Origin of the sequence: Ensifer sp. ENS07 (genome assembly GCF_014852185.1) — a bacterium.
GTDB classification, from domain to species: domain Bacteria; phylum Pseudomonadota; class Alphaproteobacteria; order Rhizobiales; family Rhizobiaceae; genus Ensifer; species Ensifer adhaerens.
Window position 1 is genome coordinate 785036 of record NZ_JACVBE010000001.1, and the last position, 109452, is coordinate 894487.

Below are 109452 nucleotides of genomic sequence, written 5' to 3' on the forward strand. Positions count from 1 at the left end.
TCGTGCAGCTTCACGCGGCGTGGCTTGTAGCTCATCGTGCGATCCCCATCTGGCGGTGGTTCAAGGTGCCGTGACCGCGCTGCGTGAAGGCGAGACCATCGCGAACGGTGCGGCGCTCGCACCAATTCTCCCAGGCGTCCGACTGCCGCACGAAGTCTGGCAAAAGGCCCTCGTCGCAGACCCGTCCGCCCCAATCCGAAAGGAAGGCTTCGGCCATTGTCTCCGTGACGTCCTCGCCGTGCATGGCGTCGAGATCGAAGCGAATGTACTTCGTGGTGTCGTCGCTGAAGAGCGCACGGTCTTCGTTGTAGAGCGCATCCCGCGGTGTGCTGACGATCTCTCCGAAGAAGCCGTCGGTCTCGTTGAAATAGAACCCTTTGGGCGATCCATTGGTGACCAAGAGCGTTTCCCGGCGATGGATGAAAGGTGTTCCCGCTGGTCTGGTGGTCGGCATGTCGAAAACCTCCAAGATGAGGATTGTTCAGGTGGCGAAATCGGCGACGAGTTCCCGATGAGCGCGGCTGTAGCCACGAGCCCAAGCGGCGTGATGCTTCTCGTTGCGGTAAGGATTGCGGACCGGAGACGGGAAAGACTTCGTGCCGCGCATGGCGTCGGCGAAGCGGCCGCCGGGGAAATCTTCGTATCCACGCTGTTCGTACTCAGCGTCGTCATCGTGGACAGCAGCGAGCGACCGCTTCAGGTCCTCCAAAGCGTCTTTCAGGAGCGCTTCAGGATTGCGGATGCACGACGGGCCGACGAGAGCGATACCTGTCGCGCCAGTCGAGATGGTGAAGCCGCCAGCACCGAAGACACGCTTGATGGAGTCCAGAACCGCCAGTTCTGCTGCCTTCATCGTGAGGCAAGCCTTGTAGGCGAAGCCGTCGATGTCCCTGATGAGCTTGATGCGCATTTGCTTCGTCCTCTCGTCAGCGCCTTGCTGATGAGACGTATAGTATGCGTATAATTATATACGTCAAGAGAAAAAATACGCACTCGTATAAATCTCCGCGCATGGGCGTATACGGCGCATATGAGGAAGGACGCGCTGGACTCTCGGTCCATCGTGTGTTTTGTTCTCTATATGTTCTGTATAGGAGGTTTAAATGAGTACTCGCGAAGTGACGGAATTCGTCGTTGTGCCGCCGGACCACAAAGTAGAAGTCATTGTGAACAGCGCCGAGCGATTCAAGGCTTATCTGGCGTCAGAGTTCCCTGGCCGCAAATTCGCTTTGCAGCCGGTCGCGCCGTTCGATGACGAGAGTTTTCAGATCATCCCGATCATGGGCGCAATCGGAGATAATGGCGGCGTGCTCGCCGCATATCCGAGCCCAATGCTCATTCGCGAAATTCGCGCGGCCTGCGAGCGTTTCAACCCAGCGTCAACTCAAGGGCTGGCGGCCTAAGGTGAGGGGGTTACGCCGAGCAGGGTTTGAATTTGGGTCTGGAAAAGCATAATCGCGGCCAAAATAGCCCCGACGACGCCATACACGCCGAAAACGAATGCCTTGCTCGGAAGGTGCCTGATGTCGGCTTCAATCTTGACTGCGCGATCGCGCACGTCGCGCATGTCCGTCCGAAGCTCGGTGACATCGCGTTTGACGTGCTCAAGGTCTGCTTCAAGCTTCGCGATGCGAGCTTCCATGCCGCCATCTCCAGATGACCCGCCGCTTTTATGATGTGGCGTTAAATCAAATACGCGCTCTGAGTCAAAACGAGAATAGGGTGGCTCAGCCATCATTTCCATCCAGTTTCGTCATGATCATCGGTAAGTTGTGATGGCGGACAAACCCGCATTCAGTGCATGTCAGCGTAAACACAGGAATCGAAGCGGCTTGGCCCGTTTGCGGTTGGTAGCGCATAGGTATGTAGGCCATCTTTGGCACTGGCATCAACAAACCTCCGCCATTCTCGTAAGTCCAGTTCGGATTGCCGCAGAAAGGGCATTTTGCCTTCGATGTCTTCTTCGCCACATACTCCAGCGCGTCATGGAGAAATTGGTCGCCGTATGGGTTTTCTAGTTTATCACTCATGCCAGCTTAAGCCTCCCTTGAAGGCCTCCCGCCCTTTCGACATGGCGTAGTTGCGCCCGTGGCAGGACGGCGAAAATCTCCCCAATCCACTCAAGGGCTACGTTCTCGATAGGGGCCGCATTGAATGACGTCAGGGTAATCGGGGAGCCCTTCATGATGGTCTTCAGAAAGCGCCGGCCATCGGCGGTGCGCACCGCGGCATCTTCTCCATAGAAGGACTGGACGGGCTTTTTCTGCTCGCGATAGACGATCACGACGTGCCCGTCCTTGTAGACGGGCAGCATGCTGTCGCCGCGAACTTCTAGTGCGATCATGTCGTCCGGGAGCGGGAAGGGCACGTGGACCTGGTCGAGCCCTTCAGGTGGCACTTGTTCGAACTCTGGCAAGATCTCCGCCCCCGCACCGATGTAGCCTACGATCTTGACGATATCGCCGTGATCGAGCGCCTTCGGGCCTGCTTCGACAAACTCGTCATATAGCGCAAGGATGGCGTCTCGGCGGGCGCCCTCGGGTTCAGATCCAGAGAACCAGCGGCTGACGGTCGCCTGAGTGACGTTCAGGCGTTCGGCCAACTGCGTTTGCCGCCAGCCCGTCGCCTTCATGATTGCCCGCAATTTCTGCTCGATAGTGATCATGCTCACACCCTAGGACCGCCTGCGGCAAAACCAAAATGCGAGCGCGTATATTTTTACTCTTGCGCATAATGTGTATGCGTATAATATGCGCAACATGAACGCGATCAAACACATCCGCAAAAACATCTTCAAGGTCACCCAGGCCGAGTTTTCGGAGATTGCTGGCGTGACGCAGGCTTCGGTATCCCGGTGGGAAAAGCACGGCGTCCCTCCATCGCTCGAAGAAATGAAAGCGATACGTGAGGCGGCGCGCGAGCGGCGCATCAAATGGAACGACCGGTTTTTCTTCGAAGCGCCGGAGGCGGTCCGATGAGCGGTTTCATCTATGCCGTCGAGAGCGGCGGCCGCGTGAAGATCGGCTTCTCGGAAAAGCCTGACCGGCGTTTTCACAAGATCGCGTCCGACGCTCCGTTTCCTTGCACATTGCTGGGTTACTGGCCCGGTACCGTCGCCGACGAATTGGACATTCACGCCAAGTTCAATGCCGTGAGGGTCCATGGCGAGTGGTTCGCCGCGACCACCGATCTCCTCGTGTTTGTCTCGGCGCACGTGGTCCCTATGTCGAAGACCGTCGAGCCGAAAGGTTGCGAGCCGGCCGCATCGGTGATTGCCAAGTTTTCCAGCGTCAAGGAACTGGCGAAAGCGGCCGACGTGTCGATACACGCCGTAGGCCGCTGGCGCACCCCAAAGGAAAAGGGCGGTACTGGGGGGCATATCCCTCACTGGCATATCTCCAAGATTTTGCAGGCTGCTCAAGACATGGGGCTCCCGGTTTCGGCTGAGGACTTCTTCCCGGCGGAGGTCCGCACATGAGCGCTGATAAGCAACTCAAGGCCTACATCGATCGCGTTCTCCGCTTGAAGGAAGAACAAGACACGCTCGGCGACGATATCCGCGAGGTCTATGCCGAGGCAAAGTCGGAAGGCTATGACAAGACGATCATGGGCAAGCTCGTTGCCCATCTGCGCAAGGTTGCGAAGTCGGGCGAAGATGCCGTTTCCGAACAGGAAATGAACTTCGACACGTACCTGCAGGCCTATCACCGCGCATCTGGCACGGCGGTTGCTACGCACACGCATGAGAAGAATTCCGAGCGCTTCGATCCGCTGACCGGCGAGTTCCTCGACGACGCCCCGCGCTCCGACGCTGGCCTCGACATCGTCACCAAACACACCGAGATCGCAACGAACGAAGGAGGCGCCAACCAAGAGGAAGAACTGGCTCAAGGGAGCACTCCCGACCTCGAACCGTCTGGCCCGGACGTGAATGGGCACCAGAATTCGCCTGAAGAGGCAAACGAGATGGACCGCGACGAGATGCGAGGCGGCGAAGCCGTCCATTCCGTGCCAGCGGAAAAGGGGCGCGAGGCAATCCCGGTTGGACCGGAAGGCGTTGACCTGACCCATGCCGAAGCCGGTGAAAGCCCGGCACCCGCTTTCCTCACCAAGCCGCCATCTCCGCTGCGCCCACATTGCCAGCGTCCCGAGATGTGCGCGGGTGTCGGAAGAACTCATTGCCACACCTGCACCAAGGCGATGCGCGAGCAGGAGGAGTTCGCATGAACCTCCACGCCGTCGAGCATCAGCACGACATCGAGATTAGCAGGGCAGAGGTCTACGCGGTCGAGATCGCGACAGGCGTGCAGCTTCCCGACGAGCAGTTCGACCGAGCCGTGATGCTCGACGTCGAGCGCCGGCCACCGCGCGTCAATTCCAGAAGGAGAGCAGCATGATTGCCATTCAGATCTTGTTCGCCGCGACATTGGCCTCCGCCTTTCCGCTTCTCGCTGGTGTGGCCTGGTTCTGCGAAGCGCAGTTCAGGCGGGAGAAGGCCCAGAAGAATTTCCACGCCATGACCGACGACGAAATCGCGACGGTGATCCTGTCCGATCACCGCCGCTCGGTCACCACGGATTGATCGCGGGGTCTCCTCCTCCCTCTCTCGCGATCAACTCCGGTCCAGGCTGTCCTCCCGGTCTGGACCGGAAACTCTCAACCGGATCCGCTTGTTCGCCAGTCGCATAACGACGGCTTGAACAGCAGAACCCAAGGCAATGGCCGGTGACGACAGGGGATCGTCACCGGCGGCAAGACCATCGAGTGCGGCGGCGGTCTTGCGGAAAGGAATGAGGTTTTCGACCACCGAATGAGCGCCGACCGTTGGCGCGGTCAGGCTCTCTTCGGAATGGTCGGTAAGGTTTCTGCTCATGTGCTGCAGGTCCTCTCTAAGCAAGGACACTGTGTCATAGGCGGGAACCTAAAACATGGAAAAGAAATCCAGAATTCTGGACAAGACGAAGCAGGGAAAATGCAAGCACATGAGCGACGTTGCGACTGCAAATTACCTCATTAAATCGATCGGCGGCGGCGGCCGTATCAGCGATATGTTTTTCGAGGCTGCGGCAATCCTCCGAAAACTCTTCCCGCACAAGGGAGAACCCAAGAAGCAATGGACGGAGCGCCGTCTCAAAGCTTGGTGGAACAACGAAACCGACGTCGTTCGCCACTGGCAGATGATGGAACTCTACGCGGCTGCGGAAGCCGCAAAGAACGAACGCGAACTGCTGCGCGCAGCAAAGAGGGACCATGCCGATTCATCGAAAAGACCGCCCGTATTCGTGCGCTGGCTCAGCTTGAAGCAACGGCTGATCATCGCTGAGAAGCTGCGCGGTATCGGCTCGTCTCTCGCGGAATGGATCTGCCCGGAACTTACGGACGGGAGTGACCGGTGATGCAGCAGCTTTCGTTCTTCGACATGATGACGGCGCCTCCGGTTCCGGTTGCTGCGCCACGGCCAACCAAGGTGAATCTGTCGCCTTGGCAGATCGAGCAGCGGGACAATCGGCTCGCACGCTTCGCATACCGCGAGACCTTGCCGAGCGACGATGCCGGAATGCTCAATCAAGCATGGGCAGAACTGCGCACCTATGACGCCGCGGTTCGGAATGCCGACTACGACGGTATGGTCACGTCCGGGAACCGCTTGAAGGCGATTGGTGAGCATGCGTTCGGTTTGACGCCAGCCGAAGCTGCAAAAGGTGGTCCGCCAGACGGCAATGAACGGTTCTTCTGCCTTTACGATGCATGGGACTGGTTGTCCGCCTCACTTGCCGCGAATGACGGCGAGACCCCGATGTTCGGCCAGAAAGGCCGCTTTGAGATCGAGGTTGCCGGCTGCCGAGTTGACTTCGCCTATGCCGGGATCTTCGGCCTTTGCGGTGGCGATGCTCGTGTCATCGACCAGGACAAGCCGTTCTTCTCCGAGACGGGCTATCGATCATTCCAAGTCTGCCCAGACGACTACGTCATCGCCGCGGCCAAGCTCGATTGCAAGGGCTGGCTTGAGCGTGTCTGCCTGGGACAGCTTACCGAAGGCGGCAAGAGGAAGGTCCAGCTGACACGCGCTTGGCCGTCGTACGCTCGGTCGTGGCGAGACGCTCGAGCTTTTGCTGAAAAGTACGCCCGCATAGACGGATGGTCGGAAGAGCGGCTGGCCGAGCATGAGATGCGTCAAGCTGCCGCGCTTGAGCAGATGGCGGCAAACGGCATCGACCCGGACGAAGTCTGGAGGACGCGCCGATGACCGATCCCGCCGAAATGATCGCTTGGCTGGATCGCCGCATCGCCAGCGCCATGACCTGGCTCGAAGACCACGGCCACGGCTCGAAGAAGCCGCGCCCAGAAAACGAGATCACCACCAAGGAATACGACATCGCCCGGTTCGAGGAGATCAAGGCCGCGTACCTGAAGGCGCTTGAGCGGAGAAATCAGGAAGGGGCGGCAGCGTGAGCTCGTCAGTGCAACTTCGTTACACTGGCGTCGGCAATGGCCTCCAGAAACGCGTCTCGCGCTGGTTCCCATGGGTAGGTGCCGAGCATCGCGTCTGTGCACTTGCTGAGGGCATCCGAGTAGCCGACACCATGATCGACAGGCCAGCTCCCGCTGAGCAGGGTGGCCGCCCGGCCGGGCGTCCAAACGATCTGCACTCCGTCGAGCTTCGGAAGCTGGATGATCACGCATTCGTTCCAGTTCTCGATCATCGCCAGCCTCCTTTCTTTTCGCTCGTTCAGCGGGCGTCAGGCTCTCAGTTTCGGCGGCTTGTCATTCTCGTCTGGGTTCTGGTTGGGAACCTTTTCCGGAAGGATGTCGGGCTCTCTGTCCGGTGGTTTGGGCACGTCTGGCGGAACATCCGGCGGCAGGTCCGGCGTGAAATCTGGGTCTGGGATGTCCGGTATCGGGGTCCTTGGCATGGAGGCCTCCTCTTTGGTGGTGCAACCGCGACCGAGGGGTGTTTGTTCCAGGAGTTCGGCCCGTTCGCTGCTAGCCGTGAGTGGGGAGGTCGGACGTGATTAAGCTGCACCTCCCATACCCGCCGTCAGGCTGGGACCTATACGACGGCTGGGGCGCGAAGCGCCGGCTGTCGCCGACCTACAAGAAATGGCGGACTGACGCGGGCTACTTCATCAAGGCGCCTGCTACACCGATCGACAAGCCGTTCGCGCTCCACGTCGCGTTGCGCCGGCAGAACATGCGCCAGGACCTCGACAACCGGTCCAAGGCAATCCTCGACTGCCTGCAGCACTATGGCGTCATCAAGAACGACAATCTCTGCGAGCGGCTGACCATGTGCTGGGACAGCGAGCTTCCGGCTGAGTGCGTGGTCATCGTCCAGGTATGCGAAGAGGGGATGGCGGCATGAGAAGCGATTTCGCTCGGGCCGACGGTCGATGGCGGCCGAGTACTCCCTCTAACTCGAGGTCTTCAGCGATTTGCAGTTCTGTACACTCGTACCGCTTTTTCTATCCGGTCCCGGTATTTGGTGACGGCAGAAAAGGCTTCCGTCATTTCAACGAAGGCCGCCTGCACCGCTTGCATAGCAAGGTTTTGGACATCGTTGCCGCCATAATCCTTGATTGCTGCTATGGCGTCCGCAAGCGTGTCTCGTCCCTTGGCAAGTGCCTCACCCGTGTCGCCAATTGTGTGGCTGAAGTCGTCATGGGTCTCTCTGGACAACAGCATTTGAAGCCGCAGCAGCGATTGTCTGCATTCCTCAATATCGAGATGCCTAACCGCTGCTGGTCCTTTGTTGAAACTGAGCGACGCAGCCAAACCAGCAATGAGCGGCTTGGTCATCTCATCACAGCTCCCCTCCACGGTATCGCAAAGTATTTCGCTTTGTCTCTGGCTCGCCTTGGTGAGCTGACGATGTTGGTCGACCAAGAAGAAGAGGGTCGCGATCGTTGCGATCGAGCCCACCCAACTGCCAACCGCAGAGAACCATTCACGGATACAGCCTTGCTCGTTTTCTCCGCATGGAGACTGCACAAAGTACAAGAGCGCAATTGTCACTGCGGCCACCACGGCAGCGCAGATCGCAACGATAAGTGCCAGCGATCGCCACCTCATTCTTTCCCCTTCTCGCGCGATTGGCGTGCCACGGCTTATTGCAACTGGTTTCGTTGCCTCCGGCAATCGCCCCTCGCTACTCAATTTGGGGGAGGCATGCCGAGATGATCCCGACATCTGTGCTGGTGAAGATGGCGATGCTTGGCCTTACCGCGGAGCAGGCGGCTGAGGTTGCCGACATGCTCGCGGCCGTCGAGACCGCAACGAAGGACGAAGCAGGGGCATCGATTGAGGCTCGGCGCAAGTCGGACCGCGAGCGCAAGCAGCGCCAACGTCACGTGACGTCACGTGACGTCGCGGGACAGGACGTGACCGAACGGGACAACCCCACCCCTGATAAAGAAAGGTCCCCCACACCCCCTAAAGAAATTAACCCCACCCCATCCTCGCTTCGCTCGGAAAACAAACGCGGGGCGCGCTTGCCCGCCGATTGGGCTCTGCCGGCAGCATGGGGGCAGTGGGCCGTCGGTCAGGGCCATTCCGAAGCAACTATCCGCCTCGAGGCCGACAAGTTCCGCGATTTCTGGGTCGGCAAGAGCGGCAAGGACGCCGCAAAGCTCGATTGGGAGGCCACATGGCGCAACTGGATGCGCAACGTCGCCAAGCCACGGGCTCAAGCCCAGGCGCCGCCCCGGCCGATGAGCCCTCACATGCAGCGCCAACACGACATCCACCAGAAACTGAAACGAGACCTCTACGGTGAGCCAGATGACAAATTTGCCGACCAGACTGTCGACCTTGGAGCAGGGGATTTCCGCTCTCACTGAAAAGCTTTCGCCGTGCGGCGTCGACGAGGTCGGCAAGTGCATTGCCTCGCTGATGGATGCCGGCATGATGATCCCGGGTTCTATCCAGTCGGAAGATCCGATCGAGGAATATCGGATTGCGCTGAAGGGCGTCCCGCTCCACGGCCTGCGCACCGTCTTCGTCCGGCTGAAGCGTGGCGAATACGATATGCCGAACCGTTCCTTCCTGCCGATCCCTTCCGAGATGGCGGCTATGGCCAACCTCGAATGCCGAAGCCTCCGCGAAGAGCGTATGCGCGCCTCGGAGATGAGCAAGGCGGCGCGCGACAACGCCGCCATCACCGGCCCGCGTATGACGCGATACGGCCTCAAGGATCTGCGCGTGACCCAGGAAGAGCAGGCGAGGGACCTAGCGCGCCAAGGGTACGTCTACCACGCCGAATGCCAGTCGCATGACGAGTTCACCAATGGCTGCAAGCGCCGCCGGTGGCCGGTGGGCGCCAGGCACCTCTGGGCAATCAACCAGGTATGGGCGCCTGGCGTCGCAAAGCAGGCCATAACGGAGGTGCAGGCCGATGCTGCGTAAACTCCGCCTCCGCCCAGACGCCAACGATCACGTCATCGCCTTCCGCGTCCACCAGTTACGGACGCTCGGGCACCTCACGCCAACCGATTACGTCCGGCTTCGCAGCCTCGAGCTCCGTATCCCGTCAAAGATTATGCTGGGCCCGTCGCAACGCCGGAGCGTCACGACACACCGTCATCGCATCATGTGGGAGCTTCGCGAGCAGAGACGCATGTCGCTGCACGCTATCGCCCGAGTCTTCTCGCGGGACCACACGACCGTCGCCTACGCCTTGAACAAGATCGAAATGGAGAACGCCCTATGAACTACGCCAACACTAACCGCCAACCGGCGTGGTATGCAGTTCGAACAGTCCCAGGATCCCAGAAGCCGAGGCGCGAGTATGCCGTCGAGCAGACGACGCTCGACAAGGATGGCAAGCCACGAGGGAAGGGGTACCGGATCGTTCCAGCCCTCGATCACCGGATCTCGGCCATTGAGCGTTCGCTGACAGAAAACGGCTTCAACTGCTACATGCCGTCGGAAAAGCGACTGATCCGCGACCGCAAGCACACCGATCTTTGGAAGGTCCGTCGGTTTGCACTTCTCGTTGGCTACGTCTTCGTCCGCGAGCCGCACGATTGGCGGTTGCTTGAAGCGACGCCAGGAGTTGCGGGCATCGTAAAGGGGGCTGACGGTCGTCCGCTTCCGATCGATGTTATGGATGTTCTGGCTGTCAGGGCGGCCGAGGCTGACGCCGAAGTCGAGTTCGACCGCAGACAACGCCTTGCGCGCCAAGTCCTGCGTAAGAACGCAAAGACCGATCCACGCTTGAAAATGCTGATCGGCAAGCTCGATATTGCAGGCACTCTGACGGTTCCGATGGACTACAATTTCATCGCCGCGTGACCGCCGAAAGGCCGGCGGCCTACAATGGCCGCCGGCGGGTCTTAGCGCTTGAGGTTGACGAGAACGTCAAGCAAGTCCGAGGCGGTCTGGAAGACCTTAGAGTTGGCAGTGTAGTTGCGCTGAGATTCGATCATGGACGTCAACTCGTTGGCGATATCGACGTTCGAGCCTTCGAGCGCACGTGAGATGATCCTGCCCATCTCGCCCGATTTCGGATAGCCCATGACGACCACCCCAGAGTCCGTGCCCTGTGAATAGACGTTTCCGGTTTCCGGGCGAAGCTTATCGGGGCTTTGAACGTTGGCCAGCGCGATGCGGTACCTCGGGTCAAGATCACCGTTATCATACCTCAGTGACACGATGCCTTCGTCGCTGATTTCAAACCCAGACACTTTGCTGACGGAGTTACCGTTGACATCGCCATTCGCGACCGTGAAATCGGCTCCCACCTGGGTCGTGCCGTCGATGTCGATATGCAGGGAGTTGAGCAAAGCTCCATTGGTGGCGACACTCCCCGTCGTCAGGGACTTCGGCCACAGCAACTGGCCTTTAGCATCGAATTTCAGCTCGATTGTGCTTCCCGCCGCGCTGCCGTCAAACTCCAGATCGATCGTCGACGGCCCTGAAACGGACGTCAGCCCATTCAAGACAAGAGTGCCTGGCCCCAACATGACGCCGCCGCCGAGATCTATTTCGGGTATGTCCATAGGCTCGGGGTCGAGATAATTCCCGCTCGCATCGAACTCGTTGGCGTGCAGTTGGTCGGAGAAGAGGGGGGTTCCCGCATGGCTGACGGTGAACTCCCATCCCGCAGGGGTCATCTCATACAGGATGTCGACGGTTTGCAGCGATCCGTCTGAAGCGTAGAAATCCGAATGGGTAAGATGGGTCGTGCCGACTGCAGCGGATGCGTCAAGATTTCCGCTCAAGACAGCATTCGTCGACGGTTGGGCCGGATGCGCCAGCACCGATGTACCGTTGTATGTGGCGTCGACCACCCACTCGTTGGCAGACGTCTTCGTGTACTTGAAATCTATAAGGCAGGTATTCCCCTGTGTGTCGTATGCAACCAAGGATGTGGACTTGGAAAAACCGACCGACGCACCCGATGGCAGGTTCACGTCTAGAGCCCCGGCTGTCGATCCAGTCGCAGAAAGGCCGCCGCCCTCAATGTTGATGTCGCGCAAGCCATCGTAGCCGTTGACGACAACCGTAGGGTCCTGGTTTGAGGAATACTCGTACCCCATGAGCTTGAAGCCGCTGGTATTGATGAGTTTTCCGTCTTTGTCCTGAACGAATGATCCGGCGCGCGTCAGGAAATTCTCGCCACTAGCGCCCTGGACAATGAAAAAGCCGCCGCCGTCGATCGCGAGGTCGCTATCCGAGGTGGTATAGGTCGTCGCGCCCTGCTGCGAGATGCTGTAGCGCACCTGCGTCTCGACACCGCCCGAGTTGTAGTTGCCGCCGCCCGAAGGCAGGATCATCGACGAAAACTCGGTCGAGGCGCGCTTGTAGCCCGTCGTATTGGCGTTTGCGATGTTCTCGGCGACAGTGCCCAAGCGGTTCGACTGGGCGTTCATGCCAGAAACGCCGGTTCTCATGCTGCCGTATAGACTCATCATGCACCCTCAGTTGTATGCAATCACCAATGGTGTTCACAGCTTGCGCGAAGCTGTCGCCTAGACTTGCAATTGTGAGCGTTCTCGGTTAGTTCTGTTTAGGTGATTTGGATCACAGGCGACGGGGATTCGTCCCGGCCACCCAGGAGGCTCCTATGCAAGTCTCGCGTTGGGGAAATGCACCCAAATTTCAGGGCGGCGTTGACCGCCCTTTCCATTTCTGATTGCCCGGTAGTGTTGCTGGAAAATGCGGTAGACCCCGACCGGGCAAGCGCGAACGCCATTGGGTCTCCCCGCAAGGTAGGGGAGCTATCCCTCACAAAGGCAACAGCGATCAAGAATATGGTTCTTGGTGGCGTATACTGCCACTTGAACTATCGGGAAGGGTATTTGCGTACCGCAGGCAAGCAACACGTCCGCTATTGCCACGGTGAGGTTGAAGCCCTCGCTCGCTAGTGTTCCCTCAGCCTTCAACTTGCAGTACAGAGGGCAGATCATGGGCGCCACTGGCACGATGATTTCCTGGACGTTGGCAGTGATTGCCAGTGCCAGGAATTCTGCAAGTTCCTTGGAAAACTGGCCATCCCAGTAACCGAACCTCTCGGCGTCGTCGAGGTAAAGCTCTCTGCCGAGGGCTTCATATTGCTTGCGAAGGCTGTCCTCTATTTGTTCACGGCCCCCCGGCGAGAGGAGGACATGCGAAAGTGTGAAGACATTCTCGCTGTCGTCGAATTCAGCTCGTAGTTCAGCCAAGATCGCGGACCGTGTTTCGTCCATCCAGCCCCCCCGTGCCAAGTGATAGCGCCAACTATAAGTTAAGTGATGGCTAAAATAAATATACTCTTGCAGGCAAGCGCGCCCACCCAAGGACCGCCGTCTATGCGCAGGGTGGTCGCACTCAAATTCTGCCGATCCGAAGAGATTAGAAATCCGCTTCCGTATCCTTGGTGTTCTTGGATCGTTCGCAGAGCATTAGAAATTAAACTTTCAGTAGAAAGTCAGGGTTTTCGTCGGAGTAGAGCACCCGGTATCAAGCACAATGCTAGGCGCCGCAATAGAGTTTCAGTGAGGCGGCGCGCTTGCCAATCTCAACAGATCTCGCAACAGCGGAAGGGTTTTGCGGTGGGAGCTTACCGCCGCTTGATTGCACCATGACTTCGAGGGCTTTTTCGATTTCTGTCAGATCGACAGTCTTCTTCTGCGCAAGAAACCAAGCTGAGGTTTTCTGCCGTATCATATTGCGAAATCCTGCCTCGACGGCGCCCTTGTCCTTCAGCGGGGCAATCACGCGCATGCGCGCGGGTTTCCCGTCGGAAGTGCAACCGTAGACAAAAATGCCGTTCTTCGCGGCGATCGCGTCCGCGCTATAAAGCGAGAGCGCCCCGGCTATTAGCACTGTAGCAGTCAACGTTGTTTTCACAGTTGCCCCTCGAAGTTCCCCCAGGCACAACGTTCACTCAATGTCGCAACAAATGCGAGTTGTGCCCCTGGAAGCCGCGACGACCACAGTACGTCGATGCGCAGGGTGGTCGCCTTCATCCCTGGGGTATTGGTAGTAGCGACCTTCACCCCCGCCGCCTTGATTGAACTGTTGACACCGCTCAATTAAAGCATGGAGGTAGACGTATATGCAGGGGTCGCGATGGCGGACGAGAAGCCAACAAAGAGTGGCCGGCCAGTATCGGCGCTTAAGGTCGTGTGGTCGGTATCGATCGTCCTGGCGGCGACTGCTATCGGCGCCCACTATGGTTGGGATAACCACGGAGTCGTCGGAGCGTTAGCGTTAGGTTTCGTGGGCTTCGTAGCCGGCTGTTTCCTCAGTTCACCGTCGCTGCTGTTGCAATTGCTATCATAAACATCATGTCGGAGTAGAGCAGCCCGGTAGCTCGTCAGCCTCATAAGCTGGAGGTCGCAGGTTCGAATCCTGTCTCCGCAACCAATCAGGCGAAGTTCGGCGCGTCGTCGCCTTCGCCGTGCGCAAGGAACGCCATAAGCGCTGAGATAAGTTGCTCCGCTGTTGCGCGGTCGATCGTCACCTCGACGACTTCTTCTTGCTCGGCCATAAGCTCAAGCCGACCAATGAGTGGATCCGTGGATACCACTTCTACGCCATTGCCTTGATATTCCGCCTCAAGCGAGGCCCACGCGTTGCTCATCGTCGTCTCCCCTCGACGTTTATTAGCATTATACGATAAGTCTCCCTTAACGCGAAAGGAAGCCGCATGCGTTCGCATGGTTACGTATATGCCTACAGCCGCCTGTTCGTCATCGCCGACATCATCTCCGCGGTCGCGGTTGTCGTCGCATCTCTCGCACTTGCCGTCGTTCGATACGGCGCCAGCGTCACCTATTCCCTGCAGGGCCTCGGCCTCACCGCCTATCGCGTCGTCGGCTCTCTCAAGCCGGTATACCGTGAGAGCTACGCCACCCACGGACTGAGTCTCGATGCCGGCCGAATGCGTTGCTGATCCCGCCTGCCTGAATAGGGAGCCGAACCTCTGGCCCGGTTCCCCGATGTCTCAACTTGTGCCCCCAGGAGAGGGTAGAGGTTGGAACATGCCCACCTTACTCACGCCACGATAGTCCTCGCGCCCGGAATACCGTCCTCAATTGCTCGAGTATTTCCTTCTCGGAACGGTGTTGGAAAAGATGAGACAGCACTGCAGCTATCGTCGGTAAATCTACCTCTCGCGGTTTAGCCTGTTCCGCGTAGGTAGCGTGAGCTTCGATCTGAGCAAGCAGCAGTTCTTCGTCGTTCATATAGTTCCCCTGTCACCGAGGGCTCAGGTTGGGCGATCAGTCGGTCTATAGCAAGTGGTGATTTGATGCGCCCGCAACCGCCTCCGTCAATGTTTGGCGACATTACCTCGCCAGCCTTCGCTCCGGCCGAAGACCTGCCAGACTGGGTAGACGCGATGTTCCTGGACCCGGCGTCGCCGGTTCACAATGTGGATCATCTGCACCTCAGCTTCGCCGATATCGGCTACCTCTGGACCACAGTCGGCAACAGCAAGAAGGGTCGCCGCGTCATCGGCCAGTGCGAGACAGGATCTCCACAGGGCACGATGGGCAAGTGGTCACGCGCTCGGGCAGAGATGCAGGTAAAGCAGTGGTTCGGTCACGTCCCGCACTTCATCATCACGCTGGACGCCGACTACTGCCGAGAGTGTGGGGATGCCGAGTTTATGGCTTTGGTCGAGCACGAGCTCTATCACGCCGCCCAGGACGTCGATGCTTTCGGCGCCCCGAAGTTCAGCAAGTCGACCGGACGCCCGGTGTTCGTCATCCGCGGTCACGACGTCGAAGAATTCGTCGGAGTGGTCAGACGTTACGGTGCAGATGCTGCCGGCGTCCGGGCCATGGTCGATGCAGCCTACCAGAAACCCGAGATTGCCAGAGTGCAGATCGCCCATGCATGCGGCACCTGCCAGCTAAAGGTTGCGTGACGCGACAATGAAGCATCCCCCTTGGACTTGCCGGGTCGCGTCCAGGCTTGCACCGAGAGTTTGTTCGATCGAGCCTCGAACTGTCCGAAGGTCGCGTGCAGTTAGATGAAGTTCGTAGGTTGGGGGTAGGAAAGACTTCTTGCCCCGCCTGGAAGTGTAGGCATTACGCTCGGTGGCTGTGTAGCTGCCCGACGGGATCTTCAATCCCTCAATAGTGACGTCGGCGTCAGCTGTTAGCACCACAAGCTTTTTCTGAATGGGCATCATTATCTCCCGACGCGCGGTTCACCCGTTGATTGAGGAGATACTCAACCACCTACGTTGCGTGGAACTGACCGGAGCCTGACAGACCAATGGCAAAAGGCACACTGAGGGACGAGGTGAAAACCTTCATCGTCCAAAGCCTCGCCTGCTTCGACACGCCCTCTGTTGTCGTCGAGGCAGTCAGGAAGGAATACGGCGCCACGATCACGCGTCAGTCGGTTGAAGGTTACGACCCGACGAAGAAGGCCGGCAGCAACCTCGCAGAGAAGTGGCGGATGCTCTTCGAAGAGACCCGCAAGACCTTCCTTGAGGACACCGCCTCGATCGCGATCAGCCATCGCGCCGTTCGTCTCCGCGCTCTTCAGCGCATGGCAGACAAGGCAGAAACCCAGGGCAACATGGTGTTGGCCGCCGACCTGCTTGAGCAGGCCGCGAAAGAGGTGGGCGACAGCTACACCAATCGCCAAAAGCACGATTACACTTCAAGCGATGGGAGCATGAGCCCGAAGCCGGCATCCTTCGATCTTGCCACAATGACGGACGAAGAGCTTGAAGCGTATCGAACTCTCGCTGCCGCCGCTGACAGAAATCGAAAGGGAGATTGAGCGACGGTCCTGCGCGCGGTCGCTCGCCGAATTCGCCAGACGGGCGTGGCATATCCTTGAGCCGGCAACCCCGCTGAAATGGGGCTGGGCGCTGGACGCGATCTGCGCCCACCTGGAAGCAGTCAGCCGAGGGGAAGTAAAACTCCTCCTCATGAACGTGCCGCCTGGCACAATGAAGTCGCTCCTCACCGGGGTTATCTGGCCGGCCTGGGAGTGGGGGCCACTCGGTCAACCTGAAAAGCGCTTCCTATCGACGGCGCATAAGCAGGATCTGGCGATCCGCGACAACCTGAAATGCCGCCGGCTCATCCAGTCGGAATGGTACCAGGATCGTTGGCCCATCGCCCTGACCACCGACCAGAACGCCAAGACGAAGTTCGAGAACGATCGGACCGGCTTTCGCGAGGCGATGGCTTTCCAGAGCATGACCGGCTCTCGTGGCGATCGAGTGATCCTCGACGACCCGCTCTCGGCTGACGATGCGAATAGTGATGCCGAATTGCTCGCGGCGGAGCGGACATTCCTTGAAGCGCTGCCAACGCGCGTCAACAACGACGAATCCGCGATCGTCGTCATTATGCAACGCCTCCATGAGCGGGACACGTCCGGTCTGATCCTCTCGAAGGGATTGCCGTACATCCACCTCATGCTTCCGATGCGGTTTGAGCCTGATCGGCAGTGCGTCACGCCATACTTCGCGGACCCGCGAACGAAGGCAGGGGAATTGCTCTTCCCCGAGCGCTTCCCAAAAGAGCAGGTTGACCTGCTCGAGCGGACACTCGGAAGCTACGCGTCGGCCGGCCAGTTGCAGCAGCGGCCCGTCCCGCGCGGCGGCGGTCTGTTCAAGCGGTCATGGTTCGGCACGGTGAAGGCGCTCCCGACCGGCTGTCGTTTCGTGCGTGGTTGGGACTTGGCGGCGACGGAAGATGAGGAAGCAGCGGCAACGGCAGGCTGCTTGATGGCGCTGGCGCCAGATGGGCGGTTCATCATCGCCAACATGGTGCGCGAGCAATTCGGACCGATGGCGGTGGAGAAGCTTCTCCGCAACACCGCCGACCAAGACCGGGCAGAACACGGCCAGGTGCGCGGATCGATCCCTCAGGACCCCGGGCAAGCGGGCAAGGCACAGGCGCAGCACATGCTGCGTCACGTCCTCGTCGGGCACGACTACCACGCCAGCCCGGAGACGGGTGACAAGGAAACACGCGCTCTTCCGCTCGCGGCGCAAGCCGAGGCGGGGAATGTCTTCCTTATGCAGGGAGCATGGAATGAGGCGTTTTTGACTGAGGCAGAGAGCTTCCCGACCGGGAAATGGAAAGACCAGATCGACGCGGCCTCTCGCGCGTTCACGGAACTGACGACGAAACGTCAGCCAAGCAGCACCACAACGGCGGTCCAGGGGCTTTTCTGATGCAAGATGTGAAGACAACGCACCCTGACATCACCCCGGATCGGATCGCCGATTGGTGCCTTATGCGGAACACGATGCAGGGCCAACGCGCGGTGAAACGCGAGGGCGTTCGCTACCTGCCCATGCCTTCCGGCTTCAAGTCGATGCCCGATGGCGGGGTCGAGGCGTACGAAAAGGCCTACAAGCTGCGCGCTATCGTGCCGGAACTGCTGGCGCCGTCGGTCGCGGCCATGATTGGCATCATCCATGCGAAGGAAACGCAGATCACCGTCCCCGACGGCCTGTCGTCGATCTGGGAGAATGCGGATGGCGAGGGCATGAGCCTTGAGGCCTTCCATCGTCGGATTACCCGATATCTGCTGTGGCTCGGTCGCTATGGAGTGCTGACGACTGCGCCGGTGGACGGCGGCGAGCCTTTCCTTGCCGGATACGCCGGCGACAGCATCATCAATTGGGACCGGGATTTCTTCGTCCTGGACGAGACCGGTAAGAAGCGCTCCGGCTTCGAATGGAAGGACAACCCGAAGTTCCGCGTTCTTGAACTGGTCGACGGCCTCTATGTCTCGACGGTCTACGAGGGCGAGAGCTTGGACACGGTCACCGTCAGCGAGCCTGTCGCCCTCGGTGGCCAGCGGCTCGATTTCGTTCCGTTCTATGTCGGCAATGCCCGCGATGTCGTTCCGCCTGTTGAGACACCGCCGCTGATAGGCATCGCGAACGCCATCATTAACGCCTACCAGCTGTCCGCTGATTGGCGCTGGCAGTTGTTCATGTCCGGGCAGGAGACCCTTGTCGCGATCAACGGTGAGGCACCGAAGACCGTCGGCGCCGGTGTCGTGCACCAGATGATGGGCAACGATACCGTGACCCCGGACCTCAAATACGTGTCGCCGTCGTGCTCCGGCATCGAGGCGCATGAAGCTGCGATCGAGAAGCAGGTCGAAGCTGCCGTGATGGCGGGCGCCCGCATGTTCGAGCAGGAGAAATCCACGCAGGAGAGCGGCGAGGCGAGGCGGCTCCGCTTCGCTAGCGAGACTGCCAACCTCCAGAGCATATCTCAGGTATCGGCGGCTCTCCTCGAGCGCGGCTTGAAGGCCGCAGCGCGTATGAAGGGGCTCGACGACAGCGATATCGTCGTCACGCCTCCCAAGGACCTGCTCGACAGCACCATGTCGGCGGCAGACTTCGCGCAGCTGTTCACCGTCTACACTCAGGGTGGCATGTCCTGGGAGACCTTCTACGAACGCGGCCAGGCGGGCGGGATCTTCTCGCCAGAGCGGGACGCGGACGAAGAGTACGCCCTCATCGAACCTGAGGGCACCGAAGACGAGCGGCGCGCTGCCCTCGTCTAGTTCAGGCCGGAACCCGGCCACAACCACCACCCACAGGAGATAAGGCCAATGGCCCTGAAACTCGTTCTGGACTCGCTCGACAACGTCGACGAGGCCCTGAAGGCCCTTTATGTCGAGCATTCTGATGGCAAGTTCCATCTTGATACCGACGCCGACAGCGTCCGCGGCCATCGCGACGTTCTTCCCCTCGCCAACGCCTACGACCGCACGAAGACCGATCTTGCCACCGTCAAGGGCGAGCTCGCCGACGCGAAGAAGAAGGCGGCCCCCGACGATTTCGACCCGGAAACGTGGAAGAAGCTGAAGGACGGCAAGACCGACGACGCCGCGCACCAGCGCCAGCTCGTCGAACTGCGCAAGACCCTTGAGGGCGAGCGCGACGACTGGAAGGGCAAGTACGAGGGCGAAGTCACGAAGGGCAAGAAGGCGAAGATCAACGCCGAACTCACTGACGCGCTCTCAGCCTCCGGCATCACCAATCCGTCGTTCGTCAAGGCAGCCCGTGCGCTTCTGGAGCCGCGTGTCGCCATGGATACCGACGACGCCTCGATGGATATCGGCCTCGGCCCGATGGGCATCGCCGAAGCGGTCAAGCGCTGGGCGGCCGGCGACGAAGGCAAATCTTTCGTGGCGCCTGCCAAGGGTGACAACGCAAAGGGCAACGACGGCGGCCATCAGCAGCAGACGACCAAGGGCGATTTCGGCGGCGATACCAAGGCGCGCACCGCGGCAATCGCGGCGAAGTTCCCGGAGCTTGAGGCCTAGCTACTTCTGAGCAATTCGCGCCACCCCGGCGCAAACCCGTGATCTCAACGAGGTGACGGGCATCTGGGCAATGCCCGCATCCACCTCCCAACCAAAATCACGGAAACAGAAAGGATCAGGCCATGTCTCTCGCGCAGATGCAGGTCTTCAATAAGTACTTCATGCCCGCCACCATCGAGACGCTCGCGCAGATGGTCGAGAAGTTCAACGCGGCTTCCGGCGGCGCTATCCGTCTGACCACGGAAGGCTTCGAAGGCGACTTCCTTCAGGAATCGTTCTACGCGGCTATCCACTCCGCACAGCGTCGCGTCGATCGCTACGCGGCCCAGGCCAGCGCCTCGGCCACCGACCTGACGCAGCTCAAGCATTCGTCCGTCAAGGTCGCCGGCGGCTTCGGGCCGGTTCGCTACGAGCCGTCGCAGATGACCTGGCTCGACAAGCCGACCGCCGAAGGCATCGAAGTTGCGTCCCGCAATTTCGCCGAGGCGCTGCTTCGCGACCAGCTCAACACCGCTGTTTCGGCGCTTGTAGCCGCGATCAGCAACCAGGCCGGCGCCACCAATGACGTATCAGCCACCCTAGGCGTCAGCTACGTCACCATGAACGACGGTCACGCAAAGTTCGGCGACCATTCCGGCAACCTCATCACGCAGGTGATGAACGGCACGGCCTATCACAAGCTGATCGGCCTCAACCTCGGCAACGCCCAGCAGCTTTTCCAGGCTGCCAACGTTCGTGTTGTCGACATCCTCGGCAAGATGGTCGTCGTCACCGACGCGCCGGCTCTGTACGAGGCTGGCACGCCGAACAAGCTCAAGGTGCTCTCGCTGGTGGCCAACGCCGCCACCGTCTCGGACAGCCGCGACATCATCTCGAACATCGAGACGAAGAACGGTCAGACCCGCATCGAGACCACCCTGCAGGTCGACTATTCGTTCGGCCTCGGTCTCAAGGGCTACACTTGGGACGAAGGCAACGGCGGCAAGTCGCCGACCGACGCGGAACTCGCCACCGGCTCGAACTGGGACAAGGTCGCGACCGACATCAAGCACACCGCTGGTGTCATCACCATCGGCGACGCGACCAAGTAACCGAAGCGGGGCGGGATACATGCCCGCCCCGTCTCCATTCTCCGTTTAGGAACAGAGACATGACGAAACAACGTGAAGTCATTTATGAGCCGCACCCGGTCTCGATCGAGCGGAAGCGCGAACTGCTTGCGTCCGGCTTCAAGATCATCGACGCCCGGTTCGAACCAGATCGGCAAGAGGCGGCAGGTGACGAGGGTGAGGGCAGCCAGGACGGCGGCTCCAAGCCGGCTGACGGCGACGACCTTAGCACCGCCCGCGCCCGATACCTCGAAGTCGTCGGCAAGCGTCCGTTCAACGGCTGGGATCTCGAGACGCTGAACGCGAAGATCGCCGAAGCCACTTCGGAAGAGAAGGCAGGCAATGGCCTGACCCGCCGCGAGATCACCGCGGACCTCGAAGCTATGCAGGTCGAGTTCGATCCGAACGATAGCCTCGAAGACCTGGCCGCATTGCGCGACCTGGCCCGCGAAGAGCGGAACAAGTGATGTTCTACGGCACCCTGGCCGGCGCGCTGGCTTATCATGAAGACCGGGGCAACGTGGCGTGGTCTGCCGGCACGGTCACCGACCCGCAGCGCGAGGCCGCGCTCCTCCGGGCCTCGGAAGCGTTGGACGGCATCTACGGCCCGCGCTTCCCCGGCAAGAAGGCAACCCGCACGCAGGAGCGGGCATGGCCGCGCGTTGGCGCAGTCGACCACTGCGCTGATGAACCAATCCCGGAGGGTGATACCCCAGCCGAGATCGAGACAGCCGCCTATGCGCTGGCTCTCGCCGAACTACAGTCCCCGGGCTCGTCGACGCCGACACTCACGCTCGGCAAGTCCGTCAAGCGGCAGAAGGTCGGAAACATCGAGCGCGAGTTCTTCAGCCCGGAAGAGGGTGTACCGATCACTCTTGAGAGTCTTCGCCCGGTGCTGACGGCGGTTGAGGACGCGCTTCGCTGCATTCTCACGCCTGATACCAGCAAGGGCGGCACCTTCACTCTGGATCGTTTCTGATGTCGTTCTACATCGAAATGCAGGCCACGGCGCACGAGCTCATCGAGGAGTTCGGCCAAGTCGGCGTCGTAACCCGCCTGACGCCTCCTGACCCGATCCTCGGCGGCGAGCCGGTGTCTACGCCACACCCGGCCGCGCTGGTCCCGATGGCCTACGAGGCCCGCTACATCGACGGAACGAACATCCGCACAGGCGACGTGCAGATCTACATCTCATCCGTCGGGCTGGTGATCGAACCGACCGTCGGCGACATCGTCAGCGCCAATGGTACCGACTACGCCATCGTGGCGGGTGACCCGAACAAATACGACGGGCAAACCAACGTCGTCTTCATCGTCCAAGGAAGGATTCCGCAATGACCGTCAGCACCAAACTCGACGTGTCCCTGTCCGTGTCTCAGGCCGGGAGCAATGCCTTTTCGTCTGGCCCGTTCTGGTCAGCCGGCATCGACTTCGCCCAAGCCTTTTCCGACGGCACTACGGCGAACAAGGTTGACCGCGCATATGTGGCGGAGCGCATCGTCGCTACCGGCGCGAATGACGATATTGATCTTGCAGGTGTTTTGGCCGACGCGCTCGGTGCCACGATCACTGCTGTCGAAATCGTTGCAATCCTCGTGATCAACAAGGCGAAGGACGGCACTCCGAACACCACCAATCTAACCATTGGAGGTAGCACGAGTGGCGTGCCAGGTTACACGGCCGCCGGCGAGGTCGTTAAGCCTGGCGGCATTTACCTGATGATGAACCCTGATGCCTCCGGAATTGCAGCAGTCACGGCGGGCACGGGCGATATCCTGCGCATCACCAACTCGGCCGGCGCCTCGAACAAGTACATGATCGCGATCCTGGGCCGCTCCGCCTGATGAACTTCGACACGCTTCTCGCCACCTTCGAGCCGAGCCTTGCTGGCGCGTTCCGTGAGGCCTTCGACGAGATCCGCTCGTCCATCGTCCTCGCCCGAGTCATCGAACGGCTTGAGCGTGGCGACATCAGCGGAGCAATCGAGGCCATGCAGATCGAGCCCGAGGCTTTCTCGGCTCTCGAAATCGCCCTGCAGGAGGCATTCAACGCTGGCGGTACGAATGCCGTCGCTGAATTGCCAAAGGTAACGGATCCGCAAGGCAATCGCGTCATCTGGCGTTTCGGTGTTCGCAACCCGGCCGCCGAGGCGATCTTGCGGGAACTGTCGTCGACGATGGTCACCCACATAACCGATGATCAGCGGCAGGGCATTCGGCAGGCGTTAGAAGCCGGCCTCGCCCGAGGCGCCAATCCTCGATCGACGGCGCTCGACGTCGTCGGCCGCGTCAACAGGGTGAGCAAGCAGCGTGAAGGCGGCGTCATCGGCCTAACGCGGCACCAGATCGCCTTTATCGAGCGAGCTCGCGTCAATCTGGCCTCCGGCGATCCGGAGTTGATGAAGCAGTATTTCGAACTCAAGACCCGCGACAAGCGTTTCGACCGCACCATCGCGGCGGCCATGCGCGAAGGCAAGCCGATCACCGGCGACGGGCTCGCGAAGGTCATCGGTCGGCTGCGAGACAAGAACCTGCTCCTCCGCGGCGAGATGCTGGCGCGCACCGAAACCATGATGGCGCTCGGCTCGGCCCGGGATGAGGCTATCCGCCAGCAGATCGAGGGCGGGAAGGTCCAGGCGCAAGACGTCACCAAGACTTGGCGTGATGCAAGGGACAGCCGCGTTCGTCACACGCACCGCGTGTTAAATGGCCAGGCCGTAGGCATCGACGAGGTCTTTCAGAGCCCATCAGGAGCGCTCCTCCGCTACCCGGGCGACCCGCGCGCGCCGATCAGTGAGATTTCCGGCTGCCGTTGCCGGCTTGAATACAAGATCGACCACATTGGCGCCGTCGTCCGCCGTTTCCGTGCCGAGGCTGTCTGATGGCAAAGCTGTCGTTCGCCGCAACGGTTGCGGCCTTTGCAGAGAAGGTCCCGGGCGCGGTCGAAGCCGTCTTCAAGGAATCGGTGCACGACGTCACCGAGGAGATGTTGAAGCCGACAGGGGCAGGCGGGCGGATGCGGGTTGATACCGGCTTCCTTCGGGCATCAGCGCTCGCTTCTACGACGGCGATGCCGACGATCAAGAGCCAGTCTGGCCCCGTCGCGGGCCAAAACTACGCTTTCGACTTCGGCCAGATCGAGGCCGTAATTCTCGGCGCTGACGTCAACGACACCATCTATGTGGGCTTTACGGCCGGATACGCAGTTCACCGCGAGTTCGGCGCGAACGGCCAGGCGCCGGATGCGTTCGTCCGCAGCGCTGCGCAGCAGTGGCAGGGCATCGTCAATCAGAAGGCGTCGGAGTTGAAGCGTCGTCTCGGGCTTTGATCGCCCGGTTCTCATCTGAACCGCTGTCTTGGGCAGCTACATGGCCCATCTGAAGCAGCAGCAAGGCCCTTCGCGCCGCTTTCAGGGCGGTGTCGCCCCGCACAGTCTCGCCGTCCTCCCGGCCTAAGGCGAGGTAGGCAGCGTGCAGACGTTCGTAGACCTGATCGTCGGAAAGCTTATCGGCCATCGCCGGGAAGGATTACACGAATGCCAACAGGTGTGGAAGCCAACATCTGGCTCGCGCTCATCACTCGTTTGCAGGCGCTGATCTTCACCCCGGCCCAGGCGATTGCGGGGCCGTTCGTCCCGTTTCCGCCCCCGGGGCAGACGAAGCCGAAGGACTATCTCGAGGTGGTGTTTCTGCCGAGCCCGACCAGGACCCGCACAGTCGGGCCTGGTCGCCAGCAGCACCGCGGCATCATGCAGGTAAACGTCCATTTCAGCAGCGGTACCGGCATCATCGTGCCGTTGCAGCGCGCCGACCAGATCGTCGCCCACTTCCCGAAAGACCTGATCCTCTACGAGAGCGGCGTGAAGGTGAAGGTCAATCGCAAACCCTATGCAATCCCGCTCCCGCCAGCCAACGGCTCCCTCATGGTCCCTGTGACCATCTCCTACGAAACCTTCGCAGCCTAACAGCAAGGAACCATTCCCATGACGATCACCACGGCCACTGGGGCTCGCTATTTCATCGGCGGCACCACCGCAATTCCGTATGCCAGCGGCGATGCAGCCGCCATCGCTGCCTTCGAAGCCCTGCCATGGGTGGAGATCAAGGAAGTCGAGGACGGCGGCGAGATCGGCGATGAATCCGCCGACGTGACCTTCCAGTCTCTGTCCGATAGCCGTGTCCGCCACCTGAAGGGCGCACGTGATGCCGGGACGCTGGCGCTCGTCGTCGGCGATGATCCGCTCGACGCGGGCCAGCAGGCGCTGCGTGCGGCTGAGCAAACGAAGTTCCTCTACAACTTCAAGGTCGAGTACGAGGACGCGCCGGACGCCACCTATTCGAACAGCGTCGACTACTTCCGCGGTCTCGTCATGTCGGCCCGCAAGCAGGTAGGCGCAGGCGACAACGTGCTCCGCCGCACGTTCAACGTCGGTATTAACACCGAGATCCTCACCGTCGACCCGGCTGTCATCTAAGGAGTACTCATGTTCGATCTTGCCAAGTTCGACAAGGACATCGCGTTCGATTTCGAGCAGGCGTTCCCGCTCGAAATCCTTCATCCGATCAACGGCGAAAAGACCGGTCTCGTCGTCGAGATTGTCTCGTACCGATCGGAACGGGTGAAGCGGGTACAGCGTCGCCTCGGGAACGCTGCCATCCGCGAGAACAAGAAGAACCCGAAGAAGGTCGGGACCGTCGAGGAGGTCGAGGAGCGCACGAACGAAATCGTCGCGGCCTCTATCGTCTCATGGAACATGACCCGGGATAAAATTCCTGTCGAATGCACGCCCGAGAACATCATGCAGATCATCTCGGATCCCCGGTATTTCTTCATTGCCGAGCAGGTCGATAAGGCCGCCGACGAGGACGCGAATTTTACGAAGCGGTCGCAGAGGACTTAATCGCCTTTGCGGCTGCGCTTTTCGCGCCACGGCGCAAGAATGATCCCCCGCCCGAAGAACCCGTCTTCGGCATCCACATCTGGGATTGGTTCGTTGAACTGCACAACAGCCGGCAATCCGGCTTCGCAGCCAACCCCATCAGCTTCGGTGAGGTAGAATCCTTCTGCCGCCTCACCGGAGCGGCCATCAGCCCTTGGGAACTGTCCGTGATCCGCCGAATGGATCAGGTGGTCCTGTCCATCATCAACAAGACCGGCAAGCCAGACGTTCAGCACCGTCAGACGACGGAGGCTGATGTCGCCGAGGCGAAGCTACGGATACGCGGGGCGGCGAGGAATCGCCGCGTTGTTAAGCGCTCGGGGGACTGACATGGAACTAGCTTCCCTCGGTATCGAGGCCAAAACTACCGGCGTCGATCAGGCCACCAGCAAACTCGACAAGCTCACCGGCGCGGCGAAGCGTGTTGAGACAGCGGCTGGTTCGCTGACCGGCGCAACTGAAAAGGCCGCGGCCTCTATGGGTCTTTGGACCGACAAGGCCGGTCGTCTACGCAATGCAATGGGGCAGTTCGCTTCCGCCCAGGAGAAGGCGGCTGCCGCAGCGCTGGCGGCGGCCGGGGCATTGGATGCTGAATCGGCCGCTGCTCTGAAGGCGGCTGGTGCCGTGAACAAGCTCAATGGGGCCGCCAACGACAACAAAAGGCACATGAGCGCGGCGTCGATGAACGTCGGCAACCTCGCTGCCCAGTTCCAGGACATCGGGGTTTCCGCTGCGATGTCGATGAACCCGCTACAGATCGCGTTGCAGCAGGGTACGCAGATCAGCGCCGTTCTCGGTCCAATGGGCGCGTCTGGCGCAGTGCGGGCTCTCGGGGAGGCTTTCCTTTCCGTGATCTCGCCTGTGAGCTTGGCAACGATCGCCATCGTGGCGCTGGCTGCTGCTGGCCTTCAGATGGTGAACTGGAGCAAGCTCGCGGCGTCGGCGCTGACCATGCTTGCCAATGGGCTCGTCGTGATCGCACCCTATGCCGCCGCGGCAGCAGCCGGGCTAGCGCTGCTCTATGCTCCGGCGATCATAGGAGGCGTCATCGGCCTGATCGCACTTCTCGGGCGCCTGTCCGTCGCAGCGATCGGTGCTGCTGCATCCATGGCAGCAGCGAACCCCGCCGGCGCGCTCGTGCTGGGTATGGTAGCGGCAGTTGCCGCAGCGAACGTCTTCCGGGATGAGCTCACCCAGATCTTCGGCGTCGACATCGTCGGCTCGGCGAAGGATGGGGCGAACCTCGTCATCGGTGCTTTCGTCGCGGCGTTCCATGACCTCGAATTCCTCTGGGCCCAGTTCCCCGATGTGATCGGCGCAGCTGCCATCGGCGCAGCGAACATGGCGATTAAAGCAGTCAACGCGATCGTCTCGGCGAGCGTGAACGCGATCAACGGGCTGATCCGCAGTGTGCAGACCGTATTCAAGACCGGCGCGGCAGTTGGCACCGGGATGGACGTCGAGAAGATCCTCGGCAACACGAGCGGCCTTAGCAACTTCATCGAAGCGCCGCAGCTGGATGAGATCGCCAATGAGGCAGCAGGTCGGCTAGCCGGCGCCGTCCGCCAGCGCAACAAGACGCTGCAGGATGACCTGACCGCCGATTACCTCGGTACTATCGGGACCGCCGTCACCAAGGGCGCATCAGCTGCCTCGACCAAACTGAAGGAACTCGCCAAGGACCTGACCACGGTTGACGACAAGTCGAAGAAAAAGGGCGGAGGCGGCAAGACCGAAGCCGAAAAATATTCGGATATCGTAGACGGCGCGAACCGTCGCATCGCATCTCTCAAGGCGGAGCAAGAAGCGCTCGGCATGACCGAGCAGTCGGCCGCCGCGCTGAAGTACGAGACCGATCTCCTCAATCAGGCGCAGCAGAAGGGCATCGAGCTTACGGCTGCGCAGAAAGCGGAACTGTCCGGGCTTGCTCAGCAGATGGCAGCGACTGAGATCGCGACGAAGCAGGCAAAGGAAGCGCTCGATTTCGTGAAAGATGCGACGAAGGGCTTCCTTTCCGATCTCCGCTCCGGTCTCGCTAACGGCGAGGGGCTGTGGCAGTCCTTCGGCAAGGCCGCGCTGAACGTTCTCGACAAGATCATCAGCAAGGTGGAGGACGAGCTCGTCAACGCGCTGTTCTCCGCCGGCAATGCTTCTTCGGGCGGCGGCGGAGGTGGGCTCCTTGGCGGTCTGCTCGGCGGTATCGGCAAGATCTTCGGCTTCCGATCGGGCGGTTATACCGGTAGCGGCGCGACGGGCAGGGCGGCCGGCATTGTTCATGGCCAGGAATATGTCTTCAACGCCCGGGCCACGAAGAAGATCGGCATCGGCAACCTTGAGCGCATCCACAGCGCCGCCAATGGCAACGGCTACCAGTCCGGCGGCTACGTCACTCCGATGCAGCCGGCGCCCCAGAACGGCGGCGTCATTGTCGTTCGCACCATCAATGAGGTCCGGAACGGCAACCTCGTGCCGGTCATGACAGAGGTGGCGGGCGAAGTATCCGGTCAGAAGATCAAGGAAGCATCGCCGCAGATCGTCGCGGCGTCCGTCACCAGGGCAAATGAAACTGCCCCCGCAGCGATGGCTAAGTATCAGCGCGATACCGCCGGCGGCGATTACAGGACCAGTTGAGCATGGCTGACATTCTTGTGTGGCCGGCCCAACTCCTCACCCCGGAGGAGTGCCGGCCGAATATTGTCCCGTATACCCGCTCCGGAGGGCGTTCTCTCGGTGGCGTTGAACCGGCGATCAGGACCGATCTCGGTTATTGGGCGATCGATCTCGTCGACATCGCGACCTTTGATATGGCGCAGCGCCGAACCTGGGAGGCCATTAGCCAGAAGCTCGGCGGCCGTTCCGGTCTGATCGCTGTCCCTGCATGGTCGCGAGACACCGCCCCGTACGTTTCAGGCGAATATGAGCCGGTCGGGCTCGTGCCGCATGATGACAACGCACCGCTCGACGACGACACCGAGTATCAGCAAGGCGCGATCTCGGTCGTCACCGACGGCGTTACGCCGATCGGCGCGACCATGATCCGGCTGCGCATCATCAACGCGGCGTCTGATCTGGTCGGCGTTCGCTTCTCCTATGAGCATGCCCTCTACAAGACGGGCCCGGCGATATCGATCGATGGTGACATCTGGACGCTCCCGATTTCACCCGCGGTGCGCGCATTGATCCCCGCCGGCAGCGATCTGGAATTCGATGAGCCGACATGTCTCTGCCATCTCGTCGACGATCGCGGCATGGATGCCGGCGTGAACTCGATCGAGTTCGAGCAGCGCTCGTTAAGCTTCGTCGAGGCAACCGACTACTGGGCCTCGTTGGTGGCGTGATGATCAAGTCTCTTCGCGTCCTCGCTCAACTCGACTTCCCGTCGAAGACCATTCGGCTGTGGGACGGGTCGGGCGGTCTATTCATCGACCTCGACGGGAACATCTGGCGACCTTGCGTGCTGACAGAATCGGCGCTGGACCAGATCGAACTGGCGATCAATGCGGAAGCCTTCACGCTGGCACTGGCGCTCTCCGGCATCGACCAGGAGCTTTCGAACGTTATCTGGTCCGACTATCAGGCCGGGGAAGTGATCGGCACGCGGGTCAGAATCCTCATCCAGGATTGCGACGAGTTCGACCAGCCGGTCGGCCCGCCCGATATCAAGTTCACCGGGACCATCGACGACATCATCTTCGACGATGCGGCGGCCAACGATCAGATTTTATCGACGATCACCGTCGAGATCACGAACCGCTTCACGCTGCGTACCCTGACGAATGGCGCTGTACTATCCGACGTCGACCAGAAGGCCCGATCGAAGGTTCTCAATCCAAGCGCCTCTCCGGATCGGTTCTGCGAGCGCATCCCGCTTCAGATCGACAACACTATACGTTGGCCGAACTGGTGACATGGAGCAGACCCTTCGCGAATTCCTCCGCGCCTACGGCGAGAAGCCGTGGCAACCGGGTGTCGACGTTGATTGCTGCCTCTTCCTCGCGTCCTGGGCGATGTGGCTCGGGCACTCGGATCCGGCGGCGCATCTGCGCCGGACCTATGACAGCGATGATGGGTTTCGTCTGATCGTCGACCAAGCAGGCGGCGTGGTGCCGTTGGTCGGGGATTGCGCCGCACGGATCGACGGTCGGCGGGTGCAACGGCCCGTTTGTGGCGCGATCGGCGTCATCGGCTCGCCTTCTAACATTCACCGCCAGTTCGGCGCGATCCATGACGGAGAGCGCTGGCTGGTGCGCTTCAGAAACAGTGTCGGCCCGATGGTTGCGACACCTCTCGCTATCTGGATTATCTGATGCCTGGTGTGATCGAACTGACCGCGCTCATCATCTCGTCGGTCGCAACGTCTGTCGTCGGCGCGAACCTGCTTTATCTCGGCACCTATGCGCTCGCATATGCTGGTTTGGCATTCGGCGCGCAGGCTTTGCAGGGGCTGTTCGTTCAGAAGCCTTCCGTTCCGAAGCCGGAGGACGGCAGCTACAACCTGAAGCAACCGGTTCCGCCGCTCACCTTTGCCCTCGGCCGGGTTAAGAAGGGCAGCGACTATGCCACGCTCGAGGAGGCAGGCGGCGTCGCTTACCACGTCCTGATCATGGCTGCGCACCGCATCCAGGGCTATGTGCAGCACTATCTGCACGATGACGCGGTGACGCTCACCGGTGACGTCGTGACCTCGCCCTCGAATTACCACTACAACGGCAACGACTACGTCAAGATCGATACTCGCCTCGGCTTGGATGCCGAAACCGCCTATCCGGCAATGGTCACGGCTTTCCCGACGATATGGAGCAGCAACCATCGCGGCGATGGCCTCGCCACGGTGCTGATGCGCTGCGTGACCGCGAACAGCCAGAACTACCTGAAAGTGTTCCCGAACCAGATGCCGCAGCACTCGGCGGTGATCGATGGCGCATTGCTGTTCGACCCTCGCAACCCGAGCCACAACTCGGGCGATGACAACACGTGGGGCTTCAGCCAGAACCTGCCGCTGATGCGTCTTTGGCACCTCTGCCATCCGGTCGGCGGAAAGCTGAGCTATACCGACATGTACCTGCCGGATTGGATCAATGCTGCCAATGTGGCCGACCAGAACGTGACGAACCGCACCGGAGGGACAGAGAAGCGCTACAACGGCGGCTTTTGGTTCCGGGCTAACAACGACCCAGTGCAGGTGGGCCGTTTGATGGACGAGGCGGCCGACCTCGTCGTGTTCGAGCGTCCGGATGGTCTGATCGGCGTGCATGCCGGCCAGTATGTCGAGCCGGACATACGATTGACCGCCGCCGATATCATCCGATGCACCCACGACGTCAACCAGCGCCGCGCCTCGACAGTCCTAGCCGTTCGCGGGCGGTTCACCGATCCGGCCAGCCGCTACAACACGGTCGATGCGGCGATCTACGGCGATCCCTATGCCGGCGAGGACACCGAGCGCACCGTGACCGTCGACAACCAGGCGATCCAAAGTCACAACCACGTCGCCCGACTGCAGAAATTGAAGTTCACTCGCCGCAATGCGCCGCGCGTGACGATCGTCGCCCACTACGAGGCGGCGAAGAACATAGCCTACCGCCGCTTCGTGCGGGTCCATTTGCCGCCACGGCTGACGGAGGTCGTGATCGAAATCACTGCCACTCCGAAGCTCTCGCTAAAGAACCTGACGATCGAGTTTTCCGGCATCGTCGTGCCGGCCAACCTATACGCCTTCAATGCTGCAACGGAAGAAGGCGCCCCAGGCGCGAGCGTAACGCCGCTCCCGCCGCAAGGCGTACCGCTCCCGACAAATTTCGACGTGACGATCGCGACGGAGGTTGTCAGCGGTGGCGCGACCGCGGCCTATGGTTCGGCGACCTGGGATTTCGTCTCGGATTCGCTGATCTACGAATTGGAGTGGCAGCCGACCTCAGGAAGCGAACCGCCGCGATCGGTGACATCGAAACCCGGCGAAACGCAGGTACGCTCCGGCTATCTCTCCGACGGTGTGCAGTATCGCTTCCGGCTTCGTGCTTGGTCGAATGGCAATAGCTCGGAGTTCACCTCCTACGAGAACCGCACGGCGACGGCGGATCCAGTCGCGCCTGGCGTCGTTACTAGCCCGTCTCTGACAGGCGGTGTAGCGCAGGTGAGCTTCGGGTGGACGGCACCAAACAGCGCGAACTACTTTGCTGCAAGGCTCAACCTGAACACCACCAACAGCATGACTGGCGCGACGCTGGTCGCGACAGAATACGGATCACCAGCTGCTATCGACGCGAGAACGATATCCGGCCTAGCTGCCGGTACCTATTACGGCTTCATCGTCTCGATCAATGCATCAGGCGTCCCGGCTGCCGCGGTCGCGACCGGTTCCGCAATCGTCACCTGAGACACCCTTCATTTTCCTGAAATCTTTGCTCTGGCGCCGCGCCAGAGCGCCTTCGCATGGGGATAGGCATGGCCGATACCGCAAATACCGTTTACCGAGATTTCGTCACCGATGGCGTGCCAGCCTCGGGCAACAATAAGCCGAAGAAACGCGAGATCCGCGCCCTGCTTACCGGCTATGAGACCATCATTAACGCCTTCATATCTGATGGCGGCCTGATCTACACGAGCAAGGCTTCCCTCGACGCTGACCTGGCGCATGGCGCTCATGCCTCTGCCTGGGTGATCGGCGATGCGACAGCAGCGAACAATGGCGTCTGTATGAAGGTCGGCGCTTCCGGCGCTGGATCTTGGGTGCGCGTCTCGGATCTGCCGTTCTCCTTCATCATTGCGAGCGATGCCGGGGCTGGCACCCCGAACGCCATCCAGGCGACGACGAGCATTCCCGTTAGTTGTTCGGCGCTCGTGTGGCTGAATGTGTTCGAGGTGAACACATCGAGCCCCGTAACAGTTGCGTTCAACGGAGAGGCGCCGCTGACAATCAAGACCAACAGCGGCAGTGATGTGCTTGCTGGCGAACTTCTTGCCGGGATGATAGTGCTGGGTATTGTAAGCGGTGCGACGTTCCGGCTTCTGAGCGATCACGCCAGCGCCGCTATCGTTGCGCAAGCGCAGTCCTACGCAAACGCCGCAGCTGCCGCGGCGAATGCCGGTTTCGTATTCGACACAGAGTCGGATTTTGAGTCCGCGAACGTTCCGGTGTCATTACTGTTCATCCAGACGTCGGGCTATCATGCCCCTGGCGATGGCGGTGGCCATCTGAAAAAGCGTATCTCCACGCCTTCACTTATCAAATCCTGGCACAAACAGAGCGCGGACGGCGCATGGTGGGAGGTTTCGGAGATTGAATCTCGCCCGCAAATATTTGGCGCGAGAGGAGATTCGGTCACCGACGATACTGCCGCGGCACAAAGTGCGCAGGCTTATGCAAAGGAGTTTCGCCTACCCGTAGTGTGGGGGCGCGGTCGCTTTGTTCTTTCCGGTACGATTGAGTTTCCGGCGGGCGTTCCGCAGATTGGCGCTGGGGCGGGAGAGTGGCTGGCATGGTCCTCTACGCTGCCGAAGGTGCCTGCTTTGACGGAGCTAATCTTTATTGGCACTGGTCCGAAGTCGTTTTCTCTACCGCTGGTCACCGACATGCGAACGAGCGGGGGCGTTATCGCGAACCCGTCTCCGATCAGTGGTGACACGAAGGACACACACTACCGGCTTACCTCATTTATGAATGACGCCGGTACGCCGCGTCAGTTCTCTTGCGCGGTGAAGACAGAGCGCAGCGGGCGAGGGATCTCCGTCCGCGGTATGCGAATAGTTCTGAATCATCCGGGCGTCGGCGAAACGTACGGCATCCAGGGGTATAACGACAACGCTAATCAGGCCCTCGGCAGTGATTGGGATGTCGGCTTCTGGAATGAAAGCGGCCAAGCCCTGATTGCGGAGGACGTTCACGTCGTCGGATACTGGCGTATGTACGGAGGCCTACAGACCGCTGTCATCGATAACGACGATGCAACGAGCGGTGCGGGCAAGACTGGGTCGGAGTATAGCCGTTACCTTTACTGCAACTTCCAAGGTGCGGTAGGGTGGGGGATCCGCGGTGGCGACAGCTATAAGATTACCGAGGTCGGCGCCAACTATGTCGGAATCGAAGACGCCCCGAACCTTCCATTTAAAGCAGCGTCCAATGGCAGGGTCCGACTTGGTTCGTCTGAGACAAGTTCCTCTGCATTCACCTATACTGCGGTAACCGTCGTAGGTGGCAATCTAAGGCTCACGATCACGGAAAGCTTGGGGGGCATCAGCGTTGGCGGCGTCGTTGTCGCAAACGTCTACGGCTTTGGGATATCAAACACCGTATTACAGGACTGTGAACTGTCCGGATTGAGCCACGCCACTGGCAAGCGCGCCACCCAATTGAACACGCCGTTCAACAAGCCGTCCGCCGCTCTCGAAGGCTCGGGAGCATTCATCAGAGGCTTGACGCTTCGTGGGTCGAAGCTAATCGGTCTCGAGGATGTGCTTTGGCATTTCCACAACATCGCCGACGTAACAATGGATAGCCAGACGGTTGTTGAGCCCAAGGTGGACAGTCTGACAAGCACTGTCGGTGCCCGATGCATCGCTTCACCAACCCCTTCGGTGAATACTCGCGTCACCAACCCCATGGGGCAGACTGATAGCCTGCGTATGGATTTCATTACCAGTCAGACTAACGCTGCGGTTGATCTGAGGCCGAGGACATCGCTCTCAGCCCCGGCGAGGTTTGCTGGCGGCGGCGACGCTGGTTTCTTTGAGCCTCAAAGCATGCGCTGGCTCGATCAAGCCATGCGACTGGACCGAACGAACGTGATCTTGCAGGCCCGCTCCGGAGGCTCAATACTGCTGCGTGATGCCGGCGGGACATCGAGGATCACGGTCACCAATGATGGCGCGACCACGACCGTTAACGGTGGCGGTTCTGCGGTCAATCTTCTCGCTGGCTTCTTCCGCCCCACAGTAGACAATGCAGTCGCTTGCGGCTCCACCGGTTTCCGGTGGACGCAGCTTTTCGCGGCAACTGCAACGATCGGAACATCAGACGAGCGGGAGAAGCAGCAGATCGAGGCGGTAAGGGATGTCTTCCTGGATGCGTGGGGGGATGTAGACTTCGTCCAGTTCAAGTTCAACGATGCAGTTGAGCGGAAGGGCGACGCAGCGCGACTGCACTGCGGTGTGCTTGCCCAAAGGGTCGAAGCGGCTTTCCGCGCCCACGGCCTCGACCCGTTCGAGCTCGGTGTTCTCTGTTGGGATGAATGGGAAGAGCAGCAGGCGGTATACGAGGAAGTCTCCAAACCTCTGATTGATGAGGATGGAAAGACTGTTCTTGATAACTATGGCAACCAAGTCCTTCGAATCGAGAATGTCCTAGTGCAGCCATATCAAGCCGCAGGCAATAGATATGGCATCCGTTACGAGGAAGCCTTGGTTCTCGAGGCGGCTTACCAGCGTCGAAGGGTGGATCGCATTGAGGAAAGGCTGGTGGCGCTAGGTTTTTGATCGTCAGTCGGCGGCGGCGCCTGTCGCCTTCTTCTCCAACCATGGCCTGTAGGGGTAGGTGATCTTGTCGCCTTCCACTAGCGCACGGTGGAACGTTTTGGGCTTGATGGCCCTAGACTGCTCTCTGGATTCAATCTCATTGATTGCTTCCAGAGGGTTGTCGAACGGTACGCCGGCCAGATCGTTGACGTCGAAGCGCCACCATTGCAGTCGCAGAAGCCTTTCGATGGTGACTTCATCAAACCGGAAGCGCTTCACTTTGGCAGGCACGCCAGCGACTATGGCATAAGGAGGAACGTCGGAGGTAACGACGGCTCCAGCAGCGATGACCGCGCCGTCACCAATGGTAACACCTGGTACGATCGTCACGTTGCTGGCGATCCAGACATCGTTGCCGATGACGACGTTCTTCTTCCCCGGCTCGAAAGCGAGGAATTGGCTTGGATCTTTGACCCATCTCTTTGCTGAAGCGCCCGCGTATTGAAAGGGGTGGGTGGAAAGCCATCCCATCGGGTGGTTGCCATCCCCTGCGGTGAGCCCATGTGAAATCGAGCAATAGCGCCCGATCCTGCTCAGTCCGCGGCCGATTTTCGCCGGCCCTCTAATGTAGGTATAGGCGCCGATGAAGCCTGACATGTCGAGGTGGCACCCGATCCCGACCGGGGCCTCTATCACGAGCTTGGCGCCTCGGGAGATCGACCCGCCGTCCATGGAAATACGAAGGTCACCTAGTCGCCGTTTGAGTGTGTCTGCCATCGAATGCTCCCCAATAGAGCGTGTGTTATCGGATAGATGCCGCAGCGATGCAACCGGACAATTAGGCTGGCCTAATGGTTGCGGCGGTGCTAGGGAGCGCGTTAATTGCATGGGTCATAAAGGACGGCCGATCAGTGGAGCTCTTGAAACTGCATGTTCGCGTCACATTTTCGCTAATGATACGAGAGATCTCGACTAGGTACGGCAAGCGCCCTGGCGGCTATCTCTGGGCTTTCGTTGATCCCGTCGCTCATGTGATGATCATGACGGTGATCTTCCAGGCCGTGTCTAGAGTGCCGGCCCTTGGATCAAGTTTCCCCCTATTCTTCGCTACGGGATACTTGCCCTATATGTCCTACACCAGCATGCAGTCGTTCGTCGCTGGCACAATAAAGGCGAATAAGTCGCTTTTGTCCTATCCGATCGTCAGTCCTTTCGATGCAGTCGTCTCGCGTTATCTTGTGCAGTTCATGACGTCCTTTCTGGTCTCCTTGCTCGTTTTCGAGGCGGTTTCTTTGGAGAACCATCTATCGGTCTCTGTGGACTACAGCAAAATTGTCGGCGCTGCCTCTCTCGGCTCTCTGCTCGGATTTGGGGTCGGGCTCGCGAACATTTCGATGTTTACGAGGTGGCCATTATACGAACAAGCATTCAGCTTGATGATGCGTCCGCTTTTCATGCTTTCCGGTGTTTTCTTCCTGCCGGATTCAATGCCGAAGCCGTTTGCGGATTATATGCTTTATAACCCCATAGTGCATGTGATCATGTGGTTTCGCACCGGGGTCTATCCGGAATACAGAGCGACCGGCCTTGATATCGGATATGCTGGGGAGTTCGCCGCAGTTTACCTGATCGTTGGGTTGGTCCTATTCACTCTGTCGTCAAGGGAAATCCGAGAAGAAAGATTCTAAGGGGACGCCGTGATCTGTTTTGCGAGCAGATTGTAGCCTTCAGGAGAAAGATGAAGTCTGTCAGGGGAATAGTTTAGACATGGCTGTTTCCATTGGCAGGTCAAGGCGTTGTCATCGGTCTCCACGAATCTGTAGCCGATAACCGCAGATGAGGCCGCAAGCTCGCGATTGACCTCTTCCCGATCGGCTTCGCGGAATCTGTATTGTTCGCCGCGCGGCAGTAGGTTGACGACACGGATATGAGCGCCAGGCCAGGCCTGCCGTGATTTTCTAGCGATCTCTTCGACGCCTGCGGCGATATCATTCGGTGTGTCCCCAGCGCCTAAGTTGTTGGTGCCGGCGAGGATAATCACGAACTTCGGGGCGATCTCATTCAGCGGCATGTTGTTCATGCGCCAGATCACGTTCTCTGTCTTGTCCCCGCCTACGCCGAGATTGAAAATCAGCCGAGTTCCAAACGCTTTGGCGGCGTCGGACTTCCGCCATTGCTGGGCGATGGAATCGCCGATCAGCAAAACATCAGGATCGCGGATGGTTCGAAGGGCCGTCTTGAGCTTGTCGTGTCGGGCTAAGGCCCGAGTATCGGAGCGCTCGACGGGGAGCGTCGAATCTTCTGCCGACGCATTCCCACAAAACGACCATGCCACGCAGATGGTGGCGAGGAGCCGAGTGGCATTTTTGCGCATGTTTGCATTCATCTTGGAACTTGATGAAAGGGGTGTTCAGCCTGTCCAGCATCGCCTATGAAGAAGAAAAAGAGGTTTTTCATGGCTAACGATCTTATCCAAGAGCTACAGGAAGCAACTGAGGGCACCAGAAAGCTTGACGCTGCTATTGCTCTCCTGGTGGGCTGGAAGCGCCAAGTGGACACTACAAGGATTGACAGGAAGACAGGTCAGCCCGTCAAGCGCTCCATCTGGATCGTTCCTTCGAGCAATGACGTCGGGAAGGTTCCGTTTTTCACAACGTCCCTCGATGCCGCTTACGAACTGGCGAGAGAAGTCGCACCTGAAGACGCCATCGGTGTGAGCTTCGTTGCTGGCGTCTTCACGGCCACGGTTGGAAGCAGCGGCTACGTCCATGGTAGCACGTCGGCACTTGCCCTCTGTGCGGCAATCGTCGCCGTGAAAACCCGATCAGAGTAGGCTATTCAGAAACAAGAACCGCGAAAGCTGCCGAGAGTCTCCGAGCATCGCGCTCATACATCGTCCAACGCGGCTTGCCCTTGAAATGCTGTTCGGGGTCGTTGTCCTCGACTTCCCATTCACCCTGAATAATTTCGTCCGCATCATACCCGTCGACCTTGGCAAGCGCCCTGGCGACCTTCTCAATCTTGTCCATCTGCATAGCCTCCATTGGATTGTCGCCCGCTCATTCGTGCCGGCATTTGCTAACAGCACGCCGCCGATCTTTCAACTATCCACAACAACAATCAGGAGTGACCAATCAGCGCCATCGACGGTCGGCGATCTTCCTGACGACGTCGCTGTTTTCGCCGCAACACTCGGTGGCGATTTCCAAACACCGTTGCCTCTCCTGGGCAATAGCCTCAGCAACCATTTTCGTCGGGTCGCGTTGTCCGCGGGCAAGGTGACGGGCCGAGAGGCTCCATGCTTCTTGGGCAATTTCGTCTGGAATCATGATTCGTCTCGGTTGATCCATCAACTGAGCGTATTTGCTCTCGCTTTTCCGAAGCGTGCGCTGAGACTTCAGATCGCTTTGCTCACAACTTGGGCCGCGACCGATACGAGTAAAGCCGCTAGCGCGACGGCCGTTCCATATCGCGCGATCTTCATGCGGCGCCCGCGAGCGCCATTCCAGTCATAGCCCATCACCCACACGCCACTGGAACTCAAAATCGTGTTCCTTCTTCTGGAAATCCCGGTTGAAGGCCTGCTCCCACGGGTCAAAGGGACGTTCCTCGCGCAGTCGATTCGGCGGCTCGCGTTCTTCTTCGGCGTCGCGTTGCTCCTGCTTGTCCAACATCTTGCCTCCTTCGGTCGGAAAGTCAGCTGTCTAATAATTCCGCATCGCCGGAAAATCCACCATCGATTGAACGCTACCTAAGCGAAATCTTTTCCCGTCAAACAATCAGGAGTAACCAATGAGCGCCATCACCGCTCAGCAGGTTCGCGATGCCTCGAAGGGCAAAGTGAACGAGAGCAACCTCGCGTCCGTGCTAGTGGCCCTGGACAAATACGGCAGCGAGTTCGGCATGGATCGGCCACACCGGCTCGCCCAGTACTTTTCGCAGCTGATGCACGAAAGCGGCGACTTCCGGTACGATCGCGAGATCTGGGGCCCGACGCCGGCGCAGCAGCGCTACGACACCCGCACCGACCTCGGCAACACACCGGAGAAGGACGGCGACGGCTACCTTTACCGCGGCCGAACCGGCATGCAGTTGACCGGCAAGGATAACTATCGCCAGTTCCGCGATTGGTGCCGCGCCGCAGGCTTGGCTTGCCCGGACTTCGTCAAGGATCCGGACGCGGTCAACACCGACCCTTGGGAAGGCCTCGTGCCCCTTTTCTACTGGGACACTCGCGGGCTGAATCGCTGGGCAGATGAGGGCGACGCCGAGACCATCACGAAGAAGATCAACGGCGGAAAGAACGGTCTGGCCGACCGCTTCGACCGGCTGGCGCGGATCTCGCTCGTGCTCCTCGGCTACCGAGCCGATAACGTCCGGCAGTTCCAGGCTGACCAGCGTCTCGACGTCGACGGTGACGTCGGGCCGAAGACGCGATCCGCAATGCACAAGGCTCTCGTCGCACTCACGCCGGGCGAAGCGGCCAGGCCGGAGGTGAAGGTCGCGCCGGTGACCGAAGAGAAGCCTGTGCCGGTCCCCGTTCCTGTGACGCCGCCAAGCCTCGATGCGCCTTGGTGGAAGTCGAAAGAGGTTCTCGTTCCAGCCGTCAGCGGCGGCGGTGCCTCGATCCTGACCGCGCTCGCGGGCATCCCCTGGCAGAACCTGCTGATCCTCCTCGTCGCGCTCGGCGGTATCGCCGGCTTCCTGTACTGGCGCAAGAACGCCGACCGGAAGGCTGTGGCGAAACAGGTCGAGAGGATGGCGTGATGGCTGCTCTGTCAAATAAACTCCGAAGCGTCGAAGGCGGCCGGCTCATGTTCTGGTGCCCGGGCTGCGACGGCGCCCACATGATCCGCATCGAAGGTCAGAGTCCGGGCTGCTGGGGATACAACGGCAACCCGGCTGCACCCACTTTCACGCCGTCCGTGCTCGTTACCTACAACGGCCCCGACGCCGGCATTGACGGTGCACCACCCGCCATTTGTCATTCTTTTGTGACGGACGGCCGCATCCAGTTCCTATCGGACTGCACGCACGCCCTTGCCGGCCAGACGGTCGATCTTCCCGATTGGGAGACGGCCTGATGCTCGCCACCCCTCGCACTATCGCGGCCGTGGCCGCGCTCGCGATCGTCGCCAGCTTCCTGCTCTGGCTCTACTGGCGTGGCGGCGACGATGTCAGAACCTCTATCGAAAGGCAAAACAATGAAGCTGGTCGCACTGCGGACGATGTCCGCTCTCGCTTTGACCTTTGCCCTCCAGGGCTGTGGGATTTCCGCGCCGGCGAGTGTCGACGGTCTCAGGCGGGTCGTTGGAACTGACCTCATCGGCGCGCGCGGTGCGACGCCGGAAGACCAGCGGATGATCGACCGGACCGTCGTCGGCATCTGCGCCGCGGCGGTCTGGACGAGGGCGGAATGCGCGAAACACGGGGAACGGGGCTGATGGCACCAACGGAAATTGATGCGGCAGTGCACCGCCAGCTCGGCGAGTTGGTGGCAGGGATGCGAGCACTACAGGAATCCTTCAGACGTTTAGAAGAAGGGGCAGTGCGTTCAGAGGACAAGGCGGCGACGAGCCGCGCCGCGGTGCATCAGCGCATGGATCAGCTTGTCGACCGTGTAGGGCACGTCGAGGCATCAGTTGCCACGATCGGCGAGGATGTGTCGGAGATGAAGCCAGTCACCGATGACGTGAAACGGTGGAAGCTGATGGGGATAGGCGCGCTCGGGGTGACCGGTATCGCGGCGATGGCACTCGGCGTGAGCTTTGCGGAAGCTATCCGCCGCATCGTGTTCGTCATTCTCGGAAAGGTGTGAGAAGAAGCCGGGCAGCGCGGAGGGGCGCTGCGGAGGTGATTGCAATCTGTAGTGGGTGTGGTATGGCCCCAGTGGGATTTTAGGGGACATCATGCTTGCAAAAATTGAGGTACCGGCTCTGTCTTTGAGCCAGTGTTTTGTTGTGACTTCCATCGATCGCAGGTTCGTCGAGTTTGCCGGAGTGATGCTGCATACGCTCGCCCTGAATGGCGACATCGATGATGCCAATGTCGTCGTCTTCTGCGACGGATTGACCTCGAAGGACAAATCCCATCTCCAAATGTGCGGCGGAGACCTCCGCTTAACCCTGTTCGACTTGTCGGAGAAGGCACTTCGACAGTTTGACGGGTTGAAGACCAACAGCAACTGGAGCCGGTCGATTTACACCCGGTTGATCTTGCCAGACCTCCTTGGCTGCAAAGAGGGGCGGATAATCTATCTCGACGCCGATACGATCGTCGTCGACAGCCTGCGCCCGTTGCTGCAGTTGGATATGGCCGGCTTGCCGGTAGCCGCTGTCGGCGGCATTTCCCAGCAGGGCATCTCGCGTCTAAGGCTTCCCGACGGAACGAAGACCATGAACTCCGGCGTTCTGGCGATCGATGTCCGGGAATGGTTGTCCAGGGATTTGTCGAAGAGTTGCCTTGCGGTTGTGCGGACACAGGGTGAAAGCCTACGCTTTTTTGATCAGGACGCTTTGAACATCGCTCTCGTCGGGCAGTTCGTTTCTATCGACCGACGTTGGAATGTGGTCCTGCATTCGCACGCCGACGATCCTGCGGTCTTCCATTTTACGCACGCCAAGCCCAATTCCGTTCTTTGCCAGCACCCTGCGCAGCCCTTGTATTTGCAGTACCGGCAAGCGACGCCATGGGCGAACAAGCCCCTCAAGTCGCACTGGGACAAAAGGTTCAATCGATGGGCTCACTCCGTTCGAAGGCTCTTCGGCCGCGTTAGTGCCGCGCGCCTTCTGAGGAAACCTCTATAAAGCGCCCGATCGACCAGAGGTAGGAGACGATCTGCAGCTTAAGGTGATCGCGGTCGCCGTATCTCTCACCGATCCGGTCAAGCTCATCAATCGCTGCATCCTGCTCCTCGATGTCACCAAGTACGTACTTGTCATGCCCTATGGCGGTGATATCGCATCCGGTCTTGATAATCTCAGCTACGAAATCCGGTATTTCGCTCGGCTTCATCTTTCGCCGCTTGCTTTGGGCCATATCAATCCTCCTTTGATCGAGCAGGAAGGGTGGGCGGATTCGGGAGATCCGCTCGGCTATTGCGCTGAAGCGAGAGCGACCAGCCATGCTGCGAAGGCAATCAAAAGCCAGAGCCGCGCGTGCCTGTACCGTCGATGCCGGGCGCGTTCCCAACCGTAGGACATGAGCTTCCCCCTCTCGGCCGCGCACAATGCCAGATTGTGGGTGGTAGGAAAAGACAGCTTCGCTGCTCCCCTTCAAAAAGTATGGCCTCGCCGGGGAGAGCGAGGCCATTGTGCAGCTTCACATCCGGAGGGATCGTGAAGGCGTCATCCTGATCGGGGGTCTCAGGCTGCCATAGCCGAGAAACGCCGAGGCCCGACTTGAGTTCCCGCCTGCGCGAAAAAAATGGCCCCGAAGCAAACAACGGGGCCAACAGAGGTTACTGTCCACGTGAGCCCTCGCGGAGGGAAGGGATGCTCGGGCTCACTGTTTAAAACGACCAGCGCGGTGACTGGTTCCGGCCTTCATGAGAATCCTTCAAATTGCGCGACGCGCGGAAGCATGGTTTGATGCTGGGATGGTCACGAAACTCTCAGACTTGAACTTGCCCCTTTTTGTTCTGCATGAACTGAATATCCGCGGATATGAGACTGCGGAGGAGTTGAGGAACATCCCTTGCGCCGAACTGCTCACGATCCCCAATCTGGGCGGACTTGTTTGGCGAAGGATATGCAAAGCAGCCGGGCGTGAACGGTTTAATCCGTGACCGAGCCCTATCAGCCGAAATACCAGTGGCGCCGCACCGAGCTGGACGCCAACGACCCGCCGACCGATTTCGATTGGCTAGGGTTTGATGGCATCGGCTACATCGGACGCATCAGGAAAGAGACCGGCGGCCCGACAGCTGGACGCTGGAACTGGGCCGGGTCCGTCCCCCGCACCTTCAGAGGGTCTCCGCCGACGCCGAACCAAGGCTATTGCGACACCGCGCGCGAGGCGACGGAGATGGTCGAAACCTATTGGGATTGGTGCCTGCGACCGATGCAGGGCGAATAGACAATGGAGCGGGGGTGCCTTCGCTTTTGCTCAAGGCCGAGGCGTTGCTTTTTCAAGCAACATCACATCGTAGCGCCGGCCAGACTCGGCGCGAAAATGTTCCTTCATATTCCCCACGATTTGGAATCCCATGCTCAAATAAAGCCGCAGGGCGACGGTGTTATCGGCCCGAACTTCCAGTAGTAATTTTTCCAGCCCGAGTTCCCCGCCTGCTAGCACGAGCAACTCGTTCATTGCCGCGCGCCCAGCCCCTTTACCGCGAGCACCGGGAAGCAATGCTATGCCACCGAATCCGTAGCGATTGCGGCGATGGACTTGGCTTACCTGGACGAAACCGAGCGCCGTTTCGTCCGTGTTGTTCGCGATTACCTTGAAAGCTCCGCCAGGATCTTCGGAGCGCCGCTGTATCCATGCCGCGATCGCCTCGTCGTCTGTGGTTTCCGGCACGACAAGGAGCATCGCCTGCAACTCTCGATCTCGTCGCATTTCAGCAAGCGTCGCGAAATCGTCGGTTGTTGGGCTTCGCAACGAAATTGACGGTGGCTCGACTAACTGAGGCCTTGACGGCACCTGCTTGCGGCTCTCAAAGGAAATTCGGTCATCTATCGAAGTCATGTGCGGAACCCTCTGGCCAAATCGGAAGTCCATCGGATGCCTACACTGAGAGCCTCGCGCGAAGCTGGCGATTGAGATTTTTCCTTAGGCGCCGGCGCGCGTTGGTGGCGAGAACGTCGGCGGTCTGGCGGTCCTTGCGCTTCGGGACTTAGGCGTTTTCGCTTTTCGTGCGTTAATGCGTCATGGCTAAAACGCTCAGAAAGAAATCTGTTTCCGCAACGTTGCCCGAACCCATGCCACGGCGCGTCGATCCCTGCGTCGCAACCCTCGTCGACAAGCCGCCGAAGGGTCCGGAGTGGGCATTTGAGGTGAAGTGGGACGGATACCGGCTCGCGGTCCACGTCGAGCCAGGCGGGGTGAGGGCGATTACGCGCGGCGGGTACGACTGGACCAAGAAGTTCGGTTTGATCGTCGCCGAGGCGCGCGAGCTGGGGCCCGCCTCGATGATCCTGGATGGCGAGGCGGTGGTGCTCGACGACCAGGGCCGCTCGGATTTCGGGCTGCTGCAGCGCGCCGTCGGCAGGCGTCCGAGCCTGCACGATACCGGCGAGATAATCTTTTATGCCTTCGATCTCCTCTATCTCGATGGCCAAGACCTTCGAATGCATCCGCTGTCCGAGCGCCGCCGTCTGCTCGAACCAATCGTCGCCGGCCGGACGGGCGCGATCCGCTTTTCCGAGGAGGTGGACGCCGACGGCGCCGAGTTCTTCAAGATCGCTTGCGAGATGGGGCTCGAAGGCATCATCGCGAAGCGGCGGGATAAGCCCTATCGGTCGGGCCGCCGGCCGGAATGGCTGAAGATCAAATGCGCGCGGCGCGATTGGTTCGTCATCGTCGGATACGAGCCGTCGACCATGCCTGGCGCGATCGGTCGGCTGCTGCTGGCTGCCAAAAAGAGCGACGGCCTCGTCTACGTTGGCGGGTGCGGTACCGGATGGAGCGCCAAGGAATCGGTGAAGCTTCGAGAACTGCTCGACGCGATCCCAGCCAAACGACCGCCGGTGGCGCTGAAGCGAAAGGGCGCGATCTTCGCCGAGCCGCTGCTCGTTGCCGAAGTAGAGTACCGAGCTTGGACACAAGATGGCAAACTGCGGCACCCGTCGTTCAAGGGTGTTCAGGAGGCCCATTAGCCGCGCCTTTACCGCACAATTTCTGGAAACATCGACATTGACCGCAACTCTGTATTGTGTGGTATTAGATGCCATTAGGACGTAGATTGGGCGCAAAAATTCCAAATGGGCATTGAAACATTTTCGGAAGTGACGTATTTAGCTCTTGGAGAAGCGGACACCGTGCCGCGCTCATTCAGGGGCCCGTGCTTTTTTAAGTGCGGGCTTCCGCGTTTATGATCTTCGCTTATCTTGATGAGTTTGGACACGCTGGGCCATATTTTGGCCGCAGCCATCTACGTCATAACGCCAGTCCTGTATTCGGGTTGGCTGGCATCTTGTTGCCCGAAACAGCAGTTCGACCATTCGCGACTGTTTTTTTGAAGCGAAAGAAAGAGCTTCTAGACGTCGAAATTCAGCGGTCGAACAAGAACGGATATGAATGGGAGAAAAAGGGGACAAACCTCTTTACCGCCAATTCTATCAGTAAGTACCCCGCCGTGCGGAACGCGATGTTGCGCCTGATTAATGAAGTCAGAAATTCGCAAGGCAAGATTTTCTACTATGGTCGGGAAAAAATACGCGGAACTGAAGATGTCCGGGCTAACGGCTTATACACAACCGTTTTTGCTAATGCTATTAGGCAGATAAATTCATACTGCGAAAGCATTGGCGAGAATTTTGTGCTGATCGTCGACGAGCATTCGGCGCGCAAGGAGCTCCTTGAAACTGCCGCAAAAACGATGTTCGGCGCTGAACCGGTTCGCCGGCTCCTGAGCCCGCCCTTCGAGGTAGAGAGCTATCTCAACCAGAATATGCAGGCGGCTGACTGGATCGCGACAATCGTCGGTCGACTTTGGAATCACAGATTAGACCCTTTGGATTTTGCTGCTTATTCCGATTACGAGAAGTACTATTGGCGACGCGTTCACAGCGTAGCTACTCATAGCTCTGTGATGCAGCGTCCCAGGAATAAGGCACAGTCTGCCAGCCATGGATCGGAGCCGCACGTCGGCAGTTTAGGGTTGAAGTTAAAAGCGGCTTTATCTCTTAAGACTACAACGATCATTGAAGAAGTGACTACGATCGCCGTGGACCATTGTGACTAAATAGCTTGGGCGGCAGCCGCCTGGGATGAAGGTAATACGACGACATGCTACCGCACTTTAGCATTGATGCGGATGCAAAGCCGTGACGCAGAGTCCCGAAATAAATCCCGAAGTCAGCATCTAGACACGGCGCAATCGCCTGCACTACAAGGCTTTGCGGAAAGTAGACACCTCTCCTGGGGGTCAAGGGGTCGTGGGTTCGAATCCCGCCGCTCCGACCATTTTCCTCTTTGATTTCAGTCATACAGCAGCGCTACCGCAATTGGCGGCTGGCGGTAGCCAGCAGTTCCACGCGTAAAATCGCGCATTCGGGCACCCATTGCCCCGGCAAAAATCTCAAACGCCTGCTGATTGTTTCGCTTTGGCCCACCGTGTCTGCTCCGAGATCGGATGCGGTTTTGTCGCTTGCGCCTGACAAAATTTATCGCCCATCGGAAATCGCTAAAATGCCTCGTTCCGGTGCGATGGTCCACGCGGCTGGGGTCGATCGCCGTCCTCGCGAAAGTGATGGAATGGCCTCATGGCGGGCGTCTGTCTGCCAAAGGAGGAAATGTAATGAAGACGTTTTCGAAGATTTTTGCCGCGTCGTTGCTCGGGCTTTCGGCCCTGACGGCGATGCCGCTCATCTCGGCGTCCGGCACTGCCCGTGCAGACGACGCCGTCATCCTCGTTCCGGGCCAGCCCACCGGCTCGCCGGGCGATACGGGTACAGCGAGTTCCAACCCGGACACCGGTGCTCCGAGCTCCAACCCTGATACCGGCACCGCAAACGCCAACGGTGATACCGGGGCGCCGAGTTCAAATCCCGATACCGGTGGCGGTTCGGGCGCAGAAGGGTCGACGCCTTAAGCGATCCTGCAAACGCAGCAAAAGAGGTCCTTCAGCAGGGCCTCTTTTTTGTTTCCCGAGAATACAGCGCGGCAATCACGCCGTTCTTTCTGCGCTACCTGGTTGACTGGAGCAGGTCGACCGTCTGCCGCTTTGAGGCCGCCTTCTGGTAGAGGGCCTCTGTGCGATCGAGCATGACGGCGAGCGTAAAGCGGTCCTTCAGGTTTTCGGCGCTAGCCGACAGGGCCTTGAAGCGTTCGGGATCCGCCGCCTGGATCATGGTCTTGGCGAGCGCGGACGTGTCGTCGCTATTGGGCAGGATGTAACCGTTCCGCCCGTCCTCGATCACCGTGCGCGCGCCACCGATGTCGGTTGCGATGATCGCCTTGCCGGCGGCGGCCCCTTCGAGCATGACATAGGACATGGCCTCGTAGCGGCTTGGCATCACCAGGAGGTCGAAAGCGGGAACGGCTTGCGGGCCGGTAAAGGCAGAGGTGAGATGCATGCGGTTCTGCAGTCCGCTTTCGGCGATCGCCTTGCGAAGGTCACCTTCGAGCTCGCCGCTGCCGACCATGACCAGGTGGCTGTTTCTGACGGAAGCGGCGACACTCTTGAACGCTGCGATCAGCCGTTCCGGCGCCTTCTGTACGGAAAGTCGTCCAACGAAGCCGAAGACGAAAGCGTCCGGCGCGATCCCGAAGCTCGCGCGCAGCGTCTGCGCCATTTCGCATGAGGGCGGTGCCACGCCGTTGACGATCACCGACATGCGCTTCTCGGGCATATGCAGCGAGAGCGCATGGTGGAACTCGTCGTCGGAAACGCAGATCAGTTGATCGGTAAAGAAACGGGCCAGCGCCCATTCGATCGTGCCGTAGATCAACCGTCCACCACGGCCGAGCGTCGGGTCCAGTGTGCGAAAGGCGTGGGGCGTGTAGATCCGCGGAACATGAGAACCAGGCAGCCGCAGGCGTGTCAACGCACCGGCCTTGGAACTGTGGCCATGGATGATGTCGAAAACGTTGGCCCGCATGATGCGGCGGAGTTCGAGAAAGTAGCCGAAGTCAGACGGTCCGGGTGCGCGCTTCATGTTGACGGCGTGTACGGCCGGCAGGCCGATTGCCTTCAGTTCACGAACGAAACCTTCCTCGGCGCGCACTGGCGAATAGACGGCCTCGACGTGATGCCCGCGCTTGTGCATGCCGCGGCACAGATCGAGAAAGTGCCGGCCCGAGCCGCCGCCACTCGGCTCCAGCACCTGCAGGAGCTTGAGGGGAGGGGCCGGCGACCGGCGCGGAACCACATGTTCCATGGTCAGGAGCTCCGGCCGGCGCGCGCCTGCCGGCGATGGCGATATTCAAGGGCGGCGCATCCCCAGATGATTCCGATGAGCAGATAGAAGTGGCGCCAATGGTCCGTGTCGATGACATTGCCGACCCCGACATGGCCGAGAACGGCGACCCAGGCGATCATCAGATAGGTCTGCCAAGGGCGGTTGAGCAGCAGAAAGCGAAAGCCGAGCGAGAGCGTCCAGACGATCAGCGTCACGTAACTGACAAAGCCGAGCCAGCCGTAGGACGTCAGCGACTTCAGCCAGACGTTGTGCTCATCCTCCGGGAAGATCGTGCTGAAAACCATCGGGCCGATGCCGAGCGGCTTTTCCATCGACATCAGGAAGCCGAGGCGATGGCGATCGAAGCGGCCGAGGTGGCCGCCGTCATAATCCTGCACCAGCTGCGAGCGGCTGGAAAAGAGTGTCGCGACCTGCTCGGACTGCAGCGCGACGAGGAGGGCGCCGACGATCATGATCCCGCCGACGAGAGCCAACACCAGAATCCGCAGGCGGAAGAGGCCGTTTCGCTCCTTGAGCAGCATGACGAAGACGAAGGCGACGACACAGAAGAGGTTGAGGGCCCAGGCTGCGCGGGAGAACGAAAGAAAGACGCCGAGCGCCAGCACCATCAGCGCGGCGATCTTCGGGGGGGGCTTTCTGGATGGGCTGCGTGAGGATGCAGTGGATGAGGTACATGGCCGGCACCGAGAGGAACGGGCCGAAGACGTTCGGATCCTGGAACGCGCCTTTGGCGCGGCCATAGAGCGTGAAGCTTTCCGCGCCCGGCACGGCGCCGAAATAGCCGAGGATGCCGAGCAGGGCGGTGATGATGGCCGCCGCCGTCCAGGCATTGAAGATCAGCCGCAGGCGTTCGTGGCGATCCTCGATGATGGCTGCGAAGAAGACCGAGGAGAGCGCGAGGAAGCCGGAGACCGCCATGTACATCGGCCCCTTCGTCAGGTCTGTCATGACCGTCAGGGACAGGATGCCGCCGACCATGAACAGGGTCAGAAGCGTCAGCAGCGGGGCGACGCTGCGCGAGATCTTGAGGCCCACGAGCGCCCAAAGGCCGATGAGCGCGACCAGGAACAGCTCATAGGGCGCCGGCTCGAAAATGACGAAACCGGAGAGAAACACGGCAAAGGCGACGAGCCCGGAGCCGAGCAGCGAGAGCGCCGCGAGCTGGGGGCGAGCGATCGGGAGCCGACCTGAATCGACGGTGCTCAATAGGCGTTCTCGGTATTGAGAAGCCGGAACGGCGTCAGGAACAGGATCTTGAGATCGAAGAGCAACGACCAGTTTTCGATGTAGTGCAGGTCGAAGGCGGTGCGCAGGCGGATCTTGTCGTCATTGTCGATCTCGCCGCGCCAGCCGTTGATCTGCGCCCAGCCGGTGACGCCGGGCTTGACGCGGTGGCGGGCGAAATAGCCTTCGACGACGTCGGAGTAGGTCCGGTTCTGGGTCTGGGCGAGCACGGCGTGCGGCCGCGGCCCAACGAGCGACAGCTCGCCCTTCAGCACGTTGAAGATCTGCGGCAGTTCGTCGATCGAGGACTTGCGGATGAAACGGCCGACGGGGGTAACGCGCGGGTCGCGCTTGGTCACGGCGTTGCGGGCCGTCGGGTCGCTCATATGCGTATACATCGAGCGGAACTTGTAGACCTCGATGGTCTCGTTGTTGAAGCCGTGCCGCTTCTGCTTGAAGATGATCGGGCCCGGGGACGTCGCTTTGACGGCGATCGCCGCGCCGAGCATGATCGGCCACAGAAGCACGAGGGCGACCAGGCTGAAGAAGATGTCGAAGCCGCGCTTGGCGACCGAGTCCCAATCGGCGATCGGCTTGTCGAAGATGTCGAGCATGGGGACATCGCCGACATGGGAGTAGCTGCGCGGGCGGAACCGCAGGTTGTTGGCGTGGGCGGCGAGCCGGATGTCGACCGGCAGGATCCAGAGCTTCTTCAGAAGCTGGAGAATGCGCTTCTCCGCCGTCAGCGGCAGCGAGATGATCAGCATGTCGATGCGCGCCAGGCGGGCGAATTCCACCAGTTCGTCGACCGTCCCGAGCTTCGGATAGCCAGCGATCACATTGGGCGAGCGGCGCTCGTCGCGGTCGTCGAAAATACCGCAGATGCGGATGTCGTTGTCGGGCTGGTCCTCGAGCGTGCGGATCAGGTCCTTGGCCGGCTGGCCGCCGCCGACGACGACCGCGCGGCGTTCCATCGTACCGTTCCGGGCCCAATGGCGGATGGAATAGGCGATGAAGGCGCGCTCGGCGATCAGAAAGATTGCGCCGCCGATGAACCAGCCGCCGAACCAGACGCGCGAATACTGGTGACCGGATTTCAGAAAGAACAGCGCGATGGCGATGCCGCCAAACGCGATGGCCCAGGAGGCGAGGATGCGCGGCATCACCCGCAGCCAGGCGCGCAGCGCCGGGATCTGATAGGTGTCGGCGATCTGCATAGCGGCGACCGCCAATGCGGAACCACCGACGAGAATTGCCAGGTACAGCGGCAGTTGTTCGAAGCCCGGCTGGACATAGAGCGCGTTGATGGCATAGCCGATCGTAAAGAGCGCGCTGAATTCGAACAGGCGCATCAGCCCCATGATCATCGCAGGCGAATAGGTATCGGCGCTGAACTGCTCGGCGATCTGCCGCGCCAGCGGATTGAGATCCGTGGTCGTTGTTTCGCCCGGCATTTCGCCGGGCGCGCGGGCGCGGATTTCCGAAATCTTCTTGCGAAGCGCTTCGGGATCGAACGAACCCGGGCGGTCAAACTTGTTCATGGCTGTCTTCCGGCGCTGAAGTCCCTCAGCCGGGATAGCAGAAAGCCACTAAGAAACGCTTACGTTGTGGGCAACACGCTATCGGCGGGCGGCTGGTAACGGCACAATTCCCGATAGAGGCTTAGCATATCCGCCGACATTACCGAAGCTGCAAATTGCGACTTGAACGTGCTCGGATCGGGCATCACACGTGCCGCCCAGTCCTTCTCGGTGATTGCGCGGGCCATGATGTCGGCGAGCGACCGGGCATTGGCGGGTTCGGCAAGTGCGGTGCTGTCGCGTCCGAGAATTTCCGGGATGCCGCCGACACGGCTGGCGATGACCGGCTTCCGCGCGGCAAGCGCCTCGAGCACGATATAGGGCATGGACTCGGCGCGCGAGGGAACGACGATGTTGCGCGTCAGCGCGAAGGCCTCGCGCGTCTTCATCGCCGGCTGCATGCGGATGCGGCGGGCGAGGCCCTGCTGCAGCACCAGATCGCTGTATTCGTGCTGCTGCGGGCCGTCGCCGATCATCAGCGCCGACAGCGGCCTGCCGACAAGCCTTTCGGTCTGGGCGAAAGCTTCCACAAACAGATCGGGACCCTTCAGGTCCCGCATCATGCCGATATAGAGAAAGTCGACCGCATCCGGCCCAGGCGGGACGGTCTCGAACTCCCGGTCGTCGATGCCGTTGTAGATCAATTCGTTGCGCTCACGCGGCGCGCCGACCTTTGCGAAATAGGTCTGCCGCTCGAAATCGCAGACGAAGACGAGGGCGTCGGTAATCCGCTGCTGGATCCGCTCCGCCGGGAAGACCAGCCGGCCTGTCATAGAGCCTGGACGGTAGTGCAGGCTGCCGCCATGCGGCGAATAGAGGCGGGCTACGCGATACCTGTTGACCCGCAAGGCTGAACCGATGAGCCGGGCAATGACGCCGCCTTTGGCGCCGTGCCCATGCAACACATCCGGTCGCAAACTTCTGATTTCCTTATAGCCGCGCCACAACGCGGCAAAATCCGACGGCCCGACCGAGCGATGGATCGGCATCCGTATGAGGCCGAGCGCCAGATAGGGGCGGATTTCGTCGAACAACCGATCCTCGTGACTGCCACCCGTCGTGCTGTCGCAGAGGATCCCGACCTCGTGGCCGGCCTTGGCATGCGCCTCGGCCAGGTCGCGCACGTGGCGGAATATCCCGCCGACAGGCGACCTGAAGCAGTGGATGATGCGCAAAGGCCGCTCTTGTTGCATCGAGATCAGAACAGGCGTTCGCGAACATAGATCGTGTCGCCGGCAAGAACCGCGTCGGTGATCGGCACCCGGCCGGTGATGATGCGGCCATTGATCTTGCGCGTGATGTCGGCGTTGGACTGATTGGCGCGCGGAGAGAAGCCTCCGGCGACAGCGATCGCGTTCTGCACGGTCATGCCGGGCACATAGGCATATTGGCCAGCCTGGCCGACTTCGCCCATGATGAAGACGGAACGGTAGCGATCGACCTCGATCGTGACGTCTGGATCGCGCAGATAGCCCTGCTTCAGCTTGGCGGCGATCATGCCCTCGAGTTCAGGTAGGGTCCTGCCGCGCGAGGCGACGGTGCCGATCAGGGGGAAGGCGACGTAGCCGGCCTGATCGACCGTGTAAGTGCCGCTGAGACCGGCCTGTTCGAAGACGTTGATGCGCAGGCGGTCGCCGCTGTCGAGCCGATAGGGCTGGATCGTGGCTTCACTGAAGGCCTTGGGCGCGGGCTGGTAGCTCGTGCAGCCGCCGAGCAACATCGACAGCGCTGCCGCCGTGATCGCGAGACCCGTCTTGATAGCTGCGGTGGACATGCGGTTCATAGGCTCCGGAAACGACCAGCTTTTGTGACGTTATCGGTCCGTTAGGGTTAATAGCAGGTAAACTCGCGGTAGAATTTTCGCGGAGACCTGGCGATACCGCCCCGTCTTTATCATCCGCAGGTTGATCGCATTAACCCTTGCGTTACCATGTTCCTTTACGGTCCGGCGAGATTTGAAGGTTCGGAGCGACTAGCATGTCGGGAAGCGGCAGCGCACAACAGGATGTGGATATCGACCTCGGCGGCCTGTTTCGCGCCGTCTGGGATCGGCGCGTCAAGGTTTTGCTCGCCACCGTCGCTGTGGCGGCGCTTGCCTTCGGCGCAGCAAAGATGATCGCGCCGGATTACCAGAGCGAAACCCGTGTGCTCATCGAATCGCGCGAGCCGGAGTTCAGCGGCCCCAACCAGGCTTCCCAGGCGGGCGCCGACCGCGTCTTCGACGAATCCGGCATCCTCAGCCAGGTACAGGTGCTCAAGTCGGCCGACCTCATCAAGCAGGTCGCCCGCAACATGAAGCTCTATGAGCTCAAGGAATTCGACCCGTCGTCGGCGCCCTCGGCGCTTTCGGATCTTCTCGTCATGCTCGGGCTGAAGAAGAACCCGCTGGAGATGCCGCCCGAGGAGAGGGTGCTCAAGGAATTCTCCGACAAGCTCCAGGTCTACCAGGTGGAGAAGTCGCGGGTGATTGCGATTGGCTTCACCTCGAAGGACCGCCAGCTTGCGGCCGCCGTGCCCAATGAGATGGCGAAGGTCTTCCTGGCGCTCCAGAGCGGTGCGAAACTCGACACCAATTCCGAGGCGACACGCTGGCTCGAACCGGAGATCGCCAATCTGCGCGAGAAGGTGCGCGACGCCGAGGCGAAGGTGGCGGCCTATCGCGCCTCGTCGGACCTGCTACCAACCGGCGAAACCACCAACTTCGCGACGCGGCAGCTCACGGACATCTCGACGGAGCTGACCCGGGTGCGCGGCGAGCGTGCCAATGCGGAGGCGCGTGCCGCCGGCGTGCGTTCGGCGCTTGCGAGCGGCCGCGCGCCGGACACCATCGCCGACGTCGTCGGTTCACAGATGATCCAGCGGCTGAAGGAAACCGAGGCCAATCTCCAGGCGCAGGTCGCCGATCTTTCGACGACCCTGCTCGACGGTCATCCGCGCCTGAAGGCGCTGAAGTCGCAGCTCGAAGGCATCCGCGGCCAGATCAGCTCCGAGACCCGCAAGATCCTGACGAGCCTTGAAAACGAGGCGAAGGTCGGTGAACTGCGCGAACAGCAGTTGACCCAGCAGCTGAATGCGCTGAAGGCGCAGTCGGCTCGGGCGGGCGAAGAAGAGGTGGGGCTGCGCGCGCTCGAGCGCGAGGCAACGGCGCAGCGGCAATTGCTGGAGACCTATCTCGCGCGCTACCGCGAAGCGACATCGCGCACGGTGGAGAATGCGACGCCGGCCGATGCACGGGTCATTTCGAGTGCCGTGGTTCCGACCGGCGCGAGTTTCCCGAAAGTGCTGCCGATCACGATCGTCGCAGCGCTTGCCACGTTCCTCCTGACCTGCATTGGCATCATGCTCGGCGAGCTTTTCAGCGGACGAGCCTTGCGGCCGGTCGCAGCTACGGGCGAACGGGCACCGGTCCACCCGCGTCCGGCGCTGGCCGCAAGCGTCGCCGATTTGCCGCCGGGCGAGATGGCTCAGGCTTCGCCTGCAATTGCGCCCGCAGCAGATGACGCCGTCGACTTGCTGCCTGCTATGGACGTGTCGCTTGCACCGGACATGGAGGAAGAGGCAGCCGAGGCGGATTTCTCGATCGAGGCCGTCGCCGAGCATCTGCGCGCCACCAACGTGCGCGTTGCGATTTCGGTTTCGCCCGGCGGAGACGAGGGTTCTACCGCCACCGTGATGCTCGCCCGGTTGCTGGCCGAAGAGGAGCTGAAGGTCGTATTGATCGACCTGACGGGTTCTGCCTGCCCGACACGCCTGATGGCGCGCTCGCAGCAGCTTCCTGGTATCACCAACCTGCTGGCGGGGGAGGTGCCCTTCACGGACACGATCCACGCCGACCGTTTTTCCGACGCGCACATCATTCCTCAGGGCGATGCCGATCCGCGTCAGGCGATGCGCGGCATCGACCGGCTGAAGATGATCATCGACGCCTTGACCAACGCCTATGATCTCGTCCTGCTCGAATGCGGCCCTGCCGATGAAATGGCTGTTGAGAAGATCGCTGGCCGCGATGGCGCGGAAATCATCCTGTCGGCACCGTCGGTGAGCGATGAGCGGATCGTCGAGGTGCTGACCGGATTCGGCGCAGCGGGCTATCGCGACATCGTGCTGATGACCGGCCAGGTACAATCGGACCCCGAATACCCGGACCGCGACGCGGCATAATGGTCTCGCCGGCCACCGGCGACAACGCGCCTGGGCCCCGTCCTCTTATCTCGGTTATCAGTCGGCGCTGCTGTCGAAGGTCTTGTCTTGCCTGTGCCGTCGCGTGCGCTGGATGCGGGCATAAACGGCCCGGTTCGCCTTGATCGCCCTTTTTGCCCTCACGACGAGGTGATGCCGCAGGCCTGCGAGCCGGCCGGCGAACGTCACCGGCAACACGATGTCGCGCAGCGGTGTCTCGATCGTGCACCAGGAGCGTTTGTAGGGCTGGTCGCCGACGCCGAAATCGAACAGGCGCACGCCTTCCCCCGATAGGCGCTCGATCATGCGGTAAAACAGCAATTCACCCGGGCTGGCATCGCCGGCCAAACCTTCGTCGATCGACCCGAACTGGCAGATCACGTGATCTGCCTTGCGGGAAAGTCCGGCGACGGCGACGATGCGGCCGTCGTTTTCGCCCCGCAGGCGGATGGCATTGAGTTCCATGAGTTGAACGTCGTCGCCCATACGGGCGGCGAGCGCATGGAAAAACGCCTGCGTTTCCTTGTCCTGGAAGACATCGGGAAGGCCGAGCGCAGCAAAACGCGTCGCCTTCTGCCGAAAGAAGGTATCAAGCAGCGCGTGGGCCTCGTCACCCGTACGCGCGACCACATAGTCGTAGCCGCCCATTTCAGCCAGCCGTCGCTCGGAAATGCGCATCTTCTTGCGCCGCCGCTTGGCGTTGAGCTGGGCCAGTGTCGGTTGAATGCCACCGAGAAGGGGAAGCTGAAACGACGGGTTGGGATTGGCAACGCCCGAAAGCAGGGCGAAGGGGCTGGGGGCGCCGCGCCAGTCGCTCGGTAGACGATCGAGCATGACGATGTCGGCAAGGCCGCGCAGTGCGCCACAGATGGCGCGGGCAAGCGCGTCGGCAAGCGCGGGCGTGCTGATGATCGCCGCGGCGTTGGGGGCAAAGAGCCCGGTGTTGAGGTTGCTATGCTCGGTTCCGATCAGCTTTGCCGTTCGAAACAAGCGTCCGCGCGCCACTTCCAGCGGCAGGACGAGCAGGAGTTCGCCATCGAAGGTAACGCGCAGAAGGGCCAGGTCGCTGACATGGGTCGCAGCCCAGGCGCTGCACCATTGATAGGCATGATGCAGCGAGTTCTCAGGAAGACCGTCGAGCAGGCGCCACTCGGATTCGAGCGCCTCCATATTGCGGTGAAGCGAGATTTCGAAGCGGCCGGCGGCATCGGTCGGATCTGCACGCAAGGACGCGTGCGCGCGGCGGTCGCCGGAGCCGTCCATGGTGAGTTCCGAGTTCGTCATCGCAGGTGCCGTCCGGTCCTTGTTGCGGAGAGATTGAACCTCAAGCCCGCTACGATCGCTTTAATTCGGGAATACTTATGAAGCCGATTGGGAATAACCGGCGAACGCGGTTAGCAAAGCGTGAAGCGAGGAATGTGAAGCGCGCGCAAATTTCAATCGAGAAAGCCGGTGGCCAACGCCTTTGCCCATTCCATGCGGTTGCGGCTGGCCGCAAGCTGGGACATTGCCATCCAGTCATAGGGGACATTGCGGAAGGTGACGTGCCACCCCGAGGCCGATTTCTCGATGATCGCGTAGCGGGCGTCCGGGGAGCCCGCTTCGACCTTGTGCGGCACCGGTTGGTCGTCGTCATACCCGGGGCAGCCGACGCTGCCGGGATTGACGACGAGGCGGCCGTCGGAAAGCCGCACGGCGCGCTGGATATGGGTGTGGCCGCACAGGATAACCGGATAGTCGACGCCGGCTGCTTTCGCTTCGATGGCCGAATGCTGCGCCATGTGGACGGTGCCATCGGCCGTCAGGGCCTCCAGCCAGTAGGTCTCGTCATCGGTCGGCGTCGCATGGCACAGGAAGAACGCTTCCTCGTGGACGTGTGCGACGGGCAGGGTCGCCAGCCATTCGCGGTGCTGCGGCTGCAATTGATCATAGGCCGCGCGATCAGATTGCCCCATTTCATGCGGATCCATGGTCAAAAGATAGCGATCGTGATTGCCTCGGATCGAAAGGATCGCCCGTTTGATGAGGATGTCGGCCGTGCGTGCGGCATTGAGGGGGCCGCTCAGATGGTCGCCAAGATTGACGATATCGGTGATCCCTTGCGCATCGATGTCGGCGAGCACCGCTTCGAGCGCAAGATCGTTGCCGTGGATGTCAGCGATAACTGCAAGTCGCATGGGCGTCCCTCCGAATGGCTACCGGATTGAGGATCAACGATCCTTCGCGGGCTTTTCCATCCATTTGATGATCAGCATGGCCGGCAATATCCAGAGCAGGCCGGTGAAGAAGAAGTAGGCCAGATGCACGTACCAGGGGGCAGCGCCGAGCAGCAGCGAGGCGAAGGTGACGGCGGCCAGCGCATAGACGACGACGAGGATGATGATCAGGATCGTGCCGATCAGCTTTCTGAGGCGTACGGGCATTTCATATCTTTCACATGGGCAAATGCGCGCGGAGCGGCCGCGACCGCATGCCGCAAAGGTTTCGGCCTTGTTTTGCATGCCGCTCTGGTGCAAATCAACGGCTTTCCTGAAGGTGCGACCGTTGATCCGTCCGGTTGCACCGCCGACAACCCTGCGACACCAGAGGGAACATGATGGCCGGCGTCGAAATGGCGACTGAACAAATGCTTCGAAACGAGATCGGCAGGACCGACCGCAACCGCCGGCAGATCCGCGGCTGGCTGGCAGTCGTGCTGTTCACCCTCTTTGCCCTGGTGCTCGTCGGCGGCGCGACGCGGCTTACCGAATCGGGCCTCTCCATCACCGAGTGGAAGCCGATCCATGGCGTGATCCCGCCGCTGACGGTCGCCGAGTGGGAAGAGGAATTCCAGCTTTACCAGCGCATTCCGCAGTATCAGCAGATGAACAGCAGCATGACGGTCGACGAGTTCAAGACGATCTTCTGGTGGGAATGGGCGCACCGTCTGCTTGCCCGCACCATCGGCCTGATCTTCGCGTTGCCGCTTGCCTATTTCTGGTTCACCGGAAAGGTCGAGCGCAAGCTGCGCATGCCGCTGCTCGGTATCCTTGCGCTTGGCGGTTTCCAGGGGTTCATCGGGTGGTGGATGGTTTCATCGGGCCTCGTGGAGCGCACCGAGGTCAGCCAGTACCGGCTTGCGACGCATCTCGTCATCGCCTGTCTGATCTTTGCCGCCTGTATGTGGATCTTCCGCGGGCTGAGCGCGCATTCAAATGACACGGCGCCCACCGACCGTTCGCGCAAGATGGCGGCGATCATCGCCATCTTCAGTCTGTTCCAGATCTATCTCGGCGCGCTCGTCGCCGGTCTCGATGCGGGCTTCAGCTACAACACCTGGCCGCTGATGGATGGCGCGATCATCCCGCAGGACCTGTTCCTGCAGCAGCCCTGGTGGATCAACCTGTTCGAGAACCCGAAGACGGTCCAGTTCGTCCACCGCATTGGCGCCTATGTGCTCTTTGCCTTCGCAGTGATGCACATGATTGCCTCGCTGCGGGCCGCACCCGAAACCACCCATGCGCGCCGCGCCGTGCTCCTGTTCCTGCTCGTCTCGGTGCAGGCGGTGATCGGCATTACCACGCTGGTGCTGCAGGTGCCGGTCGGCTGGGGCGTGGCGCACCAGGGTGGCGCGCTTGTGGTGCTTGGCTTTGCCATCGCCCACTGGCGCGGTTTCTACGGCGAGTACCCGCGGCCGACGGCGATCGAACTACGCGACTGACGCCGGACGAGCTCCGGAAAAAGAAAGACCCCGGCGAGCGGCTCGCCGGGGTCTTTTGTTTTGAGCTCCGTGCTGATCAGGCCGACAGCATCAGGTCCATGTTCTGGACCGCCGCGCCCGAAGCGCCCTTGCCGAGATTGTCGAGCAGGGCGACGAGGTTCACATGGTTGCCGCCAGGGGTGCCGAAGACGAAAAGCTTCATCGTGTCCTTGCCGGCAAGCTCGGTGGCGTCGATGCGGCCGAGCTTTTCACTCTCCTGGAGCGGCACGACCTCGACGATCGACTGGCCGGCATAATGCGCGACGATTGCAGCATGGATCGTCTCCAGCGTCGTGCCGGCGGCGAGGTCTTCGAGATAGAGCGGCACCTGGACGATCATGCCCTGTGCGAACTTGCCGACCGAGGGCGCAAAGACCGGTGCGCGGTCGAGCAGCCCGTGCATCTTCATCTCGGGCACATGCTTGTGCTTGAGCGTCAGGCCGTAGAGGAAGTGCGGTGCGCTGATGTGATCCGCATTGGTCTCGTCTTCCATCTGCGCGATCATCTGCTTGCCGCCGCCCGTGTAGCCGGAGACCGCGTTGACCGTCACCGGATAGCCGTCCGGCAGGATGCCGGCCTGGCGCAGCGGCCGGATCACGCCGATCGCGCCGGTCGGATAGCAACCGGGATTGGCGACGCAACGGGCGCTGCGGATCTTCTCCGGTTGCGCCTTGTCCATTTCGGCAAAGCCATAGGCCCAGTCGGGCGCAATGCGATGCGCGGTCGACGTGTCGATGATGCGGACCTTGTTGTTGCCCGAGACCATCGAAACCGCCTCGCGCGAGGCGTCGTCCGGCAGGCAGAGGATGGCGATGTCTGCTTCGTTCAGAAGATCTTCTCGCATCGCGGCGTTGCGTCGTTCCGCTTCCGGAATGGAAAGCAGTTCGAGATCGCTACGGCCGGCCATGCGCGTGCGGATCTGCAGGCCCGTGGTGCCGTGTTCGCCATCGATGAAGATCTTCGGTTTCATGATTTTCCCGTTCTGCCAGACAGTTAGAAGCCGTTCCGGAATCATTCTGGCATAGAATTGAATCAATTTCTCAACGGGCCGGCGGAACGCCGCCAAACCCACCTGTTCCTATATAAGCAGCGGCCAATCCTCGCAACGGCAGCGCTCAGCGAAGCGGCGCACGCTCGGCAAGCTTCTCCGCATGCAGGCCCAGCATATACATCGCGACCGTCGCACCGGCGATTGCGGTGACGTCGGCATGGTCGTAGGCTGGCGCCACTTCGACGACGTCGCTGCCGACCACCGTCAGCGCCCCGAGCTTGCGCAGCACCGAAAGGATCTTGGCGCTCGACGGGCCGCCGGCGACCGGGGTGCCGGTGCCGGGCGCATAGGCCGGGTCGAGGCAGTCGATATCAAAGGTCAGATAGGCCTTGCGCTCGCCAACCTGCCTTATGATCGTCTCGGCGATCTCGGCAGCGCTCATCTCTTCGACGTCGTAGCCATAGAGAATGCGGATGCCGCAATCCTCAGGCGCGCGCGTGCGGATGCCGATCTGGATCGAGGCATCTGTATCGATCAGGCCCTCGCGCGCCGCACGGCCGACAAAGGAGCCATGGTCGATGCGACCGCGTTCATCCGGCCAGGTATCCTGGTGGGCGTCGAACTGTACGAGGGCGAGGGGGCCGTGCAGAGCCGCCTGCGCCTTCAGGATCGGGTAGGTGACGAAGTGGTCGCCGCCGAGCGTCTGCAGATAGGCGCCACTCCTGATGATCTTAGTCGCTTCGCGTTCGATCGTTGCCGGCGTCTTCGAATGATTGCCATAGTCGAGGAGGCAGTCGCCATAGTCGACCGTCGCCATCTCCGCGAAGAGATCGCGGTCGAACGGGTACTGCGGATCGTTGTCGAAGATTGCCGAGGCGCGGCGGATCGCCTGCGGCCCGAAGCGCGCGCCGGGGCGGTTCGAAGTGGCGGCGTCGAAGGGAATGCCCCAGACGACGGCATCGACACCCTTCAACTGCTTCGAATATTTGCGGCGCATGAAGGAGAGAATGCCGGCATGGGTCGGATCGGACGCCGCCGATGTGAGTGAGCGCGCCGTCAGCGCATGATCGATCGTCCTGTTCGCCATATCCCGCCTCTGCCTCGGAGCCGGAAAGCGCGCATCCTCTGCGCGCATCCCGCTCAAACCTGTGGTGGCGGAAGGTTGGACAATCGTTGCCGGCAAGGCAAGGCCCTGCCGGCCGTTTCTTGGGCGATTACGAGGCCTTGGCTTCGTAGGTCGGGGCGAAATCGCCAAGCGCCTTGGCTTCGGTGATGCGCGCGGCGATATCCTCTTCGATGATCGTTTCCAGCTGGGCGAAACTGTCGATCACGTAATAGATCGGCTGGACGATATCGATGCGATAGGGCGTGCGCAGCACGGTCATCAAGTCGAACGGGCGGAACTCGACGCCTGGGGTCCCCATCGCGTTGCGTGTCTCGTTGGGCGAAGACACGATGCCGGCGCCATAGCAGCGGCGGCCCTTCGACGTGTTGATCAGCCCGAACTCGACGGTGAACCAGAAGATCCGGAACATGTGCCAGGAATAGCCCTTGCCTAGCGAAACCGCCTTTTCGCCGAAGCGACGGACGAAGTTGGCGTAGCTCTGGTTGGTCAGTAGCGGGCAGTGACCGAAGACCTCGTGGAAGATGTCGGGTTCTTCGATGTAATCGATATGCTCGCGGCGGCGAATGAAGGTCGCCAGCGGAAACTTGCCTTGGGACAGCAGTTCGTAGAAGTGGGACGGCGGAATGAGGGCGGGAACACCTTCGACACCGAAGCCGGTGGTTTCGGCAAGGCGGCGGTTCACGTCCTTCAACTGCGGCACGTGGTCAGGGCCGAGATCGAGCGTCTTGGCTCCCTCGAGGTATTCGTCGCACGCCTTGTCGGCCAGAAGCTTCATCTGCCGCTGGTACAGCTCGCCCCAGATCGCATCTTCTTCCGGGGTATAGTGATAGGTGCCGTCCGGTTCCGGCAGTTTGGCCGTGTAGCTGCTTTCCTTCGTCATGACGTCTCCTCATTCGTCAGATGAACTCTCCTGTTGCAATTGTATCGCGGATGGAGCGAGTATTTGTTCCACAGTTGCCAGGTGGACGCCTGATCGCGGGAGGAAAATTCGAAATGCCTGCTGATGTGAAAGAAAGTCTTCAGCCCGTGCGAAAGCTGCTGCGGCTCATTCAGGCCGATAGCGGCCAGTCGCTCTCCGATCTCGCGGAGAAAGCCGGCATGTCGCAAAGCTCGGCCTGGCGGCGGCTGCAGGAACTGGAGACGGATGGCGTCATTCGCAAGCGCGTGGCGCTGCTCGATCCGGCAAAGCTCGACCTGAAACTCTGCATCATCGCCCATGTGACGCTCGAAGATCATCACGACGAGGCGATTGCCGCCTTTTCCGCCGTCGTGCGCGACCGGCCGGAGATCATGGAGTGCTACGCTCTATCTGGCACATTCGACTACATGCTGAAGATCCGCGCCAATGACGTCGAAAGCTACGATACCTTCATGACGCGCTATCTGATGCGCAATCCCCATGTGCGCACCGTGGTGTCGAGCTTCGTCCTGCGCGAACTCAAGTCGACGACGGAGTTGCCGATTTAGCCCGCTTGCCGGCGGCGACCGTGCGCAGCCGCAGAACTAGGGGCGTTCGAAACCGTATTGGCGCTCGATCTTGCCCACACGAACCTGATAATCCTCGTACCAGCGCTCGCGGCCGAGGCGCTGGGCCGTCAGGTGGCGGACATTGTTTTTCCAGGCCGCGATGCTCTCCTCATCCGCCCAGTAGGAATTGGTTAGGCCGAAGCCGTCGGCGCCGCGCACGCTTTCGAGACCGAGAAAACCCGGCTGCTCGCGCGCAAGTCGCTCCATTTCGTCTCCCATGTTGTCGTAGCCGTGGTCGCCTGCCGTGCGCCGCGAGGCGAACGTGACGATGTAATAGGGCGGCTCTGGGGTCTTGGCGACGGGGGAGCTTGTCATGCTGTGCCTCGAGGGGTCGACGTTGCGGGAAACGGTGCGGCGGATGATAACAAAAAAAGGCGGAGCAAAGCCCCGCCTTTCCAAGTGTCGCAGTTGAAGCGATTAACGCTTCGAGAACTGGAACGAACGACGTGCCTTCGCACGGCCGTACTTCTTACGCTCGACCACGCGGCTGTCGCGGGTGAGGAAGCCACCGCGCTTCAGGACCGAACGCAGGCCCGGTTCGAAGTAGGTGAGTGCCTTGGAGATGCCGTGACGAACGGCACCGGCCTGGCCGGAAAGACCACCGCCAGCAACGGTCGCGTCGATGTCGAACTGGCCGTCACGGGCAGCAGCGACGATCGGCTGCTGCAGGATCATCTGCAGAACCGGACGGGCGAAGTAAGCCGCGTAGGGCTTGCCGTTGATGGTGATCTTGCCGGTGCCCGGCTTGACCCATACGCGGGCGACAGCGTCCTTACGCTTGCCGGTCGCGTAGGAGCGACCCTGGGCGTCGACCTTCTTGACGTGAACCGGAGCAGCCGGTTCCGCGGTCGTGGCGATTTCCTTGAGAGCGGAAAGGTCAGCCATTATCAGGCGCTCCTTGTGTTCTTGCTGTTCAGCTTGGCGACGTCGAGGACGGCCGGCTGCTGTGCTTCATGCGGGTGGTTGGCGCCTGCGTATACGCGCAGGTTCTTCATCTGGCGACGGCCAAGCGGACCGCGCGGAACCATGCGCTCGACGGCCTTCTCGATGACGCGCTCCGGAAAGCGGCCTTCGATGATCTGGCGCGCGGTGCGCTCCTTGATGCCGCCGGGGTAGCCGGTGTGCCAGTAGTACTTCTTGTCGGTGTACTTCTTGCCCGTCAGAACTGCCTTCTCGGCGTTGATGACGATGACGTTGTCGCCGTCGTCAACATGCGGGGTGAAGGTAGCTTTGTGCTTGCCGCGCAGGCGGTTTGCGATGAGGGAAGCGAGGCGACCAACAACGAGGCCTTCGGCGTCGATGATGATCCACTTCTTCTCCACCTCTGCAGGCTTCTGAACGAAGGTTGCCATATCAAAAATCTTTCTTTGGACCCGAGCGGCGAACCGCTGGGCGTTTCTTGTTGCTTGGTTTTGTCCAGTTTCCCGGGCAAAAGAGAAAGCGGCCCTCAGAGGACCGCGATCTGCGGCAGCTTATACGCAAGTGCGAAACAAGCGTCAAGAACGCGAAATCTGCGACATGGAAATAAAGATAAGCAAAAACAATATGTTATATGTATGGTATTTTGATACCACAAATTATCGCGGCGGAATCGAATAGGTCGCTGTGGCATGCGCAACGAGGTCGTCGTCGCCAACCTTGACGATCGACGCGTCGAGAACGGCGAGCCGCTTGCCGAGTTTGAGGATGCGGCAGGTGCATTCGAGCGGTTCCGGCTCGGGCTTGCGCAGGAAGTTGATGTTGAGATTGGTGGTGACGGCAAGCGCAACCGGTCCGATATGGGCGATCAATGCGACATAGGCCGAGACGTCCGCGAGCGCGAAAAGCGTAGGGCCGGAAACCGTGCCGCCTGGCCGGATATGCCGTTCGTTCGGATCGAGCCGCATGGTGGCAAAGCCGGGTCCAACAGCCGTGACATGGAAGACCTTGCCGTCGGTATGGACCTGCGGGAAATCCGTGTCGAGAAATCGGTTGAGGTCGTCGACGGTCATGATCGGCTCGATGGTCATGCATTCTATCCTTCAACATGTCTGTCCGTCACCTGAAACCGGCTGGTGGCCGGACGCAAGGCGGAAAATGGTCGTAGGCGGAATGCGTCACCGGGGTGTGCCTGTCGGCTTGCACGGCACGCGTGGCCGGCGTACCACCAACCAAATTCAAGTTTCAGGAGAAGAAGATGGCCGACGTTGTGTCGTTCAAGAAGGAAGAGCCGAACGGCCTGCTGCTGCGTGAACAGTCTGGATCCGTCTTGCGGTTGACGCTCAACAACCCGCCGGCCAACGTGCTGTCGATCGCCATGATGGAGGCGCTGCACGCCGAGTTCGATGCGGTCGCCACCTCCAAGGACATCAGGGTCGTCGTGCTCGCCGCCACGGGCAAGCTGTTTTCCGCCGGTCACGATCTGAAAGAAATGACTGCGCACCGCGAAGACGACGACCGGGGCAGGGCCTTCTTCGAACGGACGATCCGCCTCTGCGGCGATCTCATGCTGAAAATCACCCGGCTGCCGCAGGCCGTCATCGCCGAGATCGATGGTTTGGCAACGGCAGCTGGCTGCCAGCTCGTCGCAAGCTGTGACCTCGCGATCTGCACCGACAGCTCCACCTTCTGCACGCCCGGTGTCAATATCGGCCTCTTCTGCTCGACGCCGATGGTCGCGCTCACGCGTGCGGCACATCGCAAGCAGGCGATGGAAATGCTGCTCACCGGCGAGACCATCGACGCTTCGACCGCCAAGGATTTCGGTCTCGTCAACCGCATCGTACCGCAGCAGTACCTGCGCCAGGTGGTCGACAAATACGCAGCAGTCATTGCCTCGAAGTCGCCACAGGCGCTGAAGATCGGCAAGGAGGCCTTCTATCGCCAGGCGGAGATGGACCTGCCAGAGGCCTACGATTATGCCGTCGGCGTCATGGTCGAGAACATGCTCGCGCGTGATGCCGAGGACGGTATCGGCGCATTCCTCGGCAAGCGCATGCCGGAATGGAAGGAAGACTGACGCTCAGGCAAGCTTCAGGAGCAGGGCGCCGAGCGCGATGACGCAGGCCGCTGCGATGCGCCAGACGCTGACCGGTTCCTTGAGGAACACGACCGAGATCACCACGGCAAAGAGGATCGAGGTCTCGCGGAGTGCCGCGACGGTTGCAACCGGCGCCTTGGTCATCGCCCAGAGCGCCAGGCCATAGGCGCCGATCGAGCCGGCGCCGCCGATGAGGCCCCGCCACCAGTTCTTGTAGACGTGGCGGGCGACCGGCTTGATGCCGCGCCGGGCAAAGGCCCAGGTGAAAAGCAGAACCGGCGGCAGCAGCGCCATCCACAGCGTGTAGGAGATCGCATTGCCCGAGACGCGCGCGCCGATGCCGTCGACAAAGGTGTAACTTGCGATGACGCAGGCATTGAGCAGCGCAAGCACGATCGCGTTCTTGCCGCCCTTGCGCGACTCGAAGGCGAGCGTCAGTACCCCGGCAGAGATCGTTAGGATACCGATCATCGTTCCGAAGGTGAGCTTTTCGCCGATCAACGCCCCACTGGTCATCGCGACGATCAACGGCGCCGCTCCGCGCATCAGCGGATAGACAAGGCCGATGTCGCCGGCGCGATAGGATGCGGCGACGAGCTGGAAATAGGCGAACTGGAACAGTGCCGAAACCAGGATGTATGGCCACGCTTCCGGTTTGGGCAACGGCATGAACGGCAGGAAGGGGATGGCGACGGCTGCGGCCCCGAGCGCGATCATCGCAGCGTCGAGCGACTTTTCCGTTCCCGCCTTGACCAACGCATTCCAGGTCGCGTGCAACAACGCCCCGAACAGGACGAGCGCAATGACATCAAGCGGCAAGATTGAAACCTCGGAAACGGTGTAGCGGGCGTTGAGACGCTTGTCGCGCCGCACGGGCGCAAAAGCAACCGGAAAGTCTTGCGGAAGCGGCAATCTTTGGCGGGGGACGAGCGGGCCGCACGGTTGACTTGGCCGGCCTCGCCATCATTATACGACCGTTTAACACGAACGGATCCGAAGCTGCAGATGAACCACGACGCTTACCCGGACTATTATCTCGCAGACATCCTGCGCGAGACCAAGACGATCGCCCTTGTCGGCGCTTCGCCCAATCCTGAGCGTCCGAGCCATCGGGTCATGGCGTTTCTGCTGCGCAAGGGCTATCGGGTGGTCCCGATCAATCCCGGGCATGTCGGCAAGAGCATCCAGGGCCAGGCCGTGGTCGGCCGGCTCGCCGATATCAAGGAGCCGATCGATATGGTCGACGTCTTCCGCGCTGCCGACGCCCTGCCGGCGCTCGTCGACGAGATTCTCGCGTTGGAGACGCTGCCGAAGGCGATCTGGGGCCAGCTCTCCGTGCGCCATGACGGCGCTGCGGCGAAAGCGGAAGCCGCCGGCATCAAGGTGGTCATGGACCGCTGTCCGGCGATCGAGTACCCACGCCTGATCGGCTGATCTCGGGCGGCACATCGCCGGCGGACCATACAACCGTCAGTTCTTGAAAAATCCTCTTTGACCGCATGCGAAGGCTCTGGAATAGTGCCGCGGCTTGCGCGTGCAACTGCGCAGGTTCGATAGCGGTTCACGCGTAGATTCAAGGTGATAGAGCGTCTCCGGCGCGCCGGTTGGCGGCCGCGCTCTGGTCACGGGAGGGACGAAATGACGAAAGACAATCCTGGTTTCAACACGCTCGCAATCCATGCGGGGGCGCAACCTGACCCAACCACGGGTGCACGGGCAACGCCGATCTACCAGACGACGAGCTTCGTCTTCAACGACACCGACCATGCGGCGGCACTCTTCGGTCTCCAGCAGTTCGGCAACATCTATACCCGCATCATGAACCCGACGCAGGCAGTGCTCGAAGAGCGTATTGCCGCGCTCGAAGGCGGCACGGCGGCGCTCGCCGTCGCCTCCGGCCACGCCGCACAGCTCCTCGTCTTCCACACGATCATGAGCCCGGGCGACAATTTCATTGCCGCCAACCGTCTTTATGGTGGCTCGGTCAACCAGTTCGGCCACGCCTTCAAGTCCTTCGACTGGCAGGTCCGCTGGGCCGACCCTGCCGATCCGGCTTCCTTTGAGGCGAAGATCGATCGGCGCACCAAGGCGATCTTCATCGAGAGCCTCGCCAATCCCGGCGGCACCTTCGTTGATATTGCCGCCATCGCCGAGGTTGCGCGCAAGCACGACTTGCCGCTGATCGTCGACAACACCATGGCCACACCTTACCTGTTGCGGCCGCTGGAGCATGGCGCCGATATCGTCGTGCATTCGCTGACGAAGTTCATCGGCGGCCACGGCAACTCCATGGGCGGCGTCATCGTCGATGGCGGTACCTTCGACTGGTCGAAGTCCGGCAAGTATCCGATGCTGTCCGAACCGCGTCCGGAGTATGCCGGCGTCGTGCTGCATCAGACCTTCGGTAACATCGCCTTCGCCATCGCCGCGCGCGTCCTCGGCCTGCGCGACTTCGGTCCGGCGATCTCGCCGTTCAATGCCTTCATGCTGGTGACCGGCTCTGAAACGCTGCCGCTGCGCATGCAGCGCCATTGCGACAACGCACTTGCGGTCGCCAAGTGGCTGAAGACGCACGACAAGATTTCCTGGGTCAACTATGCCGGGCTGGAGGACGACCCGAACCACGCCCTGCAGCAGCGCTATTCGCCGAAGGGCGCCGGTGCCGTCTTCACCTTCGGGCTCAAGGGTGGCTACGAGGCGGGCAAGCGTTTCGTCGAGGGGCTGGAAATGTTCTCGCACCTCGCCAATATCGGCGACACGCGCTCGCTCGTCATTCACCCAGCCTCGACCACGCACCGCCAGCTGACGCCCGAGCAGCAGGTGGCGGCCGGTGCCGGCCCTGACGTCGTGCGCCTGTCGGTCGGCATTGAGGATGTCTCGGACATCATCGCCGATCTCGAACAGTCGTTGGCAAAGCTTTGAAACACTAGCCGCGAAGGGCGCGTCAGCGCGCTCTTCGCAAAGGTGCCAAGATGACGAATATGCAGAAGTTTGACTTGTCCACCGTCGAGGCGGAAATCGGTACGCCGGCGGCCGACCGGCTCATCTCAGGCGCGCCGCAGTTCAAGACCTGGAACCTTGAGGAGGCCGAAGGCGGTCTCTATGCCGGGGTCTGGGAATCGACGCCCGGCAAGTGGCGGATCGTCTACGAGGAGTGGGAATACTTCCACATCCTCTCAGGCTATTCGATCGTCACGCAGGATGGCGGCGAAGCGGCGTATCTGCGCGCCGGCGACAGCATGATCCTGCGGCCCGGCTTTGAGGGCACCTGGGAGGTCGTGGAGACGACCCGCAAGGACTATGTCATCCGTCTGTGATCGCCGGGGCACCGGAGATCAGTCTTCGGTGCTCGTCACCAGACGAGGTCGAGGCGTTCCAGGCCGTGAAAATGGAACGCGTCCTTAACCTCGGGCTCGTTCTTCAGCCGCATGTTCGGCAGGCGCTGAAACAGGATAGGCAGCGCCAGATTGAGCTCCAGCCGGGCAAGCGGCGCGCCGATACAGAAATGCAGGCCCGCTCCGAAAGAGACATTGGCGCCTTCGTCGCGCGTCGGCCGGAACGCGTTCGGTCCGGTGAACTTCTTCGGGTCCACATTCGCCGCTCCGAGCAGCAGGCCGATCTTGTCGCCCTTTCGCAGAGTGACGCCTTCATCGAGTTCGATATCCGAGAGCGCATAACGCTGGAAAATATGCAGCGGTGCCGCAAAGCGCAGACACTCCTCCACCGTCAGCGCGGTTGCCGTCTCCGTAGCAAACAGGTCTTTCGCCGAAAGCCCGGATTGCAGGATTGTCTTCACCGCGTTGCCGATCTGGTGCACGGTCGCCTCGTGACCTGCATTGAGGAGGAGGGCGGTGGTCGAGACCAGCTCCGCCTCCGACAGCCGCTCGCCATCCTTTTCCGAGGTAATCATGTGCGTCAGCAGGTCGTCTGCGGGGGTGCGGCGCTTCTCGGCGATGATGCCGCGCAGATAGTAGGCAAAATCTGCGGAGGCTTGGTTAGCGTCGAGTTCGGTCTCGTAGCTCGGGTTGAAGACATACATCCGGACCATGCGATGCGACCAGTCGAGCAGATCGGGCGCCGCTTCGACGGGAATGCCGAGCATGCGGGCGATGATGGTCACGGGAAGCGTTTCGGCAAAGCTTTTCAGCAGTTCGACCTCGCCGTCATCGGCAAAGCCGTCGATGAGGGCATGCGACAGTTGCTCGATGTCCGGCCGCAGCTGTTCGATCTGCCGCGAGACGAAGGCCCGGTTGACGAGCGTGCGCAGCCGCGTGTGCGCCGGTGGTTCGAGTTCCAGCAGCGAATGCTCTTCGAGCGCGTCGAAATTCTTCAGATGCGGCTTCGGCAGCGGCAGGCCGAGTTCGTCGCGTGTCGCCACATGCAGTATCTGCCGGCCGAAGCGTCGGTCGCGCAAAAGCGCGTTCACCAGGTCGTAGCCGGCGAAATACCATTGCTGACGTTCCTCCCAGAAGAAGGCCGGGCACTGCGCATGGATCTCGGCATAGGCTGCGAGCGGATCACGGTAGAAGGCTGGATCGCGCGCGTTGATGGAAACGCGCCTCAGCGTGCGGTCGATGGAAATGGCAGGCATGGCAGCGGCTCTTCGCGGACTTCAATGGTCCCTATGTCTAAGGGAACCGCGGTTCGGCCGGCAAGGGCGGATATCGGCAGCCGCGGCCATCGGGGCGTTGACAGCACGTGCCATGGCGGCCAATCTCTGCTGGCTGCGTAGGGCGCATCGGCAGAGGGCTGAAAGGGCAACGCCCGCCTACGGAACACAGACCGTAGTTGCGCCCATGCCAAACCTTGAAAACCTGAAGAAGCAGGCGAAGCAATACCTCAGATGGCATCGCGACCAATACTATCCGGTCGCAGCCGAGATCAGGGCTGCCTTGCCGCGCTTCCGCGATCTTGACGACGAGACCATTCTCAAGTCGGAGTTCAAGCTCGCCGACGCGCAGGAACTGATCGCGCGTCAATCGGGGTTCGACAGTTGGCAGGCGCTCAAATCAGGAGCCCTGACAATGACCATGCAATCCAAACCCGCCACACCGCAGCCGGTGCTGCAATCGACAGCCGCGCAGTTGTTCGTTGCCGATATCAGCGCCGCGTGCGACTTCTTCACCGAGAAGCTCGGCTTTGCGGTCGATTTCGTCTACGGCGATCCGCCCTTCTACGGGCAGGTGATCCGGGACAATGCTCGGCTCGCTCTGCGTCTCGTCTGCGAACCCGTCTTCGTCGGCGACATCCGGGAGCGCGAGCACCTGCTTTCCGCCTCCATCGCCCTCGATACCGCCAATGACATCAAGCAATTGTTCCTGAGCTACCAGTCGGCCGGGGTCTTTTTTCACCAAACGTTGCGCACGGAACCCTGGGGCGCACGGACGTTTATCGTGCTCGATCCCGACGGAAATCTGATCCTGTTTGCAGGGCCGGCCGATTGAACGAAAGCGCGGGAAGGGGCGCCGGTAGCGCGCGTTTGCTGCCGGCGTCCGTATCTCCAGGCGTGCTATCCGCGGGGAACAAACTTCCGCTTTCCTCCCTTTTTCTGTGGCACCAGGCGACCTATTTGCGCATGATGCGGCCAGCAAGCAGGGAGCGGCATGGGAAAAAACCAGTCCAGTCTATCGGCGGGGATCGTCGCTGCGATCCGCAAGAGACGCCCCACCGTCGTTCATCGCGAAGCCGCGGTCAGCCGTGGCGATATCGTCATCGCCTCCTACAACATCCACAAATGCGTCGGCACCGACGGGCGCTTCGACCCCGGTCGTACCGCCAATGTCATCGGTGAGTTGGGCGCAGATATCGTCGCGCTTCAGGAGGCCGACCAGCGGTTCGGTGAGCGTGCCGGTCTGCTCGATCTCGAGCATTTGCGCCGCGAGGCACACCTTGTTTCGGTGCCGATTTCCGGCTTTTCGACCAAGGGGCATGGCTGGCACGGCAATGTCCTGCTGCTGCGTGAGGGCGCCGTTTCCGACGTGCGGCAGCTCAAGCTGCCCGGCGTGGAACCGCGCGGTGCGCTGGTCGTCGATCTCGATCTGAAAGTGGGGCCGCTGCGCATCATCGCCGCCCATCTAGGACTTCTGCGGCATTCGCGTGCCCAGCAGGCCGAGGCGATCCTCGAGGCAGCGTCCGACGCGAACGGGCGGCCGACGCTGCTCATCGGCGACCTTAATGAATGGCGGATGGGGCGGCGTTCATCGCTGTCCTTCCTCAGCCCGGTATTCGATCCGTCCCACGCGACGGTCGCCAGTTTTCCCTCACGCTTTCCCCTGTTGCCGCTCGACCGTGTGCTCGGAAACCCGCATAGCCTGGTGACGTCGGTCGCCGTGCACGATTCGCCGTTGGCGCGGATCGCCTCGGATCATCTGCCGGTAAAGGCCTCGATCGACCTGAAGGCGGCGCAGCCGGAACAAAGAGACGGCCGACGGGTCGAAGCCGGGCGTACGGGGGCGGCCTAAAGGCACGGGCGAGTTTTCGATGGGATCCTCTATCCTGTTCACCGTTGCCGCCATCCTCGGACTGGTTGTGGCGACGGTTCTCTATGTCTACGGCCGGTTCGGCCGCCGCCCGCACGGGCCGCCGTCAAGCGCACTCCCGCTGGCCGATGCCGGCACGGAGCTCGACCGATATGTGGCGCCGCTCGTTGCGGGGCAGGCGGGTGCCAATGGGGTGGCGCTTGTTTCCGATAATATCGAGGCCCTGGTGGTCAGAGCGCACGCAGCACGGCGCGCCGGACGCAGCCTCGACCTGCAGTACTACTACTGGAAGGGCGACCTGACCGGTCTTCTTCTCGCCCGCGAGATCCTGGCCGCCGCGGACCGTGGCGTGCGCGTCCGGCTGCTGCTCGACGACATCAATGCGGGCATCCATGACCGAATGTGCATCGCGCTCGACGCCCATCCCCATATCGACGTACGGCTCTTCAATCCGAGCCGGGCGCGCACCGACCGCTTTCGCCGCGGCTTCGAAATGGCGATCCGCGCCTTCAGCGCCACGCGCCGCATGCACAACAAGCTCTGGGTAGCCGACGGCCGCGTTGCGATAGCCGGCGGCCGCAACATCGGAGACGCCTATTTCGATGCCGCCGAGCTCTCCAATTTCCGTGACCTCGATGTCTGGATGGTCGGACCCGTGCTGGAGCAGGCGTCTGCCATGTTCGACCGCTACTGGAACAGCACATCCGTGCTCCCGATCGCGGCGCTGCGCACGCCGCGCAAGCAGTATCTGCCGGCACTGCGCGATTCCGTCGAAGGATTGGCGCGCACGCCGGCAGGCCGGTTCTATCTCGAGCGCGTCGACAAGGCGGTTGAAGAGGCGGAGATCTACCAAGGCACACGGCGGCTTCACTGGAGTTCCGAGATCCGTCTGGCATCCGATCCGCCGGAAAAGGCGCTGATGCAGCGGCGCCAGAACTGGCTGTTGCGCGAACTCTTTCCGCTGATCGAGGCAGCCACGCGGGACTTGCGGATAATCTCGCCCTATTTCATTCCCGGCGTTGCCGGCACGCGGGAACTCGCCGCCATTGTTTCGCGCGGCGCTCGCGTGGCGGTCCTGACCAATTCGCTTGCAGCGACCGACGTTGCCGCCGTTCACGGCGGTTATGTCAAATATCGCCGGAAGCTCATCCGGGCCGGCGTCGCGCTCTTCGAGTTGAAGGAGCAGGGCGATGTCGCCGAGGGACACCGCATGACATTGTTCGGACGCCGCAACGCGAGCCTGCACAGCAAGGCGTTCGTGGTCGATGGCCTGAACGGTTTTGTCGGCTCGATGAACTTCGATCCGCGCTCCGCTTCACTCAACACGGAAATGGGCGTCGTCTTTCAGGATGCGGCACTCGCCGGCGAACTGGCTTCCATGTTCGAGGAGGAAACTTCGCCGTCGATCAGCTACCGGGTCGACATCGAAGGATCGCGTCTTGTCTGGCGTGATCGCGCCAATGGCTCCGAGCGGCTGGTGCGCCACGAGCCGGACGCCAGCCTGGCAAGGCGCATGATCGCCGGGGTAATCCGTGTGCTGCCGATCGAGTCGCAGCTGTGAACAGCGCCCAGGTTCGCGGATTTCCCCTTCGTTTACCGATATCACCGAAGCCTGTGTGCAGAGTTTGCGTCCATGGCCTCAACCGAGGATATCGATGGAAAAATGTTCTATCGCCAACCATGTGTGGAGGACGGCCGAACTTCGAAGCAAAGCGGACCTTCGATTAAGCTTATCGAAGCTTCGCGACTTGAAGTGAAGGGTGTTGACACTCTATGTAGGAGCAGAAGGTAAATCCCGTGATTCCCGGTTCGCAAAGGTTTTGCGAACCCGATTGATGAAGGTTCGATATGAGAAATCCCGTTGATACCGCCCTGGCACTGGTGCCGATGGTTGTTGAACAGACCAACCGCGGTGAACGTTCCTACGATATCTTTTCGCGCCTTCTGAAGGAGCGCATCATCTTCGTGACCGGCCCGGTCGAAGACCAGATGGCAACGCTCGTCTGCGCCCAGCTTCTTTTCCTTGAAGCGGAAAACCCGAAGAAGGAAATCGCGCTCTACATCAATTCGCCGGGCGGCGTCGTCACGTCGGGCATGGCGATCTACGACACGATGCAGTTCATCAAGCCGGCCGTTTCGACGCTCTGCGTCGGTCAGGCCGCCTCGATGGGTTCGCTGCTCCTGGCCGCCGGCCACAAGGACATGCGTTTCGCGACGCCGAACGCGCGCATCATGGTTCACCAGCCCTCGGGCGGTTTCCAGGGCCAGGCCTCGGATATCGAGCGCCACGCCAAGGACATCCTGAAGATGAAGCGCCGCCTCAACGAGGTCTACGTCAAGCACTGCGGACGGACCTATGAAGAGGTTGAGCAGACGCTCGATCGCGATCATTTCATGAATGCGGACGAAGCTCTGAGCTGGGGCCTTGTCGACAAGGTTCTGACCTCGCGCGAAGAGATCGAGGGCGGCGAGCAGGCCTGATAACGCGCATTTGTGTCGGGATAGATGTAATTGTGACACAATTGTAATGGCTCAAGGGCTTTATCGACAGGGTAAAGCCGGTAATATGAACCATTAATGCTATGTTGGAATCTGTCAGCGTAGTGTTCGTTCGGAGTTGGGAGAGTCGTTGCGACTGCGTCGGGCGTTTACGCCTGGGGCGGTGAGTACTCCCGGAAGCCCTGTTTGAGGTTGAGGCTCAGGGCAAATTGAGTGGTCCGCGATACTTATCTTGAAAGTGTCCGGCGTGCTGGAAGGAAGTGGAAATGAGCAAGGTCAGCGGAAGCAACGGCGGTGACTCGAAGAATACACTTTATTGTTCGTTCTGCGGCAAGAGCCAGCACGAAGTCCGAAAACTGATTGCCGGACCGACCGTGTTCATCTGCGATGAATGCGTCGAACTGTGCATGGATATCATCCGCGAAGAGAACAAGACCTCGATGGTCAAGTCCCGCGACGGTGTTCCGACCCCTCAGGAAATCATCAAGGTTCTGGACGAATACGTCATCGGCCAGCAGCAGGCGAAGCGCATCCTGTCGGTCGCCGTTCACAACCATTACAAGCGCCTGGCGCACGCCGCCAAGGGAAGCGACGTCGAGCTTGCGAAGTCGAACATCATGCTGGTCGGCCCGACCGGCTGCGGCAAGACCTATCTCGCCCAGACGCTCGCCCGCATCATCGACGTGCCGTTCACCATGGCCGACGCAACGACGCTGACCGAAGCCGGTTATGTCGGTGAAGACGTCGAGAACATTATCCTGAAGCTGCTTCAGGCTGCCGACTACAACGTCGAGCGCGCCCAGCGCGGCATCGTCTACATCGACGAAGTCGACAAGATTTCGCGCAAGTCCGACAACCCGTCGATAACCCGCGACGTATCGGGCGAGGGCGTGCAGCAGGCGCTTCTGAAGATCATGGAAGGCACGGTTGCCTCGGTACCGCCGCAGGGCGGCCGCAAGCATCCGCAGCAGGAATTCCTGCAGGTGGATACGACCAACATCCTGTTCATCTGCGGCGGTGCCTTCGCCGGCCTCGACAAGATCATCTCCGCCCGTGGCGAGAAGACCTCGATCGGTTTCGGCGCAACGGTCCGCTCGCCGGAGGATCGCCGTGTCGGCGAAGTTCTGCGCGAACTGGAGCCGGAAGATCTCGTCAAGTTCGGCCTGATCCCGGAATTCATCGGTCGTCTGCCGGTTCTGGCGACGCTCGAAGATCTCGATGAAGATGCGCTGATCCAGATCCTGTCCGAACCGAAGAACGCTCTGATCAAGCAGTACCAGCGCCTGTTCGAGATGGAAGACGTCGAACTGACCTTCCACGAGGACGCGCTTCGCGAGATCGCGCGTCGGGCGATCGTGCGCAAGACCGGTGCCCGTGGCCTTCGCTCCATCATGGAGAAGATCCTGCTCGACACCATGTTCGAGCTGCCGACGCTCGAAGGCGTGCGCGAAGTGGTCATCTCGGACGAGGTGGTCAAGGGCGCTGCTCGGCCGCTCTACATCTACTCGGAACGGTCGGACGAAAAGACCAACGTTTCGGCCTGAGCGTCCTGAATTATCCTTTGAGAAGCCCGCCTCGTGCGGGCTTTTTCATGTCTGCTTCATGTGTTCACACTTAGCTGTTGAGACACCTGCGCCGGGGCGCAGATTTCACAATTCGATTGTTGCTAAAGTGCCGCAAACAACGCAATGATGTGACGATTCAATGAAGGACCTTAATGGTTGCGGTCCATGAGCTTGTAGTCCGTCGCAAGGTCCGCAACAGCATTGATGCGTAGTCAGAAGGACCCGGCCACTGTTTGTGGATGTCTGCGTCGAGCCTTGAAATGGACGCGGTCGCACTCCACTTTCATGTGGAAAATATGACAGCCGGGAGTGCCTGTAGGGCTCCCGGATACGGGCCCGAAATCGGGACGGAAAGGAAATGACATGACGAACAAAACGTCACCGGCGACTGAAAGCGCGACCTACCCGGTCCTGCCGCTCCGCGACATCGTAGTCTTCCCGCATATGATCGTGCCGCTTTTCGTCGGCCGCGAAAAATCGATCCGTGCGCTTGAGGAAGTCATGGGCACCGACAAGCAGATCATGCTTGCCACCCAGATCAACGCCACCGACGACGATCCGGAACCGTCCGCGATCTACGAAGTCGGCACAATCGCCAACGTTCTGCAACTGCTGAAGCTGCCCGACGGCACCGTCAAGGTACTGGTCGAGGGCCGCGCGCGCGCCAAAATCGACGGCTACACGCCGCGCGAGGAATTCTATGAGGCTGCGGCGCATAGCCTGAGCGAGCCGGAGGAAGATCCGGTCGAGATCGAGGCGCTCAGCCGCTCGGTCGTCTCCGAATTCGAAAGCTACGTAAAGCTCAACAAGAAAATCTCTCCCGAGGTCGTCGGCGTTGCCAGCCAGATCGAGGACTATTCGAAGCTGGCCGACACGGTTGCTTCGCACCTGTCGATCAAGATCGTCGAAAAGCAGGAAATGCTGGAGACCACCAGCGTGAAGATGCGCCTGGAAAAGGCGCTCGGCTTCATGGAAGGCGAGATCTCCGTCCTGCAGGTGGAAAAGCGCATCCGCTCGCGCGTCAAGCGCCAGATGGAGAAGACCCAGCGCGAGTACTACCTCAACGAACAGATGAAGGCGATCCAGAAGGAACTCGGCGACGGCGAAGACGGCCGCGACGAGATGGCCGAGCTCGAAGAGCGTATCGCCAAGACCAAGCTTTCCAAGGAAGCGCGCGAAAAGGCTGATGCAGAGCTGAAGAAGCTGCGCCAGATGAGCCCGATGTCGGCGGAAGCCACCGTCGTTCGCAACTACCTGGATTGGCTGCTCGGCCTGCCCTGGGGCAAGAAGTCGAAGATCAAGACCGACCTGAACCATGCCGAGGAAGTGCTCAACGTCGATCATTTCGGCCTCGACAAGGTCAAGGAGCGCATCGTCGAGTATCTCGCCGTGCAGGCGCGTTCGACCAAGATCAAGGGCCCCATCCTGTGCCTCGTCGGCCCTCCGGGCGTCGGCAAGACCTCGCTCGCCAAGTCGATCGCCAAGGCGACCGGCCGCGAATATGTGCGCATGGCGCTGGGCGGCGTTCGTGACGAAGCCGAGATCCGTGGCCACCGCCGCACCTATATCGGCTCGATGCCGGGCAAGGTCGTTCAGTCGATGAAGAAGGCGAAGCGGTCCAATCCGCTGTTCCTGCTCGACGAAATCGACAAGATGGGCCAGGACTTCCGCGGCGATCCGTCGTCGGCGCTGCTCGAGGTGCTGGATCCGGAACAGAACTCGACCTTCATGGACCACTACCTGGAGGTCGAATACGACCTGTCCAACGTGATGTTCATCACCACCGCCAACACGCTGAATATCCCGGCGCCGTTGATGGACCGCATGGAAGTGATCCGCATCGCCGGCTACACGGAAGAGGAAAAGCTGGAAATCGCCAAGCGGCATCTGCTGCCGAAGGCGATCCGCGACCACGCGCTGCAGCCGAAGGAATTCTCGGTCACAGACGGCGCGCTGATGGCGGTCATCCAGACCTACACCCGCGAAGCCGGTGTGCGTAACTTCGAACGCGAGTTGATGAAGCTCGCCCGCAAGGCCGTGACCGAGATCATCAAGGGCAAGGCCAAGAAGGTCGAAGTGAACGCTGCCAACATCAACGACTATCTGGGCGTTCCGCGCTTCCGCCACGGCGAAGCCGAACGTGACGATCAGATCGGTGTTGTCACCGGTCTCGCATGGACTGAGGTCGGCGGCGAGCTTCTGACGATCGAAGGCGTCATGATGCCCGGCAAGGGCCGCATGACCGTCACCGGCAACCTGCGCGACGTGATGAAGGAATCGATTTCCGCGGCGGCTTCTTATGTCCGCTCGCGCGCAATCGACTTCGGCATCGAACCGCCGCTGTTCGACAAGCGTGACATCCACGTGCACGTACCGGAAGGTGCGACGCCGAAGGATGGCCCTTCGGCCGGCGTCGCCATGGCAACCACGATCGTGTCGATCATGACCGGCATCCCGATCTCCAAGGATGTTGCAATGACAGGCGAGATCACGCTGCGCGGCCGCGTGCTGCCGATCGGCGGTCTGAAAGAGAAGCTCCTGGCAGCGCTGCGGGGCGGCATCAAGAAGGTGCTGATCCCGGAAGAGAACGCCAAGGATCTCGCCGAGATCCCGGACAACGTGAAGAACGCGCTCGAAATCATCCCGGTTTCGCGGGTGGGCGAAGTGCTCGAACACGCTCTGGTGCGCATGCCGGAACCGATCGATTGGGACCCGGCAAACGAGCCGGCAACCGTAGCACCGGTTGATTCGCAGGACGAAGCAGGCTCCTCCGTCGCCCACTGACGGGGGCTTGAAAATGGGTGCAGCCGGCTCGCGCGGCGCTCATTTTGCAGAAAAATTGGGAAGACCGGCCATTGGCCGGTCTTTTTTGTTGTAAAAGCGCCCTGCAAGCCTTGCATTCCAAGGGATTAGGCGCAATTGGGAAAGGCAAGACGCGGGCGAAGCGCAAGCCGCCGCGCCTTAAAACACAGTCGTTTCGAACCAATCTGAAAGGGGTGGAAACATGAACAAAAATGAGCTCGTGTCTGCCGTTGCTGAGAAGGCCGGACTTTCCAAGACCGACGCATCTTCTGCAGTTGATGCAGTTTTCGAGACCATCCAGGCTGAGCTGAAGAACGGCGGCGACATTCGCCTGGTCGGCTTCGGCAACTTCTCGGTTTCGCGCCGCGAAGCCTCGAAGGGCCGTAACCCGTCCACGGGTGCGGAAGTTGACATCCCGGCACGCAACGTGCCGAAGTTCACGGCCGGCAAGGGCCTGAAGGATGCCGTCAACGGCTGATGAGATTTGCTTGGCGGCCGGACACGAGGCCGGCAGTCCAGGTATTCGAGGGTTCGGCGCAAGCCGGACCCTTTCGCATTTTGGGGGCAGCCCTTGCGGGTGTCCGTCATTTGCTCTAGGGCTTGCCCATTCTCAGGGCGGGGTGAAAGTCCCCACCGGCGGTAAGGGCATGACAGCGCGGCGTCTTGGAGACGCGCGAAGGTGGCCCAAGCCCGCGAGCGCCTTTCCTCGATTTTTGGGGAGAGGGTCAGCAGATCCGGTGCAACTCCGGAGCCGACGGTCATAGTCCGGATGAAAGAGAATGGTCGCTGGCACGAAGGGCAGGGATGCCCGGCGTCGTGCCGTGCGCTCATGCGTCCTGATTTGTGTTTGGTCCGCTTTCAGGGTGCATGACATGAATCAGACTTCCCTCGGCTTTTCCTCCTCGCGCGCCATGGCCGGAGCCGGCTTCATGGTGTTGGCCGGGATCGCTTTCGCCGGCCTCAATGTCGTCACCCAATGGCTGACGATGAAGCTCGGTTTTCCAGCCACCGCCATGGCGTTCTGGCAATATGCCTTCGCCTTCCTCTTCTCACTGCCGTTTCTGCGACGCGTCGGGCTGTCGGCCATGCGCACCGACTATCCCTGGCGTCACGTCGCGCGCGTGGTGTTGGCCGCCTTCGGTGTGGGGGCCTGGGTCTCCGGTCTGGCGCACGTGCCGATCTGGCAGGCGATCGCGCTGGTCATGACCTCGCCGTTCTTCATCATCCTCGGCGCCCGCCTGTTTCTCGGCGAACGCGTCGGCGCGGCGCGTTGGGCCGCGACCGCGGTCGGTTTCGCCGGGGCGATGATCATTCTCGAACCGTGGTCGGACAGCTTCAGCTGGGCCGCCCTTTTGCCGATCCTATCGGCGCTGTTGTGGGGCGCTTCGTCGCTCATCACCAAGAGCCTCACAAGTATCGAGCGCCCCGAAACGATCACCGTATGGCTGCTTGTGCTTCTGACGCCGATCAACGGCGCCATCGCGCTTTCGGCCGGCTTCACCATGCCGGATGGGACAGCACTCGGCTTCCTGCTTCTCGCCGGGATACTGACCGTAGTCGCACAATATCTGCTGACGCTCGCCTATACTGTTGCCGACGCTGCCTACGTGCAGCCCTTCGACGATCTGAAGCTGCCGCTTAACGTCTTTGCGGGCTGGCTGGTCTTCGGTTACGCGCCGACAGGATATCTTTGGGTCGGCGCAGTGCTGATCCTTGGCGCCTCGCTGTTCATCATGCGCAACGAGATGCGGCGCGAGCGCGCCGCGCCTGCAACCGGAACGGTGTAAAACCCAAGCGTTGTCATTCGGCTGTCATCGGCATCGCGCAGAACCCCCATGTTTTCAGTGTTCGCACATGGGGGATTTCATGACCATCACTTCGCGCGTGACCGCGCTTGCGGCCGTTCTTCTTGCATCCGCAGCATTTCCTGCGGCGGCCGAGCCCGTCTTCAACCGCATTGCATCCTTTGCTGTTGCCGATAACCTGCCGGAAGGCGATGCGCGCAAGGCGCCGACATCTGCCGAAATCATCACGGCCAGCGAAGACGGCAACACGCTTGTCTATTCCGACAGCCCCGGCAAGCGCGTCGGCCTGATCGACATCACCGATGCCAAGGCGCCGAAGGCAGCCGGCACGGTCTCTTTTGACGGCGAGCCGACCTCGGTCACCATCGCCGGTGCAAAGGCACTCGTCGCGGTCAACACGCGCGAAAGCTACGTCAAGCCTTCGGGGCTTCTTGCGATCGTCGATCTGGCCTCGAAGAAAGTCGATGCGACCTGCGATCTCGGCGGCCAGCCGGATTCGATCGCCGTCAACAAGGACCGCACGCTGGCGGCCATCGCCATCGAGAACGAGCGCGATGAAGAGCTGAACGACGGCAAGATCCCGCAGATGCCGGCCGGCGACCTCGTCATCTTGTCTTTGAAGGATGGTGTTGCCGATTGCGGTTCGCTGAAGCGCGTGACGCTGACCGGTCTTGCCGAAATCGCCGGTGAAGACCCGGAGCCGGAATTCGTTTCCTTCAACGGCAAGGACGAGATCGCGCTGACGCTGCAGGAGAACAACCACATCGTCATCATCGACGGCAAGACAGGAACGGTGAAGACGCATTTCTCTGCCGGCACGGTCGACCTCAAGAACATCGACACCAAGCGCAACGGCGCGATTGCCTTCAAGGACGAGCAGCCGGGCCGCAAGCGCGAGCCCGACGCGGTGAAGTGGCTCGACGACAACCGCATCGTTGTTGCCAACGAAGGCGACTATGAAGGCGGTTCGCGCGGTTTCACGATCTTCGACACCACCGGCAAGGTGCTCTTCGAATCGGGCGCGAGCTTGGAGCATGCGATTGCCGCCATCGGCCACTATCCGGAGAAGCGCTCTTCGGCCAAGGGCGTTGAGCCCGAGGGCCTGGAAGCGGCGAAGTTCGGTGACGACAACCTGTTCTTCGTTCTGTCCGAGCGTGCCTCGATCGTCGGCGTCTACAAGGATACGGGCGCCGAGCCTGAGCTGCTGCAGCTCCTGCCGTCGGGCATCTCGCCGGAAGGCGCCGTCGCGATCCCCGCGCGCAATCTCTTTGCGACCGCAAACGAAGTCGATCTCGTCGAGGACGGCGGCGCGCGCTCGCACGTGATGATCTATGAGCGTGCCGAGGGCGAAGCGGTCTATCCGCAGATCCGCTCCGCCGAGAAGGATGGCCTGCCGATCGGCTTCGGCGCACTCTCCGGTCTCGCTGCCGTCGCCGACAAGCCCGGCTTCCTGCGCGCCGTCAACGATTCGGTCTACTCGTCGCAGCCCACGATCTTCACCATCGACGCCACCCAGAAGCCGGCGCTGATCACCGAAGCGCTCGCCATCACCCGCGATGGCGCACCGGCGCAGAAGCTCGACATCGAAGGCATCGCCAATGACGGGGAAGGGGGCTTCTGGCTTGCGTCGGAAGGCAACTCCGACAAGCTCTACAGCCACGCGATCTTCCACGTGAACAAGAAGGGCGAGATCAAGAAGGAAATCGCCCTGCCGGAAGCGCTGCGTGCCGGCGAAACCCGCTTTGGCTTCGAAGGCATCACCGTTGTAGGCGAAGGCGACGAGCAGACGCTGTGGATGGCGGTTCAGCGCGAATGGAAGGATGACGAGAAGGGCTTCGTCAAGCTCGTCTCCTACAACCTGAAGAGCGAAGAATGGGGCGCCGTGCGCTACCCACTCGAAAAGGCCGGTGACGGCTGGGTTGGTCTGTCGGAAATTTCCGTCCACGGCGACTATGCCTATGTCATCGAGCGCGACAACCTGATCGGTCAGGCTGCCAAGCTGAAGACGATCTATCGCGTTGCGCTCTCGGAACTGAAGCCAGCTGCCCTTGGCGGTGAACTGCCCGTCGTCAAGAAGGAAGAGGTTCGTGACCTCATTCCGGAACTGAAGGCGCTGAATGGCTACGTCGTCGACAAGGTCGAAGGCTTCACCGTCGATGCCGCCGGCAACGGCTATGTCGTCACCGACAATGACGGCGTCGACGACTCCTCTGGCGAAACCCTGTTCTTCTCCATTGGCGCCATCAACGCGATGTAAGCGTTACCGCCCGGAGAAAACGGGAGAGGCCGGGACATGACGTCCCGGCCTCTTTCTGTTTCGGCACTTGTGATTTGCGACGAGCGAGAACGCTCCTAGCGGGCGATCGCGATCTGCGCTGCCTCTTCGGCCTCATCCTTGCGCTTACGGATCTCGTCCGTCCGGTCGACCAGCTTGCCGACGATATCAAAGAGCGCGTCGAGTTCTTCGTCGTCGAGGGCCGAGAAGATCTCCTCGAGCAGCTGCTTGCGCGGATGCTCTGCGGCTTCCAGTACGACGCGGCCCGTTTCGGTGATCGAGACGATCTTGGCGCGCCGGTCTTCAGGATCGGGCTTGCGCATGACCAGGCGGTCACGCTCCAGGCCGTCGATCGCTTCGGTGACGGTGCGCGGCGCGAAGTTCAGCGCACAGGCGATGTCGGTCGAACGACAGGGGCCGAGCTTGCTGAGGAAGAAGAGGAACTTGCTGCGCGCCAGCGACACGCCTTCCTCGGTCATCGATTCGTTCACCAGCCGGTGAACCCGGTGGTAAAGCTCGAACAGTCTATCGGAAACTTCAAATGTCTTCTTCATGATCGTCGCTGGAATTTCATGAGGTGCCATGTGAAATGGCAGTAACATTAGTGATAGTTATAATTGCCGCATTTGTCGACACAAACCTCCGGCGTTTCACGGTAACTCCATCGCCGACAAAGAAACGGCCGCCATTTCTGGCGGCCGTTTCACTTGATGCGGCAAGAAATTCTCGCGACAGGCGACCGTTTGCGCGTCACACGACTTGCGCGTCGCCTCCGATCGCGATCAGGCGGCCCAGCGCGCGCCGTTGGTCGACTGGGCGTAGCCGTGACCGCCAGCCTCGGCGAGCGTGAAGCGCGCGATCAGTTCGCGCAGACGGCCGGCTTCCTGGGCAAGCGTCGCGCTTGCCGCATTGGCTTCCTCGACCATCGCCGCGTTCTGCTGGGTGACCTGGTCCATCTGGTTGACTGCCGTATTGACCTCGGAGAGCCCGGCGGACTGTTCCTGTGCCGAGACGGCGATCGCGTCCATATGCTGGTTGATCGTGACGATGAAGCCTTCGATCGTGCGCAGAGCCTCGCCGGTTTCGCGCACGAGACGGACGCCGCTTTCGACTTCAACGGCGGAGTTGCGGATCAGATCCTTGATCTCCTTGGCCGCGTTGGCCGAGCGCTGGGCAAGCTCGCGCACTTCCTGGGCGACGACGGCGAAACCCTTACCGGCATCACCGGCACGCGCTGCTTCGACGCCGGCGTTGAGCGCCAGCAGGTTGGTCTGGAAAGCGATCTCGTCGATGACGCCGATGATGTTGGAGATCTGGCTCGACGAATGCTCGATGCGGCCCATCGCATCGACTGCGCCCGACACGATCGCGCCAGACTTGCGGGCACTTTCGTTGGCCTGGCCGGCAACGCTGCGGGCCTCGTGGGTGCGCTTTGACGAATTGCCGACATTGACGGTGATCTGGTCGAGTGCTGCCGCCGTTTCTTCCAGCGACGCTGCCTGCTGCTCGGTCCGGCGCGACAGGTCGTCGGCGCTCTGGCTGACTTCACGGGCACCGCTGTCGATGTTGCCCGATGCTGACGAGACGGCGGCAAGCGTGTCGGCGAGCTGGGCGACAGCCTGGTTCAGGTCGTGACGCAGTTGCTCGAAATCGGGCGAGAAGGGTTCGTTGAGCTGGAAGGCGAGATCGCCCGAAGCAAGGCGGCGCAGGCCGCTCGCAAGACCGGCGGTGGCTTCCTGAAGGCGGCGCTGGGCTGCTGCTTCCGCTTCTTCCGTCACGCGCAGACGCTCGGCTTCCGCCTTGGCGCGCTGTGTCTGGGCGTCGGCTTCGAGATGCTGATTGGCGATCGCCGCCTGGCGGAAGACCTCGACTGCACGGGCCATCTCGCCGATTTCGTCCTTGCGGGCGCCATAGGGGATGCTGCTGTCGGTGTCACCTTCGGCAAGGCGTGCCATCGAGCGGGTGATGATCTGGATCGGGCGAGCGATGCCGCGCACGGCATAGAGGATGGCGCCGAGCACGATGACGGCGGCAAGGGCGATGACGCCGATCTCGATCATGCGGATCTGGTCATGCGTGGCCGAGCTTGCGGCAACGGCGGCATCCGCGCCGGCGAGGTTCAGCGCCCGCATTTCCTTGATCGCCTCGTCGACCTTGCCTTCGGTCTCGCGCATCTCGACCTTGAAGACGCTCTGCGCCTTCATGTTCTCGAGGTTGTTGGAGAGCTTGACCATGCCTTCGGCGACGGAGAGATAGGCCTGATAGGCAGTCCGGACATTGTCGAGCGCCGCCTTGTCGGCATCGGTGACCATCAGGCTCGAATATTCGTCGGCGAGCTTGTTGAAGCCTGCGACGGTCTCACCGATGACCTTTTCCGCTGCCTTCTTTTCAAACGGCGTCAGGGAAATCAGATGGCGGGCAAACGCCATGCGGGTATCGGAAAGCTGCGTTTCGAGCGCGCGTGAAAGCGAGACGCGCGGTAGCCAGGTGGTGGCGATCTCGTTGTTGCGCTCGTTCATCATCTTGATGCCGCCGAGAGATGAAACGGCAAGCGCCGAGACGATAACGGCGACCACGAGGAAAAGGGCAATAAGCGTGTGGGAAATCTTGAGCCGTGACATGGTACCCCCGGAAGGACGGCCGTCCGTAAAACTGTACTTGAATTAAGTCATTCCGGCTCTTGATCGTCATGACGGAGCGGATAGCCGAAGCAGGAATCATTCCGGTGCCTGGACGCGCTTGAAACGCAGCCGGGGCAAACCTATCGAACAAGATGTTACAAAAGCCCTAATCGATTAAAGTGAGTATAATCTGATATTTGCAGGTAGCGCCGCGATGTCTTGAACAGACGATGTTAACAAGCGCCGCCAACCGCATTTGTATTAGCGCCGCCTTTACTTCAGCAGGCTGAAATATGCTTGCCGGTAGCCTGCGCATTTCGCAAGTGGATGACGTGTGACGGCTGATTGACGGGCGGTGGCGGGACGGCCATGGTCGGCCATGCCCTTCCGTTTCGTCCATACCGCAGACCTGCATCTCGATTCGCCTCTCCGCAGCCTCGCCCTTAGAAATGCCGACCTCGCAGAGATCGTGCGCGGGGCGTCGCGGCAGGCTATGGTCAAGATCGTCGATCTCTGCATCGCCGAAGAGGCCGATGCCCTGCTGATTGCCGGCGATCTATATGACGGCAGCCAGACGTCGATGAACACGGCCCTGTTTCTCGGGCGGGAACTGCGCCGGCTGGATGAACACGGCATCCGCGTCTTCATCATCCGCGGCAACCACGACGCCCAGTCGCAGGTCACCAATGAACTGACCCTGCCGCCATCCGCCCACGTCTTCAAGGGCAGGGCAAAGGCGGTGGTCGCCAAGACGCTGGCAAGCGGTCGCGACGTCTATGTGCACGGCGTAAGCTTCGCCAGCCCGCATGCGCCCGAAAGCCTGCTTCCGGCCTTCCAGCCGCCGGTGCCCGGCGCGGTGAACATCGGCATGCTGCACACGAGCCTCGCAGGTGCCGCGGGTCACGATCTCTATGCCCCCTGCAGCGTCGCCGATCTCGTTGCCCATGGCTTCGATTACTGGGCACTCGGCCACATCCACCAGCGGCAGGTCCACGCGGCGGAGCCCTTCATCGTCATGCCGGGTATGCCGCAGGGTCGCGACATCAATGAAGTCGGCGTGAAGAGCGTGTCGTTCGTCACGGTCGACGACGACGGCCATGTCAGTCTTGCCGAGCGGGCGATCGGCATCGCCAGCTTCGAACGCCTTCGTGTCGATCTGACGGGCATCACGGAATGGCGCGACATGCTCGATGCCGTCAGGCAGGCGCTTTCGCGCACCTGTGGTGAAGCGGCGGCAGAGAACGTCATCCTGCGTCTGACGCTCGCCGGCGCGACGCCCTTGGCCTGGCGCCTTCGCCGTGACGCGGACCTGTTGCGGGCGGAGATCGACAACATTGCCGCCGGCATCGCCGGCTGCTGGATCGAGAAGGTCGAACTCACCTGCGGCAACGCCCGGACCGAAAAACCGGGCGCCATGCTCGATCCCGTCGAAGAGCTGGCGGCGCTCGTCGAAGCGGACGTCTTGCCGGCGCACGGGTTTCGCCAGGACGTGCTGGCGGCCGTGGAAGACGTCCTGCAACAGCTTCCGCCCGAGCTTCGCCAATCGCTGGCGCCGGACGAAGAGGCGGTCGCGCGGCTGGCGTTTGAAGCCGGTGTGTCGGGAACCGCCGAGGTGCTCGCCCATCTTCATGGCGGTGGCGCCGGCGAGGGTGGCCACTGATGCGGATCAGCGCGCTCGATCTCGTCCGCTACGGCAAGTTTACCGATCGTCGCCTTGACTTCGGCGATGGCGTGCCCGGCACTCCCGACCTCCACATCGTCTACGGCCCGAACGAGGCTGGAAAATCGACTCTGTTTTCCGGTTTTCTCGACCTACTCTTCGGCATCGAGCATTCGAGCCCCTACGGCTTCCTGCACCCTTACCAGACGATGCGCGTGGGCGGCACGATCGAAGCGGCCGGCCGCAGCGATCGGGTCTTCCGCATCAAGAGAAAGACGAATTCACTGGTCGGCCTCGACGACCAGCCCTTGCCCGACAACACGTTTTCCGGAGCGCTCGGCGCGATCGATCGCGACACCTACCAGATGATGTTCTCGCTGGACGACGAGAGCATCGAGAAGGGCGGCGAGGCGATCCTGAAAAGCGAGGGCGAACTCGGGTCACTGCTGTTTTCGGCGAGCTCGGGCCTGCCGGACAGCACGGCGATCCTTGCGGCCCTGCGCGGGCAGGCCGACGGCTTCTACCGGCCACAGGCGCGCAAGCATCAGCTTGCGGAACTGAAAGGCGAGCTTGAGGCCCTGAGGGTCGAACGCAATGCGCTCGATATCAATGCACGCGAATATGCGGCGCTGCGCAAGACGCTGACGCAGGCGCGTGAACGCCACGACGAAGCGATCACGCGTCGAGCCGAGTTGCGGCTGGCGCGGGCCCGCCTGAAAGCCGAGGTCGAAGCGTTGCCCCATTTCGGCAGGCTTCGCGCCCTCCGTGCGGAACTGGCGGGCGCTCCGCCGCTGCCGGTACCGCCAGCGGAGTGGGCGAGTGAACTGCCGGCGCTTCGGCGCCAGGAGGCGGAGACCGAGATCAGGCTACGACAGATCGACAGCGAGATGCAGCATCGCCGCGATGCGCTCGAGGAAATGCCGCTCGACAAGGAAGGCCTCTGCCTGATCGAGCGCCTGACCGCGCTTCAGGAAACCGCGCTTGATGCGCGTTATGTCACCGCGGCGCGCGACATGCCGTCTCGATTGGAGGATCTGGCGCGGACCGGGGCAGAAATTCTTGGCTGCCTGTTGCGGCTCGGCGAACCGGCCGACCGCGATCCCGCGTCGCTTTTACTTGCGGCCGGGACCGGCGCGCAGCTTCAGGATTTGGCGCGCCGGCACTCGGCCCTCGTCGAGCGTGTCGCTTCGGCGCGCCTGGAGCTGCAGAGCGCCGTCGAAGCGGATCGGGACGCTGAAGGCGATTTGCTGCGGCTCGAAGAGCAGGGGGCAGCGGACGTCTCCGGGCTTGCCGAAAAGCTGTCGCTGTTGCGGCGCAGTGACTTCGTCCTGCGCAAGCAGGCGGCGCAACAGGCCATCGACCGGCTGGATGCGGAACTCGCCGACAAGCTCGTGCTGCTGAGGCCCTTTGCCGGAACAGCCGATGATCTTCTCGCGCTCGACGTTCCGTCGCCGGCAACGCTGGAGACCTGGCACAGGGCGGCTGCCAGCCAGGAGGAGCGGCATTTGCGAGTCGTCGACCGCATCGCTGCCGAGCAGGAGTTGCTGGCGGGGGACGAGGCGCGGCTGGCCGGGCTGTCCGCCGTTGGCGGCACGATGGACGATTTCTCGGCCTCAGCACTGCGTCAGCGCCGCAATGAAGCGTGGCGCCAGCACAAGGCGGAGCTTGCTCTGGAAACGGCCACTGCCTTCGAGCAGGTGATGAGCGAAGACGACGAGGTTTCCGCGCGACGCCTTGCGGACACGGCGCAGCTTGCCGACATGCGCGGCTTGTCGCTGTCGATCGCCGAGCGGCGTGCCCGCATCGCGACGCTGCGTCGGCAGGAGGAGCAATTTCTGGCCGACGCGACGACGCAAGCGCAGGTGTTGGCAACAGCCGTCTTGGCCTGCGGCTTACCTAGCGTGATGCGTCTGACGCAACTGGAGCCTTGGCTGACCACACGGCTTGCGGCGCTGGACCTGCGCGCGCATTTGCGCGCGGCGCGCCAGGATTTCGATCGCGCCCATTCCGAGGAGGCCGAAGCGATTGCCAGCTTGCGCGAGGAGCTTGCGGCTATAGATATCGGCGGACGCCTGCCGGAGCGGCTCGACAACCTTCTCCTTGCCGCCGAGCAGGCGGTGTCGCAGGCGCGTGCGCTGGAGGGCGCCCGCAACGCAGCCCGTGAGGCGGCAAAGCGGGCGCGAACGCTTCTGGAAAGCCGGCAGTCGGCGCTCGATCTGGCTGAAGACGCGATGGACGCGTGGCAAGAACAATGGTCGGAACTTCTTGCCAAAAGCTGGCTGGCCGCGCGGAGCGAACCGCTGACGCCAGAGCAGACCGGTCCGATGCTGGCGATCCTGCAGGAGCTCGATAAGCTGACGCAGCGCAAGGCCGACCTCGAATATCGCATCGCCGGCATGCGCAAGGACCAGGTTGAATTCGACCGCGCCATTGCCGAGCTTGCCTGCGGGACGGCCGCTGATGACACACTGACGACCTACATGACGTTGAAGACGCGCGCCGCCGAGGCGCAGCGGCTTTCGGATCGCCGCGCAACCTTCCTCGCCGAAATCGCCCGCCTGGAGGAAGAGCGGCGTGTCGCCTGTGCGAAGCGGGAGCTCCATGTGGCGCGCAGGCGGCAGGTGCTTGAATTCTTCGACTGCGAAACGCTCGATGAGGCCGCGCAGCTATTCGAGGCCGGCCGGGAACAGCAGCGCCTGCGTGAACGCATCGCCGAATCGGAGGCGGATCTTGCCTCCCGCCTTGATGTCGCCGAGAGCACGCAGGCGGAGGCTTTGCTCGCGGAACTCGATGACACGGCGGTGCGGCTGGAGCTGGCACGGCTGGATGCCGCACTCGAACAAAGCGACCGCGACGTCAGTGAACTGCATACGGAGATGCGGGAAAGAGAAAAGGCGCTCGCGGCTGTCGAAGGCGGCGACACGGTCGCAGAACTCGAACAGAAGCGGCGGACGTTGCTGCTCGACATCGAAAACAAGGCGCTTGCCTATCTGCGGCTTCGCGCCGGCGTCATCGCCGCCGAGACCGCGCTCCGGCTTTTCCGCGAGCGGCATCGCAGCGCAATGATGCGGCGCGCGTCGGAGACCTTCAGCCGGATCAGCGGCGGAGAATATTCCGGCCTGTCGGCGCAGTCCGACCGGGGACAGGAGTTCCTGATCGCCAATGCGTCGGCCGGCGGGTCGAAGCTTGCCAAGGATCTCTCCAAGGGCACGCGCTTTCAGCTCTATCTGGCGCTCAGAATCGCCGGCTATCACGAAATCGCAGCCGCGCGCGAATCGCTGCCCTTCATCGCCGACGACATCATGGAGACCTTCGACGACGGCCGCGCCGGCCGCGCCTTCGAGCAGATGGCAGAAATGGCCCGCGTCGGCCAGGTGATCTATCTGACGCACCACGAGCATCTTTGCGAGATCGCCCGTGAGGCCTGTCCGACTGTGACAATCCACAGGTTATGATAGGCTCGCGGGCGAGGTTGGGCCTGTCCGCCGTAGCGCACTTTCGCTGACGACGAGCGCCACACACGAAAATCGGAGGAACGAGATATGGACATCATACCCGGTGGATCGAGACCTTCGATGCGCGCCCCGGCGGAATACTTCACTGGCACGGTACGCCAGGACCCGGTGATCGAGGCCGCAGACCCGGCGCGCGTCCGCGCTGTCAGCGTCACCTTCGAACCCGGCGCTCGGACGGCCTGGCATACGCACCCGCTCGGCCAGACCCTGGTTGTCACCGCCGGCCGTGGTCTCGTGCAAAGCTGGGGTGGCCCTGTGCAAGAGATTCGTATGGGCGATGTCGTCTGGTTCCCGCCGGGCGAAAAGCACTGGCACGGTGCAGCACCCGATACGGCCATGGTGCATCTTGCGATTCAGGAAGCGCTCGACGGCAAGGCTGTGGATTGGCTGGAGCATGTCAGCGACGAGCAGTATCGCGGCGGGTAGCGCCGGTGGGCCTATCGATACGTTGGGATTTGGCGGGTTTGCTGCTCCGGCGAGGCTGACGGTGCGGGTATCGCGATCGAGGCCGTCGAATCCCTGATTCCCGACTGTTGACGGCTGAGCTCTAAAGCCAAAGCAATTCGAAGCGGCAGGCCTATCGCAAACGCGAACAGCAATTTGAGCAGATTTGGTGATTATTTTCTGTGGGAGAAAATGGTGGGCGATGAGAGACTCGAACTCCCGACATCCTCGGTGTAAACGAGGCGCTCTACCAACTGAGCTAATCGCCCTTCCGCGTTTGGACCGGATCAGTCCGCCGCGTCGGTGGCCGTGATCTAGGCGTAACCGAAAAAAACCGCAAGAGCATTTGTATCGTTTTTATGATTTTTTTTGTTGGCGCTTGCGCGACACCCTGAAACTGCGGGCTTCGTGCTTGTGGACAAAATGCGCGGACGGCGCCTCGGTAACGGCGAACGGGGGAGGGAGGGGAGGCAATCCGGAATCAGCCTCCGTGTACGCGCATCGACGAGTGCGTGTTGGGATAGGTGACGGCGGGCCGGTGGCGGCAGGCGCTATTGGTCCATTCCGATTTCGATCCTTTTATCGCCCTGTGGATCAATTTTCACTCCGTCACGGATTTGTCTTCAAACACGCTTGACACCCCAATCCGAACCGCTTAGTTAGCCGCTCATCGAACGGCGCTGCTGCTCGATGCGGGGCGGAAACGCCTCAACCAAGTCAAGATGATGCGGGTGTAGCTCAGTCGGTTAGAGTGCCGGCCTGTCACGCCGGAGGTCGCGGGTTCGAGCCCCGTCACTCGCGCCACTCTTGATCTGGATTTGCCTAGGCGTTCTCAACGAGGGCCGATGGTGATACTAATGATCGTTCGCGGTCATCATGCGCGGGTGTAGCTCAGTCGGTTAGAGTGCCGGCCTGTCACGCCGGAGGTCGCGGGTTCGAGCCCCGTCACTCGCGCCATTTCTTCTCTCCGTCCTTCCTGTGAATTGCGCCGGCCCTAGGGCCGGATTGTGCGCTGCGGCAATCTGTCTCGTCTCGCTTTGTTTTACCGTAAAGTTCGCGTCGGCCTGCGAATCCGCGCTTTGTCGGTATCACCCGTCCGATCCTGTGTTGCGAAGCGGTTTAAATGGCCCCTCAAGGCTTGCGCGACGGCGCGGGCTGCGCTAACCACTCCGGCGTTGCAACATATTTTTCGGCCTGCGAGATTTGTTGTTCTGGCGCTCTCCCATGCGCCCTCCCGCAGGCAGGGACGGATAACAATGACTGAACTTCTCGGTTCCTACGTTCCGATCGCGATTTTCATTGGAATCGCATTGGTGATCGGTGTGGCGCTTCTGATTGCTCCCTTCGCCGTCGCCTTCAAGGCTCCTGATTCGGAAAAGCTGTCGGCCTACGAGTGCGGCTTCAATGCGTTCGATGACGCCCGCATGAAGTTCGACATCCGCTTCTATCTCGTGTCGATCCTCTTCATCATCTTCGACCTCGAAGTTGCCTTCCTCTTTCCTTGGGCGGTTTCGTTCCATGAATTGGGCTGGTTCGGCTTCTGGTCAATGATGGTCTTCCTCGGAGTGCTGACGATCGGCTTTATCTATGAATGGAAGAAGGGAGCGCTGGAATGGAACTGACCTCCGGCACCACGCTCGTTGCGCCCAAGCCGAAAGGGATCATCGATCCCTCCACCGGCAAGCCGATTGGCAGCAATGATGCATTCTTCGGCGAGATCAACAATGAGCTCGCCGACAAGGGTTTTCTGGTCACCTCGACCGACGAGCTCATCAATTGGGCCCGTACCGGTTCGCTGATGTGGATGACCTTCGGTCTCGCCTGCTGCGCGGTCGAAATGATGCAGATGTCCATGCCGCGCTACGACGCCGAACGCTTCGGTTTTGCGCCGCGCGCCTCGCCGCGCCAGTCCGACGTCATGATCGTCGCTGGCACGCTGACCAACAAGATGGCGCCTGCGCTCCGCAAGGTCTATGACCAGATGCCGGAGCCGCGTTACGTCATCTCGATGGGTTCGTGCGCCAATGGCGGCGGCTACTACCACTATTCCTATTCGGTTGTTCGCGGTTGCGACCGCGTCGTTCCCGTCGACATCTACGTGCCAGGCTGTCCTCCCACGGCAGAAGCGCTGCTTTATGGCGTGCTCCTGCTGCAGAAGAAGATCCGCCGGACCGGCACGATCGAGCGCTAAGGGCAGGGGGTCTTTGATATGAGTGAAGCCCTGAATGAGCTTGCGTCCTACCTGCGCGAAACGCGCGGTGCGCTGATCTCCGACGCATCGCTGGCCTATGGCGAGCTGACGCTGACGACGACGTCGGCGAACCTGATCGCGCTGCTTACGTTCCTTCGTGACGATGTGCAGTGCGCCTTCGTCAATTTCGTCGATGTCTGCGGCGTCGACTGGCCGCAGCGGCCGGACCGTTTCGACGTTGTCTATCATCTCTTGTCGCCGCGCCAGAACCTGCGCGTGCGCGTCAAGGTCGCAACCGGCGAGAACGAGCCGGTTCCGTCGGCAACGCCGGTCTATCCCGGTGCCGACTGGTTCGAGCGCGAAGCCTACGATATGTACGGCATCCTGTTTACCGGCCATCCTGACCTGCGTCGCATCCTGACGGACTACGGTTTCGAAGGACATCCGCTGCGCAAGGACTTCCCGGTCACCGGTTTTGTCGAGGTGCGTTACGATGACGAAGCAAAGCGCGTCGTCTACGAACCCGTCGAACTGAAGCAGGAATTCCGCAACTTCGACTTCCTCTCTCCCTGGGAAGGCACGGACTACGTGCTGCCCGGCGACGAGAAGGCGAAAGCACGGTGAGACTAAGTGGTCCGCGGTAGCCGGTGAACGGCTGCCGTCCGACCTGGAGCAATCGGTATGACCGAACATAACGTCCGCAACTTCAACATCAACTTTGGTCCGCAGCATCCGGCGGCGCACGGCGTTCTTCGTCTGGTGCTCGAGCTTGATGGCGAAATCGTCGAGCGCGTCGATCCGCATATCGGCCTGCTGCATCGCGGTACCGAAAAGCTGATCGAGACCAAGACCTACCTGCAGGCCGTGCCCTATTTCGACCGCCTCGACTATGTGGCGCCGATGAACCAGGAGCATGCCTACGCGCTGGCGATCGAGAAGCTGACGGCGACCGAAGTTCCGATCCGCGGCCAGCTCATCCGCGTCCTCTATTCGGAAATCGGCCGCATCCTCTCGCATCTTCTGAACGTCACGACGCAGGCCATGGACGTCGGCGCGCTGACGCCGCCGCTCTGGGGCTTTGAAGAGCGCGAAAAGCTGATGGTGTTCTACGAGCGTGCCTGCGGCGCGCGCATGCACTCGGCCTACTTCCGTCCGGGCGGCGTCCACCAGGACCTCCCGCACGAACTCGTCGAAGACATCGGCAAGTGGATCGATCCGTTCCTGAAGACCGTCGACGACATCGACGAACTCTTGACCGGCAACCGCATCTTCAAGCAGCGCAACGTCGACATCGGCGTCGTCAAGCTCGACGATGCCTGGGCCTGGGGCTTCTCGGGCGTGATGGTGCGTGGCTCGGGCGCTGCCTGGGACCTGCGTCGTTCGCAGCCCTATGAGTGCTATTCGGATCTCGAGTTCGATATCCCGATCGGCAAGAACGGCGACTGCTTCGACCGTTATCTGATCCGTATGATCGAAATGCGCCAGTCGGCCCGCATCATGCGCCAGTGCGTCGATCGCCTGCTCGGCGATGCCAAGGTCGGCCCGGTTTCGTCGCTCGACGGCAAGATCGTTCCGCCGAAGCGCGGCGAGATGAAGCGTTCGATGGAAGCGCTCATCCACCACTTCAAGCTCTATACCGAAGGCTACCACGTGCCGGCCGGCGAAGTTTACGCCGCCGTCGAAGCGCCGAAGGGCGAATTCGGCGTCTATCTCGTCTCCGACGGCACCAACAAGCCCTATCGCTGCAAGATCCGTGCCCCAGGTTATGCGCATCTGCAGGCGATGGATTTCCTCTGTCGGGGACACCAGCTTGCCGACGTTTCGGCCGTGCTGGGCTCCCTCGATATCGTGTTCGGTGAGGTGGACCGCTGATGCGTCTCGCGCCCCTGGCCACGCTCGCTCTTCTCGCGCTTGCATCGACCGTTTCTGCACAGGAGCAGGTCGAAAGCGGCGCGACGTCGGGCGGCATGCGCGGGGGCTCGATGGCCGATCTCGTTGCCAAGGGCTACGAGATCAAGGCCGCGGTCGCCAATGGCACGCGCTACATCGTATTTTTGCAGAAAGACCAGTCAGCCTATGCCTGTGAGTTCGTCTCGGTGACGAAATCGCGGTGCGGTTCGATTAACTGATAAGGTGTCCACTAGAATGTCCGTTCGTCGACTAGCCGAAGACACCGTCCAGCCAGCGAGCTTTGCCTTCAGCAAGGAGAACGCCGCCTGGGCGAAGGAAACGATCAATAAGTACCCCAAGGGTCGTGAGCAGTCTGCCGTCATCCCGTTGTTGATGCGCGCTCAGGACCAGGACGGCTGGGTCACGAAGGCCGCCATCGAGTCGATCGCGGACATGCTCGGCATGCCGTACATCCGCGCGCTCGAAGTTGCGACCTTCTACACCCAGTTCCAGTTGAAGCCGGTCGGCACGCGCGCCCACATTCAGGTTTGCGGTACGACGCCCTGCATGCTGCGTGGCGCCGAAGACCTGATCAAGGTTTGCAAGAGCAAGATTGCCCATGATCCCTTCACCCTGAACGAGAGTGGCACGCTTTCCTGGGAAGAAGTCGAATGTCAGGGCGCCTGCGTCAACGCGCCGATGGTCATGATCTTCAAGGACACCTTCGAAGACCTGACGCCCGAGCAGCTCGAGCAGATCATCGACCGTTTCGAAGCAGGCAAGGGTGCTGAAGTCACCCCCGGTCCGCAGATCGATCGCATCTATTCGGCTCCGGAAGGCGGCCCGACGACCCTCATGCTTGGGGATGCTGCTCCGGCCAAGGCTGCGGCCAGCGCCGCCAAGAAGGTGAGCGATGCTCCGGCCGTCTCCGTGCCGCCGTCGAATGCCGGCCGCGCCAAGACCGCGTCGGCCGTGACCGACGCATCGCTGAAGACCCCGGCGACGGCAAAGGCGGAAGCCGCTGCCAACGCCAAGGTCGAAGGCGACACTGTCGACAAGTCGAAGCCGGCCAAGGCTGCTGCCGTTTCCGTCAAGCCGTCGCTGGAGGACAAGAACCGTCCGGCCGGCATCGAGAAGCCGGCAGCGACCGACGACCTCAAGCTGATCTCGGGCGTCGGTCCGAAGATCGAGGGTACGCTCAACGAACTGGGCATCTACACCTACGCGCAAGTTGCTTCGTGGAAGAAGGCGGAGCGCGAGTGGGTCGACGGATACCTGAATTTCAAGGGCCGCATCGAACGCGACGACTGGGTCAAGCAGGCCAAGGCGCTCGCCAAGGGCGGCGAAGCCGAATACATCAAGGTCTTCGGCAAGAAGCCGCGGTAAAGAGGTGAATTATGCTCAGAGATGAAGACCGCATCTTTACCAATATCTACGGCCTCAAGGACAAGTCCCTGAAGGGCGCCATGGCGCGCGGCCACTGGGACGGCACCAAGCAGCTGCTCGAAAAGGGCCGTGACTGGATCGTCAACGAAGTGAAGGCTTCCGGCCTTCGCGGTCGTGGCGGCGCCGGCTTCCCGACGGGCCTCAAGTGGTCCTTCATGCCGAAGGAAAGCGACGGCCGTCCGCATTACCTCGTCGTCAATGCCGACGAGTCCGAGCCCGGCACCTGCAAGGACCGTGACATCATGCGTCACGATCCGCATACGCTGATCGAAGGCTGCGTCATCGCCAGCTTCGCCATGGGTGCCCATGTCGCCTACATCTACGTCCGCGGCGAATTCGTCCGCGAGCGCGAGGCGCTGCAGGCGGCGATCGACGAGTGCTACGCCTATGGCCTGCTCGGCAAGAACAACAAGCTCGGCTACGACATCGACATCTACGTGCACCATGGTGCCGGCGCCTACATCTGTGGCGAAGAGACGGCGCTGCTCGAAAGCCTTGAAGGCAAGAAGGGCCAGCCGCGCCTGAAGCCACCGTTCCCGGCCAACATGGGCCTCTACGGCTGCCCGACGACCGTCAACAACGTCGAGTCGATCGCGGTAACCCCGACGATCCTGCGCCGCGGCGCCGGCTGGTACACGAGTTTCGGTCGCCCGAACAACCACGGCACCAAGCTCTATTCGGTATCCGGTCACGTCAACCGCCCGTGCACGGTCGAAGACGCGATGTCGATCCCGTTCCATGAGCTGATCGAAAAGCACTGTGGCGGCATTCGCGGCGGCTGGGACAACCTGCTCGCCGTCATTCCCGGCGGTTCGTCCGTTCCTTGCGTGCCCGGCGCGCAGATGAAGGACGCGATCATGGATTTCGACGGTCTGCGCGAGGTCGGTTCCAGTCTTGGAACCGCCGCCGTCATCGTGATGGACAGGTCGACCGACATCATCAAGGCGATCTGGCGTCTCTCGGCCTTCTACAAGCACGAGAGCTGCGGTCAGTGCACGCCGTGCCGCGAAGGCACCGGCTGGATGATGCGCGTCATGGAACGCATGGTTCAGGGCCGCGCCCAGAAGCGCGAAATCGACATGCTGTTCGACGTCACCAAGCAGGTGGAAGGCCACACGATCTGCGCGCTCGGCGACGCAGCTGCCTGGCCGATCCAGGGTCTGATCAAGCATTTCCGTCCGGAAATGGAAAAGCGCATCGACGAATATACGCGCAATGCGTCGTCGCATGGCGCGGTTCTGGAAGCGGCGGAGTAACCCGACGATGGCCGGCGCACGCGAAGAGGGACAGATGAAGGGACAGGCCGAAGCAGCCATTCCGTTCGCACGTCCGCTTGGCGGCGATCCGGCCGACCCGTTCGGCATGGGCGAATGGATGAAGGGCCTTTCACAGGTGCCGCTGCATCCGCTGATGGTTCACCCGGCAGCCGCAGTTGCAGCAGCGACCGCGATCGGCTTCGGTCTCACGACCCAGATTGCAGGCGCCATGATCGGCGCGATGCAAGGGGCCGTCGAGGCGGCGCAGAAGCGGGCAGAGCCCGCATCGTCTGACACGACGACTGCCGTTGTCGCAAAGACGGTGCAGGCCGACGCAAAGCCGGAACCGGTCGCCAAGCCGTCCGCACCTGCCAAGCGCGCAGCCGCAAAGCCGGTGGTCGAGAAGGTTGCCGCTCAAAAGGTGGTCAAGGTTCGCGCGACGCGCGCCAAGGCGAAAGCCACCGACGACCTCAAGCGGATCTCCGGCATCGGCCCGAAGCTCGAGCAGGTGCTGAACGCGAAGGGCATCAGCGGCTTTGCCGACATCGCCGGTTGGAGCGAGGCGGATGTCGCCCGCTTCGACGACGAACTCGGTTTCGGCGGGCGGATCAAGCGGGACGATTGGGTTGGACAGGCCAAGGCGCTGAAAGGCGCTTGAGACAACAGGGCGGGGACCGGGGACGGCCATCGCCCGCAAGCAGCAAGGCTGTGTTGGAATTGTGCGTCGCCGATGGGCCGACGGACGGAAGACAGGATTGAGTACGAAGATGGCAAAGCTGAAAGTCGACGGAAAAGAGATCGAGGTACCGGATCATTTCACGCTGCTTCAGGCGTGCGAAGAGGCCGGGGCTGAAGTTCCGCGCTTCTGTTTCCACGAGCGGCTTTCGGTCGCCGGCAACTGCCGCATGTGTCTGATCGAGGTGAAGGGAGGGCCGCCCAAGCCCGCCGCTTCCTGCGCCATGGGCGTGCGCGACCTCCGTCCGGGCCCGAACGGCGAAGCGCCGGAAGTCTTCACGACCACGCCGATGGTCAAGAAGGCGCGCGAAGGCGTGATGGAATTCCTGCTGATCAACCATCCGCTCGACTGCCCGATCTGTGACCAGGGCGGCGAATGCGACCTGCAGGACCAGGCCATGGCCTTCGGTATCGACAGCTCGCGCTACCAGGAAAACAAGCGCGCCGTCGAAGACAAGTATATCGGCCCGCTCGTCAAGACCGTGATGAACCGCTGCATTCACTGCACGCGCTGCGTTCGCTTCACGACCGAAGTTGCCGGCATTGCCGAACTTGGCCTGATCGGCCGCGGCGAAGACGCCGAGATCACCACCTATCTCGAGCAGGCGATGACCTCCGAGCTGCAGGGCAACGTTGTTGACCTCTGCCCGGTCGGTGCGCTGACCTCGAAGCCGTTTGCCTTCACCGCCCGTCCGTGGGAGCTGAACAAGACCGAATCCATCGACGTGATGGACGCGCTCGGTTCGGCGATCCGCGTCGATACCCGTGGCCGCGAAGTCATGCGCATCATGCCGCGCGTCAACGAGGACATCAACGAAGAGTGGATCTCCGACAAGAGCCGCTTCATCTGGGACGGCCTGAAGACGCAGCGCCTCGATCGTCCATACGTCAAGAAGGACGGCCGTCTGCAGCCGGCAACGTGGGGCGAAGCATTCCAGGCGGTCAAGGCTGCCGTCGCCCAGACTTCCGGCGACAAGATCGGCGGCATTGCCGGCGACCTCGCTTCGGTCGAAGAAATGTACGCGCTGAAGCAGCTGATCGCAGCGCTCGGCTCCGAGAGTGTCGACTGCCGCCAGGATGGCGCCGCACTCGACCCGTCGCTCGGTCGCGCCAGCTACCTCTTCAACCCCACGATCGCTGGCATCGAAAGCGCTGACGCGCTGCTGATCATCGGCTCCAATCCGCGCTTTGAGGCTTCGGTTCTCAACGCTCGCATCCGCAAGCGCTACCGCATGGGCAACTTCCCGATCGCCGTGATCGGCGAGCCGGGCGAACTGCGTTACGAATACGAGTATCTCGGCGCCGGCACCGAAACGCTCGCCGAGCTCGTCTCGGGCAAGGGCAAGTTTGCAGCGACCTTGAAGAAGGCGCAGCGCCCGATGATCCTCATCGGCCAGGGTGCTGTTGCAGGGGAGGGCGGCGCTGCCGTTCTTTCTGCCGCCGCCAAGCTCGCAGGCGCCGTCGGTGCGGTTACCGCCGAGTGGAACGGTTTTGCCGTTCTTCACACGGCCGCTTCCCGCGTCGGTGGTCTCGACCTCGGCTTCGTTCCGGGCGCGAACGGCAAGACGGCGGCCGATATGGTCACCGCCTCCGACGTTCTCTTCCTGCTCGGCGCTGACGAGATCGACCTTGCGGAACGCAAGTCCGGCTTCACGGTTTATATCGGCTCGCACGGCGACAACGGCGCACATGCCGCCGACGTCATCCTGCCGGGCGCGACCTACACCGAAAAGTCCGGCACCTGGGTCAACACCGAAGGCCGCGTTCAGGTCGGCAACCGCGCCGGCTTCGCACCGGGCGACGCACGCGAGGACTGGGCGATCATCCGCGCGCTCTCCGACGTGCTCGGCAAGAAGCTGCCCTTTGATTCGCTTGGCGAATTGCGCTCGAAGCTCTATGCGGCCCACCCGCATTTCGCCGATATCGACGCGATCGCGAACGGCAACGGCGACGAAATTGCCGCACTTGGTCAAAAAGCCGGTGAGATGGGCAAATCCGTGTTTGCGTCTCCGGTCAAAGACTTCTATTTGACGAACCCGATAGCGCGCGCATCCGCCGTCATGGCCGAATGCTCGGCTTTGGCACGCAACAATTTCAAAGCTGCGGCGGAATGAGCGCGAGGGAATAGAGTATCATGGACGCTTTCGTTTCGACCTATGTCTGGCCCGCGATCATCATGGTCGCCCAGTCGCTGCTGCTCCTGGTCGCGCTGCTGCTTTTCATCGCCTACATCCTGCTCGCAGACCGTAAGATCTGGGCTGCAGTTCAGCTCCGCCGTGGTCCGAATGTGGTGGGCCCCTGGGGACTTTTCCAGTCCTTCGCCGACCTTTTGAAGTTCGTCTTCAAGGAGCCGGTTATCCCGGCCGGCGCCAACAAGGCGATCTTTCTGCTAGCCCCGCTCGTCTCCGTGACGCTGGCGCTCGCCGCTTGGGCCGTGATCCCGCTCAACGCCGGCTGGGTGATCGCGAACATCAACGTCGGCATCCTCTTCGTGTTCGCCATATCTTCTCTCGAAGTTTATGGCATCATCATGGGCGGCTGGGCGTCGAACTCCAAATATCCCTTCCTCGGCGCGCTTCGCTCCGCAGCTCAGATGGTCTCCTACGAAGTCTCGATCGGCTTCGTTATCGTCACCGTCCTGCTCTGCGTCGGCTCGCTGAACCTGACGGACATCGTCAACGCGCAGTCGAGCGGCATCGGCACCAACCTCGGCCTGCCGGCGTCGTTCCTCGACTGGCATTGGCTGGCGCTGTTCCCGATGTTCATCGTGTTCTTCATTTCGGCGCTGGCCGAAACGAACCGCCCGCCTTTCGACCTTCCCGAAGCGGAATCCGAACTCGTCGCCGGCTTCATGGTCGAGTACGGCTCCACGCCTTACATGATGTTCATGCTCGGCGAATATGCCGCCATCTGCCTGATGTGCGCGCTGACGACGATCCTGTTCCTCGGTGGCTGGCTGCCTCCGGTGGACGTCTGGTTCCTCAACTGGGTACCCGGCATCATCTGGTTCGTGCTGAAGGCATCCTTCGTGTTCTTCATGTTCGCGATGGTGAAGGCCTTCGTGCCGCGTTACCGCTACGACCAGCTGATGCGTCTTGGCTGGAAGGTTTTCCTGCCGATCTCTCTCGCAATGGTCGTGATCACTGCGTTCGTTCTCAAGCTGACGGGAGCCGCATGACGATGGCTCACGTTTGGCAGCATACCGCCGGTCGCTCCCAGGCCGGCAACTCTGGAGGTAAATGATGGCCGGTCTTTCGCAAGCCGTCAGCTCGCTGTTCCTGAAGGAATTCGTCGGCGCGTTCTTTCTGTCGATGCGCTATTTCTTCAAGCCGAAGGCGACGTTGAACTACCCCTTCGAAAAGGGACCGGTCAGCCCGCGCTTCCGCGGCGAGCATGCGCTGCGCCGTTATCCGAACGGTGAAGAGCGTTGCATCGCCTGCAAGCTGTGCGAGGCGATCTGTCCTGCACAGGCCATCACCATCGAAGCCGGCCCGCGCCGCAACGACGGCACACGCCGTACGGTTCGCTACGACATAGACATGGTGAAGTGCATCTATTGCGGTTTCTGCCAGGAAGCCTGTCCGGTCGATGCCATCGTCGAGGGCCCGAACTTCGAGTTCGCCACCGAGACGCGCGAAGAGCTTTACTACGACAAGGACAAGCTCCTCGCCAACGGCGACCGTTGGGAACGGGAAATCGCACGCAACATCGCAATGGACTCGCCCTATCGCTGAGGCCAGAGCGTAGCGCCGCCCCGGGGAGGGCGGTGCATGTGACATAGGTTTGGGCAACGGCCGGACGCGTGTCCGGCTTTGCCTGTGGAGTGGGGCCAGAAGCGCCTCACGCCGTGCAAGACGAAGAAGGCACCGATCATGGGTCTGCAGGTTCTTTTTTTCTATCTCTTTGCCTTCATCGCGGTGGCGTCGGCATTCATGGTCATTGCGGCCAGGAACCCGGTTTATTCGGTTCTGTTCCTGATCCTGACCTTTTTTAACGCGGCAGGTCTGTTCCTGCTGACTGGCGCCGAATTCCTCGCGATGATCCTGCTGGTCGTTTATGTCGGCGCGGTCGCGGTGCTGTTCCTGTTCGTGGTCATGATGCTCGACATCGACTTCGCGGAACTGCGGGCCGGCGTGCTTGAATATGCGCCGGTGGGCGCGCTGATCGGTCTGATCCTTGCAGCCGAGCTCATCATCGTGGTTGGCGGTGCGACGTTCTCGCCTGAGATCGCCAAGTCGATTTCGATGCCGATCCCGGCGGTCGCCGACCGCACGAACACGGCAGCGCTCGGCGACGTGCTCTACACGCACTACGTCTACTTCTTCCAGATCGCCGGCCTGGTCCTGCTCGTCGCCATGATCGGCGCGATCGTGCTGACCCTGCGCCACCGCGAAAACATCAAGCGCCAGAACATCCCGCAGCAGGTTGCCCGCACGCCCGAGACCGCCGTCGAAGTGGTCACGGTCAAGCCCGGCCAGGGCATTTAAGTCGGACGCGAGATCGAGGAACAAAAAAATGGAAATCGGAATTTCCCACTATCTCACCGTCAGCGCCATCCTGTTCACGCTGGGCGTCTTCGGCATCTTCCTGAACCGGAAGAACGTCATCGTCATCCTGATGTCGGTCGAACTCATTCTTCTTGCGGTCAATATCAACATGGTCGCCTTCTCGGCGTTCCTGAATGACATCACTGGCCAGGTCTTTGCCCTGTTCATCCTGACCGTCGCGGCTGCGGAAGCGGCCATCGGACTTGCAATTCTCGTCGTCTTCTACCGCAACCGCGGCTCGATCGCTGTTGAAGACGTCAACATGATGAAGGGCTGATTGGGCTATGGATACCATCATCAAGGCTATCGTCTTCCTGCCTTTGATCGGCTTTCTGATCGCCGGCCTCTTCGGTAGTTCGATCGGCGCCAAGGCATCGGAATATGTCACCAGCGGTCTGATGATCATTGCCGCTGCGCTCTCCTGGTACGTCTTCTTCGACGTCGCCATGGGCCACCAGGAAATGATCAAGGTGTCGGTGCTGCGCTGGATCCAGTCCGGCACCTTCGATGTCGAATGGGCGTTCCGCGTCGATACGCTGACCTCGGTCATGTTCGTGGTCGTCAACACGGTGTCGACCCTCGTGCATGTCTATTCGATCGGCTACATGCACCACGATCCGCATCGTCCGCGCTTCTTTGCCTATCTGTCGCTCTTCACCTTCGCGATGTTGATGCTCATCACGTCGGACAACCTGGTGCAGATGTTCTTCGGCTGGGAAGGCGTGGGTCTTGCGTCCTACCTGCTCATCGGCTTCTGGTACAAGAAGCCGTCGGCCAACGCTGCTGCGATGAAGGCCTTCATCGTCAACCGCGTCGGTGACTTCGGGTTCGCGCTCGGTATCTTCCTGGTCTTCGTGCTGTTCGGCTCGGTCAACCTGGAAACGATCTTCGCTGCCGCCAAGACCTATCTGCCGGCCGAAGGTGCGGGAGCAGGGGAGGCCGTCGTCACCCTGTTCGGCATGCACCTCGACAAGGCTGACGCCATCACCGCCGCATCCCTGCTGCTCTTCATGGGCGCGATGGGCAAGTCGGCGCAGTTCCTGCTGCACACCTGGCTTCCGGACGCCATGGAAGGCCCGACCCCGGTTTCGGCTCTTATCCATGCCGCAACCATGGTTACCGCCGGCGTCTTCCTCGTCGCCCGCATGTCGCCGGTGTTCGAGCTGTCGCCGGATGCGCTGACCGTCGTCACCATCATCGGCGCGATCACCGCCTTCTTCGCGGCGACCGTCGGCCTCGTCCAGAACGACATCAAGCGCGTCATCGCCTATTCGACCTGCTCGCAGCTCGGCTACATGTTCGTGGCCCTCGGCGTCGGTGCCTATGGCGCGGCGATCTTCCACCTGTTCACGCACGCCTTCTTCAAGGCTCTGCTGTTCTTGGGTGCCGGTTCGGTCATCCACGCCGTCGATGGCGAGCAGGACATGCGTTACATGGGCGGTCTCCGGAAGCACATTCCGGTTACCTACTGGATGATGTTCATCGGCACGATCGCACTGACCGGCGTCGGCATCCCTGGCACGATCATCGGTACCGCAGGCTTCTTCTCGAAGGACGCGATCATCGAGTCCGCCTATGCCGCCCACAGCTCGGTTTCCGGTTTCGCCTATGCGCTGCTCGTTGTCGCGGCACTCTTCACCAGCTTCTATTCGTGGCGCCTGACCTTCATGACCTTCCATGGCAAGCCGCGCGCTTCCTCGGATGTCATGCATCACGTGCATGAATCGCCGCAGGTCATGCTGGTGCCGCTCTATATCCTTGGCGTCGGTGCGCTGGTCGCCGGCTTCATCTTCCACGATCACTTCTTCGGCGAAGGCTATGCCGAATTCTGGAAGGGTGCGCTGTTCACCTCGGCGGAAAACGAAATCCTGCATGAGTACCACCACGTGCCGAAGTGGGTTAAGTGGAGCCCGTTTGTCGCCATGGCGCTTGGCCTCTTCACGGCCTGGTACATGTATATCCGCCGGCCGGAACTGCCGAAGTATCTGGCAGAGCAGCACCGTGGCCTCTACCAGTTCCTGCTCAATAAGTGGTACTTCGACGAGCTCTATGACTTCCTGTTCGTACGCTCGGCCAAGTGGCTCGGCACCTTCCTGTGGAAGGAAGGCGACGGTCGCGTGATCGACGGCTACGGCCCGAACGGCATTGCCGCACGTGTGCTCAACGTCACTGACCGCGTTGTCCGCCTGCAGACTGGTTACCTCTATCACTACGCGTTTGCGATGCTGATCGGCATCGCCGCGCTTGTTACTTGGATGATGTTCAGGAGTTCCTTCTGATGACCGATTGGCCCGTACTTTCCGCGGTCACCTTCATGCCGCTCGTCGGCGTCCTGCTTCTCTTGCTCACAAGGGAAGACAGCGCCTACGGCCGCCGGAATATCCTGAACGTTTCGCTGCTGACGACGATCTTCACCTTCGCCGTGTCGGTCTACATCTGGTACCAGTTCGATTCCTCGAACCCGGGCTTCCAGATGATCGAGAAGCACGAGTGGCTCGGCACCGGCATTTCCTACCATCTCGGTGTCGATGGTATCTCGATGCTGTTCGTGGTGCTCTCGGCCTTCCTCATGCCGTTCTGCGTACTGGCGAGCTGGCTGTCGATCGAGAAGCGGCTGAAGGCCTACATGATCGCGTTCCTGGTCCTGGAAACGTTCATGATCGGCGTCTTCGTGTCGCTCGATATCGTGCTCTTCTACGTGTTCTTCGAAGCCGGTCTCATCCCGATGTTCCTCATCATCGGTGTCTGGGGCGGCAAGGACCGCGTTTACGCCAGCTACAAGTTCTTCCTCTATACGCTGCTCGGCTCAGTGCTGATGCTGCTCGCGATCATGGCGATGTACTGGCAGGCCGGTACGACCGACATCACGCAGCTACTGGCCTATAACTTCCCGCGCCAGATGCAGACTTGGCTGTGGCTCGCCTTCTTCGCCTCCTTTGCGGTGAAGATGCCGATGTGGCCGGTCCACACCTGGCTTCCCGACGCACACGTTCAGGCGCCGACGGCGGGCTCGGTCATTCTGGCCGGCGTCTTGCTAAAGCTCGGCGGTTACGGCTTCCTGCGCTTCTCGCTGCCGATGTTCCCGCTGGCCTCAGATTACTTCGCGCCGTTCGTCTTCACGCTTTCGGTCGTCGCCATCATCTACACCTCGCTGGTGGCGCTGATGCAGACCGATATCAAGAAGCTGATCGCCTATTCGTCCGTTGCGCACATGGGCTACGTGACGATGGGTATCTTTGCCGCCAACGTTCAGGGCGTGCAGGGTGCGATCTTCCAGATGCTGTCGCACGGCATTGTCTCCGGCGCGCTCTTCCTTTGCGTCGGCGTTGTCTACGACCGCCTGCACACCCGCGAAATCGCCGCCTATGGCGGCCTCGTCAACAACATGCCGAAGTACGCCGTCGCCTTCATGGTGTTCACCATGGCGAACGTCGGCCTGCCGGGCACGTCCAGCTTCGTCGGCGAAGTCCTGACCCTCGTCGGTGCCTTCCGTGCCAACACCTGGGTTGCGCTCTTTGCCACCTCCGGCGTGATCCTGTCGGCCGCCTATGCGCTCTGGCTCTATCGCCGGGTCGTGTTCGGCGCGCTGGAAAAGGAAAGCCTGAAGGCGTTGCTCGACCTGTCGCCGCGCGAAAAGGCCATCCTTTATCCGCTGGTGATCCTGACGATCTTCTTCGGCGTCTATCCGGCACCGATCTTCGATGCGACAGCGGCCTCCGTGGATCTGCTCGTCAACAACTACTCCGCAGCCCTGCAGGCAGCGCAAAACGTTGCGCTTTCGGTGCAATGACCACAGGACGTGATTGGACATGACTGCTGAAACCCTCCTTGCAAGCCTGCAACTCTCGATCCCCGAGCTGATCCTCGCGGTCGGCGCGATGGCGTTGCTGATGATTGGCGTGTTTTCCGGCGAGAAGTCGGCGTCGACGGTCACCGGTCTTGCGGTTGCCCTCCTGATCATCGCTGGCCTCTGGCTCGTGCTTAAGACCGGTGAAGGCGAAGCCTATGGCGGCGCCTTCCTGTCGGACCCCTTCGCCAAGTTCATGAAGGTTCTGGCCCTGATCGGCTCCATCACCGCCCTGGTGATGACGGTCGGCCATGCGCGCTCCGCCCAGATTGACCGTTTCGAGTTCCCGGTGCTTCTGGTGCTGGCAACGCTCGGCATGCTCTTGATGATCTCGGCCAACGACCTGATCTCGCTCTACCTGTCGCTGGAACTGCAGTCGCTGGCCCTTTATGTCGTCGCTGCCATCAACCGCGACAGCATCCGCTCGACGGAAGCCGGCCTGAAGTACTTCGTCCTCGGTGCGCTTTCTTCGGGCATGCTGCTTTACGGCATGTCGCTGATCTACGGCTTCACCGGCCACACCGGCTTTACCCAGATCGCGGCTGCGCTGACGGCTGAAGGCCGCTCGCTCGGCCTGATCTTCGGGCTGGTTTTCGTACTCGCCGGCCTAGCCTTCAAGATCTCGGCCGTGCCGTTCCACATGTGGACGCCTGACGTTTATGAAGGCGCGCCGACGCCGGTCACCGCCTTCTTCGCGGCGGCACCGAAGGTCGCCGCCATGGCGATCCTCGTTCGCATCGTCATCAACGCCTTCGAGCCTGTCGTTGCAGACTGGCAGCAGATCATCGTCTTCATCTCGATCGCATCGATGCTGCTCGGTGCCTTCGCGGCGATCGGCCAGAAGAACATCAAGCGCCTGATGGCCTATTCCTCGATCGGCCACATGGGCTACGCGCTGGTCGGCCTTGCCGCCGGCTCCATGGCTGGTGTTCGCGGCGTGCTGCTCTACATGCTCATCTACATGGTCATGACGCTTGGCACCTTCGCCTGCATCCTGGCGATGCGCCGCAAGGAAGGCGAAAACGTCGAGAACGTCGACGATCTCGCCGGTCTCTCGCAGACCAACCCCTTCATGGCGACGGTGCTGACCGTCCTGATGTTCTCGCTCGCCGGCATCCCGCCGATGGCAGGCTTCTTCGGGAAGTACTTCGTCTTCATGGCGGCCATTGAAGCCCAGCTCTATGCGCTCGCCATCATCGGCGTTCTCGCATCCGTCGTCGGCGCCTACTACTACCTGCGCGTCATCAAGGTGATGTGGTTCGACGATGCCAAGGGCGAGTTCGCCCGCACCGCCGGCGAACTGCGGCTGGTGTTCGGTCTCTCGGGCCTGTTCGTTCTCGGATACGTGCTCATCGGCGGCCCGCTCGGAAACGCCGCCGAAGTCGCGGCGCGGACCTTCTTTTGATCGCCTTTGAAAGCGGCGGCCGGATCTCGCTCGACGATTTCCGGCACGTCGCTCTCGATGCGGTCGGGTCGACCAACAGTGAATGCCTGGCGCGTGCGCGCCAGGGTGACCCGGGCAATCTCTGGGTCACGGCCATCAGGCAGACCGGCGGGCGCGGACGTCGCGGCCGGGCATGGTTCTCCGAACCGGGCAATCTCTACGCTTCGCTTCTCCTCATCGAGCCGGCACCGGTCGAGCACCTGCACTCTTTGCCGCTTGCTGTCGCCGTCGCCGTTCACAGGGCGATCCGCCAGGTGATGCCGCCGGGTTCGGCGCCGGTGGAGATCAAGTGGCCGAACGACATCCTGATCGACGGCAAGAAGACCTGCGGTATCCTGCTTGAAGGCGAAAGCCTCCCGGACGGGCGCCGGGCGCTGGTCATCGGTTGCGGCATCAACATCGCGGTCCAGCCGGATGAAGGGCTCTATCCCGTGACGTCGCTGGCCAACGAAGGTGCGTCGGTTTCGCCCGACGAACTGTTTGCGCGCCTGTTCCTGACGATGGCGGAGACCCTGCAGGTTTGGGATCGGGGCGCCGGTATCGCCACGACGATCGAACAATGGCGGGCAGCAGCCCGCGGCATCGGTGAAACGATAACCGTGAACCTGCCGGACCGGTCGCTTTCAGGACGCTTTGCCGGTATTGATGAGGCCGGACGGCTGGTGCTCGACACCGGCAACGGCATGACGCAGGCGATTGCCGCCGGCGA

The 109452-nt window shown here is 61.2% G+C and carries 123 protein-coding genes, 4 tRNA genes, 1 pseudogene and 1 riboswitch (2 of these 129 only partly in view); of the genes and pseudogenes, 86 read left to right on the top strand and 42 right to left on the bottom strand.

The genetic code is table 11. The annotated features are described in order from the left end of the window. The 3 genes in view from IB277_RS03835 to IB277_RS03845 are tightly spaced (at most 27 nt apart) and all read right to left on the bottom strand, a layout consistent with a single transcriptional unit that may run on beyond the window. Positions 1-35: the 5' portion of a hypothetical protein gene (locus IB277_RS03835; protein ID WP_192370728.1), read on the bottom strand. It extends 202 nt beyond the left edge of the window; the window shows 35 of its 237 coding nt (coding positions 1-35); its start codon is at positions 33-35; the stop codon falls past the left edge of the window. Beyond that, a complete protein-coding gene (locus IB277_RS03840) occupies positions 32-454 on the bottom strand; it encodes a hypothetical protein (protein ID WP_192370729.1) in 423 nt (140 codons plus the stop codon). Before IB277_RS03840 ends, IB277_RS03835 begins: the two co-directional genes overlap by 4 nt. A 27-nt stretch (positions 455-481) precedes the next feature. After that, positions 482-910, bottom strand: coding sequence for a hypothetical protein (locus tag IB277_RS03845; RefSeq protein ID WP_192370730.1), 429 nt, complete (start codon positions 908-910; stop codon positions 482-484). A gap of 193 nt (positions 911-1103) precedes the next feature. Between IB277_RS03845 and IB277_RS03850 the strand changes: the two genes are divergently transcribed. After that, on the top strand, positions 1104-1403 hold the full coding sequence (locus IB277_RS03850) for a hypothetical protein (RefSeq protein ID WP_192370731.1): 300 nt from the start codon (positions 1104-1106) through the stop codon (positions 1401-1403). Here the strand turns inward: IB277_RS03850 and IB277_RS03855 are convergent. Genes IB277_RS03855 through IB277_RS03865 form a run of 3 tightly spaced genes read right to left on the bottom strand, consistent with a single transcriptional unit; the run spans position 1400 to position 2665 of the window. After that, positions 1400-1735 (bottom strand): hypothetical protein, encoded by a 336-nt coding sequence (locus tag IB277_RS03855; protein WP_210339572.1) that lies wholly within the window; start codon positions 1733-1735, stop codon positions 1400-1402. The two genes, IB277_RS03850 and IB277_RS03855, sit on opposite strands and share 4 nt — an antisense overlap. After that, entirely contained in the window at positions 1728-2030 is a 303-nt protein-coding gene (locus tag IB277_RS03860) for a hypothetical protein (protein ID WP_192370733.1), read from the bottom strand. Before IB277_RS03860 ends, IB277_RS03855 begins: the two co-directional genes overlap by 8 nt. Next, the gene (locus tag IB277_RS03865; RefSeq protein ID WP_192370734.1) at positions 2027-2665 is read right to left on the bottom strand and encodes an XRE family transcriptional regulator; all 639 of its coding nucleotides are present in this window, start codon (positions 2663-2665) and stop codon (positions 2027-2029) included. The genes IB277_RS03860 and IB277_RS03865 overlap by 4 nt, the downstream gene beginning before the upstream one ends. A gap of 94 nt (positions 2666-2759) precedes the next feature. Between IB277_RS03865 and IB277_RS03870 the strand changes: the two genes are divergently transcribed. Genes IB277_RS03870 through IB277_RS03890 form a run of 5 tightly spaced genes read left to right on the top strand, consistent with a single transcriptional unit; the run spans position 2760 to position 4582 of the window. Further along, complete coding sequence (locus tag IB277_RS03870; RefSeq protein ID WP_192370735.1) at positions 2760-2978, top strand: helix-turn-helix domain-containing protein; 219 nt, start codon at positions 2760-2762, stop codon at positions 2976-2978. After that, positions 2975-3478 (top strand): GIY-YIG nuclease family protein, encoded by a 504-nt coding sequence (locus IB277_RS03875; protein WP_192370736.1) that lies wholly within the window; start codon positions 2975-2977, stop codon positions 3476-3478. The genes IB277_RS03870 and IB277_RS03875 overlap by 4 nt, the downstream gene beginning before the upstream one ends. Beyond that, complete coding sequence (locus IB277_RS03880; RefSeq protein WP_192370737.1) at positions 3475-4227, top strand: DUF2312 domain-containing protein; 753 nt, start codon at positions 3475-3477, stop codon at positions 4225-4227. The genes IB277_RS03875 and IB277_RS03880 overlap by 4 nt, the downstream gene beginning before the upstream one ends. Further along, the gene (locus IB277_RS03885; RefSeq protein WP_192370738.1) at positions 4224-4397 is read left to right on the top strand and encodes a hypothetical protein; all 174 of its coding nucleotides are present in this window, start codon (positions 4224-4226) and stop codon (positions 4395-4397) included. Before IB277_RS03880 ends, IB277_RS03885 begins: the two co-directional genes overlap by 4 nt. Beyond that, the gene (locus IB277_RS03890; protein WP_192370739.1) at positions 4394-4582 is read left to right on the top strand and encodes a hypothetical protein; all 189 of its coding nucleotides are present in this window, start codon (positions 4394-4396) and stop codon (positions 4580-4582) included. The genes IB277_RS03885 and IB277_RS03890 overlap by 4 nt, the downstream gene beginning before the upstream one ends. Positions 4583-4612: 30 nt before the next feature. Here the strand turns inward: IB277_RS03890 and IB277_RS03895 are convergent, their stop codons facing one another. After that, positions 4613-4873 (bottom strand): hypothetical protein, encoded by a 261-nt coding sequence (locus IB277_RS03895; RefSeq protein ID WP_192370880.1) that lies wholly within the window; start codon positions 4871-4873, stop codon positions 4613-4615. Positions 4874-4928: 55 nt separating this feature from the next. On the opposite strand from IB277_RS03895, the gene IB277_RS03900 reads away from it, so the two are divergent. The 3 genes from IB277_RS03900 to IB277_RS03910 are packed head-to-tail and all read left to right on the top strand — an operon-like array spanning position 4929 to position 6453. Next, the gene (locus IB277_RS03900; protein ID WP_246812693.1) at positions 4929-5396 is read left to right on the top strand and encodes a hypothetical protein; all 468 of its coding nucleotides are present in this window, start codon (positions 4929-4931) and stop codon (positions 5394-5396) included. After that, entirely contained in the window at positions 5396-6247 is an 852-nt protein-coding gene (locus IB277_RS03905; protein WP_192370740.1) for a hypothetical protein, read from the top strand. The genes IB277_RS03900 and IB277_RS03905 overlap by 1 nt, the downstream gene beginning before the upstream one ends. Then, complete coding sequence (locus tag IB277_RS03910; protein WP_159415524.1) at positions 6244-6453, top strand: hypothetical protein; 210 nt, start codon at positions 6244-6246, stop codon at positions 6451-6453. Before IB277_RS03905 ends, IB277_RS03910 begins: the two co-directional genes overlap by 4 nt. A gap of 5 nt (positions 6454-6458) precedes the next feature. On the opposite strand, the gene IB277_RS03915 is transcribed toward IB277_RS03910, so the two are convergent. Both IB277_RS03915 and IB277_RS03920 read right to left on the bottom strand, forming a co-directional pair. Further along, positions 6459-6704: a DUF982 domain-containing protein gene (locus tag IB277_RS03915; protein ID WP_192370741.1), complete on the bottom strand. Its 246-nt coding sequence runs from the start codon at positions 6702-6704 to the stop codon at positions 6459-6461. 36 nt (positions 6705-6740) lie between these two features. Next, positions 6741-6914 carry a hypothetical protein gene (locus tag IB277_RS03920; protein WP_192370742.1) on the bottom strand — a complete coding sequence of 58 codons (174 nt, stop codon included), beginning with the start codon at positions 6912-6914 and terminating at the stop codon, positions 6741-6743. A 95-nt stretch (positions 6915-7009) separates the two neighbouring features. On the opposite strand from IB277_RS03920, the gene IB277_RS03925 reads away from it, so the two are divergent. Beyond that, on the top strand, positions 7010-7363 hold the full coding sequence (locus tag IB277_RS03925) for a RusA family crossover junction endodeoxyribonuclease (protein WP_159415522.1): 354 nt from the start codon (positions 7010-7012) through the stop codon (positions 7361-7363). A gap of 62 nt (positions 7364-7425) precedes the next feature. On the opposite strand, the gene IB277_RS03930 is transcribed toward IB277_RS03925, so the two are convergent. Continuing rightward, the gene (locus tag IB277_RS03930) at positions 7426-8070 is read right to left on the bottom strand and encodes a hypothetical protein (RefSeq protein WP_192370743.1); all 645 of its coding nucleotides are present in this window, start codon (positions 8068-8070) and stop codon (positions 7426-7428) included. Between the two features lie 104 nt (positions 8071-8174). Here IB277_RS03930 and IB277_RS03935 point away from each other — a divergent pair, with 104 nt between their 5' ends. Genes IB277_RS03935 through IB277_RS03950 form a run of 4 tightly spaced genes read left to right on the top strand, consistent with a single transcriptional unit; the run spans position 8175 to position 10290 of the window. Further along, entirely contained in the window at positions 8175-8837 is a 663-nt protein-coding gene (locus tag IB277_RS03935) for a hypothetical protein (protein ID WP_192370881.1), read from the top strand. Then, on the top strand, positions 8779-9402 hold the full coding sequence (locus IB277_RS03940; RefSeq protein WP_192370744.1) for a hypothetical protein: 624 nt from the start codon (positions 8779-8781) through the stop codon (positions 9400-9402). The genes IB277_RS03935 and IB277_RS03940 overlap by 59 nt, the downstream gene beginning before the upstream one ends. After that, positions 9392-9706 (top strand): helix-turn-helix domain-containing protein, encoded by a 315-nt coding sequence (locus IB277_RS03945; protein WP_192370745.1) that lies wholly within the window; start codon positions 9392-9394, stop codon positions 9704-9706. Before IB277_RS03940 ends, IB277_RS03945 begins: the two co-directional genes overlap by 11 nt. Further along, on the top strand, positions 9703-10290 hold the full coding sequence (locus tag IB277_RS03950) for a transcription termination/antitermination protein NusG (protein WP_192370746.1): 588 nt from the start codon (positions 9703-9705) through the stop codon (positions 10288-10290). The genes IB277_RS03945 and IB277_RS03950 overlap by 4 nt, the downstream gene beginning before the upstream one ends. Positions 10291-10331: 41 nt before the next feature. On the opposite strand, the gene IB277_RS03955 is transcribed toward IB277_RS03950, so the two are convergent. From IB277_RS03955 to IB277_RS03965, 3 genes are all read right to left on the bottom strand, one after another. After that, positions 10332-11909 carry a flagellar hook protein FlgE gene (locus tag IB277_RS03955; RefSeq protein WP_192370869.1) on the bottom strand — a complete coding sequence of 526 codons (1578 nt, stop codon included), beginning with the start codon at positions 11907-11909 and terminating at the stop codon, positions 10332-10334. 309 nt (positions 11910-12218) lie between these two features. Beyond that, complete coding sequence (locus IB277_RS03960; protein ID WP_192370747.1) at positions 12219-12686, bottom strand: hypothetical protein; 468 nt, start codon at positions 12684-12686, stop codon at positions 12219-12221. Between the two features lie 265 nt (positions 12687-12951). Continuing rightward, entirely contained in the window at positions 12952-13329 is a 378-nt protein-coding gene (locus tag IB277_RS03965) for a hypothetical protein (RefSeq protein ID WP_192370748.1), read from the bottom strand. A gap of 441 nt (positions 13330-13770) precedes the next feature. On the opposite strand from IB277_RS03965, the gene IB277_RS03970 reads away from it, so the two are divergent. Beyond that, positions 13771-13848: transfer RNA gene (locus IB277_RS03970), tRNA-Met, on the top strand. A gap of 1 nt (position 13849) precedes the next feature. Here the strand turns inward: IB277_RS03970 and IB277_RS03975 are convergent. Next, the gene (locus IB277_RS03975; RefSeq protein WP_192370749.1) at positions 13850-14065 is read right to left on the bottom strand and encodes a hypothetical protein; all 216 of its coding nucleotides are present in this window, start codon (positions 14063-14065) and stop codon (positions 13850-13852) included. 66 nt (positions 14066-14131) lie between these two features. Between IB277_RS03975 and IB277_RS03980 the strand changes: the two genes are divergently transcribed. The 16 genes from IB277_RS03980 to IB277_RS04055 all read left to right on the top strand — a co-directional run bounded on the left by IB277_RS03980 (position 14132) and on the right by IB277_RS04055 (position 25760). Continuing rightward, a complete protein-coding gene (locus IB277_RS03980; RefSeq protein WP_192370750.1) occupies positions 14132-14377 on the top strand; it encodes a hypothetical protein in 246 nt (81 codons plus the stop codon). 357 nt (positions 14378-14734) lie between these two features. Then, positions 14735-15355 carry a putative metallopeptidase gene (locus IB277_RS03985; RefSeq protein WP_192370751.1) on the top strand — a complete coding sequence of 207 codons (621 nt, stop codon included), beginning with the start codon at positions 14735-14737 and terminating at the stop codon, positions 15353-15355. A gap of 353 nt (positions 15356-15708) precedes the next feature. After that, positions 15709-16224 (top strand): DUF2280 domain-containing protein, encoded by a 516-nt coding sequence (locus IB277_RS03990; protein WP_192370752.1) that lies wholly within the window; start codon positions 15709-15711, stop codon positions 16222-16224. After that, a complete protein-coding gene (terL, locus tag IB277_RS03995) occupies positions 16169-17635 on the top strand; it encodes a phage terminase large subunit (protein WP_210339573.1) in 1467 nt (488 codons plus the stop codon). The genes IB277_RS03990 and terL overlap by 56 nt, the downstream gene beginning before the upstream one ends. Beyond that, positions 17635-18987 (top strand): DUF4055 domain-containing protein, encoded by a 1353-nt coding sequence (locus IB277_RS37960; protein ID WP_246812695.1) that lies wholly within the window; start codon positions 17635-17637, stop codon positions 18985-18987. The genes terL and IB277_RS37960 overlap by 1 nt, the downstream gene beginning before the upstream one ends. Positions 18988-19035: 48 nt before the next feature. Further along, complete coding sequence (locus IB277_RS37965; RefSeq protein WP_246812696.1) at positions 19036-19752, top strand: hypothetical protein; 717 nt, start codon at positions 19036-19038, stop codon at positions 19750-19752. Positions 19753-19874: 122 nt separating this feature from the next. Then, positions 19875-20843: a major capsid protein gene (locus IB277_RS04010; RefSeq protein WP_060530069.1), complete on the top strand. Its 969-nt coding sequence runs from the start codon at positions 19875-19877 to the stop codon at positions 20841-20843. Between the two features lie 59 nt (positions 20844-20902). Next, the gene (locus IB277_RS04015; protein WP_192370753.1) at positions 20903-21328 is read left to right on the top strand and encodes a hypothetical protein; all 426 of its coding nucleotides are present in this window, start codon (positions 20903-20905) and stop codon (positions 21326-21328) included. Continuing rightward, positions 21328-21840, top strand: a complete 513-nt coding sequence (locus IB277_RS04020) for a DnaT-like ssDNA-binding protein (RefSeq protein ID WP_192370754.1) — start codon at positions 21328-21330, stop codon at positions 21838-21840. Before IB277_RS04015 ends, IB277_RS04020 begins: the two co-directional genes overlap by 1 nt. Next, on the top strand, positions 21840-22199 hold the full coding sequence (locus IB277_RS04025) for a hypothetical protein (protein WP_192370755.1): 360 nt from the start codon (positions 21840-21842) through the stop codon (positions 22197-22199). Before IB277_RS04020 ends, IB277_RS04025 begins: the two co-directional genes overlap by 1 nt. Next, on the top strand, positions 22196-22705 hold the full coding sequence (locus tag IB277_RS04030; protein WP_192370756.1) for a hypothetical protein: 510 nt from the start codon (positions 22196-22198) through the stop codon (positions 22703-22705). The genes IB277_RS04025 and IB277_RS04030 overlap by 4 nt, the downstream gene beginning before the upstream one ends. Then, positions 22705-23742, top strand: a complete 1038-nt coding sequence (locus IB277_RS04035) for a phage minor head protein (protein WP_192370757.1) — start codon at positions 22705-22707, stop codon at positions 23740-23742. Before IB277_RS04030 ends, IB277_RS04035 begins: the two co-directional genes overlap by 1 nt. Beyond that, positions 23742-24188: an HK97 gp10 family phage protein gene (locus tag IB277_RS04040; protein ID WP_192370758.1), complete on the top strand. Its 447-nt coding sequence runs from the start codon at positions 23742-23744 to the stop codon at positions 24186-24188. The genes IB277_RS04035 and IB277_RS04040 overlap by 1 nt, the downstream gene beginning before the upstream one ends. A gap of 207 nt (positions 24189-24395) precedes the next feature. Further along, the gene (locus IB277_RS04045) at positions 24396-24824 is read left to right on the top strand and encodes a phage tail terminator-like protein (RefSeq protein WP_192370759.1); all 429 of its coding nucleotides are present in this window, start codon (positions 24396-24398) and stop codon (positions 24822-24824) included. A gap of 18 nt (positions 24825-24842) precedes the next feature. Beyond that, positions 24843-25334, top strand: a complete 492-nt coding sequence (locus IB277_RS04050) for a phage tail tube protein (RefSeq protein WP_192370760.1) — start codon at positions 24843-24845, stop codon at positions 25332-25334. A gap of 9 nt (positions 25335-25343) precedes the next feature. Beyond that, positions 25344-25760: a hypothetical protein gene (locus tag IB277_RS04055; RefSeq protein WP_192370761.1), complete on the top strand. Its 417-nt coding sequence runs from the start codon at positions 25344-25346 to the stop codon at positions 25758-25760. Here the strand turns inward: IB277_RS04055 and IB277_RS04060 are convergent. Continuing rightward, positions 25757-26035, bottom strand: a complete 279-nt coding sequence (locus IB277_RS04060) for a hypothetical protein (protein ID WP_192370762.1) — start codon at positions 26033-26035, stop codon at positions 25757-25759. The two genes, IB277_RS04055 and IB277_RS04060, sit on opposite strands and share 4 nt — an antisense overlap. 94 nt (positions 26036-26129) lie before the next feature. Here IB277_RS04060 and IB277_RS04065 point away from each other — a divergent pair, with 94 nt between their 5' ends. The 6 genes from IB277_RS04065 to IB277_RS04090 all read left to right on the top strand — a co-directional run bounded on the left by IB277_RS04065 (position 26130) and on the right by IB277_RS04090 (position 35270). Continuing rightward, on the top strand, positions 26130-28430 hold the full coding sequence (locus IB277_RS04065) for a phage tail length tape measure family protein (RefSeq protein ID WP_192370763.1): 2301 nt from the start codon (positions 26130-26132) through the stop codon (positions 28428-28430). Positions 28431-28432: 2 nt separating this feature from the next. Continuing rightward, entirely contained in the window at positions 28433-29137 is a 705-nt protein-coding gene (locus IB277_RS04070) for a hypothetical protein (protein ID WP_192370764.1), read from the top strand. Next, on the top strand, positions 29137-29706 hold the full coding sequence (locus tag IB277_RS04075; protein WP_210339574.1) for a hypothetical protein: 570 nt from the start codon (positions 29137-29139) through the stop codon (positions 29704-29706). The genes IB277_RS04070 and IB277_RS04075 overlap by 1 nt, the downstream gene beginning before the upstream one ends. A gap of 1 nt (position 29707) precedes the next feature. Next, a complete protein-coding gene (locus IB277_RS04080) occupies positions 29708-30106 on the top strand; it encodes a hypothetical protein (protein ID WP_192370766.1) in 399 nt (132 codons plus the stop codon). Next, complete coding sequence (locus IB277_RS04085; protein ID WP_192370767.1) at positions 30106-32175, top strand: hypothetical protein; 2070 nt, start codon at positions 30106-30108, stop codon at positions 32173-32175. The genes IB277_RS04080 and IB277_RS04085 overlap by 1 nt, the downstream gene beginning before the upstream one ends. 68 nt (positions 32176-32243) lie before the next feature. After that, positions 32244-35270 (top strand): tail fiber domain-containing protein, encoded by a 3027-nt coding sequence (locus IB277_RS04090; RefSeq protein ID WP_192370768.1) that lies wholly within the window; start codon positions 32244-32246, stop codon positions 35268-35270. Between the two features lie 3 nt (positions 35271-35273). Here IB277_RS04090 and IB277_RS38810 read toward each other — a convergent pair whose 3' ends face one another. Continuing rightward, entirely contained in the window at positions 35274-36026 is a 753-nt protein-coding gene (locus IB277_RS38810; protein WP_192370769.1) for a CatB-related O-acetyltransferase, read from the bottom strand. A 134-nt stretch (positions 36027-36160) separates the two neighbouring features. On the opposite strand from IB277_RS38810, the gene IB277_RS04100 reads away from it, so the two are divergent. Then, positions 36161-36937: an ABC transporter permease gene (locus IB277_RS04100; protein WP_192370871.1), complete on the top strand. Its 777-nt coding sequence runs from the start codon at positions 36161-36163 to the stop codon at positions 36935-36937. On the opposite strand, the gene IB277_RS04105 is transcribed toward IB277_RS04100, so the two are convergent. Then, positions 36934-37635: a GDSL-type esterase/lipase family protein gene (locus IB277_RS04105; protein WP_192370770.1), complete on the bottom strand. Its 702-nt coding sequence runs from the start codon at positions 37633-37635 to the stop codon at positions 36934-36936. The two genes, IB277_RS04100 and IB277_RS04105, sit on opposite strands and share 4 nt — an antisense overlap. 45 nt (positions 37636-37680) lie before the next feature. On the opposite strand from IB277_RS04105, the gene IB277_RS04110 reads away from it, so the two are divergent. Next, positions 37681-38082, top strand: coding sequence for a hypothetical protein (locus IB277_RS04110; RefSeq protein ID WP_192370771.1), 402 nt, complete (start codon positions 37681-37683; stop codon positions 38080-38082). A 1-nt stretch (position 38083) separates the two neighbouring features. Here IB277_RS04110 and IB277_RS04115 read toward each other — a convergent pair whose 3' ends face one another. The 3 genes from IB277_RS04115 to IB277_RS04125 form a co-directional block, all read right to left on the bottom strand. After that, positions 38084-38278: a hypothetical protein gene (locus tag IB277_RS04115; RefSeq protein WP_192370772.1), complete on the bottom strand. Its 195-nt coding sequence runs from the start codon at positions 38276-38278 to the stop codon at positions 38084-38086. Between the two features lie 105 nt (positions 38279-38383). Continuing rightward, positions 38384-38578, bottom strand: a complete 195-nt coding sequence (locus IB277_RS04120; RefSeq protein ID WP_192370773.1) for a hypothetical protein — start codon at positions 38576-38578, stop codon at positions 38384-38386. Positions 38579-38758: 180 nt separating this feature from the next. Further along, positions 38759-38923 (bottom strand): hypothetical protein, encoded by a 165-nt coding sequence (locus IB277_RS04125; protein ID WP_192370774.1) that lies wholly within the window; start codon positions 38921-38923, stop codon positions 38759-38761. Positions 38924-39041: 118 nt separating this feature from the next. On the opposite strand from IB277_RS04125, the gene IB277_RS04130 reads away from it, so the two are divergent. The 5 genes from IB277_RS04130 to IB277_RS04150 all read left to right on the top strand — a co-directional run bounded on the left by IB277_RS04130 (position 39042) and on the right by IB277_RS04150 (position 42055). Beyond that, positions 39042-40016 (top strand): peptidoglycan-binding protein, encoded by a 975-nt coding sequence (locus tag IB277_RS04130; protein ID WP_192370775.1) that lies wholly within the window; start codon positions 39042-39044, stop codon positions 40014-40016. Continuing rightward, positions 40016-40333 (top strand): DUF6527 family protein, encoded by a 318-nt coding sequence (locus IB277_RS04135; RefSeq protein WP_192370776.1) that lies wholly within the window; start codon positions 40016-40018, stop codon positions 40331-40333. Before IB277_RS04130 ends, IB277_RS04135 begins: the two co-directional genes overlap by 1 nt. 120 nt (positions 40334-40453) lie before the next feature. Then, entirely contained in the window at positions 40454-40693 is a 240-nt protein-coding gene (locus IB277_RS04140) for a hypothetical protein (protein ID WP_192370777.1), read from the top strand. Beyond that, positions 40693-41067, top strand: coding sequence for a DUF1515 family protein (locus tag IB277_RS04145; RefSeq protein ID WP_246812697.1), 375 nt, complete (start codon positions 40693-40695; stop codon positions 41065-41067). Before IB277_RS04140 ends, IB277_RS04145 begins: the two co-directional genes overlap by 1 nt. A 91-nt stretch (positions 41068-41158) precedes the next feature. Then, positions 41159-42055, top strand: coding sequence for a glycosyltransferase (locus IB277_RS04150; protein ID WP_192370779.1), 897 nt, complete (start codon positions 41159-41161; stop codon positions 42053-42055). Here the strand turns inward: IB277_RS04150 and IB277_RS04155 are convergent. After that, positions 42021-42287, bottom strand: a complete 267-nt coding sequence (locus IB277_RS04155; protein WP_192370780.1) for a hypothetical protein — start codon at positions 42285-42287, stop codon at positions 42021-42023. The genes IB277_RS04150 and IB277_RS04155 overlap by 35 nt on opposite strands. 744 nt (positions 42288-43031) lie before the next feature. Here IB277_RS04155 and IB277_RS04160 point away from each other — a divergent pair. Then, positions 43032-43325: a hypothetical protein gene (locus tag IB277_RS04160; protein ID WP_192370781.1), complete on the top strand. Its 294-nt coding sequence runs from the start codon at positions 43032-43034 to the stop codon at positions 43323-43325. Positions 43326-43355: 30 nt separating this feature from the next. On the opposite strand, the gene IB277_RS04165 is transcribed toward IB277_RS04160, so the two are convergent. Next, complete coding sequence (locus IB277_RS04165) at positions 43356-43940, bottom strand: GNAT family N-acetyltransferase (RefSeq protein WP_192370782.1); 585 nt, start codon at positions 43938-43940, stop codon at positions 43356-43358. Positions 43941-44173: 233 nt separating this feature from the next. On the opposite strand from IB277_RS04165, the gene ligD reads away from it, so the two are divergent. From ligD to IB277_RS04180, 3 genes are all read left to right on the top strand, one after another. Continuing rightward, positions 44174-45070: a non-homologous end-joining DNA ligase gene (gene ligD, locus IB277_RS04170; protein ID WP_192370783.1), complete on the top strand. Its 897-nt coding sequence runs from the start codon at positions 44174-44176 to the stop codon at positions 45068-45070. Positions 45071-45285: 215 nt separating this feature from the next. Beyond that, positions 45286-46158, top strand: coding sequence for a DUF3800 domain-containing protein (locus tag IB277_RS04175; protein ID WP_192370784.1), 873 nt, complete (start codon positions 45286-45288; stop codon positions 46156-46158). 555 nt (positions 46159-46713) lie between these two features. After that, positions 46714-47007 (top strand): hypothetical protein, encoded by a 294-nt coding sequence (locus IB277_RS04180; protein ID WP_034803714.1) that lies wholly within the window; start codon positions 46714-46716, stop codon positions 47005-47007. A 94-nt stretch (positions 47008-47101) separates the two neighbouring features. Here IB277_RS04180 and IB277_RS04185 read toward each other — a convergent pair whose 3' ends face one another. The 5 genes and pseudogenes from IB277_RS04185 to IB277_RS04205 form a co-directional block, all read right to left on the bottom strand. After that, the gene (locus IB277_RS04185) at positions 47102-48295 is read right to left on the bottom strand and encodes a glycosyltransferase (RefSeq protein ID WP_090294552.1); all 1194 of its coding nucleotides are present in this window, start codon (positions 48293-48295) and stop codon (positions 47102-47104) included. Positions 48296-48297: 2 nt separating this feature from the next. Next, positions 48298-49543, bottom strand: a pseudogene (locus tag IB277_RS04190) (O-antigen ligase family protein). Further along, complete coding sequence (locus IB277_RS04195) at positions 49540-51102, bottom strand: undecaprenyl-phosphate glucose phosphotransferase (RefSeq protein WP_034803694.1); 1563 nt, start codon at positions 51100-51102, stop codon at positions 49540-49542. Before IB277_RS04195 ends, IB277_RS04190 begins: the two are co-directional and overlap by 4 nt. 59 nt (positions 51103-51161) lie before the next feature. After that, entirely contained in the window at positions 51162-52334 is a 1173-nt protein-coding gene (locus IB277_RS04200) for a glycosyltransferase family 4 protein (RefSeq protein ID WP_090294549.1), read from the bottom strand. Between the two features lie 5 nt (positions 52335-52339). Beyond that, on the bottom strand, positions 52340-52915 hold the full coding sequence (locus IB277_RS04205) for a polysaccharide biosynthesis/export family protein (protein WP_034804249.1): 576 nt from the start codon (positions 52913-52915) through the stop codon (positions 52340-52342). Positions 52916-53118: 203 nt separating this feature from the next. Between IB277_RS04205 and IB277_RS04210 the strand changes: the two genes are divergently transcribed. Beyond that, positions 53119-55302: an exopolysaccharide transport family protein gene (locus tag IB277_RS04210; protein ID WP_090294548.1), complete on the top strand. Its 2184-nt coding sequence runs from the start codon at positions 53119-53121 to the stop codon at positions 55300-55302. A 57-nt stretch (positions 55303-55359) separates the two neighbouring features. On the opposite strand, the gene IB277_RS04215 is transcribed toward IB277_RS04210, so the two are convergent. From IB277_RS04215 to IB277_RS04225, 3 genes are all read right to left on the bottom strand, one after another. Then, the gene (locus tag IB277_RS04215) at positions 55360-56604 is read right to left on the bottom strand and encodes a GNAT family N-acetyltransferase (protein ID WP_090294546.1); all 1245 of its coding nucleotides are present in this window, start codon (positions 56602-56604) and stop codon (positions 55360-55362) included. A 152-nt stretch (positions 56605-56756) separates the two neighbouring features. Beyond that, positions 56757-57497 carry a metallophosphoesterase gene (locus IB277_RS04220; RefSeq protein WP_060580882.1) on the bottom strand — a complete coding sequence of 247 codons (741 nt, stop codon included), beginning with the start codon at positions 57495-57497 and terminating at the stop codon, positions 56757-56759. Between the two features lie 33 nt (positions 57498-57530). Further along, a complete protein-coding gene (locus IB277_RS04225; RefSeq protein ID WP_034804246.1) occupies positions 57531-57743 on the bottom strand; it encodes a DUF2842 domain-containing protein in 213 nt (70 codons plus the stop codon). 173 nt (positions 57744-57916) lie between these two features. On the opposite strand from IB277_RS04225, the gene IB277_RS04230 reads away from it, so the two are divergent. Further along, entirely contained in the window at positions 57917-59020 is a 1104-nt protein-coding gene (locus IB277_RS04230; RefSeq protein WP_110818454.1) for a COX15/CtaA family protein, read from the top strand. A 76-nt stretch (positions 59021-59096) separates the two neighbouring features. On the opposite strand, the gene argC is transcribed toward IB277_RS04230, so the two are convergent. The 3 genes from argC to IB277_RS04245 all read right to left on the bottom strand — a co-directional run bounded on the left by argC (position 59097) and on the right by IB277_RS04245 (position 62056). Then, entirely contained in the window at positions 59097-60029 is a 933-nt protein-coding gene (gene argC / locus IB277_RS04235; RefSeq protein WP_060522178.1) for an N-acetyl-gamma-glutamyl-phosphate reductase, read from the bottom strand. A 145-nt stretch (positions 60030-60174) separates the two neighbouring features. Continuing rightward, positions 60175-61137 (bottom strand): agmatinase, encoded by a 963-nt coding sequence (speB, locus tag IB277_RS04240; RefSeq protein WP_110818453.1) that lies wholly within the window; start codon positions 61135-61137, stop codon positions 60175-60177. A 127-nt stretch (positions 61138-61264) separates the two neighbouring features. Then, on the bottom strand, positions 61265-62056 hold the full coding sequence (locus tag IB277_RS04245) for a phenylalanine 4-monooxygenase (RefSeq protein WP_090294540.1): 792 nt from the start codon (positions 62054-62056) through the stop codon (positions 61265-61267). A 113-nt stretch (positions 62057-62169) separates the two neighbouring features. On the opposite strand from IB277_RS04245, the gene IB277_RS04250 reads away from it, so the two are divergent. Next, positions 62170-62643, top strand: a complete 474-nt coding sequence (locus IB277_RS04250; RefSeq protein WP_060522181.1) for an Lrp/AsnC family transcriptional regulator — start codon at positions 62170-62172, stop codon at positions 62641-62643. Positions 62644-62679: 36 nt separating this feature from the next. On the opposite strand, the gene IB277_RS04255 is transcribed toward IB277_RS04250, so the two are convergent. The 4 genes from IB277_RS04255 to IB277_RS04270 all read right to left on the bottom strand — a co-directional run bounded on the left by IB277_RS04255 (position 62680) and on the right by IB277_RS04270 (position 64712). Then, complete coding sequence (locus IB277_RS04255) at positions 62680-63018, bottom strand: antibiotic biosynthesis monooxygenase (protein ID WP_060580878.1); 339 nt, start codon at positions 63016-63018, stop codon at positions 62680-62682. A gap of 102 nt (positions 63019-63120) precedes the next feature. Next, the gene (gene rpsI, locus IB277_RS04260) at positions 63121-63588 is read right to left on the bottom strand and encodes a 30S ribosomal protein S9 (RefSeq protein WP_034803667.1); all 468 of its coding nucleotides are present in this window, start codon (positions 63586-63588) and stop codon (positions 63121-63123) included. Positions 63589-63590: 2 nt separating this feature from the next. Then, positions 63591-64055 carry a 50S ribosomal protein L13 gene (rplM, locus tag IB277_RS04265; RefSeq protein WP_057252379.1) on the bottom strand — a complete coding sequence of 155 codons (465 nt, stop codon included), beginning with the start codon at positions 64053-64055 and terminating at the stop codon, positions 63591-63593. Positions 64056-64280: 225 nt separating this feature from the next. Beyond that, a complete protein-coding gene (locus IB277_RS04270; protein ID WP_034803663.1) occupies positions 64281-64712 on the bottom strand; it encodes a PaaI family thioesterase in 432 nt (143 codons plus the stop codon). 167 nt (positions 64713-64879) lie between these two features. Here IB277_RS04270 and IB277_RS04275 point away from each other — a divergent pair, with 167 nt between their 5' ends. Further along, complete coding sequence (locus tag IB277_RS04275; protein ID WP_090294797.1) at positions 64880-65701, top strand: enoyl-CoA hydratase; 822 nt, start codon at positions 64880-64882, stop codon at positions 65699-65701. 3 nt (positions 65702-65704) lie between these two features. Here IB277_RS04275 and IB277_RS04280 read toward each other — a convergent pair whose 3' ends face one another. Continuing rightward, positions 65705-66541: a DMT family transporter gene (locus IB277_RS04280; RefSeq protein ID WP_034804240.1), complete on the bottom strand. Its 837-nt coding sequence runs from the start codon at positions 66539-66541 to the stop codon at positions 65705-65707. A gap of 186 nt (positions 66542-66727) precedes the next feature. On the opposite strand from IB277_RS04280, the gene IB277_RS04285 reads away from it, so the two are divergent. The 3 genes from IB277_RS04285 (at position 66728) to IB277_RS04295 (ending at position 69039) form a co-directional block, all read left to right on the top strand. Beyond that, on the top strand, positions 66728-67156 hold the full coding sequence (locus IB277_RS04285; protein ID WP_090294539.1) for a CoA-binding protein: 429 nt from the start codon (positions 66728-66730) through the stop codon (positions 67154-67156). A gap of 204 nt (positions 67157-67360) precedes the next feature. After that, positions 67361-68644, top strand: coding sequence for an O-acetylhomoserine aminocarboxypropyltransferase (locus tag IB277_RS04290; protein WP_060580876.1), 1284 nt, complete (start codon positions 67361-67363; stop codon positions 68642-68644). A gap of 50 nt (positions 68645-68694) precedes the next feature. Next, positions 68695-69039, top strand: coding sequence for a cupin domain-containing protein (locus tag IB277_RS04295; RefSeq protein WP_090294538.1), 345 nt, complete (start codon positions 68695-68697; stop codon positions 69037-69039). A 35-nt stretch (positions 69040-69074) separates the two neighbouring features. On the opposite strand, the gene IB277_RS04300 is transcribed toward IB277_RS04295, so the two are convergent. Further along, on the bottom strand, positions 69075-70313 hold the full coding sequence (locus tag IB277_RS04300; RefSeq protein ID WP_110818452.1) for a cytochrome P450: 1239 nt from the start codon (positions 70311-70313) through the stop codon (positions 69075-69077). 205 nt (positions 70314-70518) lie between these two features. On the opposite strand from IB277_RS04300, the gene IB277_RS04305 reads away from it, so the two are divergent. From IB277_RS04305 to IB277_RS04345, 9 genes are all read left to right on the top strand, one after another. Continuing rightward, positions 70519-71166: a VOC family protein gene (locus tag IB277_RS04305; RefSeq protein WP_090294535.1), complete on the top strand. Its 648-nt coding sequence runs from the start codon at positions 70519-70521 to the stop codon at positions 71164-71166. Between the two features lie 159 nt (positions 71167-71325). Next, a complete protein-coding gene (locus tag IB277_RS04310) occupies positions 71326-72183 on the top strand; it encodes an endonuclease/exonuclease/phosphatase family protein (protein WP_034803635.1) in 858 nt (285 codons plus the stop codon). 19 nt (positions 72184-72202) lie between these two features. After that, complete coding sequence (locus IB277_RS04315) at positions 72203-73762, top strand: phospholipase D family protein (protein ID WP_110818451.1); 1560 nt, start codon at positions 72203-72205, stop codon at positions 73760-73762. Positions 73763-74049: 287 nt separating this feature from the next. Continuing rightward, entirely contained in the window at positions 74050-74682 is a 633-nt protein-coding gene (locus IB277_RS04320) for an ATP-dependent Clp protease proteolytic subunit (protein ID WP_034803630.1), read from the top strand. Positions 74683-74966: 284 nt separating this feature from the next. After that, complete coding sequence (clpX, locus tag IB277_RS04325; RefSeq protein ID WP_034803621.1) at positions 74967-76244, top strand: ATP-dependent Clp protease ATP-binding subunit ClpX; 1278 nt, start codon at positions 74967-74969, stop codon at positions 76242-76244. A 384-nt stretch (positions 76245-76628) separates the two neighbouring features. Further along, a complete protein-coding gene (gene lon, locus IB277_RS04330) occupies positions 76629-79049 on the top strand; it encodes an endopeptidase La (protein ID WP_060522188.1) in 2421 nt (806 codons plus the stop codon). 220 nt (positions 79050-79269) lie between these two features. Further along, positions 79270-79545: a DNA-binding protein HupB gene (gene hupB / locus IB277_RS04335; protein WP_034803616.1), complete on the top strand. Its 276-nt coding sequence runs from the start codon at positions 79270-79272 to the stop codon at positions 79543-79545. A gap of 124 nt (positions 79546-79669) precedes the next feature. After that, positions 79670-79852: riboswitch (FMN riboswitch) on the top strand. An 87-nt stretch (positions 79853-79939) separates the two neighbouring features. Further along, positions 79940-80854, top strand: a complete 915-nt coding sequence (locus tag IB277_RS04340) for a DMT family transporter (RefSeq protein ID WP_060606660.1) — start codon at positions 79940-79942, stop codon at positions 80852-80854. 67 nt (positions 80855-80921) lie between these two features. Then, the gene (locus IB277_RS04345; protein ID WP_176960268.1) at positions 80922-83129 is read left to right on the top strand and encodes an esterase-like activity of phytase family protein; all 2208 of its coding nucleotides are present in this window, start codon (positions 80922-80924) and stop codon (positions 83127-83129) included. 95 nt (positions 83130-83224) lie between these two features. On the opposite strand, the gene IB277_RS04350 is transcribed toward IB277_RS04345, so the two are convergent. Continuing rightward, positions 83225-83701, bottom strand: a complete 477-nt coding sequence (locus tag IB277_RS04350) for a MarR family winged helix-turn-helix transcriptional regulator (protein ID WP_034803611.1) — start codon at positions 83699-83701, stop codon at positions 83225-83227. A 228-nt stretch (positions 83702-83929) separates the two neighbouring features. Beyond that, positions 83930-85768: a methyl-accepting chemotaxis protein gene (locus IB277_RS04355; protein ID WP_090294529.1), complete on the bottom strand. Its 1839-nt coding sequence runs from the start codon at positions 85766-85768 to the stop codon at positions 83930-83932. Between the two features lie 379 nt (positions 85769-86147). Here IB277_RS04355 and IB277_RS04360 point away from each other — a divergent pair, with 379 nt between their 5' ends. The 3 genes from IB277_RS04360 (at position 86148) to IB277_RS04370 (ending at position 91369) form a co-directional block, all read left to right on the top strand. Beyond that, complete coding sequence (locus tag IB277_RS04360; RefSeq protein WP_090294527.1) at positions 86148-87428, top strand: exonuclease SbcCD subunit D; 1281 nt, start codon at positions 86148-86150, stop codon at positions 87426-87428. After that, a complete protein-coding gene (locus tag IB277_RS04365; protein WP_090294526.1) occupies positions 87428-90883 on the top strand; it encodes an AAA family ATPase in 3456 nt (1151 codons plus the stop codon). The genes IB277_RS04360 and IB277_RS04365 overlap by 1 nt, the downstream gene beginning before the upstream one ends. Positions 90884-90970: 87 nt before the next feature. Beyond that, entirely contained in the window at positions 90971-91369 is a 399-nt protein-coding gene (locus IB277_RS04370; RefSeq protein ID WP_034803594.1) for a cupin domain-containing protein, read from the top strand. Positions 91370-91580: 211 nt separating this feature from the next. Here IB277_RS04370 and IB277_RS04375 read toward each other — a convergent pair. Beyond that, positions 91581-91656 (bottom strand) — tRNA-Val (locus tag IB277_RS04375). Between the two features lie 458 nt (positions 91657-92114). Here IB277_RS04375 and IB277_RS04380 point away from each other — a divergent pair. The 19 genes from IB277_RS04380 to IB277_RS04470 form a co-directional block, all read left to right on the top strand. Further along, positions 92115-92191 (top strand) — tRNA-Asp (locus IB277_RS04380). Positions 92192-92267: 76 nt separating this feature from the next. Beyond that, positions 92268-92344: transfer RNA gene (locus IB277_RS04385), tRNA-Asp, on the top strand. Positions 92345-92643: 299 nt separating this feature from the next. Beyond that, the gene (locus tag IB277_RS04390; RefSeq protein WP_034803593.1) at positions 92644-93009 is read left to right on the top strand and encodes an NADH-quinone oxidoreductase subunit A; all 366 of its coding nucleotides are present in this window, start codon (positions 92644-92646) and stop codon (positions 93007-93009) included. Beyond that, on the top strand, positions 93000-93578 hold the full coding sequence (locus IB277_RS04395) for an NADH-quinone oxidoreductase subunit B family protein (RefSeq protein WP_034803591.1): 579 nt from the start codon (positions 93000-93002) through the stop codon (positions 93576-93578). The genes IB277_RS04390 and IB277_RS04395 overlap by 10 nt, the downstream gene beginning before the upstream one ends. An 18-nt stretch (positions 93579-93596) precedes the next feature. Then, positions 93597-94202, top strand: a complete 606-nt coding sequence (locus tag IB277_RS04400) for an NADH-quinone oxidoreductase subunit C (RefSeq protein ID WP_034803588.1) — start codon at positions 93597-93599, stop codon at positions 94200-94202. Positions 94203-94259: 57 nt separating this feature from the next. Continuing rightward, a complete protein-coding gene (locus IB277_RS04405; protein ID WP_060522193.1) occupies positions 94260-95450 on the top strand; it encodes an NADH-quinone oxidoreductase subunit D in 1191 nt (396 codons plus the stop codon). Beyond that, positions 95450-95707 carry a hypothetical protein gene (locus IB277_RS04410; RefSeq protein ID WP_034803583.1) on the top strand — a complete coding sequence of 86 codons (258 nt, stop codon included), beginning with the start codon at positions 95450-95452 and terminating at the stop codon, positions 95705-95707. The genes IB277_RS04405 and IB277_RS04410 overlap by 1 nt, the downstream gene beginning before the upstream one ends. A gap of 16 nt (positions 95708-95723) precedes the next feature. After that, entirely contained in the window at positions 95724-96854 is a 1131-nt protein-coding gene (locus tag IB277_RS04415; RefSeq protein WP_090294524.1) for an NADH-quinone oxidoreductase subunit E, read from the top strand. An 11-nt stretch (positions 96855-96865) separates the two neighbouring features. Further along, a complete protein-coding gene (gene nuoF, locus IB277_RS04420) occupies positions 96866-98170 on the top strand; it encodes an NADH-quinone oxidoreductase subunit NuoF (RefSeq protein WP_057252325.1) in 1305 nt (434 codons plus the stop codon). Positions 98171-98177: 7 nt separating this feature from the next. Further along, positions 98178-98828, top strand: a complete 651-nt coding sequence (locus IB277_RS04425; protein ID WP_110818450.1) for an NADH:ubiquinone oxidoreductase — start codon at positions 98178-98180, stop codon at positions 98826-98828. 109 nt (positions 98829-98937) lie between these two features. After that, positions 98938-101019: an NADH-quinone oxidoreductase subunit NuoG gene (gene nuoG / locus IB277_RS04430; protein ID WP_192370785.1), complete on the top strand. Its 2082-nt coding sequence runs from the start codon at positions 98938-98940 to the stop codon at positions 101017-101019. Between the two features lie 20 nt (positions 101020-101039). Continuing rightward, the gene (gene nuoH / locus IB277_RS04435) at positions 101040-102083 is read left to right on the top strand and encodes an NADH-quinone oxidoreductase subunit NuoH (protein WP_034803570.1); all 1044 of its coding nucleotides are present in this window, start codon (positions 101040-101042) and stop codon (positions 102081-102083) included. 64 nt (positions 102084-102147) lie between these two features. Continuing rightward, on the top strand, positions 102148-102639 hold the full coding sequence (nuoI, locus tag IB277_RS04440; protein ID WP_025426590.1) for an NADH-quinone oxidoreductase subunit NuoI: 492 nt from the start codon (positions 102148-102150) through the stop codon (positions 102637-102639). A 138-nt stretch (positions 102640-102777) separates the two neighbouring features. Further along, positions 102778-103392 carry an NADH-quinone oxidoreductase subunit J gene (locus IB277_RS04445; protein WP_034804235.1) on the top strand — a complete coding sequence of 205 codons (615 nt, stop codon included), beginning with the start codon at positions 102778-102780 and terminating at the stop codon, positions 103390-103392. Between the two features lie 28 nt (positions 103393-103420). Continuing rightward, positions 103421-103729 carry an NADH-quinone oxidoreductase subunit NuoK gene (gene nuoK, locus IB277_RS04450; protein ID WP_034803568.1) on the top strand — a complete coding sequence of 103 codons (309 nt, stop codon included), beginning with the start codon at positions 103421-103423 and terminating at the stop codon, positions 103727-103729. A gap of 7 nt (positions 103730-103736) precedes the next feature. Next, the gene (nuoL, locus tag IB277_RS04455; protein ID WP_034803566.1) at positions 103737-105731 is read left to right on the top strand and encodes an NADH-quinone oxidoreductase subunit L; all 1995 of its coding nucleotides are present in this window, start codon (positions 103737-103739) and stop codon (positions 105729-105731) included. After that, positions 105731-107242 carry an NADH-quinone oxidoreductase subunit M gene (locus IB277_RS04460; protein ID WP_060522197.1) on the top strand — a complete coding sequence of 504 codons (1512 nt, stop codon included), beginning with the start codon at positions 105731-105733 and terminating at the stop codon, positions 107240-107242. Before nuoL ends, IB277_RS04460 begins: the two co-directional genes overlap by 1 nt. A 19-nt stretch (positions 107243-107261) precedes the next feature. Then, a complete protein-coding gene (gene nuoN / locus IB277_RS04465) occupies positions 107262-108704 on the top strand; it encodes an NADH-quinone oxidoreductase subunit NuoN (RefSeq protein WP_034803562.1) in 1443 nt (480 codons plus the stop codon). Next, a protein-coding gene (locus IB277_RS04470; RefSeq protein ID WP_162727209.1) for a biotin--[acetyl-CoA-carboxylase] ligase crosses the window boundary here: on the top strand, positions 108704-109452 show its 5' portion. It continues 16 nt past the right edge of the window; 749 of the gene's 765 nt are visible here — the first part of the coding sequence; its start codon is at positions 108704-108706; the stop codon falls past the right edge of the window. Before nuoN ends, IB277_RS04470 begins: the two co-directional genes overlap by 1 nt.

Coding starts and splice junctions, on each gene's coding strand:
- IB277_RS03840 (WP_192370729.1), bottom strand. CDS start 454: ATGCCGACCACCAGACCAGCGGGAACACCTTTCATCCATCGCCGGGAA.
- IB277_RS03845 (WP_192370730.1), bottom strand. CDS start 910: ATGCGCATCAAGCTCATCAGGGACATCGACGGCTTCGCCTACAAGGCT.
- IB277_RS03850 (WP_192370731.1), top strand. CDS start 1,104: ATGAGTACTCGCGAAGTGACGGAATTCGTCGTTGTGCCGCCGGACCAC.
- IB277_RS03855 (WP_210339572.1), bottom strand. CDS start 1,735: ATGGCTGAGCCACCCTATTCTCGTTTTGACTCAGAGCGCGTATTTGAT.
- IB277_RS03860 (WP_192370733.1), bottom strand. CDS start 2,030: ATGAGTGATAAACTAGAAAACCCATACGGCGACCAATTTCTCCATGAC.
- IB277_RS03865 (WP_192370734.1), bottom strand. CDS start 2,665: ATGATCACTATCGAGCAGAAATTGCGGGCAATCATGAAGGCGACGGGC.
- IB277_RS03870 (WP_192370735.1), top strand. CDS start 2,760: ATGAACGCGATCAAACACATCCGCAAAAACATCTTCAAGGTCACCCAG.
- IB277_RS03875 (WP_192370736.1), top strand. CDS start 2,975: ATGAGCGGTTTCATCTATGCCGTCGAGAGCGGCGGCCGCGTGAAGATC.
- IB277_RS03880 (WP_192370737.1), top strand. CDS start 3,475: ATGAGCGCTGATAAGCAACTCAAGGCCTACATCGATCGCGTTCTCCGC.
- IB277_RS03885 (WP_192370738.1), top strand. CDS start 4,224: ATGAACCTCCACGCCGTCGAGCATCAGCACGACATCGAGATTAGCAGG.
- IB277_RS03890 (WP_192370739.1), top strand. CDS start 4,394: ATGATTGCCATTCAGATCTTGTTCGCCGCGACATTGGCCTCCGCCTTT.
- IB277_RS03895 (WP_192370880.1), bottom strand. CDS start 4,873: ATGAGCAGAAACCTTACCGACCATTCCGAAGAGAGCCTGACCGCGCCA.
- IB277_RS03900 (WP_246812693.1), top strand. CDS start 4,929: ATGGAAAAGAAATCCAGAATTCTGGACAAGACGAAGCAGGGAAAATGC.
- IB277_RS03905 (WP_192370740.1), top strand. CDS start 5,396: ATGCAGCAGCTTTCGTTCTTCGACATGATGACGGCGCCTCCGGTTCCG.
- IB277_RS03910 (WP_159415524.1), top strand. CDS start 6,244: ATGACCGATCCCGCCGAAATGATCGCTTGGCTGGATCGCCGCATCGCC.
- IB277_RS03915 (WP_192370741.1), bottom strand. CDS start 6,704: ATGATCGAGAACTGGAACGAATGCGTGATCATCCAGCTTCCGAAGCTC.
- IB277_RS03920 (WP_192370742.1), bottom strand. CDS start 6,914: ATGCCAAGGACCCCGATACCGGACATCCCAGACCCAGATTTCACGCCG.
- IB277_RS03930 (WP_192370743.1), bottom strand. CDS start 8,070: ATGAGGTGGCGATCGCTGGCACTTATCGTTGCGATCTGCGCTGCCGTG.
- IB277_RS03935 (WP_192370881.1), top strand. CDS start 8,175: ATGATCCCGACATCTGTGCTGGTGAAGATGGCGATGCTTGGCCTTACC.
- IB277_RS03940 (WP_192370744.1), top strand. CDS start 8,779: ATGACAAATTTGCCGACCAGACTGTCGACCTTGGAGCAGGGGATTTCC.
- IB277_RS03945 (WP_192370745.1), top strand. CDS start 9,392: ATGCTGCGTAAACTCCGCCTCCGCCCAGACGCCAACGATCACGTCATC.
- IB277_RS03950 (WP_192370746.1), top strand. CDS start 9,703: ATGAACTACGCCAACACTAACCGCCAACCGGCGTGGTATGCAGTTCGA.
- IB277_RS03955 (WP_192370869.1), bottom strand. CDS start 11,909: ATGAGTCTATACGGCAGCATGAGAACCGGCGTTTCTGGCATGAACGCC.
- IB277_RS03960 (WP_192370747.1), bottom strand. CDS start 12,686: ATGGACGAAACACGGTCCGCGATCTTGGCTGAACTACGAGCTGAATTC.
- IB277_RS03975 (WP_192370749.1), bottom strand. CDS start 14,065: ATGAGCAACGCGTGGGCCTCGCTTGAGGCGGAATATCAAGGCAATGGC.
- IB277_RS03980 (WP_192370750.1), top strand. CDS start 14,132: ATGCGTTCGCATGGTTACGTATATGCCTACAGCCGCCTGTTCGTCATC.
- IB277_RS03985 (WP_192370751.1), top strand. CDS start 14,735: ATGCGCCCGCAACCGCCTCCGTCAATGTTTGGCGACATTACCTCGCCA.
- IB277_RS03990 (WP_192370752.1), top strand. CDS start 15,709: ATGGCAAAAGGCACACTGAGGGACGAGGTGAAAACCTTCATCGTCCAA.
- IB277_RS37960 (WP_246812695.1), top strand. CDS start 17,635: ATGCAAGATGTGAAGACAACGCACCCTGACATCACCCCGGATCGGATC.
- IB277_RS37965 (WP_246812696.1), top strand. CDS start 19,036: ATGGCCCTGAAACTCGTTCTGGACTCGCTCGACAACGTCGACGAGGCC.
- IB277_RS04010 (WP_060530069.1), top strand. CDS start 19,875: ATGTCTCTCGCGCAGATGCAGGTCTTCAATAAGTACTTCATGCCCGCC.
- IB277_RS04015 (WP_192370753.1), top strand. CDS start 20,903: ATGACGAAACAACGTGAAGTCATTTATGAGCCGCACCCGGTCTCGATC.
- IB277_RS04020 (WP_192370754.1), top strand. CDS start 21,328: ATGTTCTACGGCACCCTGGCCGGCGCGCTGGCTTATCATGAAGACCGG.
- IB277_RS04025 (WP_192370755.1), top strand. CDS start 21,840: ATGTCGTTCTACATCGAAATGCAGGCCACGGCGCACGAGCTCATCGAG.
- IB277_RS04030 (WP_192370756.1), top strand. CDS start 22,196: ATGACCGTCAGCACCAAACTCGACGTGTCCCTGTCCGTGTCTCAGGCC.
- IB277_RS04035 (WP_192370757.1), top strand. CDS start 22,705: ATGAACTTCGACACGCTTCTCGCCACCTTCGAGCCGAGCCTTGCTGGC.
- IB277_RS04040 (WP_192370758.1), top strand. CDS start 23,742: ATGGCAAAGCTGTCGTTCGCCGCAACGGTTGCGGCCTTTGCAGAGAAG.
- IB277_RS04045 (WP_192370759.1), top strand. CDS start 24,396: ATGCCAACAGGTGTGGAAGCCAACATCTGGCTCGCGCTCATCACTCGT.
- IB277_RS04050 (WP_192370760.1), top strand. CDS start 24,843: ATGACGATCACCACGGCCACTGGGGCTCGCTATTTCATCGGCGGCACC.
- IB277_RS04055 (WP_192370761.1), top strand. CDS start 25,344: ATGTTCGATCTTGCCAAGTTCGACAAGGACATCGCGTTCGATTTCGAG.
- IB277_RS04065 (WP_192370763.1), top strand. CDS start 26,130: ATGGAACTAGCTTCCCTCGGTATCGAGGCCAAAACTACCGGCGTCGAT.
- IB277_RS04070 (WP_192370764.1), top strand. CDS start 28,433: ATGGCTGACATTCTTGTGTGGCCGGCCCAACTCCTCACCCCGGAGGAG.
- IB277_RS04075 (WP_210339574.1), top strand. CDS start 29,137: ATGATCAAGTCTCTTCGCGTCCTCGCTCAACTCGACTTCCCGTCGAAG.
- IB277_RS04080 (WP_192370766.1), top strand. CDS start 29,708: ATGGAGCAGACCCTTCGCGAATTCCTCCGCGCCTACGGCGAGAAGCCG.
- IB277_RS04085 (WP_192370767.1), top strand. CDS start 30,106: ATGCCTGGTGTGATCGAACTGACCGCGCTCATCATCTCGTCGGTCGCA.
- IB277_RS04090 (WP_192370768.1), top strand. CDS start 32,244: ATGGCCGATACCGCAAATACCGTTTACCGAGATTTCGTCACCGATGGC.
- IB277_RS38810 (WP_192370769.1), bottom strand. CDS start 36,026: ATGGCAGACACACTCAAACGGCGACTAGGTGACCTTCGTATTTCCATG.
- IB277_RS04105 (WP_192370770.1), bottom strand. CDS start 37,635: ATGAATGCAAACATGCGCAAAAATGCCACTCGGCTCCTCGCCACCATC.
- IB277_RS04110 (WP_192370771.1), top strand. CDS start 37,681: ATGAAGAAGAAAAAGAGGTTTTTCATGGCTAACGATCTTATCCAAGAG.
- IB277_RS04115 (WP_192370772.1), bottom strand. CDS start 38,278: ATGGACAAGATTGAGAAGGTCGCCAGGGCGCTTGCCAAGGTCGACGGG.
- IB277_RS04120 (WP_192370773.1), bottom strand. CDS start 38,578: ATGATTCCAGACGAAATTGCCCAAGAAGCATGGAGCCTCTCGGCCCGT.
- IB277_RS04125 (WP_192370774.1), bottom strand. CDS start 38,923: ATGTTGGACAAGCAGGAGCAACGCGACGCCGAAGAAGAACGCGAGCCG.
- IB277_RS04130 (WP_192370775.1), top strand. CDS start 39,042: ATGAGCGCCATCACCGCTCAGCAGGTTCGCGATGCCTCGAAGGGCAAA.
- IB277_RS04135 (WP_192370776.1), top strand. CDS start 40,016: ATGGCTGCTCTGTCAAATAAACTCCGAAGCGTCGAAGGCGGCCGGCTC.
- IB277_RS04140 (WP_192370777.1), top strand. CDS start 40,454: ATGAAGCTGGTCGCACTGCGGACGATGTCCGCTCTCGCTTTGACCTTT.
- IB277_RS04145 (WP_246812697.1), top strand. CDS start 40,693: ATGGCACCAACGGAAATTGATGCGGCAGTGCACCGCCAGCTCGGCGAG.
- IB277_RS04150 (WP_192370779.1), top strand. CDS start 41,159: ATGCTTGCAAAAATTGAGGTACCGGCTCTGTCTTTGAGCCAGTGTTTT.
- IB277_RS04155 (WP_192370780.1), bottom strand. CDS start 42,287: ATGGCCCAAAGCAAGCGGCGAAAGATGAAGCCGAGCGAAATACCGGAT.
- IB277_RS04165 (WP_192370782.1), bottom strand. CDS start 43,940: ATGACTTCGATAGATGACCGAATTTCCTTTGAGAGCCGCAAGCAGGTG.
- ligD (WP_192370783.1), top strand. CDS start 44,174: ATGCCACGGCGCGTCGATCCCTGCGTCGCAACCCTCGTCGACAAGCCG.
- IB277_RS04175 (WP_192370784.1), top strand. CDS start 45,286: ATGATCTTCGCTTATCTTGATGAGTTTGGACACGCTGGGCCATATTTT.
- IB277_RS04180 (WP_034803714.1), top strand. CDS start 46,714: ATGAAGACGTTTTCGAAGATTTTTGCCGCGTCGTTGCTCGGGCTTTCG.
- IB277_RS04185 (WP_090294552.1), bottom strand. CDS start 48,295: ATGGAACATGTGGTTCCGCGCCGGTCGCCGGCCCCTCCCCTCAAGCTC.
- IB277_RS04195 (WP_034803694.1), bottom strand. CDS start 51,102: ATGAACAAGTTTGACCGCCCGGGTTCGTTCGATCCCGAAGCGCTTCGC.
- IB277_RS04200 (WP_090294549.1), bottom strand. CDS start 52,334: ATGCAACAAGAGCGGCCTTTGCGCATCATCCACTGCTTCAGGTCGCCT.
- IB277_RS04205 (WP_034804249.1), bottom strand. CDS start 52,915: ATGTCCACCGCAGCTATCAAGACGGGTCTCGCGATCACGGCGGCAGCG.
- IB277_RS04210 (WP_090294548.1), top strand. CDS start 53,119: ATGTCGGGAAGCGGCAGCGCACAACAGGATGTGGATATCGACCTCGGC.
- IB277_RS04215 (WP_090294546.1), bottom strand. CDS start 56,604: ATGACGAACTCGGAACTCACCATGGACGGCTCCGGCGACCGCCGCGCG.
- IB277_RS04220 (WP_060580882.1), bottom strand. CDS start 57,497: ATGCGACTTGCAGTTATCGCTGACATCCACGGCAACGATCTTGCGCTC.
- IB277_RS04225 (WP_034804246.1), bottom strand. CDS start 57,743: ATGCCCGTACGCCTCAGAAAGCTGATCGGCACGATCCTGATCATCATC.
- IB277_RS04230 (WP_110818454.1), top strand. CDS start 57,917: ATGGCCGGCGTCGAAATGGCGACTGAACAAATGCTTCGAAACGAGATC.
- argC (WP_060522178.1), bottom strand. CDS start 60,029: ATGAAACCGAAGATCTTCATCGATGGCGAACACGGCACCACGGGCCTG.
- speB (WP_110818453.1), bottom strand. CDS start 61,137: ATGGCGAACAGGACGATCGATCATGCGCTGACGGCGCGCTCACTCACA.
- IB277_RS04245 (WP_090294540.1), bottom strand. CDS start 62,056: ATGACGAAGGAAAGCAGCTACACGGCCAAACTGCCGGAACCGGACGGC.
- IB277_RS04250 (WP_060522181.1), top strand. CDS start 62,170: ATGCCTGCTGATGTGAAAGAAAGTCTTCAGCCCGTGCGAAAGCTGCTG.
- IB277_RS04255 (WP_060580878.1), bottom strand. CDS start 63,018: ATGACAAGCTCCCCCGTCGCCAAGACCCCAGAGCCGCCCTATTACATC.
- rpsI (WP_034803667.1), bottom strand. CDS start 63,588: ATGGCTGACCTTTCCGCTCTCAAGGAAATCGCCACGACCGCGGAACCG.
- rplM (WP_057252379.1), bottom strand. CDS start 64,055: ATGGCAACCTTCGTTCAGAAGCCTGCAGAGGTGGAGAAGAAGTGGATC.
- IB277_RS04270 (WP_034803663.1), bottom strand. CDS start 64,712: ATGACCATCGAGCCGATCATGACCGTCGACGACCTCAACCGATTTCTC.
- IB277_RS04275 (WP_090294797.1), top strand. CDS start 64,880: ATGGCCGACGTTGTGTCGTTCAAGAAGGAAGAGCCGAACGGCCTGCTG.
- IB277_RS04285 (WP_090294539.1), top strand. CDS start 66,728: ATGAACCACGACGCTTACCCGGACTATTATCTCGCAGACATCCTGCGC.
- IB277_RS04290 (WP_060580876.1), top strand. CDS start 67,361: ATGACGAAAGACAATCCTGGTTTCAACACGCTCGCAATCCATGCGGGG.
- IB277_RS04295 (WP_090294538.1), top strand. CDS start 68,695: ATGACGAATATGCAGAAGTTTGACTTGTCCACCGTCGAGGCGGAAATC.
- IB277_RS04300 (WP_110818452.1), bottom strand. CDS start 70,313: ATGCCTGCCATTTCCATCGACCGCACGCTGAGGCGCGTTTCCATCAAC.
- IB277_RS04305 (WP_090294535.1), top strand. CDS start 70,519: ATGCCAAACCTTGAAAACCTGAAGAAGCAGGCGAAGCAATACCTCAGA.
- IB277_RS04310 (WP_034803635.1), top strand. CDS start 71,326: ATGGGAAAAAACCAGTCCAGTCTATCGGCGGGGATCGTCGCTGCGATC.
- IB277_RS04315 (WP_110818451.1), top strand. CDS start 72,203: ATGGGATCCTCTATCCTGTTCACCGTTGCCGCCATCCTCGGACTGGTT.
- IB277_RS04320 (WP_034803630.1), top strand. CDS start 74,050: ATGAGAAATCCCGTTGATACCGCCCTGGCACTGGTGCCGATGGTTGTT.
- clpX (WP_034803621.1), top strand. CDS start 74,967: ATGAGCAAGGTCAGCGGAAGCAACGGCGGTGACTCGAAGAATACACTT.
- lon (WP_060522188.1), top strand. CDS start 76,629: ATGACGAACAAAACGTCACCGGCGACTGAAAGCGCGACCTACCCGGTC.
- hupB (WP_034803616.1), top strand. CDS start 79,270: ATGAACAAAAATGAGCTCGTGTCTGCCGTTGCTGAGAAGGCCGGACTT.
- IB277_RS04340 (WP_060606660.1), top strand. CDS start 79,940: ATGAATCAGACTTCCCTCGGCTTTTCCTCCTCGCGCGCCATGGCCGGA.
- IB277_RS04345 (WP_176960268.1), top strand. CDS start 80,922: ATGGGGGATTTCATGACCATCACTTCGCGCGTGACCGCGCTTGCGGCC.
- IB277_RS04350 (WP_034803611.1), bottom strand. CDS start 83,701: ATGAAGAAGACATTTGAAGTTTCCGATAGACTGTTCGAGCTTTACCAC.
- IB277_RS04355 (WP_090294529.1), bottom strand. CDS start 85,768: ATGTCACGGCTCAAGATTTCCCACACGCTTATTGCCCTTTTCCTCGTG.
- IB277_RS04360 (WP_090294527.1), top strand. CDS start 86,148: ATGCCCTTCCGTTTCGTCCATACCGCAGACCTGCATCTCGATTCGCCT.
- IB277_RS04365 (WP_090294526.1), top strand. CDS start 87,428: ATGCGGATCAGCGCGCTCGATCTCGTCCGCTACGGCAAGTTTACCGAT.
- IB277_RS04370 (WP_034803594.1), top strand. CDS start 90,971: ATGGACATCATACCCGGTGGATCGAGACCTTCGATGCGCGCCCCGGCG.
- IB277_RS04390 (WP_034803593.1), top strand. CDS start 92,644: ATGACTGAACTTCTCGGTTCCTACGTTCCGATCGCGATTTTCATTGGA.
- IB277_RS04395 (WP_034803591.1), top strand. CDS start 93,000: ATGGAACTGACCTCCGGCACCACGCTCGTTGCGCCCAAGCCGAAAGGG.
- IB277_RS04400 (WP_034803588.1), top strand. CDS start 93,597: ATGAGTGAAGCCCTGAATGAGCTTGCGTCCTACCTGCGCGAAACGCGC.
- IB277_RS04405 (WP_060522193.1), top strand. CDS start 94,260: ATGACCGAACATAACGTCCGCAACTTCAACATCAACTTTGGTCCGCAG.
- IB277_RS04410 (WP_034803583.1), top strand. CDS start 95,450: ATGCGTCTCGCGCCCCTGGCCACGCTCGCTCTTCTCGCGCTTGCATCG.
- IB277_RS04415 (WP_090294524.1), top strand. CDS start 95,724: ATGTCCGTTCGTCGACTAGCCGAAGACACCGTCCAGCCAGCGAGCTTT.
- nuoF (WP_057252325.1), top strand. CDS start 96,866: ATGCTCAGAGATGAAGACCGCATCTTTACCAATATCTACGGCCTCAAG.
- IB277_RS04425 (WP_110818450.1), top strand. CDS start 98,178: ATGGCCGGCGCACGCGAAGAGGGACAGATGAAGGGACAGGCCGAAGCA.
- nuoG (WP_192370785.1), top strand. CDS start 98,938: ATGGCAAAGCTGAAAGTCGACGGAAAAGAGATCGAGGTACCGGATCAT.
- nuoH (WP_034803570.1), top strand. CDS start 101,040: ATGGACGCTTTCGTTTCGACCTATGTCTGGCCCGCGATCATCATGGTC.
- nuoI (WP_025426590.1), top strand. CDS start 102,148: ATGGCCGGTCTTTCGCAAGCCGTCAGCTCGCTGTTCCTGAAGGAATTC.
- IB277_RS04445 (WP_034804235.1), top strand. CDS start 102,778: ATGGGTCTGCAGGTTCTTTTTTTCTATCTCTTTGCCTTCATCGCGGTG.
- nuoK (WP_034803568.1), top strand. CDS start 103,421: ATGGAAATCGGAATTTCCCACTATCTCACCGTCAGCGCCATCCTGTTC.
- nuoL (WP_034803566.1), top strand. CDS start 103,737: ATGGATACCATCATCAAGGCTATCGTCTTCCTGCCTTTGATCGGCTTT.
- IB277_RS04460 (WP_060522197.1), top strand. CDS start 105,731: ATGACCGATTGGCCCGTACTTTCCGCGGTCACCTTCATGCCGCTCGTC.
- nuoN (WP_034803562.1), top strand. CDS start 107,262: ATGACTGCTGAAACCCTCCTTGCAAGCCTGCAACTCTCGATCCCCGAG.